General features: G+C 50.9%; 116 protein-coding genes, 2 tRNA genes and 2 pseudogenes (1 of these 120 cut by a window edge). 62 read left to right on the plus strand and 58 right to left on the minus strand.

The annotated features are described in order from the left end of the window. Positions 1-99 precede the first annotated feature (99 nt). On the plus strand, positions 100-447 hold the full coding sequence (locus tag KO508_RS13655; protein WP_216008877.1) for a hypothetical protein: 348 nt from the start codon (positions 100-102) through the stop codon (positions 445-447). A gap of 370 nt (positions 448-817) precedes the next feature. Here KO508_RS13655 and KO508_RS13660 read toward each other — a convergent pair whose 3' ends face one another. Then, positions 818-1,525, minus strand: a complete 708-nt coding sequence (locus tag KO508_RS13660) for a type IV pili methyl-accepting chemotaxis transducer N-terminal domain-containing protein (RefSeq protein WP_216008878.1) — start codon at positions 1,523-1,525, stop codon at positions 818-820. Positions 1,526-1,958: 433 nt separating this feature from the next. Here KO508_RS13660 and KO508_RS13665 point away from each other — a divergent pair, with 433 nt between their 5' ends. Further along, positions 1,959-2,762: an alpha/beta fold hydrolase gene (locus KO508_RS13665; protein WP_216008879.1), complete on the plus strand. Its 804-nt coding sequence runs from the start codon at positions 1,959-1,961 to the stop codon at positions 2,760-2,762. Positions 2,763-2,833: 71 nt separating this feature from the next. Here KO508_RS13665 and KO508_RS13670 read toward each other — a convergent pair whose 3' ends face one another. The 3 genes from KO508_RS13670 to KO508_RS13680 all read right to left on the minus strand — a co-directional run bounded on the left by KO508_RS13670 (position 2,834) and on the right by KO508_RS13680 (position 5,866). After that, positions 2,834-4,483: a carboxypeptidase regulatory-like domain-containing protein gene (locus KO508_RS13670; protein ID WP_216008880.1), complete on the minus strand. Its 1,650-nt coding sequence runs from the start codon at positions 4,481-4,483 to the stop codon at positions 2,834-2,836. Positions 4,484-4,649: 166 nt separating this feature from the next. Beyond that, the gene (locus tag KO508_RS13675; RefSeq protein ID WP_436836621.1) at positions 4,650-5,294 is read right to left on the minus strand and encodes an ATP-dependent zinc protease family protein; all 645 of its coding nucleotides are present in this window, start codon (positions 5,292-5,294) and stop codon (positions 4,650-4,652) included. Next, the gene (locus KO508_RS13680) at positions 5,291-5,866 is read right to left on the minus strand and encodes an ACP phosphodiesterase (RefSeq protein ID WP_216008881.1); all 576 of its coding nucleotides are present in this window, start codon (positions 5,864-5,866) and stop codon (positions 5,291-5,293) included. The genes KO508_RS13675 and KO508_RS13680 overlap by 4 nt, the downstream gene beginning before the upstream one ends. A 249-nt stretch (positions 5,867-6,115) precedes the next feature. Here KO508_RS13680 and KO508_RS13685 point away from each other — a divergent pair, with 249 nt between their 5' ends. After that, positions 6,116-7,528: a TrkH family potassium uptake protein gene (locus KO508_RS13685; RefSeq protein WP_216009763.1), complete on the plus strand. Its 1,413-nt coding sequence runs from the start codon at positions 6,116-6,118 to the stop codon at positions 7,526-7,528. Positions 7,529-7,558: 30 nt separating this feature from the next. Here KO508_RS13685 and KO508_RS13690 read toward each other — a convergent pair whose 3' ends face one another. After that, the gene (locus tag KO508_RS13690) at positions 7,559-8,218 is read right to left on the minus strand and encodes an alpha/beta hydrolase (RefSeq protein ID WP_216008882.1); all 660 of its coding nucleotides are present in this window, start codon (positions 8,216-8,218) and stop codon (positions 7,559-7,561) included. Between the two features lie 36 nt (positions 8,219-8,254). Next, entirely contained in the window at positions 8,255-9,448 is a 1,194-nt protein-coding gene (locus KO508_RS13695; protein WP_216008883.1) for a 1-acyl-sn-glycerol-3-phosphate acyltransferase, read from the minus strand. A 189-nt stretch (positions 9,449-9,637) separates the two neighbouring features. On the opposite strand from KO508_RS13695, the gene recQ reads away from it, so the two are divergent. Continuing rightward, entirely contained in the window at positions 9,638-11,500 is a 1,863-nt protein-coding gene (recQ, locus tag KO508_RS13700) for a DNA helicase RecQ (protein WP_216008884.1), read from the plus strand. A gap of 27 nt (positions 11,501-11,527) precedes the next feature. Here the strand turns inward: recQ and KO508_RS13705 are convergent, their stop codons facing one another. Further along, positions 11,528-12,082, minus strand: coding sequence for a DUF4442 domain-containing protein (locus tag KO508_RS13705; protein ID WP_216008885.1), 555 nt, complete (start codon positions 12,080-12,082; stop codon positions 11,528-11,530). Positions 12,083-12,351: 269 nt separating this feature from the next. On the opposite strand from KO508_RS13705, the gene KO508_RS13710 reads away from it, so the two are divergent. Then, positions 12,352-13,311 (plus strand): transporter substrate-binding domain-containing protein, encoded by a 960-nt coding sequence (locus KO508_RS13710; protein WP_216008886.1) that lies wholly within the window; start codon positions 12,352-12,354, stop codon positions 13,309-13,311. 7 nt (positions 13,312-13,318) lie between these two features. On the opposite strand, the gene KO508_RS13715 is transcribed toward KO508_RS13710, so the two are convergent. Then, positions 13,319-15,205, minus strand: a complete 1,887-nt coding sequence (locus KO508_RS13715) for a methyl-accepting chemotaxis protein (protein ID WP_216008887.1) — start codon at positions 15,203-15,205, stop codon at positions 13,319-13,321. Positions 15,206-15,319: 114 nt separating this feature from the next. On the opposite strand from KO508_RS13715, the gene KO508_RS13720 reads away from it, so the two are divergent. The 4 genes from KO508_RS13720 (at position 15,320) to selD (ending at position 20,326) form a co-directional block, all read left to right on the plus strand. Then, positions 15,320-16,840 (plus strand): bifunctional GNAT family N-acetyltransferase/carbon-nitrogen hydrolase family protein, encoded by a 1,521-nt coding sequence (locus KO508_RS13720; RefSeq protein WP_216008888.1) that lies wholly within the window; start codon positions 15,320-15,322, stop codon positions 16,838-16,840. 116 nt (positions 16,841-16,956) lie between these two features. After that, entirely contained in the window at positions 16,957-17,355 is a 399-nt protein-coding gene (locus KO508_RS13725; protein ID WP_216008889.1) for a hypothetical protein, read from the plus strand. 38 nt (positions 17,356-17,393) lie between these two features. After that, the gene (locus KO508_RS13730) at positions 17,394-18,050 is read left to right on the plus strand and encodes a helix-hairpin-helix domain-containing protein (RefSeq protein ID WP_216008890.1); all 657 of its coding nucleotides are present in this window, start codon (positions 17,394-17,396) and stop codon (positions 18,048-18,050) included. Beyond that, positions 18,050-20,326 carry a selenide, water dikinase SelD gene (gene selD, locus KO508_RS13735; protein ID WP_216008891.1) on the plus strand — a complete coding sequence of 759 codons (2,277 nt, stop codon included), beginning with the start codon at positions 18,050-18,052 and terminating at the stop codon, positions 20,324-20,326. The genes KO508_RS13730 and selD overlap by 1 nt, the downstream gene beginning before the upstream one ends. A gap of 2 nt (positions 20,327-20,328) precedes the next feature. Here selD and senB read toward each other — a convergent pair whose 3' ends face one another. Beyond that, entirely contained in the window at positions 20,329-21,315 is a 987-nt protein-coding gene (gene senB, locus KO508_RS13740; RefSeq protein ID WP_216008892.1) for a selenoneine biosynthesis selenosugar synthase SenB, read from the minus strand. 195 nt (positions 21,316-21,510) lie between these two features. On the opposite strand from senB, the gene KO508_RS13745 reads away from it, so the two are divergent. The 3 genes from KO508_RS13745 to KO508_RS13755 are packed head-to-tail and all read left to right on the plus strand — an operon-like array spanning position 21,511 to position 24,519. After that, complete coding sequence (locus tag KO508_RS13745) at positions 21,511-22,386, plus strand: putative selenate ABC transporter substrate-binding protein (RefSeq protein ID WP_216008893.1); 876 nt, start codon at positions 21,511-21,513, stop codon at positions 22,384-22,386. After that, positions 22,386-23,036 (plus strand): ATP-binding cassette domain-containing protein, encoded by a 651-nt coding sequence (locus tag KO508_RS13750; RefSeq protein ID WP_216008894.1) that lies wholly within the window; start codon positions 22,386-22,388, stop codon positions 23,034-23,036. Before KO508_RS13745 ends, KO508_RS13750 begins: the two co-directional genes overlap by 1 nt. Positions 23,037-23,052: 16 nt before the next feature. Next, positions 23,053-24,519, plus strand: coding sequence for a PhnE/PtxC family ABC transporter permease (locus KO508_RS13755; protein ID WP_216008895.1), 1,467 nt, complete (start codon positions 23,053-23,055; stop codon positions 24,517-24,519). Positions 24,520-24,530: 11 nt separating this feature from the next. On the opposite strand, the gene cls is transcribed toward KO508_RS13755, so the two are convergent. Next, positions 24,531-25,961 carry a cardiolipin synthase gene (gene cls, locus KO508_RS13760; protein WP_216008896.1) on the minus strand — a complete coding sequence of 477 codons (1,431 nt, stop codon included), beginning with the start codon at positions 25,959-25,961 and terminating at the stop codon, positions 24,531-24,533. A 178-nt stretch (positions 25,962-26,139) separates the two neighbouring features. Between cls and KO508_RS13765 the strand changes: the two genes are divergently transcribed. Continuing rightward, on the plus strand, positions 26,140-26,712 hold the full coding sequence (locus KO508_RS13765; protein WP_216008897.1) for a hypothetical protein: 573 nt from the start codon (positions 26,140-26,142) through the stop codon (positions 26,710-26,712). A gap of 4 nt (positions 26,713-26,716) precedes the next feature. Here the strand turns inward: KO508_RS13765 and KO508_RS13770 are convergent, their stop codons facing one another. After that, complete coding sequence (locus KO508_RS13770) at positions 26,717-27,019, minus strand: hypothetical protein (RefSeq protein WP_216009764.1); 303 nt, start codon at positions 27,017-27,019, stop codon at positions 26,717-26,719. Positions 27,020-27,109: 90 nt separating this feature from the next. Beyond that, positions 27,110-27,583, minus strand: a complete 474-nt coding sequence (locus KO508_RS13775; RefSeq protein WP_216008898.1) for a hypothetical protein — start codon at positions 27,581-27,583, stop codon at positions 27,110-27,112. Positions 27,584-27,741: 158 nt separating this feature from the next. Here KO508_RS13775 and KO508_RS13780 point away from each other — a divergent pair, with 158 nt between their 5' ends. From KO508_RS13780 to KO508_RS13790, 3 genes are read left to right on the plus strand one after another with little or no spacing between them, the layout of a single operon-like run. Then, positions 27,742-28,674, plus strand: a complete 933-nt coding sequence (locus tag KO508_RS13780) for an ABC transporter ATP-binding protein (RefSeq protein WP_216008899.1) — start codon at positions 27,742-27,744, stop codon at positions 28,672-28,674. Positions 28,675-28,686: 12 nt separating this feature from the next. Further along, positions 28,687-29,448: an ABC transporter permease gene (locus KO508_RS13785; RefSeq protein WP_216008900.1), complete on the plus strand. Its 762-nt coding sequence runs from the start codon at positions 28,687-28,689 to the stop codon at positions 29,446-29,448. After that, positions 29,412-29,942, plus strand: coding sequence for a DUF192 domain-containing protein (locus KO508_RS13790; RefSeq protein WP_354668035.1), 531 nt, complete (start codon positions 29,412-29,414; stop codon positions 29,940-29,942). The genes KO508_RS13785 and KO508_RS13790 overlap by 37 nt, the downstream gene beginning before the upstream one ends. Here KO508_RS13790 and KO508_RS13795 read toward each other — a convergent pair. After that, positions 29,939-30,721, minus strand: coding sequence for an enoyl-CoA hydratase (locus tag KO508_RS13795; RefSeq protein WP_216008901.1), 783 nt, complete (start codon positions 30,719-30,721; stop codon positions 29,939-29,941). The genes KO508_RS13790 and KO508_RS13795 overlap by 4 nt on opposite strands. A gap of 86 nt (positions 30,722-30,807) precedes the next feature. Then, on the minus strand, positions 30,808-31,824 hold the full coding sequence (locus tag KO508_RS13800; RefSeq protein WP_216008902.1) for an AraC family transcriptional regulator: 1,017 nt from the start codon (positions 31,822-31,824) through the stop codon (positions 30,808-30,810). A 146-nt stretch (positions 31,825-31,970) separates the two neighbouring features. On the opposite strand from KO508_RS13800, the gene KO508_RS13805 reads away from it, so the two are divergent. Beyond that, complete coding sequence (locus tag KO508_RS13805) at positions 31,971-32,873, plus strand: fatty acid desaturase family protein (RefSeq protein WP_216008903.1); 903 nt, start codon at positions 31,971-31,973, stop codon at positions 32,871-32,873. A 173-nt stretch (positions 32,874-33,046) separates the two neighbouring features. Beyond that, positions 33,047-33,190, plus strand: coding sequence for a hypothetical protein (locus tag KO508_RS13810; RefSeq protein WP_216008904.1), 144 nt, complete (start codon positions 33,047-33,049; stop codon positions 33,188-33,190). Between the two features lie 28 nt (positions 33,191-33,218). Here KO508_RS13810 and KO508_RS13815 read toward each other — a convergent pair whose 3' ends face one another. The 4 genes from KO508_RS13815 to KO508_RS13830 form a co-directional block, all read right to left on the minus strand. Next, positions 33,219-33,494, minus strand: a complete 276-nt coding sequence (locus tag KO508_RS13815; RefSeq protein WP_216008905.1) for a YrhK family protein — start codon at positions 33,492-33,494, stop codon at positions 33,219-33,221. Positions 33,495-33,617: 123 nt separating this feature from the next. Continuing rightward, entirely contained in the window at positions 33,618-34,655 is a 1,038-nt protein-coding gene (locus KO508_RS13820) for a hypothetical protein (RefSeq protein ID WP_216008906.1), read from the minus strand. Beyond that, a complete protein-coding gene (locus KO508_RS13825; protein ID WP_216008907.1) occupies positions 34,652-35,122 on the minus strand; it encodes a hypothetical protein in 471 nt (156 codons plus the stop codon). Before KO508_RS13825 ends, KO508_RS13820 begins: the two co-directional genes overlap by 4 nt. A gap of 120 nt (positions 35,123-35,242) precedes the next feature. Continuing rightward, positions 35,243-35,890 (minus strand): glutathione S-transferase, encoded by a 648-nt coding sequence (locus KO508_RS13830; RefSeq protein ID WP_216008908.1) that lies wholly within the window; start codon positions 35,888-35,890, stop codon positions 35,243-35,245. Between the two features lie 499 nt (positions 35,891-36,389). On the opposite strand from KO508_RS13830, the gene choX reads away from it, so the two are divergent. Beyond that, positions 36,390-37,337, plus strand: a complete 948-nt coding sequence (gene choX, locus KO508_RS13835; RefSeq protein WP_216008909.1) for a choline ABC transporter substrate-binding protein — start codon at positions 36,390-36,392, stop codon at positions 37,335-37,337. A 51-nt stretch (positions 37,338-37,388) separates the two neighbouring features. Further along, positions 37,389-37,903, plus strand: a pseudogene (locus KO508_RS18890) (IS3 family transposase); the annotation flags it as partial. A 76-nt stretch (positions 37,904-37,979) separates the two neighbouring features. On the opposite strand, the gene KO508_RS13845 reads toward KO508_RS18890, so the two are convergent. Next, positions 37,980-38,066 (minus strand) — tRNA-Leu (locus KO508_RS13845). A 72-nt stretch (positions 38,067-38,138) separates the two neighbouring features. Next, positions 38,139-38,777 carry a class I SAM-dependent methyltransferase gene (locus KO508_RS13850; RefSeq protein ID WP_216008911.1) on the minus strand — a complete coding sequence of 213 codons (639 nt, stop codon included), beginning with the start codon at positions 38,775-38,777 and terminating at the stop codon, positions 38,139-38,141. A gap of 183 nt (positions 38,778-38,960) precedes the next feature. On the opposite strand from KO508_RS13850, the gene KO508_RS13855 reads away from it, so the two are divergent. From KO508_RS13855 to cydC, 4 genes are read left to right on the plus strand one after another with little or no spacing between them, the layout of a single operon-like run. After that, on the plus strand, positions 38,961-40,388 hold the full coding sequence (locus KO508_RS13855; protein ID WP_216008912.1) for a cytochrome ubiquinol oxidase subunit I: 1,428 nt from the start codon (positions 38,961-38,963) through the stop codon (positions 40,386-40,388). 2 nt (positions 40,389-40,390) lie between these two features. Next, positions 40,391-41,392 (plus strand): cytochrome d ubiquinol oxidase subunit II, encoded by a 1,002-nt coding sequence (gene cydB / locus KO508_RS13860; RefSeq protein ID WP_200364633.1) that lies wholly within the window; start codon positions 40,391-40,393, stop codon positions 41,390-41,392. After that, entirely contained in the window at positions 41,393-43,108 is a 1,716-nt protein-coding gene (cydD, locus tag KO508_RS13865; RefSeq protein WP_216008913.1) for a thiol reductant ABC exporter subunit CydD, read from the plus strand. Then, on the plus strand, positions 43,101-44,717 hold the full coding sequence (gene cydC, locus KO508_RS13870; RefSeq protein ID WP_216008914.1) for a thiol reductant ABC exporter subunit CydC: 1,617 nt from the start codon (positions 43,101-43,103) through the stop codon (positions 44,715-44,717). Before cydD ends, cydC begins: the two co-directional genes overlap by 8 nt. A 9-nt stretch (positions 44,718-44,726) precedes the next feature. Here cydC and KO508_RS13875 read toward each other — a convergent pair whose 3' ends face one another. Beyond that, positions 44,727-45,968, minus strand: a complete 1,242-nt coding sequence (locus KO508_RS13875; RefSeq protein ID WP_216008915.1) for a saccharopine dehydrogenase family protein — start codon at positions 45,966-45,968, stop codon at positions 44,727-44,729. 200 nt (positions 45,969-46,168) lie between these two features. On the opposite strand from KO508_RS13875, the gene KO508_RS13880 reads away from it, so the two are divergent. Together KO508_RS13880 and KO508_RS13885 are read left to right on the plus strand one after the other, a co-directional pair. Then, positions 46,169-46,510 (plus strand): hypothetical protein, encoded by a 342-nt coding sequence (locus KO508_RS13880; protein WP_216008916.1) that lies wholly within the window; start codon positions 46,169-46,171, stop codon positions 46,508-46,510. Positions 46,511-46,522: 12 nt separating this feature from the next. Continuing rightward, complete coding sequence (locus tag KO508_RS13885; RefSeq protein ID WP_216008917.1) at positions 46,523-47,002, plus strand: hypothetical protein; 480 nt, start codon at positions 46,523-46,525, stop codon at positions 47,000-47,002. Positions 47,003-47,015: 13 nt separating this feature from the next. Here KO508_RS13885 and KO508_RS13890 read toward each other — a convergent pair whose 3' ends face one another. From KO508_RS13890 to KO508_RS13900, 3 genes are all read right to left on the minus strand, one after another. Beyond that, entirely contained in the window at positions 47,016-47,858 is an 843-nt protein-coding gene (locus KO508_RS13890; protein WP_216008918.1) for a putative RNA methyltransferase, read from the minus strand. Positions 47,859-47,965: 107 nt separating this feature from the next. After that, complete coding sequence (locus KO508_RS13895) at positions 47,966-48,907, minus strand: electron transfer flavoprotein subunit alpha/FixB family protein (RefSeq protein WP_216008919.1); 942 nt, start codon at positions 48,905-48,907, stop codon at positions 47,966-47,968. Then, the gene (locus tag KO508_RS13900; protein WP_216008920.1) at positions 48,908-49,657 is read right to left on the minus strand and encodes an electron transfer flavoprotein subunit beta/FixA family protein; all 750 of its coding nucleotides are present in this window, start codon (positions 49,655-49,657) and stop codon (positions 48,908-48,910) included. 524 nt (positions 49,658-50,181) lie between these two features. Between KO508_RS13900 and KO508_RS13905 the strand changes: the two genes are divergently transcribed. Continuing rightward, positions 50,182-51,834, plus strand: a complete 1,653-nt coding sequence (locus tag KO508_RS13905) for an electron transfer flavoprotein-ubiquinone oxidoreductase (RefSeq protein ID WP_216008921.1) — start codon at positions 50,182-50,184, stop codon at positions 51,832-51,834. Between the two features lie 159 nt (positions 51,835-51,993). Here the strand turns inward: KO508_RS13905 and KO508_RS13910 are convergent, their stop codons facing one another. From KO508_RS13910 to KO508_RS13940, 7 genes are all read right to left on the minus strand, one after another. Further along, positions 51,994-52,455: an FKBP-type peptidyl-prolyl cis-trans isomerase gene (locus KO508_RS13910; protein WP_216008922.1), complete on the minus strand. Its 462-nt coding sequence runs from the start codon at positions 52,453-52,455 to the stop codon at positions 51,994-51,996. 200 nt (positions 52,456-52,655) lie between these two features. Further along, on the minus strand, positions 52,656-53,222 hold the full coding sequence (locus KO508_RS13915) for a DUF1285 domain-containing protein (RefSeq protein WP_216008923.1): 567 nt from the start codon (positions 53,220-53,222) through the stop codon (positions 52,656-52,658). A 24-nt stretch (positions 53,223-53,246) separates the two neighbouring features. After that, the gene (locus KO508_RS13920) at positions 53,247-54,143 is read right to left on the minus strand and encodes a radical SAM protein (protein WP_216008924.1); all 897 of its coding nucleotides are present in this window, start codon (positions 54,141-54,143) and stop codon (positions 53,247-53,249) included. Positions 54,144-54,186: 43 nt separating this feature from the next. Next, entirely contained in the window at positions 54,187-54,636 is a 450-nt protein-coding gene (gene sixA, locus KO508_RS13925; RefSeq protein ID WP_216008925.1) for a phosphohistidine phosphatase SixA, read from the minus strand. Between the two features lie 15 nt (positions 54,637-54,651). Further along, positions 54,652-55,719, minus strand: a complete 1,068-nt coding sequence (locus KO508_RS13930) for an NAD(P)H-dependent glycerol-3-phosphate dehydrogenase (RefSeq protein WP_216008926.1) — start codon at positions 55,717-55,719, stop codon at positions 54,652-54,654. Between the two features lie 63 nt (positions 55,720-55,782). Further along, positions 55,783-56,274, minus strand: a complete 492-nt coding sequence (locus KO508_RS13935; RefSeq protein ID WP_200364666.1) for an STAS domain-containing protein — start codon at positions 56,272-56,274, stop codon at positions 55,783-55,785. A gap of 16 nt (positions 56,275-56,290) precedes the next feature. After that, entirely contained in the window at positions 56,291-57,511 is a 1,221-nt protein-coding gene (locus tag KO508_RS13940) for a PP2C family protein-serine/threonine phosphatase (protein ID WP_216008927.1), read from the minus strand. Positions 57,512-57,624: 113 nt separating this feature from the next. Between KO508_RS13940 and KO508_RS13945 the strand changes: the two genes are divergently transcribed. After that, on the plus strand, positions 57,625-59,109 hold the full coding sequence (locus KO508_RS13945) for an HD domain-containing protein (RefSeq protein ID WP_216008928.1): 1,485 nt from the start codon (positions 57,625-57,627) through the stop codon (positions 59,107-59,109). Here KO508_RS13945 and KO508_RS13950 read toward each other — a convergent pair. Next, the gene (locus tag KO508_RS13950) at positions 59,099-60,142 is read right to left on the minus strand and encodes an NAD(P)/FAD-dependent oxidoreductase (RefSeq protein WP_216008929.1); all 1,044 of its coding nucleotides are present in this window, start codon (positions 60,140-60,142) and stop codon (positions 59,099-59,101) included. The genes KO508_RS13945 and KO508_RS13950 overlap by 11 nt on opposite strands. Before the next feature lie 116 nt (positions 60,143-60,258). Here KO508_RS13950 and KO508_RS13955 point away from each other — a divergent pair, with 116 nt between their 5' ends. The 10 genes from KO508_RS13955 to KO508_RS14000 all read left to right on the plus strand — a co-directional run bounded on the left by KO508_RS13955 (position 60,259) and on the right by KO508_RS14000 (position 68,702). Next, positions 60,259-61,215: an acyl-CoA desaturase gene (locus KO508_RS13955; RefSeq protein ID WP_216008930.1), complete on the plus strand. Its 957-nt coding sequence runs from the start codon at positions 60,259-60,261 to the stop codon at positions 61,213-61,215. Then, positions 61,212-61,679, plus strand: a complete 468-nt coding sequence (locus tag KO508_RS13960) for a nuclear transport factor 2 family protein (RefSeq protein WP_216008931.1) — start codon at positions 61,212-61,214, stop codon at positions 61,677-61,679. The genes KO508_RS13955 and KO508_RS13960 overlap by 4 nt, the downstream gene beginning before the upstream one ends. Then, positions 61,676-62,470 (plus strand): SDR family NAD(P)-dependent oxidoreductase, encoded by a 795-nt coding sequence (locus tag KO508_RS13965; RefSeq protein WP_216008932.1) that lies wholly within the window; start codon positions 61,676-61,678, stop codon positions 62,468-62,470. Before KO508_RS13960 ends, KO508_RS13965 begins: the two co-directional genes overlap by 4 nt. Further along, complete coding sequence (locus KO508_RS13970) at positions 62,470-63,735, plus strand: NAD(P)/FAD-dependent oxidoreductase (RefSeq protein ID WP_216008933.1); 1,266 nt, start codon at positions 62,470-62,472, stop codon at positions 63,733-63,735. The genes KO508_RS13965 and KO508_RS13970 overlap by 1 nt, the downstream gene beginning before the upstream one ends. 2 nt (positions 63,736-63,737) lie before the next feature. Next, positions 63,738-64,622: a DUF1365 domain-containing protein gene (locus KO508_RS13975; RefSeq protein WP_216008934.1), complete on the plus strand. Its 885-nt coding sequence runs from the start codon at positions 63,738-63,740 to the stop codon at positions 64,620-64,622. After that, on the plus strand, positions 64,610-65,884 hold the full coding sequence (locus KO508_RS13980; RefSeq protein WP_216008935.1) for an SAM-dependent methyltransferase: 1,275 nt from the start codon (positions 64,610-64,612) through the stop codon (positions 65,882-65,884). The genes KO508_RS13975 and KO508_RS13980 overlap by 13 nt, the downstream gene beginning before the upstream one ends. Next, positions 65,881-66,399, plus strand: a complete 519-nt coding sequence (locus KO508_RS13985; protein ID WP_216008936.1) for a DUF2878 domain-containing protein — start codon at positions 65,881-65,883, stop codon at positions 66,397-66,399. The genes KO508_RS13980 and KO508_RS13985 overlap by 4 nt, the downstream gene beginning before the upstream one ends. Continuing rightward, positions 66,396-67,157, plus strand: coding sequence for a hypothetical protein (locus KO508_RS13990; protein ID WP_216008937.1), 762 nt, complete (start codon positions 66,396-66,398; stop codon positions 67,155-67,157). The genes KO508_RS13985 and KO508_RS13990 overlap by 4 nt, the downstream gene beginning before the upstream one ends. Positions 67,158-67,238: 81 nt before the next feature. Next, entirely contained in the window at positions 67,239-68,051 is an 813-nt protein-coding gene (gene xthA, locus KO508_RS13995) for an exodeoxyribonuclease III (protein WP_216008938.1), read from the plus strand. 18 nt (positions 68,052-68,069) lie between these two features. Continuing rightward, on the plus strand, positions 68,070-68,702 hold the full coding sequence (locus KO508_RS14000; RefSeq protein ID WP_216008939.1) for a TetR/AcrR family transcriptional regulator: 633 nt from the start codon (positions 68,070-68,072) through the stop codon (positions 68,700-68,702). Between the two features lie 45 nt (positions 68,703-68,747). Here the strand turns inward: KO508_RS14000 and KO508_RS14005 are convergent, their stop codons facing one another. Then, entirely contained in the window at positions 68,748-69,164 is a 417-nt protein-coding gene (locus KO508_RS14005; protein ID WP_216008940.1) for a phasin family protein, read from the minus strand. A 227-nt stretch (positions 69,165-69,391) separates the two neighbouring features. Here KO508_RS14005 and KO508_RS18985 point away from each other — a divergent pair, with 227 nt between their 5' ends. The 6 genes from KO508_RS18985 (at position 69,392) to KO508_RS14030 (ending at position 74,120) form a co-directional block, all read left to right on the plus strand. Further along, complete coding sequence (locus KO508_RS18985; protein WP_289851857.1) at positions 69,392-69,520, plus strand: hypothetical protein; 129 nt, start codon at positions 69,392-69,394, stop codon at positions 69,518-69,520. A 44-nt stretch (positions 69,521-69,564) separates the two neighbouring features. After that, positions 69,565-70,002, plus strand: coding sequence for a YeeE/YedE family protein (locus KO508_RS14010; protein ID WP_216008941.1), 438 nt, complete (start codon positions 69,565-69,567; stop codon positions 70,000-70,002). Between the two features lie 4 nt (positions 70,003-70,006). After that, a complete protein-coding gene (locus KO508_RS14015) occupies positions 70,007-70,477 on the plus strand; it encodes a YeeE/YedE family protein (protein WP_216008942.1) in 471 nt (156 codons plus the stop codon). 87 nt (positions 70,478-70,564) lie between these two features. Further along, entirely contained in the window at positions 70,565-70,993 is a 429-nt protein-coding gene (locus KO508_RS14020; protein WP_216008943.1) for a TIGR01244 family sulfur transferase, read from the plus strand. 38 nt (positions 70,994-71,031) lie between these two features. Continuing rightward, complete coding sequence (hemH, locus tag KO508_RS14025; RefSeq protein ID WP_216008944.1) at positions 71,032-72,141, plus strand: ferrochelatase; 1,110 nt, start codon at positions 71,032-71,034, stop codon at positions 72,139-72,141. 71 nt (positions 72,142-72,212) lie between these two features. Further along, positions 72,213-74,120 carry an acyltransferase family protein gene (locus KO508_RS14030; RefSeq protein WP_216008945.1) on the plus strand — a complete coding sequence of 636 codons (1,908 nt, stop codon included), beginning with the start codon at positions 72,213-72,215 and terminating at the stop codon, positions 74,118-74,120. An 8-nt stretch (positions 74,121-74,128) separates the two neighbouring features. Here the strand turns inward: KO508_RS14030 and KO508_RS14035 are convergent, their stop codons facing one another. Together KO508_RS14035 and KO508_RS14040 are read right to left on the minus strand one after the other, a co-directional pair. Beyond that, positions 74,129-74,347: a hypothetical protein gene (locus KO508_RS14035; protein WP_216008946.1), complete on the minus strand. Its 219-nt coding sequence runs from the start codon at positions 74,345-74,347 to the stop codon at positions 74,129-74,131. A gap of 183 nt (positions 74,348-74,530) precedes the next feature. Next, positions 74,531-74,621 (minus strand) — tRNA-Ser (locus tag KO508_RS14040). 257 nt (positions 74,622-74,878) lie between these two features. Between KO508_RS14040 and KO508_RS14045 the strand changes: the two genes are divergently transcribed. From KO508_RS14045 to KO508_RS14065, 5 genes are all read left to right on the plus strand, one after another. Beyond that, positions 74,879-75,595 (plus strand): Bax inhibitor-1/YccA family protein, encoded by a 717-nt coding sequence (locus tag KO508_RS14045; RefSeq protein WP_216008947.1) that lies wholly within the window; start codon positions 74,879-74,881, stop codon positions 75,593-75,595. 103 nt (positions 75,596-75,698) lie between these two features. Further along, positions 75,699-76,115, plus strand: a complete 417-nt coding sequence (tusD, locus tag KO508_RS14050; RefSeq protein ID WP_216009766.1) for a sulfurtransferase complex subunit TusD — start codon at positions 75,699-75,701, stop codon at positions 76,113-76,115. A gap of 2 nt (positions 76,116-76,117) precedes the next feature. Then, on the plus strand, positions 76,118-76,468 hold the full coding sequence (locus tag KO508_RS14055) for a DsrE family protein (protein ID WP_216008948.1): 351 nt from the start codon (positions 76,118-76,120) through the stop codon (positions 76,466-76,468). A 31-nt stretch (positions 76,469-76,499) separates the two neighbouring features. Next, positions 76,500-76,784 carry a sulfurtransferase complex subunit TusB gene (gene tusB, locus KO508_RS14060; RefSeq protein WP_216008949.1) on the plus strand — a complete coding sequence of 95 codons (285 nt, stop codon included), beginning with the start codon at positions 76,500-76,502 and terminating at the stop codon, positions 76,782-76,784. Positions 76,785-76,787: 3 nt separating this feature from the next. Beyond that, entirely contained in the window at positions 76,788-77,114 is a 327-nt protein-coding gene (locus KO508_RS14065; protein ID WP_216008950.1) for a TusE/DsrC/DsvC family sulfur relay protein, read from the plus strand. Positions 77,115-77,159: 45 nt separating this feature from the next. On the opposite strand, the gene KO508_RS14070 is transcribed toward KO508_RS14065, so the two are convergent. From KO508_RS14070 to nfuA, 10 genes are all read right to left on the minus strand, one after another. Continuing rightward, on the minus strand, positions 77,160-77,537 hold the full coding sequence (locus KO508_RS14070; RefSeq protein WP_216008951.1) for a hypothetical protein: 378 nt from the start codon (positions 77,535-77,537) through the stop codon (positions 77,160-77,162). Between the two features lie 33 nt (positions 77,538-77,570). Continuing rightward, positions 77,571-78,770, minus strand: coding sequence for a DUF445 domain-containing protein (locus KO508_RS14075; RefSeq protein ID WP_216008952.1), 1,200 nt, complete (start codon positions 78,768-78,770; stop codon positions 77,571-77,573). 177 nt (positions 78,771-78,947) lie between these two features. Further along, entirely contained in the window at positions 78,948-79,376 is a 429-nt protein-coding gene (locus KO508_RS14080; protein WP_216008953.1) for a hypothetical protein, read from the minus strand. Positions 79,377-79,517: 141 nt separating this feature from the next. Next, the gene (locus KO508_RS14085) at positions 79,518-79,817 is read right to left on the minus strand and encodes an antibiotic biosynthesis monooxygenase family protein (RefSeq protein WP_354668036.1); all 300 of its coding nucleotides are present in this window, start codon (positions 79,815-79,817) and stop codon (positions 79,518-79,520) included. A gap of 127 nt (positions 79,818-79,944) precedes the next feature. Continuing rightward, positions 79,945-80,208, minus strand: coding sequence for a Txe/YoeB family addiction module toxin (locus tag KO508_RS14090; protein ID WP_216008955.1), 264 nt, complete (start codon positions 80,206-80,208; stop codon positions 79,945-79,947). After that, positions 80,205-80,447: a type II toxin-antitoxin system Phd/YefM family antitoxin gene (locus KO508_RS14095; RefSeq protein WP_216008956.1), complete on the minus strand. Its 243-nt coding sequence runs from the start codon at positions 80,445-80,447 to the stop codon at positions 80,205-80,207. The genes KO508_RS14090 and KO508_RS14095 overlap by 4 nt, the downstream gene beginning before the upstream one ends. A 137-nt stretch (positions 80,448-80,584) precedes the next feature. Further along, complete coding sequence (locus tag KO508_RS14100; protein ID WP_216008957.1) at positions 80,585-80,884, minus strand: helix-turn-helix domain-containing protein; 300 nt, start codon at positions 80,882-80,884, stop codon at positions 80,585-80,587. Then, positions 80,877-81,191 carry a transcriptional regulator gene (locus KO508_RS14105; RefSeq protein ID WP_216008958.1) on the minus strand — a complete coding sequence of 105 codons (315 nt, stop codon included), beginning with the start codon at positions 81,189-81,191 and terminating at the stop codon, positions 80,877-80,879. The genes KO508_RS14100 and KO508_RS14105 overlap by 8 nt, the downstream gene beginning before the upstream one ends. A gap of 116 nt (positions 81,192-81,307) precedes the next feature. Then, positions 81,308-82,456, minus strand: a complete 1,149-nt coding sequence (locus KO508_RS14110; RefSeq protein WP_216008959.1) for a PIN domain-containing protein — start codon at positions 82,454-82,456, stop codon at positions 81,308-81,310. A 981-nt stretch (positions 82,457-83,437) separates the two neighbouring features. Then, complete coding sequence (gene nfuA / locus KO508_RS14115) at positions 83,438-84,025, minus strand: Fe-S biogenesis protein NfuA (protein ID WP_216008960.1); 588 nt, start codon at positions 84,023-84,025, stop codon at positions 83,438-83,440. A 242-nt stretch (positions 84,026-84,267) separates the two neighbouring features. Here nfuA and metH point away from each other — a divergent pair, with 242 nt between their 5' ends. The 4 genes from metH (at position 84,268) to KO508_RS14135 (ending at position 90,748) form a co-directional block, all read left to right on the plus strand. After that, complete coding sequence (metH, locus tag KO508_RS14120) at positions 84,268-87,966, plus strand: methionine synthase (RefSeq protein WP_216008961.1); 3,699 nt, start codon at positions 84,268-84,270, stop codon at positions 87,964-87,966. A gap of 33 nt (positions 87,967-87,999) precedes the next feature. Next, positions 88,000-88,236 carry a DUF2970 domain-containing protein gene (locus KO508_RS14125; protein ID WP_216008962.1) on the plus strand — a complete coding sequence of 79 codons (237 nt, stop codon included), beginning with the start codon at positions 88,000-88,002 and terminating at the stop codon, positions 88,234-88,236. Between the two features lie 360 nt (positions 88,237-88,596). After that, positions 88,597-90,249: a nitrite/sulfite reductase gene (locus tag KO508_RS14130; RefSeq protein ID WP_216008963.1), complete on the plus strand. Its 1,653-nt coding sequence runs from the start codon at positions 88,597-88,599 to the stop codon at positions 90,247-90,249. Beyond that, entirely contained in the window at positions 90,242-90,748 is a 507-nt protein-coding gene (locus KO508_RS14135) for a DUF934 domain-containing protein (protein ID WP_216008964.1), read from the plus strand. Before KO508_RS14130 ends, KO508_RS14135 begins: the two co-directional genes overlap by 8 nt. A gap of 11 nt (positions 90,749-90,759) precedes the next feature. Here KO508_RS14135 and KO508_RS14140 read toward each other — a convergent pair. Next, a pseudogene (locus KO508_RS14140) lies at positions 90,760-91,419 on the minus strand (zinc-binding dehydrogenase); the annotation flags it as partial. A gap of 22 nt (positions 91,420-91,441) precedes the next feature. Then, positions 91,442-92,506, minus strand: a complete 1,065-nt coding sequence (gene sohB, locus KO508_RS14145) for a protease SohB (RefSeq protein ID WP_216008965.1) — start codon at positions 92,504-92,506, stop codon at positions 91,442-91,444. Positions 92,507-92,734: 228 nt separating this feature from the next. Between sohB and KO508_RS14150 the strand changes: the two genes are divergently transcribed. Beyond that, entirely contained in the window at positions 92,735-93,049 is a 315-nt protein-coding gene (locus tag KO508_RS14150; protein ID WP_216008966.1) for an SCP2 sterol-binding domain-containing protein, read from the plus strand. Between the two features lie 90 nt (positions 93,050-93,139). On the opposite strand, the gene KO508_RS14155 is transcribed toward KO508_RS14150, so the two are convergent. From KO508_RS14155 to KO508_RS14170, 4 genes are all read right to left on the minus strand, one after another. Then, positions 93,140-94,846: a chemotaxis protein gene (locus KO508_RS14155; protein WP_216008967.1), complete on the minus strand. Its 1,707-nt coding sequence runs from the start codon at positions 94,844-94,846 to the stop codon at positions 93,140-93,142. 172 nt (positions 94,847-95,018) lie between these two features. Continuing rightward, positions 95,019-95,729, minus strand: a complete 711-nt coding sequence (gene dnaQ, locus KO508_RS14160; protein WP_216008968.1) for a DNA polymerase III subunit epsilon — start codon at positions 95,727-95,729, stop codon at positions 95,019-95,021. 10 nt (positions 95,730-95,739) lie between these two features. Further along, positions 95,740-96,177, minus strand: a complete 438-nt coding sequence (rnhA, locus tag KO508_RS14165) for a ribonuclease HI (RefSeq protein ID WP_216008969.1) — start codon at positions 96,175-96,177, stop codon at positions 95,740-95,742. A 44-nt stretch (positions 96,178-96,221) separates the two neighbouring features. Then, positions 96,222-97,013, minus strand: coding sequence for a class I SAM-dependent methyltransferase (locus KO508_RS14170; protein ID WP_216008970.1), 792 nt, complete (start codon positions 97,011-97,013; stop codon positions 96,222-96,224). A gap of 124 nt (positions 97,014-97,137) precedes the next feature. Here KO508_RS14170 and gloB point away from each other — a divergent pair, with 124 nt between their 5' ends. From gloB to KO508_RS14205, 7 genes are all read left to right on the plus strand, one after another. Then, positions 97,138-97,932 (plus strand): hydroxyacylglutathione hydrolase, encoded by a 795-nt coding sequence (gloB, locus tag KO508_RS14175; protein WP_216008971.1) that lies wholly within the window; start codon positions 97,138-97,140, stop codon positions 97,930-97,932. A gap of 154 nt (positions 97,933-98,086) precedes the next feature. Further along, a complete protein-coding gene (locus KO508_RS14180; RefSeq protein WP_216008972.1) occupies positions 98,087-99,796 on the plus strand; it encodes a lytic transglycosylase in 1,710 nt (569 codons plus the stop codon). A 5-nt stretch (positions 99,797-99,801) separates the two neighbouring features. Next, the gene (locus KO508_RS14185; protein ID WP_216008973.1) at positions 99,802-101,643 is read left to right on the plus strand and encodes an extracellular solute-binding protein; all 1,842 of its coding nucleotides are present in this window, start codon (positions 99,802-99,804) and stop codon (positions 101,641-101,643) included. 15 nt (positions 101,644-101,658) lie between these two features. Next, on the plus strand, positions 101,659-102,744 hold the full coding sequence (locus KO508_RS14190) for a microcin C ABC transporter permease YejB (protein WP_216008974.1): 1,086 nt from the start codon (positions 101,659-101,661) through the stop codon (positions 102,742-102,744). A 1-nt stretch (position 102,745) separates the two neighbouring features. Next, positions 102,746-103,771, plus strand: a complete 1,026-nt coding sequence (locus KO508_RS14195) for an ABC transporter permease (protein ID WP_216008975.1) — start codon at positions 102,746-102,748, stop codon at positions 103,769-103,771. A 26-nt stretch (positions 103,772-103,797) separates the two neighbouring features. Next, positions 103,798-105,414, plus strand: coding sequence for an ABC transporter ATP-binding protein (locus KO508_RS14200; protein ID WP_216008976.1), 1,617 nt, complete (start codon positions 103,798-103,800; stop codon positions 105,412-105,414). Between the two features lie 66 nt (positions 105,415-105,480). Further along, complete coding sequence (locus tag KO508_RS14205) at positions 105,481-106,266, plus strand: enoyl-ACP reductase FabI (protein WP_200360600.1); 786 nt, start codon at positions 105,481-105,483, stop codon at positions 106,264-106,266. 80 nt (positions 106,267-106,346) lie between these two features. Here KO508_RS14205 and KO508_RS14210 read toward each other — a convergent pair whose 3' ends face one another. Both KO508_RS14210 and KO508_RS14215 read right to left on the minus strand, forming a co-directional pair. Beyond that, positions 106,347-106,760: a PilZ domain-containing protein gene (locus KO508_RS14210; RefSeq protein WP_216008977.1), complete on the minus strand. Its 414-nt coding sequence runs from the start codon at positions 106,758-106,760 to the stop codon at positions 106,347-106,349. Between the two features lie 31 nt (positions 106,761-106,791). After that, entirely contained in the window at positions 106,792-108,615 is a 1,824-nt protein-coding gene (locus tag KO508_RS14215; protein ID WP_216008978.1) for a DUF1631 family protein, read from the minus strand. 173 nt (positions 108,616-108,788) lie between these two features. Here KO508_RS14215 and KO508_RS14220 point away from each other — a divergent pair, with 173 nt between their 5' ends. Beyond that, a complete protein-coding gene (locus KO508_RS14220; protein ID WP_216008979.1) occupies positions 108,789-109,856 on the plus strand; it encodes a 3-deoxy-7-phosphoheptulonate synthase in 1,068 nt (355 codons plus the stop codon). Positions 109,857-109,859: 3 nt separating this feature from the next. Here KO508_RS14220 and cobA read toward each other — a convergent pair whose 3' ends face one another. From cobA to KO508_RS14245, 5 genes are all read right to left on the minus strand, one after another. Further along, positions 109,860-110,717 (minus strand): uroporphyrinogen-III C-methyltransferase, encoded by an 858-nt coding sequence (gene cobA / locus KO508_RS14225; RefSeq protein WP_216008980.1) that lies wholly within the window; start codon positions 110,715-110,717, stop codon positions 109,860-109,862. Continuing rightward, complete coding sequence (serS, locus tag KO508_RS14230) at positions 110,714-111,988, minus strand: serine--tRNA ligase (protein WP_216008981.1); 1,275 nt, start codon at positions 111,986-111,988, stop codon at positions 110,714-110,716. Before serS ends, cobA begins: the two co-directional genes overlap by 4 nt. Before the next feature lie 101 nt (positions 111,989-112,089). Then, complete coding sequence (locus KO508_RS14235; protein ID WP_216008982.1) at positions 112,090-113,427, minus strand: replication-associated recombination protein A; 1,338 nt, start codon at positions 113,425-113,427, stop codon at positions 112,090-112,092. Position 113,428: 1 nt separating this feature from the next. After that, entirely contained in the window at positions 113,429-114,088 is a 660-nt protein-coding gene (gene lolA, locus KO508_RS14240) for an outer membrane lipoprotein chaperone LolA (protein WP_216008983.1), read from the minus strand. Positions 114,089-114,101: 13 nt separating this feature from the next. Beyond that, positions 114,102-114,187: the end of a DNA translocase FtsK gene (locus tag KO508_RS14245; protein ID WP_216008984.1), read on the minus strand. It continues 2,503 nt past the right edge of the window; the window shows 86 of its 2,589 coding nt (coding positions 2,504-2,589); its start codon lies off the right edge, out of view; it ends in the stop codon at positions 114,102-114,104.

Below are 114,187 nucleotides of genomic sequence, written 5' to 3' on the forward strand. Positions count from 1 at the left end.
AACTAGGCTGACAGAGGGGGGTATTACCCCACAACAGAAATTGGCCATGGTGGCCTGAACTCTACTTTTGATGCCCTCTTAAAATGGGGGGATTACAGCATGACATCTGACCACCCTTCCTGGCCGAGAAACATTTCTCGTTTGTCCGATTTCCGAGCAAGGCGAAGATTTAGAGAACTGCTGAAGGAGTATTCCGGGTCTTTGCCCGCCACGTCACTCCGCTATGGGCGAATTATTTTTCTTTATGATGAGACTCTTGCAACCTCGGGAAGAGAGTTTCTGTTCGATCAGTTGAATCGTCGCGCAGATCAGTTTGATCAAATCCTTGTAGTAACGGACGTGGGATTCGGTCGATCCGGATTCTATGTAAACTTTGATGAAATTGGCGCTACTGAAGATGACCCTGAGTACGAAGCTCTCATCGAAAATTGGAACACATCATTTTAGATTGACCTAACCTCCCCTCCTTTCATAGGTTGAATATTCAACCAATTTAAATTGACTTCCCCACCACGAATACCGCCCCAGAAGCCAACTGATGGGGCTGCTTGCGTTTCCTGTTACTTAGTCTAATCTGTAAGTAGATTTGACTGTAACTGACTGTATTGTAATATTTTTACGATGACAAATTTCCGATTTAGCTTTAATTTTTGGAGGAATTTACGAGTAAGGTTTACAGAAAAATTTACCCTATCTTGAAACCTTTCCTATCTGCTTGTTTTCACAACGGCGCGAATTTCAGGTGCAACTTTAATCACCAGAAATTTTGAGCTTAACGACCTCGCTAAAGAAAACGAAAAACCATGGAAAGCGCTGATTAAGACGCTTCGAGGGATACGTACAAGTCAGTAATTTTATCCATTTTCTTAAGCATAGATTCAGTTGTCACCTGAATAACGAACGGAACATAGTGCCCACTTTCGCCCAACTCAAACCCCGATCGTGAAAACTCCCATTGGGCGGTTACTTCTTTTAACGCTTGGTTTATCTCGCTGGTATTCAATGGCGACGTACCCAAACGTTGTAGCGCGTGATCGAAATCATTGAGCGCTTGTAGAAATGCTTTGTCTAACGCCTCATCGGTGACTTTCCAGCTCTTTGCAACATATAGCATGCCAATCCGCTGTGACAACATGCGCTGGCGCCCCGAGATATTGATCAGTTCGCCCTTGCCCTTGCTCGAATGTGCTTCAAGTAGCTGGACGGTGTTTTCACACATCTCCAATAAGCGCGAACCATCTGTGATCACAGAAAGCGCTTGGTGGTGCTCTGGACTTCCAATCGCCAAATGACGAAATTTATTCCATTCACGTCGTATGTTCTGCAAAGCGTCTGTAATTGCAGGCGTAGGTGAAAACTCTTCGAGCTCGCCGAGATGCTCCTCAAAAAGAGCCATACTGGAATCTAGCTGTTTTTGAGCTTTATCAGCGGCGACGTCCTGACCAATGAGCAGATAAGACTTAGTAATCCGTTGAGTCAACATTCGCTGCATACCAGCCTTGTTGATCGCGGTATCAATAGTCATAGCTTCTGCATAAGCATTCGTCGAAAATATAGATGAGAGTAGGATCAAACCCATTGCGATTGTTACCAATAGCGGAGCCACTGCTCGCGAGAGGTGCGGATAAAACCGGTCACTACTGAGCACGCTAAAACTGCATCGCATCGGATATTCCTCCGCCAACGGTGTAATCAAAAAATGCCAAAAAAGGCACTTTTGCACCAGATTATGAGGCCCTGAAATTACTCTTCATAACGGAAAACATCATTGATTATAGTCATTTGCCCATCAGGAGAAGAACATTACCGGGACTGGCTAAAAGCCTTCGACAAAACAGGAAATCAGGGACACTTTAGCTCTCTTTTTCGGCCATCATTTCTTGTGTCAGTAGTTTTTAAATTGGATAACGCCATAATGTCAGAATAATGTGTAAAGTTCGGACAGGAATGGAATATCAATGCATTCGACCTACAAACAAGAACACTTTGTTTCCACCCCTACCGGTGGCATCTACGTAAAGAGCTGGTCGCCTGAGGCAAGCCCCCAGACGTCAACCATGGCACCTGTTGTGCTGTTTCATGACTCGCTAGGAAGCGTGGATCTTTGGCGTGACTTCCCAGAACAGCTTGCGCTGTCTCTTGGCCGAAAAGTGATCGCATACGACCGGCCCGGTTTCGGGCGCTCGTATATCCGAACGGAAAAACTGGAAACTGATTTCATTCATAGCGAGGCGAGCGGCCCGTTTGCAGCGATTCATCATGAGCTTGGCATAGAAGCGTTTATTGCCTTGGGGCATAGCGTGGGTGGCCCGATGGCTGCGGAGTGTGCAGCCTCCTTCCCTGAGCAATGCATTGCACTTATTACAGAAGCGGCTCAGGCATTTGTTGAGGATCGAACTGTGGAAGGTATCCAAGATGCCAAACAGGTTTTTACCCAAGATGGCCAAATAGATAGATTAAGAAAGTACCACGGTGAAAAAGCGGAATGGGTGCTAAGTGCATGGACGGATACGTGGCTCTCTGAGGAGTTCCGACACTGGAATCTGAAAGAGACCCTAACCAAGGTGCACTGCCCTGTTCTTGCCATCCACGGTGAAGACGACGAATTTGGTTCAGGTGCGCACCCTGAGCTGTACACTTCACTGCCGGCAGGGCCGTGTGTCATGGAGCTTTTAAAGGATTGCGGGCATGTTCCGCACAGGGAGAAGCTGGATATTGTGACTGCAGTGATCGAGAGGTTTTGTCGAGATTATGTGGGCTGAAAGCGCTTTCAATTCATATAAAATTACAAAGGCCCGCGCATGCGGGCCTTTGTATTGAAGCAAATTATTACTTACTGCGCTTCACTATAGTACTTACGCTTAGCAGCTGTTGTAGCCGGATTGGCCATAGAGTTCAGACTGAACCCTGAAACGGAGAACCTTTCCCCTTCGTCTTCACGCCATTGTTGTACTGGATCAAGACGAACATTACCTGCTCCATCTACAACAAGATCTGCTACGGCCCACCAGTCCGAAACACTACCTTGTGCGTTTTGCGGAGAGAAAATTTGTGTCTGACCACCAATTGAAAACTCTACGCGCGCAGGTGAGTTTTCGATCGTGCCACTACCCGCATACAAGTGCACAAGATAGCGATAGCGACCGGCATACGGGAAGCTTGGGATTGTTACAACTTCAGGACCGAAGCTTGAGGTATCGTCGACATCCAGTTCGATTGTAGTATCACCGACAACTACACGTTGCCTGTAGTACGCGACATGAAACTCATGCGTATCTGACTCATCTGCTGGCCCAAGCAGGTGAGAGTCTAAGTCGCGTGGATTTTGAGCCCATGTGAGCGTGATTGCAACCGCTGAGTCAGACAGTATTAGGTCGTTTTCTAAAGCCGTATTCCCAGAGCCAACTTGAACTTCACGGGTATTCGATGTGGTATTTCGATAGGCAGAAATCAATATCTCCGAGTTTGCTCGGGCAGGTAGCGAGAAAGTACCATCAGCTCGCGTCAGAACTGTATTCATTCCAATGTAGTCATAGCCCTGAGCTCGAACCTCAGCGCCAGCTACAGGATTCCCTGCGCCATCAACAACACGCCCTGTGACATCCACGGGTGTATACACATCAACCGTATTCCACGTTGTGAAATGCGTTACAGTGCCCTCGTAATAGCTGCCGACCAACGACGCTTCGCCTTCTTGAATCCAATCACCGGTTGTTTCATCAAACCATGCCAGAGGGACAGATGCAGGAGCGTTACTTGAGCTGATGCCATCAGCCAACGGAATTCTAATCGTTACAGGAGTGCCACTGTTAAGCTGCAGTGGGTTTCCATTTTCATCTGTAAAATCAAAGGTGACAGCACCAAATGTAGTCAACAGGCCCGGTTGGCCATTCTCATCCAAAATGGTGTAAGCCCCTGGGATGATAGACGGGTCACTCGCCGGGTTCAGGATAGTGACTTGGCCGTTTACGGTGCCTGTGTAGGGCGTACCGTTAGTACCGAACGCATTTGCTGGAAGAACGGCAATATCCTGACGACCTTCTACGTCCAATGAAGCTCCGGTATCACCTGCGAATGTCGTGGTAAGCTGAGCCGGGAGCAATGAGAGCTCTAGGCTGTCATTGTTAGCATCCGCCGCAGTGGAGGTGACAAGCGAGCTGGAGCCGAACCCTGTAGCCCGGCCAGACAGTGTGGCTCTTCCGGCCTGTTCCGGCGCACTGAAGCTAAATGCACCCTCGCCTCCCGAGGTTACACGCAGAGGCTCATCGAGCCCAGAGGCGTTAAGGGTGACCACAGCCCCCGCAATGGGCTCACCTGTGTAGTAGTTACGTACAACACCTGAAAGGCCAGATTCCTGACCACCAGGGTCGGAGACTTCGGGGGGAGAGCCAGATGAAGAGCCGGATGAAGATCCGCCGCAACCGGCTAAAGCTGATGACAGCAGCACAGCAGAAAACAAATATAACGTGTTGTTCTTTTTCATATTTCATTTCCTTTGGGATAATTATGCGTCTATGCTTTTTTTCATGCTAGACATAATCATGCATGTGTAAGTATAAAGTTGCTTACGACATTTTCAACGAATGAATTACTTCGTTCCAGACAAGATAAGTTCCAAAGGAAACACGGCTCAGCAATTTAGAGAAACGCTAGCTTTTTTTATCCACCTCGACAATCTTGGCTTGCTGATTGTCCACAAGCTCCTCCAAACTCATATATTCGCACTCTTTATTAGCAATAAAGCTGTCTGCGGAATCTATTAAGATGTTGTCGTCCCGCATAAAACGGCGGCCCAACAGAACCGGATAAGAGAAATTACCCCGGTCAGTCAACGAAAACTGGGTTTGATGGTTAGTTCCGGCAATACAAAAATCCATCATCACAACGTAACGCCGCTGAGAAGGAGCGCCTTTACGTTTTATCAATACGGTCCGTTCCACCGGCCGCTCAAGTTCAAGAATAATTTCTTCGTGATTAATGGTGCTTTCGTCTTCCACAGGATGATCTTTATGGTCTGCCAGAGGAATTTGGAACTTCACCCATTTCTGGTCGTCTTGTTGGAACTCTTCCACGTTCACTGCGTGCAACGATGAGGTTTTGGCACCGGTATCCAACCGAGCTTTAAGCCGCAAGCCGGTGTCATTCATCACAACCCATTCAACAAACCCCAAGGTTTCGGGGACCGAAGATTCGTCGTTGAGTGCCGCCGGTTCTGCCAGGGTCACTGTTGGCATAACAAGCGCAGCTGCGAGTGAGAAAGCTGCGGCGCGTGAAAAAGGTGCCAGAAACGTCATTCAATTCCTCCTGCAAATTCCTGTAAATCAGGGAAAAATGATAAAAAATGCTCTTCGAGTTGGGAATGCAAAGGGCGTATTTCTTCAATCATGCCTGCAAACGAATTCTGGAATCGAATACGTGCCGCTACTCTATCCAAGGCGTAACCAATGTTGTCGAGGTTGCGATACGATCCGAACCAATCGTGGGATACCAAATGCCGGGTTGTTTTGCTCATGCTGGGTGACATCAAGCTCTCATTAGTCTGAAGTTCCGCATACACCATAGTTATAAAGGCATTTTGATCAGCGTTTGTGAATTCGCTCCAATGCCGTAATAGAAAGTGGTCGTACAAAACATCCAGAGCAACGCCCGCAAACCGTCGGCGTTGAGCAGAGAACATCCGCTTGCTGGCGAGCACATCGGGGTGCCTGTCAGTAAAGCTGTCCACGGCTAGATGATGGCGAACGCCAAGTCTTACGGAAGATGGAAGCGCCGCCACGTCTACCCCTCGGGTAAAATCTCCAAGCATGCTCCCCACACGCGCCTCTGGCGAGTCGGGCGCAAGAAAAAGATGGGCGAGGTGGTTCAACGTGACCGTCCTGTTTGGATTCCATTACTGTCGGATAATCAGATTGCATGAATCGACTTGGCTTTTCTACATGTAAACGCGCATTACCTTGCTTGCTGACGGCATTTTAATGCCCAGTTAATCCCGCCCCGGCCCGCGAGTTTCCTTGCGGATGAGTTCTCTCACAGGTATTCTGGCGCACTCTCTCGGTTCAGCTAGCTCGGGCATCCATTGAGAAACCTCTACCCTGTTATTTTTATTGTAAGCCTCATGTTTGTGCTGCTAAGCATATTCATGACGCTGCCGGTGTTCCTATTGCTCGGCTCAGGCGCACCGAACGCGCTGTCGTTTGTAGAATCTGCAGCTATCGTATTGGGTATTGGGCTGCTTGGCCTAGTCTCCACTTATCGCAAGCCCCGAGATTTGAAACCACGGTATATGTTCGTGCTTACCGTGTCGTCCTGGTTCATTATCGCCCTGCTCTCCGCTCTACCTTTTTACCTCAGTGATGACGGCATTTCCGCTGCAGATGCATTCTTCGAGGGCGCTTCAGGCATTACTACCACAGGTGCCACGGTATTCAGTGGTCTGGATAATATGGATAGAGACCTCCTCCTCTGGCGCTCGATTCTGCAGTGGATAGGCGGAATCGGGATAATCGGCATGTTCGTTGCCGTGCTGCCGTTTCTCCGTGTTGGCGGAATGAGATTGTTTGCTACTGAGTCGTCAGAGTGGACAGACAAAGCCCTACCCAGAATGAAAACGCTGAGTCGTGGCCTACTCTTCGTGTACCTCGTTTTTTCAACCATAGCTGTCGTCACTTACTGGCTTTCAGGCATGACGCTGTTTGATGCCTTCAATCACGGCTTAACCAGCATCGCTACGGGTGGCTTTTCCACCTCGGATCTGAGTATGGGTAAGTTCAGTGATTTGATTCTGATGGAAGCATCATTCTTTATGATGATTGGCAGCTTGCCATTTTTCCTCTTCGTGCGGGAGCTTCATGGTCAGCGCGGCGTTCTATTCAGAGATCAGCAGGTCAGGCTGTTTTTAACCATACTTCTGGTGATTCCAGCCCTGCTCACACTGTACCGCTGGTCGGTGTCGCCGGTACCATTTGACCCGCTGCATAACTATGTAGCTACTTTGTTCAACGTTACATCAGTGGTGACAACAACCGGCTATGCGTCAGAGGACTACTCAGCTTGGGGGCCGCTGGCATTCGTGCTGTTTTTCTTTTTAATGTTTATTGGCGGGTGTTCCGGGTCAACATCCGGGGGTATGAAGATTTTCCGCTTTCAGCTCTCGCTGATCGTACTTCGGGAACAGATGATTCGCTTACTGCACCCACGGGCTGTGCTGACCCGTAACTATAATGGCCGCGCGGTAAGTGACGATATAATTGCATCGATGATCGCTTACACATTTATTTTTCTGCTGTGCCTTTTATTGATCACCGTTTCGTTAGCGGCCATGCAGCTCGACTTTGTAACGTCTTTATCGGGCGCACTTACGGCCCTCACCAACGTAGGCCCGGGGCTTGGTGACATTATTGGTCCTGCGGGGAACTTTGGCCCCCTGCCCGATCCCGCCAAGTGGGTTCTGGCGGTTGGCATGCTAATGGGGCGACTGGAGATTCTCAGCGTAGTAATCGTACTTTCGCCGGCATTCTGGCGAAGCTAAAATGCCGGTGAGTTGGTCTTTAATGCCGATCTAAAGGGCGTGCTTGCAGATAAAGCGCCCGATGTCCTGAACTTCCTCTAAGCAAACACTGTGCTCCATAGGGAAGGTCATATACGTTGGCTCGAAGCCCATTTCTTTTAGCGTTTCTACACTGCGCACGCCAAGAGCCTCCGGAACCATGGGGTCGAAAGTTCCGTGGTAGATGCTGATGGGTATGCCCGCATTTGCCCCGGAAGGCTGCACAGTTTTTGCCGTGGCGAAGTAGGTAGAAAGCGCCAAGATCCCCGCCAAGCGTTTCGGATAGGCCAGTCCTAACTCATAGGCAACTGCCCCACCTTGCGAAAACCCTGCAATCACAATGTTTTCAGATGGAATACCCCTCTCGATTTCCCGTTCGATGAGCTTACCCACGGCGCGCGACGAATCCATCAATTGATCCGTGTCTACAACCCGGTCAATATCCATAGCTTTGATATCATACCAAGCGGGCATGCTCATACCGCCATTGATAGTGACGGGCAGGTTGGGAGCGTGCGGAAATATGAAACGCACAGCAGCGTCGTCTGGCAGGCCAAGTTCCGGCACTACGGGCTCAAAATCGTGGCCACTGGCGCCAAGACCGTGCAACCAGATAACGGCAGCTGTCGGGTTAGCTCGAGTTTCCAGCTCAATATACTGAAGATCCTGCACGCAGTACCTCGTTATTTCAAAGGGAGTTTGTCCGGGTTAGCCCGGCGTGTTTAGCTTGGCGTTTGCATCCAGTGCGGTTTGAACCGGGTTGGCATACATATCCAACAGATAGGGGCGGATCGCCGGATCACAAGCGGTCAATCGCTTATCCATTTCCGCTCTAGCTGCCTGCACCTCTTCTTCAGTCCAATTCCCTGCAGTAACCACTGAGCTGCGAGCGGCATCAAAGCTCACGGCATTTTCAGAATGCGAGCTTCGTACCTCATAGGCTACAAGGTTTGATGCATGCAAGTGATAATTAGCATGTATTTCACTATCAACCAGCCCGGCAAGCTCTTTAGCGTTTTCAGGAGAGTCGATAATCGGAGCGCCAAAGTGGACGTGAACATGGCCTTTGAACTCGGTTAGGCCTTTCATTATTTGCTCGGTGTCTTCACCTTCTGCTTTTTTATAACTGCCGCAACGGGCCTTGGTTTCTAATTCACGGGCTTTGTCAGCATCGCAAGGGTCATATTCGTAGGAGATAGAAACCGGAACGATACGGAGTTTGTTCATGGCTTCGGCGAAGCTCAACCCGCTTTTTTTGCAGCTCATGTAGAACATTTTTATGATTGCCGGGTCGGTATAGTCCAGACCGTCTTTAGCGCGACCCTCTCGCTGGGCAATCCAGATATTTTTGTTGTTGGCGATGCTGTGATTAATAAAGCCGGAAAGCGTTAGATATGCGTCGCGCATTTCCCGCGGGCTGGTCATATCACGGCGAACGATAAAACTCTTATTAAGCCGCATCATTTCAGCGAACACGCGGTTGGCGAGCAAGTTGTCGCCAATAGCTATGCGAGTAGTGTGCAGATTGTTGTGAAACAAAAGGTAATTCACCACCATGGGATCAAACACAATGTCCCTGTGGTTTGAGATAAACAGATAGGCACCCTGTTTGCCTAAATTCTCAATACCACTCGTTGTCACACGGGTGGTGGTGTTTTCGATGAGCTCACCGATATACCCCGAGAGGCCCGCCTGCAAGTCATCCACTCGGGTGAAGTGACCGAAACGGTTACTCAGCCAGCGGCGGGTTAGAAAGCGCAAGGGGCCGGGAGCCCACCGAGCCATCAGAGGCGACTTGAAGCGGCCGACCATGTCCAGAAATTCCTGATCATTGACCAATCGTTTGATTGCCGGCCCGGTTTCTTCGTCCGAATAGGGACGGATGGCGTCAAATTCCTGCATGTATGCCCTGTTCTTATGTTAGTAACGGATATAGTGAGCCGCGAGTCCTTAAATTAAAACCGCGACATTGTATCGACTTTCCCTTGGTTTTGCCTCCCAAAACACGGCTTCCTCGGCCATTCCTCATTCTGAATCTGGTATGATCCACTCCCTGATTTCACCCCAGCTTCGCGATTGACCGGTTATTCTATGTATCCCGACCAGGACTTTGAACAGCTTTCTGCAGAGAGGCCTACCACCTCAGGCAAGAGCCCCGAACGGGTTTTACACGAGGTGTTTGGATACGAATCCTTCCGGCCATTGCAGGGGGAGATCATTCATGAGGTGGTTTCCGGCGGCGATGCTCTGGTACTTATGCCCACGGGCGGTGGCAAGTCCCTCTGTTATCAGGTTCCGGCTCTTGTTCGCCCGGGCACCGCAATTGTAATTTCACCGTTGATTGCCCTCATGCAGGATCAGGTTGCTGCTCTACGTGAGCTAGGTGTGCGTGCGGCGTTCCTGAACTCCACCATGGATTTTGAGCAAGCACGCGCCACGGAGTACGCACTAAGCACCGGCGAACTGGATTTGCTCTATTGTGCCCCCGAGCGATTGATACAGCCCAGCACGCTCGAACTGCTGCACGATGCCTCTATCTCGTTGTTTGCCATTGATGAAGCCCACTGCGTTTCCCAGTGGGGACACGACTTCCGCTCTGATTACCTGCAGCTGACATTACTGGCTAATGAATTTCCGTCGATTCCCCGGATTGCTCTCACTGCTACTGCTGATGAGCGTACACGTAAAGAGATCGCTGAACGCCTGTCTCTCACTAACGCGCGACACTTTATTAGCGGCTTTGACCGACCGAACATCCAGTATCGGATTGCACCTAAAACGAATGCAAACAAACAGTTGCTTGACTTTATTAAAGCAGAACATGAATCACATTGCGGCATTGTCTATTGCCTATCCCGAAACAAGGTTGACGCTACGGCAAATATGCTCGCGCAGAAAGGCTATACCGCTCTGCCCTACCATGCCGGGCTTCCTGCAAATGACCGGGCTCGCAATCAAGAACGGTTTCTTCGGGAAGACGGCGTAATTATTGTTGCCACCATTGCCTTCGGCATGGGCATTGATAAGCCGGATGTGCGCTTTGTGGCACATCTGGATCTGCCTAAAAGTTTGGAAGCTTATTATCAGGAAACCGGCCGTGCAGGCCGCGATGGCAAACCTTCAACTGCGTGGATGGTTTACGGTCTTCAAGATGTCATCAAACTGCGGCAGATGCTGGAAGCCTCACAGGGTAACGACCACTTCAAACGTATCGAGCGGCAGAAGCTGGATGCCATGCTGGGCCTGTGTGAAGTAACCAAATGCCGCCGGCAAGTTTTGCTGAACTACTTCGGAGACGAACTAGAGGCGCCATGTGGTAACTGCGACACCTGCCTGAACCCACCTAAAACTTGGGATGGTACAGTTGCCGTGCAAAAAGCCCTGTCTTGCGTTTTCCGCACTGGCCAGCGTTTTGGTGTTACGCACCTGATTGATGTGTTGCGCGGTTCAGAAAATGAACGTGTTCAACAGCTGGGGCATAACCAAGTATCAACCTATGGCATAGGAACCGAGCTTTCCGTTAACGAATGGAAGTCGGTGTTCCGTCAATTGGTGGCTAACGGCTATCTGCGTGCCGACCCCGAAGGTTATGGAGCTTTGCAGCTTACCGAACAATGCCGACCATTACTAAAAGGCGAGCATAAGGTTGAACTGCGCAAAGACCCTGTAATTAAAACGTCGTCAAGTCGCACTTCAAGCAGTAGATCTGGCAACGCAGTGAAAGATCAGGTTACGGACCATGTAGGCTGGGAAGCGTTGCGCGCTTGTCGTAAGCAGCTTGCTGAAAAACAAGGTGTGCCGCCCTACGTGATTTTCCACGACACTACCTTGTTTGACATGCTGGAGCGTAAACCCCAAACCCTCGATGAGCTTGCTGGCGTAAGCGGTGTGGGTGCTGCCAAGCTTGAAAAATACGGTGAGATTTTCCTCGCCGCCATTGCTGAGCTTGACTAGGCATTGAGCAATGTCCGAAGCCTCTCTTTAAGCCTCGGGCTTGAATCCTTTTTTACGCACACGGTATTGCGCGATGGATGTAGCAACGTGATTGCCATCCATATCCCGCAACACTCCCTCCAGAGAGAACTTTGCCCGACCGGTTGCGTCTGCATCGGAAAGGATTTCCGCTACCTCCTCTGGCGATAGCTCAAATTCAACGGTGACATCTGAATTGGCTGGCTGCAAAAACTGAAGTGTCATTTCCTTCAAAATCGGTGTGTAAGCGGGGCCTAAATCAAAAAGGGTTAAGACGCCCCCGGGTATTTCCGCCACTAAAAAGTAGGCGCCAGCATACAAGCTGCCAAAGTGATTTTTATTCCCCTTAAGCTGAATTCGCGCTCGCACATAGCCCGGGCGAACTTCTTCTACGCTAAAACGGTTTCTAGGCGCGAAAGGTATCGAAAGCCCAATAAGACGGTTAACAGCCGCATAGCCTCCAGTTTTCTTCAACCACTCTACCGGTTGCGCGAGAGTTGCCTTAGGGTCCGTGGTGGAAATCCACTGTCCAGTTGCCCCGATAATGCTGTCAATAAAGGCCATTAGTCCGCTCCTGAAAATTGATTGAGGCGGATGATTATAAAGTCCGGAGTAGATCGCAACACTCTTTTACAATATTTTTGACAGATTCACGGTTCCCCCGCCACTTTCTGATCTACAGTGTCTATGTTGAATATCGTCATAACAATGATGTGACTAATGAATGGCTGTGAGAACGGATTCGGCAAACCGTCAATCGGAAAGCCGTCAAAAGGACTCAGATGGTGCCATACGTAAACAGTTTAATCCGTGACCGAGCGAGTCCCAAAAGGATGGCTGCCGTAGGTCTCTCTCTAACACTTCTGGGCGCTCTTTCATGGAGCAGCTTCGCTCACACCAACTCGTTCAAGAGTGCTGGTGATGCCGTAGTAGCGCCGGAAAAATCCCTAGCCTTTGCGAATTCGGTACACCCTCCTGCACAGGATTACGTGTTGTGGTATCGGAATTATGACAGCCCAGCAATCTACGCTCTCGTAGCAATGGCATTGGAGAAAACGCCAGAGTATGGAGACTTCCGCATACTTCGTAGCGATGAACTGAGCCAAGGCCGCGCCTTACGCGAGCTGGGGAGGGGTAATCACCGCTTGGTGGACATTGCCAACGTGGCAACAACTGCGGAACGGGAGCACTATTTAACACCGATTCCCATCCCAGTAGATGGAGGGCTGCTTGGGTTTCGCGTCTGCGTCGTCATGCCTGAAAGCCTTCCGCTCTTCAATAAAATATCCTCCCTTGCAGACCTACGAGAAAGAGGCGTGAGAATCGGGCAAGGTGATCATTGGCCCGACACCTCGATTCTCAAAGAGAACGATATTCCGGTGATTACCCACTCCCGCTACGAAATATTGTTTGGAATGCTGAGAAAGCACCGGTTCGACTGCTTTGCCAGAGGTGTGAGCGAGGTTGCCAATGATCTGAAACTTGAAAACGATCCGAAACTGACTATAGAACCCGGCCTTGTGTTGGCCTACCCAATGCCCTCTTATCTGTTTGTTGCGCCAGATGATCAGGTTACCGCCCATCGTCTACAGCTGGGCTTAGAGCGTGCCATCCGTGATGGGAGCTTCGGTGTGTTCCTTGAACAGTATTATGGAGCCGCAGTCGCTAATCTGAATTTGGATAGGCGCAAAATCATTGTTTTGGAAAATCCCTTGCTGAGCGAGGAATCAGATAACATTGGGCGCCAAACACTGAATAACCTGCGCCGGCGCATCCAATTACTGAGCCGCTAACCCCGTTTTACACTCGGAAGCGAGATACGTTTCCATTCAGCGTCTGACCTATCTGTTCGATATGTCCACTATAAACGTCGTTCTCGCTAGCGGCCGCTGCAGCTTCTTGCCCCTGATCCGCAATGCGGGTAATCGATGAGTTCAGTTCTTCAGTAACTGATGTTTGCTCTTCGGAAGCGGTCGCAATTTGAGAGGTCATCTGGCTAATGGCGGTAATGGCTTCGGCAATTCGATTCAGGGAGTCCATCGCATCTTGTGCTTTTTCCATACTGACGTTAGACACTGCCGTTGAGGCTTTCATAACGTCTACCGCGTCACTGGCGCCTTTCTGCAAACGTTCAATCATGTTGTTGATTTCTTCTGTGCTGGACTGGGTGCGCTGGGCGAGATTTCGAACTTCATCTGCAACCACTGCAAAGCCACGACCGGCATCCCCTGCTCGCGCAGCTTCGATAGCCGCGTTCAAGGCCAGCAGGTTGGTCTGCTCGGCAATACCCTGAATAACCTCAAGTACAGATGTGATGGAAGCTACATCTTTACCTAGTGCGTCTATTACTTCAGTTGCCGCGCTGACCTCATGAGATAGCTTTTGCACCGCATCCCGAGAAGCTGAGACGGTTTCCAGCGAAGCTCGGCTGTCGCCATCAGCGGTATTTGCTGCGTCAGCTGTTTGTTGGGCATTCTGTGCAATTTCACCTGCAGCAGCGGACATTTCGTTAATTGCAGCAGCAACCATATCCACTTCAGTTTGCTGGCTCTCAACGCTGCTGCGACTGGTTTTCGCGGTATCCCTAAGTGCGACTACGTTAGTGGCTAGCTCATTACTACCCTGCTGTACTTCGCGAACCACCTCGTGGATTTTCTCTACAAACTGGTTAAAGCTCGAGGCCAGTTGCCCAAATTCGTCACGGGCACTGTCGTCCAAACGCTGCGTTAGATCTGCATCGTTCGAGCCAATATCCGCCATCGCCGCATTCAACCGACGAACTGGGGCCATCAGCGTGCGGATACCAATGTGTAGAACAACCAGCGATACCAAAAGGCCGATAACGGCGATAATCGCTCCCGCCATCATAGCGCTGCGAACCGGAGCGTGTATTTTATCTTCATTAACGAAGGTACCCAAATACCAGTCAACACCACGGGCATTACTAATGGAATGAAAGCTTGCACTCCATGGGGTGTCGTCCTGCTCATAGCTTTGTGCGGCGCCTTTCAGGTTTGGAGACTCACCTAGTAGGGAGCTGATATTCTTTCCGATCAGGTCTTCGTTCGGATGGTACAATACTGTGCCTTCATGACTGATAAGCGCGGCATAACCCGTGCCAGCCAGATTAATCACCGACAGCATGTCGTCAATGGCTTTCAACGTAATATCTGCACCGGCAACGCCTTGATAGGATCCCTGTTTTACAGGGGCGAGTGTTGAAATTATGAACTCGCCTGAGGCTGCATCTAAATACGGGTCAGTAAGGGAAGAGCGGCCAAGATCCATAGCCTTCTTGTACCAGGGACGGGTACGCGGATCATAATCGGCTGGCAACGTATCGCTATCAGCCTGAGTTTTCATCAACATATATCCATCAGTTCTACCCACGTAAACATCCTTAAAGCCGCCGCCGGTAGAAATCGCCTGCAGTAATGTACGTGCCTGCTCATCGTTCGCACTCGTTTCAAGAGCTTTAGCCGTTGCTTCCGTCATTACGAGTCGAGTATTGAGCCACTCGGCAATGCTTGACGTGTTCTGATCTACGGTGTTTTCAATTAACGCATCCACATAGGTTTGGGACGTATTCTGCAAGCGGAGATTGCCCGAAATCGTAAAGGCAGCCATCACCAAAATGAGCAGAATGCTGAAAGTGACCAATAGTTTTTGACCGAATGTAAGATTCACGGCGCACTCCTAGGATTGTTTCATTGGTTTACGGCTGATGGTGCGAACTCTTTAGTACCTTCTGATAAGCTTGTGTCACAAATCCACTCCACCGCCATACAGGAGTTCCACTGAATGGCCCATGAAGAACTGCACTTAAACCTTCGAAACCTGACACTTGATGATTATAAACAACTTCAGGTTCTCATGGATCGCGTTTACGACGATATTGGCGGATCTTGGCCAAAAGACACCATAAAAGCGCTGGTTGAACAGTTCCCGGATGGACAGATCTGCATTGAGGATAACGGTCAGTTGGTTGCCGTCGCGCTGACGGTATCCGTTAAATACGAGCGTTTTAGTAATCCTCACACCTACGATGACCTGATTTTGCGCAACGAGCAGATTTGGCACAATCCAAAAGGTGATTCCCTTTATGGGCTGGATGTTTTCATTCATCCGGATTACCGCGGATATCGACTAGGTCGCCGCCTGTATGAAGCACGCAAGGAACTTTGCCGCTCGATCAACCTGCGGGCCATTCTTGCTGGCGGGCGGATTCCCGGTTACTTCAAGTATTCAGACCAATACTCACCTGCAGAATACATTGACCGGGTTGATCGCAAAGACATCTACGATCCAATCCTGAGCTTTCAGCTGTCAAATGATTTTCAAGTTACCCGTTTGATGCACAAATACCTGCCGGAAGACGAAAAATCTCTGGGGTATGCAACGTTATTGGAGTGGCGGAATATTCTATACACCCCGCCCTCCTCGGTGCTGAACGAAAAGAAAACTCAGGTTCGCATGGGTGCCGTGCAATGGCAGATGCGTGAATTTGCCTCGGTCGAAGAAGTTCTGGAACAGGTAGAGTATTTTGTAGATGCACTTTCTGATTACAAAAGTGACTTTGCCCTTTTCCCAGAATTTTTCAACGCGCCGTTAATGGGGCTGACCGATCAGGTGGATCAGACCCGTGCTATCCGCTTCCTCGCCGGTTTTACTCAACAGTTCCGAGACCGAATGTCGGATATGGCTGTGAGTTACAATATCAACATTATCACCGGCTCCATGCCTCTTCTCGAGAATGACAGAGTCTATAATGTATCTTACCTTTGTCATCGCGATGGCCGGGTGGACGAGCAGCGTAAAATTCATATCACGCCCCACGAGCGCCGTGACTGGGTCATTGAAGGCGGTGACCAGTTTGAGGTTTTCGATACAGATTCTGGGCGTGTCGCGATTCTGATTTGCTATGACATCGAATTTCCGGAACTAGGCCGAATTGCAGCCGCCAAAGAAGTCGACATTATCTGTGTGCCCTTCTGGACGGACACAAAAAACGGCTATCTGCGTGTTCGTCATTGCGCTCAGGCCAGAGCAATAGAGAATGAATGCTATGTCGTGATCACTGGCAGCGTCGGGAACCTACCAAAAGTGGAAAATCTAGACGTACAATATGCCCAGTCGTCCGTGTTCTCACCGTCTGACTTTGCCTTTCCTCATGACGCCGTGATGGCAGAGACAACGCCAAATACCGAGATGATCATGTTCTCAGATATGGACTTGGAAAAGCTGACACTGGTTCGTAACGAAGGGTCGGTAACTAACCTTAAAGACCGCAGAATTGACATGTACGAAATTATCACTCGTTAAGTGTTGAAGAACCGCCTCAAAGGTTTATCGTATGACACTGACGGCATTGCAAAACCTTTGTCCAGTGTCTATTGTTTAATCGATATCAAGCCAGCCGCAGCAGAGACTCAGAATTCATGAATGAAGCGTTGCCCGATCTTGTTGCCCGTTTCACAGTTCGGCACAGCCTGTTCCGCAAGGAACGAGTTGAAGCCGCGCTGTTTGAACTGGATTCTTACGGTTGTGTTATCAAGACGGACAAGATGTTCAAGCCCGGCGACACCGTTTTGCTGGACCTCATTATGGACATGCCCTTTGATAAAATCCGTGCAGAGAACGTGCCAGGACTGGTAACCGAACGCAGAAAGCACTGCAGCAACTTCTTTTACTCCATTGACTTTGCAGATTTAAAAGCTGGCACCGATACCACTCTTGAAGAAAAACTGCGCCGAATCAGAGAGGTGCTTTCCAAAAAGCAGTCGTTGAAATCACGACGTTCCTCAGGTTCCATGCCTAACATGCGGCATATGGCCTGATTATTATCCGTTCTACCTGTCCGCAAGGAGACATACCCATGGCGAAAAATGCCAAATCGAGCGTTGATAAAATCGTAAAGAAGGTCAACAAGGAATTTGAGAAAACATCCGCTCAGATTGAAGCTTTGATCAGCGATGCAATGAAGCACTTCGATAGTCTGCAACATCAAGTTCAGGACCCAGTGCGTAAGCTTTTAAAAGAAGTCGATGAGCTTCGAGAGCGCGAGTTAAGGCGTTTTAACGACGAATTTGAGCGTCGTTTGGATGAGTTCCACGAACTGCAATCCAACATACTTGAGCGGCTAGGCGTTGCCTCTAAAGAGGACATCAAGAAAGCTGAGAAAGAGAGTAAAAAAGAGCTCAAGAAGAAGCCTGCTGCTAGCAAGAAACCTACAACCAAACCAGTAGCAAGCAAAAAGCCTGCAACTAAAAAGACAGCTCCGAAAAAAGCCGCTGCTGCAAAGCCGGCCGCAAAGAAACCGGCGACTCCAAAAGAAAAGAAACCGATCGATAGAAGTGACCTTACTTTGGTAAAAGGTATTGGGCCAGCAACGGCGAAGAAGATGAAAGACGCTGGAATTACATCCATCGATCAAATTGCCAACCCATCCGAAGCGGATCAAGAAAAACTGAGTGCATTCTCTAGCATCAAAGGCTTTGATCAACTCACAGTTGAAGCCAAGAAAATCAACTGATGCGAACGCCTGACCAGCCTGTTTTACGGGACATAGTCCTGATTGGCGGCGGGCACAGCCACGTCGGGGTACTAAAACGGTTTGCAATGAAACCCGTACCCGGCGTGCGCCTGACCCTTATCTGCCGCGACACCCACACGCCCTACTCCGGAATGCTGCCTGGCTACGTGGCGGGACATTACAGTTACGACGATGTGCACATTGATTTGAGCCGACTTGCAGAATTTGCTGGCGCGCGGTTTTACCGTGCAGAAGCCAGTGGCATTGATCGCGCTAGCAAGCGGATAATCTGTAAAGGTCGGCCCGATGTGCCTTACGACATACTATCGATTAACATCGGCTCATCTCCCAGAGTAAATGAAGTGGAAGGTGCTGCGGAACACGCAGTACCTGTGAAACCGATTACCGGTTTCAACAACCGTTGGCTTGCTCTGCTCTCGCGCATTGAGAGCCACGAAGGGCCTCTTACTATCGGCGTTGTCGGTGCGGGTGCTGGTGGCGTAGAGCTGACTCTGGCTATGCAGTACCGGCTTAAAAACGAGCTGGAACAACGAGGGCAAGATTCTGACCAACTGCATTTCCATTTATTTGATGCTGCAAACGAAATCCTCCCTACCCACAATGAAAAAGTACGCGAAGTTTTTCGAAAAACGCTCTCTGAACGTGGAATAAAACTTCACCTTGGCTCGCCAGTCGAAAAAGTCGGCGAAGGGCTATTACGCACAGCCTCTGGCGAAACCCTTCAAACCGACGAAGTCCTCTGGGTAACCCGTGCTGGCGGGCCGTCTTGGCTAAAAGAAACGGGCCTAGCGCTCGATGACGGCCTGTTTTTAAGAGTCCGCGACACCCTACAGGTAGAAAACGACGACACTATTTTCGCTGCTGGCGACATCGCTAATGTCGTCAATCATCCCCGGGAAAAGGCCGGTGTATTTGCTGTGCGTCAGGGCCCACCGTTAGCGGACAATCTCAAACGCTTGGCACTCGGTAAGGCACCGAAAGATTTTCATCCCCAGAAAAAATGGCTTGCGCTCATCAGCACTGGCGATAAGTATGCCGTTGCTTCTCGCGGTGACACCCAATTTGAGGGTGCGCTGGTGTGGCGTTGGAAAGACTGGATCGATCGTCGGTTTATGGATAAATTCACCGACCTGCCCCCCATGGAAGAAGCCTCTAGTTTGCCCGATACCGCTGCGGCACAAAATCCCGAGGAAGCCTCTCAGGCTATTTCTGCGGTCGCTATGCGTTGCGGAGGCTGTGGTGCCAAAGTTGGTAGTACGGTCCTGTCACGGGCGCTGAGTGAACTCCAGCCGATAGAACGAGACGACATTCTGATCGGCCTGCACGCGCCAGACGATGCCGCTGTACTGCGAGTTCCGCCCGGCATGGCGGTAGTGCACACCGTTGATTTTTTCCGGGCATTTATTGACGACCCATACACCTTCGGCCGCGTTGCAGCCAACCACGCCTTAGGCGATGTCTTTGCTATGGGTGCCGAAGCTCAAAGCGCTACGGCAGTCGCTACAGTACCTTATGGTATTGAGTCTAAGGTGGAGGATGTAGTCTTCCAAATGATGTCTGGTGCTGTGGATGTATTAAACGAAGCCGGTTGCGCACTCGTTGGCGGCCATACCGGAGAAGGCCGCGAGCTTGCGCTAGGTTTTGCGGTGAATGGCCTCATCAATCCTGACGAGGTGATGAGTAAAGGTGGCTTACGAGCCGGTGATGCTCTGATTCTCACCAAGCCAATTGGAACCGGCACCCTCTTCGCAGCTCACGCCCGATTGGCTGCCAAAGGCCGTTGGATCGACTCCGCCCTCGCCTCTATGGTGCAGTCGAACAAGGCCGCCGCCGATTGCCTTCGTAGTTTCGGTTCAAAAGCCTGCACAGACGTTACGGGTTTTGGCCTCTTAGGCCATCTGGTTGAAATGACTCGGCCATCCGGTGTTGATGCGGAATTGAATCTCTCTGCGATTCCTATCTTGCCAGGCGCCGAAGAAACCGCAGCGGCGGGCATACTAAGCTCTCTGCAGCCGGCCAACATACGCCTGCGCCGTGGTATTCAAGATCAGGAGAAGTGGGTGAAACATCCGCGTTACCCGCTAATTTTTGACCCACAAACCGCTGGAGGTTTGCTAGCAAGTGTTGCGGCGGAGAAGGCGGATGACTGTGTGCAGGCCCTCAAGGCACTCGGTTACCCGCACACTGCCATTATTGGCCAGGTAACACCTCAGGATGAAAGTGGACCAATCGAGCCGATTAGGTTACGGGATTGAGTTTAAAGGATATTTCTGGGGCTGCGTCGCATTGCGAGCGAAAGCGCCTGCTCCAGAGATTCCCTTTCTTCTTCCGGTGTAAATCGACTAGCAAGTTGCTCTACCTGCTCTCTCAAAAACTCCACAAACTCTGAGTCATTTTCTGCACGCTTCAGCACTTCGACTAAGGCTTGAGTATCTCCAACCGGGTAGTAGCCCGCGTAATCTTCCCCAAGAAGCCCTACATTGCCGGAAATATTCGACGCGATAATCGGCAAACCAGCCCGACAAGCTTCTGATACGACATTCGCCCCACCTTCCATCACAGAACTCATCACCAGTAACTCGCTATCGGCCATCAGTTGGGCGATAGCGTTTTTCTCCAGCTCACCGAGCCACCTAAACCGTGGGTTCTGCTGCAACTCCTGCTTCGCGAGCATGTCCCATCGTTCATTGTGGGGCTTGCCCGCACAGGAAACCCGGATGCGCGAATTGGTGGGTAGCAGCCTAGCGGCCATCGCTGCCCGGAGGGAGTCTTTTTCGTCCCTTAGATGGCCGATTACGCACACATCAAAATACAGCGATTCCTTAGACCCTTTCAACGACAGTTCAGCAGGCTTCTCAGCAGACTGAAAAAGGGTTATCACCTTGCTTCGCAAGCCCTCCGGAATATCATTGGCCACTTGATCATGCAGCCCAATCAATACATCGGCCACCTGCATGGAGTATAGGGTTTGCTCTGGGAACTCGTGCTGGTGTCGGTAGACATCGGTGCCGGTTAACGCCACCAATAGCGGTTTCTCAGGCCAGATCTCTCGAAAAAGGCGCACGGCCGTGTGACTACGCCAAGCATGCAAAGCAAGGAAAAGATCACAGGTTTCGCCGTTATACTCCGTAACAATAGATACCTTGTGGCCCACCTGCTCCAGCAACATCTGCCAGCGCTCTGCGGTTGCCCTATTACCAGCTTTTGAACCCGGGCTCGCAGGCGTAAGAATGATGATATCCATAGACCTCTTAGGTATGAATTGGCCCGTTCAGAGCCGGAATGGAATTTTGTTACACTTGCACACGGTTCATAAAGACAGTGTCTGGACACATGGCCTATTTAAACCCGTAGTTCGTATAGCTGTTCAGGGTTTCAACGAATAAGAGTATCCTGCATCTCTACTCTACCAATCACATAAAACAATCAAGGATTTCAAATGGCTTTGAATATTATACGAAAGTTGGTGCTTTCTAGTTTCTTGTGTGCCACCGCTGCAGCCGCATCGGCGGAGACATTTGTATTCACAGCAATCCCCGATGAAGACGAAACCAAACTTGTTGAACGTTTTCGTGGTGTAGCTGATTACCTCTCCGAGCAACTCGATGTAGATGTACGTTATATCCCCGTGAAGTCCTACGCAGCTGCAGTGTCTGCTTTTCGCAATAATCAGGTTCAGTTAGCCTGGTTTGGCGGGCTTTCCGGCGTACAGGCTCGCAGGCTGGTTCCAGGCTCAGAAGCGATCGCTCAAGGTGTTGAAGACAAGGCCTTCGAAACCTATTTTATTGCCAACACCAATACAGGCATTAAGCCAGCGGACAAGCTTACTGAACTGGAAAGCCAGCTCAAGGACAAAACCTTTACTTTCGGCTCCAAAGGCTCCACCTCCGGTCGCCTGATGCCCGAGTTTTATGTGCGCGATACCTTTGATTCAAAGCCGGAAGACTTTTTCTCCCGGGTGGGCTTCAGCGGTAACCATACACGCACCCTTCGCTTGGTTGAAGCTGGCACCTATGATGTAGGCGCCCTCAACTTCCAAGTTTGGGAAAAGGAACTGGGCGATGGAAACATTGATACTGATGCCGTTCAGGTAATTTGGAAAACACCTGCCTATCCGGATTATCAATGGACCATCCGTGGTGATGTAAATGAACGTTTTGGTGACGGTTTCAAACAGCGGGTGACGGAAGCACTGCTTAATCTTGATAATCCAGAGCTTCTGGAAAGCTTCCCGCGTTCAGGTTTCATTCCTGCTTCCAACGATGATTATGAGCCTATTCGTAAAACAGCAGAAGAGATTGGAATCCTCGATTGATGTCAGGCTTCAACCTCTCTGGCCTTACGGCGTCATTCAGCGGCAAGCGGGTTATAGGCCCGCTGTCGCTTCAGGTTAACCCGGGCGACAAAATCGCCTTAGTGGGTAAAAGTGGCGCAGGAAAATCCACGCTCATTCGCTTAATTCACGAACGTGTTAACCGAGACTCATCCCTTGTTCCGCAAGATTTGGGCTTGGTGAACGCCCTGTCCGTATTCCATAACGTATTTATGGGGCAGCTAGACAAGCACGCTACTTGGTACAACACAGTGACGCTTGCACGGCCATTCGCCAAAGACCGCACCGAAGTGACCACACTGTTGCAGTCTTTGGGAATGAAAGAAAAACTCTGGACACCTACAGCCTCACTTTCCGGAGGGCAGCGGCAACGTGTTGCCATTGCTCGGGCGCTATACCGGAACGCAGCTGTGCTTCTGGCCGATGAGCCAGTATCGGCACTCGATGGCCCCATGGCTAACTCGGTTATGACACTTCTTCGGGATCGCTTTTCAACCAGCATCATTGCGCTACATGATGTTGAGCTAGCACTGAGTTATTGCACCAGAATTGTTGGCATACAGGATGGCCAAGTCGCTCTGGATCAGCCCAGCGAAGGCCTCAGCTCTTCAGACATTATGTCTCTCTACTAGGTAACACAACCGTTCCATGCTCTCCTCTCCAACGGTTCGTACAAGCCTCATTTTCCTCGCCATTGCCTTGGTCGGGCTGCTGTTTGCGGACATCGCCATCACCGCATCCAACCCCTGGCGGGATTTGGGCAATTTTTTTCTGGGGATCGTAACGCCCAACTTTTTTAACAGTGAAGGGCTAATGACCGCACTTTTGAGAACCGTCGCCTTCGCGTTCGTTGGAGTCGCACTTGGGGGTGTTGTCGGGTTCCTATTGGCCTTGGTTTACCGCTCGTTGCCCGTTCGGATGTTTTGCGCATTTGTCCGCGCGATTCACGAACTATTTTGGGCCCTGATTTTTCTGCAGTTTTTCGGTTTTCATCCGCTAACCGGGGTACTGGCTATCGCAATTCCTTACGCGGGAATCTTTGCGAAAGTGTACTCGGAAATTTTGGAAGAAGCTGACCCGGAACCCGGTCGTGTACTGCCACCCGGCACCGGGAATATTACCGCATTTATCTATACCCGCATCCCCGACTGCTGGGTGAAGATGCGCACTTATACCGCGTATCGGCTTGAATGCGGCTTACGCTCTAGCGCGATTCTTGGGTTCGTAGGCCTACCAACACTGGGTTTCTACTTGGAGGCGTCTTTCTCTCAAGGGCTATACTCCGATGCGGGTGCCATGCTGATTCTGTTTTACGTGTTAATCGCCACCATGCCTCTTTGGGTGCGGCCCAAGCTTCTCCCTATTTACATTCTCGGAGCGCCATTCTTCCTTGGGGAAGGCTTACCCATTGTTTGGGGTAATGTGCAGCGTTTTTTTACCGAAGACATAGTTCCAGCCCCATTGCGAAATGGGGAAGGTCTTGCTGGCCTTACTCCATGGCTGAATGATTTGATGGTTAATGAAGCCATGCCGGGGATCTGGAACACCATCGTGCTTACCCAAATAGCGCTTGTGGCCACTGGCATTTTATCGCTCTTGGCCTTTCCCCTGATTTCTAATCACTTCGGTGGACCAATAAGACGTAATGCAGGGCATGTGGCACTCGTAATTGCGCGCTCTACGCCGGAATACATTCTGGCGTATATCCTTTTACAGCTCTGGGGGCCATCCATGCTACCGGCTGTTGTGGCACTGGCACTGCATAATGGCGGCATTATCGGCCACCTGATTGGCCGGCAGACCAACTCCATCAAGCTCCGTGCCGACGCCATAACAGGGTTTAATCGCTACAGCTGGGAACTTGTGCCCAGAGTGTACCGCTCGTTTCTCGCATTTCTATTTTATCGTTGGGAAATCATCATGCGTGAAACCGCGATATTGGGGATTCTGGGCATCTACACTCTCGGGTTTTATGTAGACAGCGCCATACAGAACATCCGGTTCGACCGTGCCATGGTGTTGATACTGGTAACCGCCCTACTCAACATTGGTGTTGATGCACTCGGGCGATATATTCGCCGCAAGCTCGCACTGCAAACCATGCCAACCTGCTAAGTCAGCCCCCTTTACAGAACCGGGCCAATGGTTGCGATAACGTTGTGCCATATTCGTTCGTGGTAATGCCATGCAAGTACGCTGGGCAAGGTAACTACTTCCGACCGATTGATATAGCTCCGTTGGCGCTCCGCAATGGCTTGAGTTGTGGCCTTATCCTGCAGGAGAATATTATTCTCATAGTTCAGATCAAAACTGCGCAAATCGAGGTTGGAAGATCCGATCAAACTGATTTTTTCGTCAATAGTGAGGGTTTTTGCATGCAGAAGCCCTCCTTTGAACTCATGAATGATGCAGCCCGCATCAAGCAGCCGGTGATAATAGCTGCGACTGGCAGCAGCCACAATCCAGCTATCGTTTACCTTCGGGAATATCAGCGCCACCTTTACACCTCGATAGGCGGCTGCACACAAAGCGTCCAAAACTGTGGCGTCGGGAACAAAGTAAGGAGTGGACAGTGTCAGTTCACTTTGGGCACAGGCAAATAGATTCGCAAAAAGATGTGGCGTAGCACCATGGCGTTCTGTTGGTCCGACGCCCATGGCTTGCGCAGGAAAACCACCTTCCCCCCGCCCCGAGGATAATGGAATGCCATCTAATGATTCGTTGGTAGCCTGCATCCAATCACTGGCAAATAGCAATTGATTCTGGACCACCACCGGTCCCGTTAACCGAAGCATGATATCCACCCAGGGAGCGTACTTGGCTTTCACCAAAAACTCCGGATCTGCAGAGTTTCGACTGCCGCAATAGGTGATGCGTGCGTCAATCACCGTAATCTTACGATGATTCCGAAGGTCCAGTCGGCTCGTCAAAATAGTGCGAATAGGATGTTTGAGCGAAAGTGCAACAGCCATGCGAACCCCCGCCTCTTTCATACGCTGCCAAAGAGCGGACTTAATTATCACACGAGACCCGAGCCCATCAGCCATGGCCCGACAAGTAACGCCTCTTCGGGCCGCACGAATCAGCGCTTCGGCAATAGCGCGCCCTGTGTTGTCGTTCAACCAGATGTAATACAAAACATGTACGTGATCGGTTGCCGCATCAATATCTGCGACCATTCGCGCAAGTGTTTCGTTGCCGTCGCTCATTAACTCTGCTGTGTTGCCCGTCGACGGGTAAAAACCATTGATGGAACCGGCATAGCGGAAGGCGGGTTGATAAACCGGCTCAATCAGTTTTCCTGTATTGGCCGCGTCCCCCATAAACCAAGATGCTTTGGCCTGTATTTCTTCGAACACCTCTTTGTGCCGTTTGCTCGCTCGGTTACCAATATCTGTTTCGCCAAACAGAAAATAAATGACACTGCCGAAGTAAGGTAAAACATTGAGCACCACAAACCAGGCAAGCCGCCCCGGAGGGGATAGGTCATCGCGGAGCAGAATCCGGATGGTGAAGGTAAGAACCAAAAGTGTGTGAAGTGCCAGAATAACGGTCATCAGGCTGCCTTTGGGGATGAGGAATCCATTGCTCGTTAATAAATCAGTGCCAACTTTGTCACAATTCCCGCATCAAGGTCCCACTTAAAGGCATTTCTGCCCAAGAGTTAGCGGTGATCAATAGATACAATCCGTTACACTCCTGAAACGTTCTGCAATACTTAAGGTAGCACCACTCATGATCGACGCACTTGTTGCACTTACTCAAGCTGGCTTACTGGTTTTGATTGTGACTTTAGCGTGGCGAATGCTGATGCTGGCCCGCACCGAGCCGCTTATGGCAGCCAGTGCCGGACACCCGCCGACACAACTGGCGCGCAAAGAAAAGCCCGTGTTGCGAAAACGGAAACGTCCAGCTTCTACGGATCGTACAGAGTTGTTTACCCACCTGCACATTCTTGCAGGGCTACAGGAACGGGATTGCCGAATAAGTGGGCTGCATTTGAGCGAAGCTCCAGAAACGGTTCGTGCTTACGCAGTTGCTTGGTTATACGGGGCCGGTTGCGCCCTGTGCAGCCAATCCGAGCGGCACAGTGATGCGCTTGCAGGTTTGGTTGCACAAATTGCCCACCGCAAAACCGGTATCCGCCAGACGGAAGCCGTTCAAGCCATTGCAACACTGACATCTTGCGGAGTGTTACTAGCCTGCTTTCGAGCGGGACTGGAAGGCGCCGAATACTGGCAGAACCATCAGTACGTTCAGCCTGCAAACAGTCTTTATTCGGCCATTACAGCGAACGCACTGGTCTGATTGCTCAACCTTTGTTGTGCTGTTCCAGCACCCAGTCTGTTCCTAGTGGAACAGGCTCTGTCTGGTCCGGTTTTTCTGAGGGAACGCCTGCCACGGATGGGCGGATAAACCCACCATCATCGGTGCTTACCATAGACTCAACATCTACAGAGAGAACCAGATAAGTGGCTCCTCCAGACACTACTCTAGCCCGATGCGTGAGGCCAAATACGAAACGGCAATAGTCCAGCTTCAACTGCATCAGATCCTGTTCTGCCTTGCGAATCTTCCGAAGCAATACTTTTTGTACACTGTCCCCGTATTCCATCACGATTTCTCTAAAGTTAGCCTGAATTTTTGCACGATTTTACACTTTCCTGCCTGTTTGTCAGCCGCGATATCTATTGAATCCCACTGTTTAACTGGCTGAGTGATCGCTGGCCTGAAATACCAGCTTTATCGGCACTACGTCTGAAAGAAGCTCCTGACCTTCTTGTAGATCAATTCGCCAGATCATTTCTCCATCCGTGGTACAAAAAGGTGCGGTAAAGTGTGCTGAGTAGCTATCGCCGCCGTCGTGTCGCATGGGTACCGGATACTCCCCCATGTACATAGATTCACCACGTAATACGGCCAAAAACCGCTTCGGCGCTGCCGGTGTAAGAACCGTTAACTGGTATTCTTCACCTTGCCCAGCATCGCCCAAGCGTTGCAGAGCAACCCTCCACTGCCCTGCATCTGTTTGCCACTCACAGGGTGCCGCCAGTAGATCGCAGACCGGTTGATCTACAGCCGGGAGGGTTTTATCTGTGGGCTGTAGCCAACGACCACCGAACACAACAGCTGAAATTAAGACCAAAATAAAACCCAGAACCACAATCGCTCGTAACATACCGGTACTCAGTTGAGACCCCTAGTGAAAACCGTATTGAAAACAGCGAACCATTATGGACACTATCTCTCTCAAGGCAAAGATTTCTAAACCAGCGCCATACATGAGAAAATGCCGCGCTTTCATCTCTTACCCACTTTCAGGAACAGGACACGCCCGTGCAGCCGGATATTTCCGTTAAGAACCTGAACAAGGTTTATGAGGGCGGCTTTCAGGCCCTAAAGAACATCAATCTGGAAATTAATCGAGGCGAAATTTTTGCCTTACTCGGCCCAAACGGGGCTGGCAAAACCACGATGATCAGCATTATTTGCGGCATTACCAACATGTCTTCCGGAGAAGTCCAGGCGGCAGGCTATGACATCGTAAAAGACTACCGCAGAGCCCGTGAAACCATTGGCCTAGTTCCACAAGAGCTCAATACAGATTCCTTTGAAACCGTCTGGAATGCCGTATCATTCAGCCGGGGCCTGTTCGGCAAAGCGCCCAACCCAGCCCACATTGAGAAAGTACTAAAGGATCTATCGCTTTGGGATAAGCGCAACAATCGCATTATGACCCTCTCTGGCGGCATGAAACGCCGCCTGATGATTGCAAAAGCGCTCTCCCATGAACCGCGAATATTGTTTCTTGATGAGCCTACGGCAGGCGTAGATGTAGAGCTACGCCGTGATATGTGGGAGATGGTACGAAAGCTCCGGGAAGACGAAGTGACCATTATCCTTACAACCCACTACATCGAAGAAGCCGAAGAAATGGCGGATCGTATCGGGGTGATTCGCCAAGGCGAAATAATTCTGGTGGAAGACAAAACCCAGCTAATGAGCAAACTGGGCAAAAAGGAACTACGCCTGCAACTGCAGAACAAGCTCGATAAGGTGCCCGGTGAACTCGTACTGGAACCGGTAGAACTTTCAGAAGATGGCTATGAACTGATCTATACCTTTGACTCCCAACAAGAACAAGCCGGTGTGGCTCGACTACTGCGAACACTTGGGGATATTGGAATCGACTACCGAGACCTACGCACTCGGGAGAGTTCTTTGGAAGAGATTTTTGTCGGCCTTGTGCACGAACCAGCCGAAGGCTAACGGGAGAAAGGCATGAATTTTTACGGTGTTAAAGCCATCTACAACTTTGAAATGTCTCGCATGCGGCGCACTCTGATGCAAAGTGTGCTCTCACCAGTCATCTCCACGTGCCTATATTTTGTGGTGTTTGGCTCGGCCATCGGTTCGCGCATGGGCGATATCGACAACATCGCATACGGCGCCTATATTATTCCTGGCTTGGTTATGCTGTCACTACTGATGCAGAGCATCTCCAACGCCTCATTTGGCATCTATATGCCGAAGTTCTCCGGCACCATATACGAGGTACTGTCTGCGCCCGTGTCTTACGTGGAGGTCGTGCTGGGCTATGTAGGCGCAGCCGCGACCAAATCCGTCATCTTGGGTTTGATCATTCTCGCCACTGCACGCCTGTTTGTGGACTACAGCATATTGCATCCGTTCTGGATGTTCTCATTTCTAGTGCTTACTGCCGTCACTTTCAGTTTGTTCGGCTTTATCATCGGCATTTGGGCCGACGGTTTCGAAAAGCTTCAAATAGTTCCCATGATGATCGTGACCCCGCTCACGTTTCTTGGAGGCACCTTCTACTCCATCGATATGCTCCCGGAAATTTGGCAAACCATCAGTCTTTTTAACCCGGTGGTTTACCTGATCAGCGGATTTAGATGGGCATTCTATGGCGTATCTGATGTGCATATAGGAATAAGCGTAGGAATGACTCTTCTCTTCCTCGGCGCTTGTATGTCAGGCATCTGGTGGATCTTCAAAACCGGTTACCGGCTGCGCAGTTGATGCGAAACTACGGCACTGCGCTATGTCTTGCAGCGATGCTAGCAGGCTGCTCGGGCTCTGGAGCGGTCGAACCGCCTGCCAGCTTGCCGGTTCACGTCGCGTGCTTTGTGACCGATGCAAAATCCGTCAAGGTTAAATTGGAGGTAGCCGACACAGCTCAAGAGCGCAGAAAAGGCCTAATGGGCAGGGAGTCTCTGGCTGCCGACGCTGGCATGTTGTTTCAATACCAACAGCAGCGGGGGCCGAATTACAGCTTTTGGATGTACCAAACACTCATCCCGCTGGATATCGCCTACCTTGATGAGAAAGGCACTATTGGCAACATTCGGCAGATGGAGCCTTGCGAATCAACCAATGGAGCCCGATGCCCAAGCTACCCTGCCGAAGTTGAGTTTATATCGGCCGTAGAAATGAACATCGGCTTTTTCAAGGCCAATGGCATTGGCCTTGGAGACCGCCTATTGCTTGGAGCAAACAACTGTACAAACCGCTAGCTGTCCTTCCACTCCGGCTTGCGCTTATCCAAAAACGCACAGATACCTTCCTGCGCATCGTGTGCCCGCAGATTCTCAGCCATCACCTCGGCCGTATAGTCGTAAGCGCCTGCCAACGGCATTTCCAGTTGTTTATAGAAAGCGCCCTTACCTATTTTTACGGTGTGCCCTGACTTCTGCGCAATGGTGCGAGCCATGCCGTACACAGTGTCATCCAACAGCGTTTCATCAACAACGCGATTTACTAAACCAATTTGCTCTGCACGAGCAGCACTGATCATTTCGCCTGTGAGCAACATCTCCATAGCATGCTTACGGGAAACGTTACGAGACAAGGCCACCATCGGCGTTGAGCAGAATAACCCAATGTTCACGCCCGGCGTTGCAAAACGAGCCGAACTCTCAGCCACCGCCAAGTCACAGCTAGCCACTAACTGGCACCCAGCAGCCGTCGCCACCCCTGCCACTCGTGCAATAACGGGCTTTTGCAAGTTTACCACCTGCTGCATTACCTCACTGCACCGCTTAAACAGTGCTAACTGAAAGTCATAGCTGTCGAGTTGATCTCGAATTTCTTTTAGGTCATGGCCAGCACAAAACACCTTTCCTTCAGCAGCAATCACCACAACGCGCGTGGCGCTGTCTTCGGCAATGTCTGTAAGAGACTCGCCCAGTGCATCCAGCATGCTAAAAGAAAGACTATTGCGCCGCTCTGGCTGGCTCAGAGTAAGCGTTGTAATACCCACCTCGTCGGTATGTCGATTTAGCAGATTTTGCATAGCGAGCTACCTCGGTTCATCGGAAGTCAGAAAACAGTCAGTATCAGGCAGGATCTTGTCGCTGTCGAAGCGACCTTTAGCGTATGTCACAACACATTGGTTCTACGGTATTCACCCGGAGACACACCCAGCCAGCGCCGAAATGCGCGGGTAAAGCTGGTCGTATCGGTATACCCCAGATGAATGGCTAGCTCGTCCAGTTTCATATCACTGCCGCTGAGCATCTGGATGGCTGTTTGTCGGCGCTCCTCATCAACCAAAGTCCTGAAACTGGAACCTTCCTGTTCTAACTTCCGTCGAAGGCTTCGGGATGACATAGCGAGTGCACTGGCCACCTCGTCGAGTGTTGCTACCAAACCAAGCGGGCCAAGAATTTGCTGTCGAACCAAACCGGACAGCCCACTGGTTTGGCGTTGTTCTAATTGCAAACGGCACTGATCGTTCAACATCCGTACCAATCTCGCATTGAACGTTGGCAAGGGCTTATCGGCTGCACGACCAGACACCATGATGGCGTTACGGTGACATTTATAGGTTGGGCGAACCCCAAGAACCTCTGAAATAAAATCAGCATAGGGCGGCTCGCGCCCTTCGAACTCTGCCTGACTGATCGCCAACCCCGACAAACTCAACTCCCTTACCAGATTCACCCCCGTTGCGAGATCACGCTCCAGCAAAAACTGCCGCAGGTGCGGGGGAATGGATTCCGGATCCAAACCAATTCCAAAGAGGCCGTCTTCATCGAAAGAATACAGCCGGCAATACGCAGTGCTAAGAGGCAGATAACGTATCGCTGTTCTGGCGGCATCTCTCAATGTGCGGCTGGTACTCAGCGCAAAACCCCAGATGCCGAACGTTGCCACGTTATATTGCATCCCCAGCTTAAGACCGAGTGCAGGCGTATTTGGCAGCGCAAGAATCAGGTTCTCGATTAGCCGTATTTCCTGATCGCGGGCAACGAGCGCTTCGCTATCGACTAGCGCTTCATCGGTAATACCTGTGCCCTGCAGGCAGGTGTCCTTATCAACACCAAGGCTGGCAGCGAAGTTCATCATTACCTGACTGATGACAATGGGATGGAGAATGGGGTCAGCGTTATTCATGTGGTTACTTTTTATAGTTTTGGTTTGCGATCAGCATAACTGGCCACAAGGGCTTCTCGATTGGCCATAGCTGCCCTGTGCCAGGATTACCGAAGACATTACATTGAAAGCATCTTCCCAACAAATATCAAAAAAGAGAGGAAAGAATGCCTCAGGATGTAAGTACAGCCAATCGCGAAGCCATTGTTTTCGCAAAACAGTACATGGGACAATTTGGATGGCCGACGGTTATTTTGGTGGTATTAGTGCTGGCTGGATTTATTGCTAACCTGACCCTTTTCGCACTCGGCGTAGTACCCGCTTGGACAGCAACTGTAATCCTTGCCGCACTAACTTACATGGCCTACACCCCCGTGCATGAGGCCGTACATGGGAACATACATGGCAAACATGACAATCTGTCCTGGGTGAACGATCTGTGCGGTTATGTAATGGCACCGCTGATAGCAATCCCCTTTGCCTCACACAAACTCGAGCACTTTACCCATCACCGATACACCAACCAGCCAAACAAGGACCCTGACTATCTGATCAGCGGAATTGGCCGTGGCCCCATTGGAGCAATTCGCACGGTGTTGCGGTTCTTGTGGCTGCAAAACACGTTTTTTATAAGTGCCCACTGGGACAAAGCCACACTGAAGGAGCGTTGCGTGTATTGCGCAGAGGTTTCGGGATCACTGGGTTGGCGGGTGGCTTTTCTCGCCTTGGTTGACGCACCCAATGCTGCATGGGTGGTGCTACTGGGGTATCTAATGGGGGGCTTTTTTACGGCCTACTGGTTTGCTTATCGACCACACATTCCTTACAAATCTTCAGACCGGTACCGCAACACCAATAGTCTGATAATGCCCACATGGATGAAGCCATTGGAATGGTTCTGGCTGGGGCAGAACCTGCATTCCATCCATCACCTCTTTCCCCGCGTTCCTTTCTATCATTACCATGCGCTGCACCATGATATTGAATCTATTATTCGGGAACAGGGAACGCCGATCCTATGCATTTTTAGTCGCAAACCTTTGAATGCCAAAGCTAGACACCGACCCTAGATTTCAGGAATGGCTCGCTTTCGAGGCAGCGAAGCAGGAAATCCACCAGACCATCCCGCTCCTGATCGCTGCTGTTTATCGGGGGGATTACCATTACACGGGCGGTTGTTTTATCGGTGCGTCGCCCATAGGGACTGTAGATGAGACACCAAACCGATCGGAAGGGGAAAGCAATGCTCAACTCCAATATTCTTAAGGCGATTGTTGCCATAGCGATCATCGTTGGAGGTATTTACGTCATTATTCTTGATGAGCCAGCGACGCCAACCGGTGATATCAACAACATTCAGCCCCTGCCAAAGCAGGATGAGCCTTGATTTTGGTGATGTGATGGGATTTTGGTTTCTAGCTCTCCCAATTGCTAGCTGGTATCCGCTTAACATGAATATGGCTAATTAGCCGAATGGTGGGTCGAACTAAAAATTGGAAACTACCGATGATGAACAGCCAAACCGCCGCTTTTTCGTACTCTGGGTAAAGGAATAGGATACTGCCCACTAGAAACCAGATAGCAATGAAAAAGTCGTTAACGATGCTAATCACCTCGTAACGCTGGCGAATGATTAACTCTTCATGCCCAAACTTCAAAGTCAGCGGTTTGTCTATACGGTCTTGAACCATGGCACCTCCTCATTAAGGTAATTCAGCTCTCCTCAATCACAACGCCATCAGCATACTGTAAGACAGGCACGGTACCCTTCGGGCTAGAAGGAAGGAGGGAATTACCCGAGCATAATTACAAAGTCACATCGTGCGAAGAAACTTTATGTATTCGCTTTCCTCTCTACCAGTCCAGCCACCGTCAAGGATATCAATAAGTAAGTTCCTCAAGCCTAGATTTTGCCGTAATGCTTGGTAGGTGGCGCCCCTGAATTTTTGAACTTTCTTTAAGTAAAGAACAGCAACGTCATCTGCATCCGTTGAATATTTATCCCACAGCTGTATGAAAACACTTTTTACCTTAGAGAGTTCAAAACGAGCTTCGGTATAGAGCGCTGCAGCCATTTTTTCTTCATCAACACCGAAAACAGAAGTAAATCTGGGTACAAAACGCTTAGCGAACTCCCCATCAGGGCCAGCCATCTCCACATACACCTGATCTGCCATTATAGCGCCAAGGATTCCGCCTATAATGACTCCGGCTCCTATACCAATAGGCCCACCAAACCAAACGCCAGCAGCGGCACCCCCAGCAGCACCTCCGCCAAAGCCGCCTCCAATGTTGGCAAGCTCACGCCCTGCCTGCTTCGCTTTGTTATCAGAACTTGCAATATTATAGGTTGCAAAGCATGCGGTCAGAACCCACAGACCCCGTGCTGTCTTACCCAGAGAGCGCGCCGCATTGTTGACCGCTTTGTTTGGCGCACCGGACTGTTCCACTATCTTTAAATAAACGCTACTGCGCTCGGCCTCGGACAGCTCTTCAAAGGGTCTCGAATGTAGTTGCTTTGCGTATTTTTTGATTAACTCGTCGAGTCCCAGTCCCTGCGCTTTTTTAGCCTTGGCAAAGGCCCTACCGATGTCAGACGAGTTCTGCCTTGAGAACTCAAGAATCTCGTTCCGCATTTGTTGGGCAGCCCTTGCAGCTTGGTTTGCTGACAACTCACCTTTCATGTAGGTACGTCGTATACCGTCGGACATGATCCGAGTCATCTTCAGGTACTCGCCTCGAGTACGAGAATCCCTGATAAATCGATAGGAAAAATTGACCGCCTGAACCTCCAGTTGTCTGATAGCCTCTTCTGCCGCCGGATCGGTCGCATGCTTGGATATATCGGTCATAAAAACTCCCTTTTCTGTTGAACGGCACTCTCAGAAGTAGAGTCTACTTGCAAATAGTGTTTCCCAAATATGCCGTTGCTTGATCGAAAACCCTTCTGTATATACCTTGCTGGATTTCTGGTGCCTTCAGGTATCAGGGTAATTCGAATGGTCTCACCATCGTGTAATGCAATCTTGATGGTGTCACTATTCTCTGCATATACGGCGGTAACAATTCCGGGAGTGTATGGGATAACCCTGTGGGTTGTTTCCAAAAGAGAACCGTCTTCTTCAATAAGTGAGACGTGGAATCCTTCCTCGAACGGACAGTCATCTGTTGTAACTACAAGAAATCGGCCGCTCTCGATACAGAACGCCTTTTCTAGAACAATGCCGCGAATCCGGGCAATGCGTTGCCCTTGCTTGTTAATAAGGGACGACTCGGTATCTGATAAGGGGGAAATAGAGAAATGCGCATATTCTTCCATGGGGGCAGCCTGTCTCCTTACAGTAGCACTGGAATTTTTGTCCAACGGACGGCCGAAGTCAATATGGAGGCAACTGCGCGGCCATATCGAACTAATATCGCCTGATCGTGCTACTGCCACCTAAGTAGGAAAAACCACCGCATCATCCCCTTCCTGCCATGGCGGATACTTAACCATCGCCTTCAGGAAAAACGGATTCTCCAACCAGAGTTGCAGCCATCGTTGTAGGTTCGGATAAGGCAGACTGTAAAAAACATCGCGATCCACATGGGCGAATTGGCGGACAAAAGGCATGATGCCTATATCTGCTATGGTTGGCTGATGTCCGAGCAGAAACGGGTTTTCAGTCAGCAATCGCTCCAAAATCTGCAAAAAAACTTCACCCCGTTGCCGATATTCCATCTGGCTCATTTTCGGGTGACGATCAGAGTATTTATAGCGATCCAGCCAGTGCTTAAACTCGTTATCGTTCTGGTCGATCAAAACCTTGGCCTGACCCAAAACCGCTGCATCCAAAAGCCCTTGCGGGTCTTGCTGCTCTAGAGCCCAAATCATAATATCTCGACTCTCATCAATCACAAGGCCATCAGTAAGCTGTAAAACAGGCACTGTTCCTTTCGGGCTGATTGAGAGCATTTGGGCTGGCTTATCTTTCAAAACGATCTCCCGCAATTCTACCTTCAACTCTGCGAACAAGAGACCTAGGCGGGCGCGCATGGCGTAAGGGCAGCGGCGGAAGGAATAGAGGCGGTGAAGAGAGGTGGTCATATTATCAGTAGTGCTCCAACCCGGGGTCTGGCTTTAAAGTCGTTTTGTCCAGTTGGGTTTTCAGTCCCGACATCATTCAGTGTGGCCGCTCCCTGAGCTCATTTATTAAGGCAGAGCATACTACCCTGCTCTGCCCGTTGGCCATCATCCGATATCCATTTTCAACCTTTAAAACAGCAGCTCCATATCGCATGTTCTGATTTTTCCGGGACATGCTATTTCAGTTTAAAGCCTACTGAATGGGTTTTGGTGTTGTTAAAAGGCTCTGAGAGACCTGAACGGCCGTTTCAGACAGCCCTATAATTCGCTCCACATTACTCTGGCTTTGTGTATTAAGGACAAGCGGTTTGTTTTATTTCTGTAAGCAAATGTGTCTATAAATTAATTGCTCAAAAAACGAGCTATGGAGTTACGAATCATTGTATCGTTTTTGACCAGATCTCTGTATTATCCGCTGCCTATTTTTATTGAACGTGCGTTCAATCAACAAAGGTGTGGCATGCGAACGATAGTAATCTTGGCAGTTTTTGCTTCAGTTTTTGTTGGGCATAAAGCCTATGCCGCCCAGCAGTGTGAAAAAATACGGTTTGGTATTGTGGACTGGAGCGATGTAAAGGCAACCACTGCAGTGGCTTCGGAACTCTTGGAGGCTCTTGGCTATGACGTCGATATTTCTAGCCGATCCGTATCGGATACATATGACGCTATGGCCAATGGTGACATCGATGTCTTCTTGGGTAACTGGATGCCAAGCATGGCACCAGTGGCAGATCCTTTCATAAATGACCAGAAGGTAGAGCGACTACGTCCTAATCTCAAAGGGGCGAAATACACTCTAGCTGTACCGCAATATGTATATGAGGCTGGGGTCAAAAACTTTTCTGATATCGCCAAGTTTCAGGATAAGTTTGATCACAACGTTTACGGTATAGAGAAAGGCAATGACGGTAACCAGTTAATTCTCGACATGATCGATACCAATGCCTTTGGTTTAAGTCCTTTTAGTTTGATTGAGACATCGGAACGCATCATGTTGGCTCAAGTAAAGGGTAGAATTCGTGATCAAAAATGGATCGTATTCCTAGCTTGGGCGCCTCACCCAATGAACGAACGATTTGACATAGCGTATTTAGATGGTGGTGATGACTACTTTGGGCCGAATCAGGGGGGCGCGACCGTTTATACCAACACACGCGCCGGCTTTGTTGACCAATGTGCGAATGTAGCTAAATTACTAGGGAACCTAGAATTCTCGCTGGCGATGGAAGGTCAGGTTATGGATATGATCTTGAACCAGTTTGTACCTCAAGACCGAGCGGCTCGTCATTGGATGAATCAAAACCCAGATAGAGTGGAAACGTGGTTGAAAGGTGTTACATATCGCGATGGCAGTACGACAGATGCCAGAGCCATAGCACAATCTATGAAATTGACTCTAAGCAATTAGGTTATCCAATAAAACCATAAAAGCCCCATTTGGGGCTTTTGCATTATTCACGAACGGCTCAGGTCTGAGTTGCACAAGGAAGCTCTTGAGGGAAAGTGGTAAAGCCATCTCTCCGCCGCAAGATGGCACCCAAGGCCGTTGCCGCTGCTCGTTGCAGCATTCGTCAGGCCTGCGAGGTCTTCAGTGTCAGTGAGTCCTGCTGCCGTTATCGGGCTAAGCTCAGCAGTGAAAATACCGAGATCGTGGATCTGTTAGTGCGCTTAACCCAAAACCAGAGAAACTGGGGTTTTGGTCTGTGTTTTCTCTACCTGCGCAACGTGAAGGGATATCCCTGAAACCACAAAAGCGTTTACCGAATCTACCGAGAACTGGAGCTGAATCTACGTATCAAACCTCGTAAGCGGCTGGTGCGTGAGAAACCCGAGCCATTGTCGGTGCCCACGACCATCAACACCAGCTGGTCCATGGACTTCATGCACGACCAGTTAGAGGGTGACCGAAGTTAACGGCTGTTCAATGTGATTGACGATTACAGCCGGGAAGGTCTTGGGATTAAGGTAGACCTGTGACTGCCCTAGCGTGTGATCCGACCTTTAGACCAGATAATCGAGTGGCGAGGAAACTATAAGCAACTGATAAATATGGTGCTCCGGGCCGGAATCGAACCGGCACGACCGTGAGGTCGAGAGATTTTAAGTCTCTTGTGTCTACCAATTCCACCACCGGAGCATTCGGGGGGAAGTTTTGAGGGCCAGAATTGTATAAGGCCATGGACGATAACGCAATTCAAAACGCCTTCAGTTAGGGATTCCTTTCTGTTTCTGGCTTGCGAGCGACGCCTTTGTAGATATAACCGGCTATTTTTGGTGCGTTAGGCATGTATAGGTTTTCCAGTTCTTCCAACTCGAACCCCACGTGGCGTATCAGGTCGGCGATATGGCGATTGAGGTTGCAGCCGCCTGCCAGCTTTTTCCAGCCGGGGTTGATGCGGTGCTGCCATTTACGGGTGTTTTCATGGGGTGACTCGCCGTGCTCAAGAAACAAAAGCTCTCCGCCGGGCTTTAGCACGCGCTTCATTTGCAGCAGTGCTGCGTGCCAATCGGGAATGGTGCATAGCGTGAAGGTAAGTAAAACCGTATCCACGCTGTTGTCCTGCAAAGGGATTTGTTCCCCCGGCAGCCCTAACCATTCCACGTGAACGGGTGAACGGTTTATGTTCGGCAGAGCTTTACGGCGCATGCCCTCGGAGGGCTCCAGTCCGTAGACCATGTCGATCTGATCTGGGTTGTAGAATTCGAGATTGATTCCAGAGCCCATCCCCACTTCCAAAACGCGCCCTGTTGCCCTTGGCACAAGCTGGCTGCGCAATTTCATAACTTGCCCCAACGAGCAGGCTTTATTTATAACGTGCGGCAGGATGCGTTCCTCGTAAAAGCTCATGCTTTTCACCATACTTGTTTTTAATCAACGGGTGCGACAATCTGCCCTATCGGTTTTGCTATCATATCCGGTAGCATGCTCCATACCTGCTGGTAATAACAATATAACAATTCACGCTTAAGCAGCGGTTGGGCGGGTATGTAGTACTCGTTTGTTGTAACGTTAACCTTACCGGGGGTTCCTATGGAACTAGATCCTCTCATCTTATCGCGAATCCAGTTCGCTTTTGTCGTGTCATTTCACGCCATTTTCCCGGTGTTTACCATCGGTCTTGCTTCCTATATTGCCGTACTTGAAGGGCTTGCCTTCAAAACTAAAAACCCGGTTTGGGTGAAGCTGTCGTCATTCTGGACAACTGTGTTTGCGGTTGTGTTCGGGATGGGTGTGGTGTCAGGCATCGTTATGTCGTTCCAGTTCGGAACCAACTGGAGTAACTTTTCTCAGGCCTCTGCCAACTTTCTTGGCCCTATGTTGAGCTATGAAGTTATCACAGCCTTCTTCCTTGAAGCCGCCTTCCTTGGTGTTCTTCTATTCGGCCGAGATAGGGTTCCGCCCGGCATTCACCTTTTTGCCGCAATTATGGTGGCAACTGGCACCTTCATATCGTCGTTCTGGATCCTCTCCGCGAACAGTTGGATGCAAACTCCGGCGGGCACCGAATTGCGGGATGGCATTTTCCATGTCACCTCCTGGAGCGAGGCAATCTTCAACCCGTCCTTCCAGTTCCGCTTTGCTCACAAGGTAATTGCTTCATTCCTTACCGGTGGTTTTGTTGTAGCTGGCGTTAGCGCTTGGTACCTGTTGAAAGGTCGTGAGGTGGAAGCAAACCGTAAGGCGCTTTCTATGTGCCTTTGGCTGCTGCTTATTCTGGCACCCACGCAGTTGGTGGTTGGTGATTTCCACGGACTCAATACCCTTGAACACCAGCCAACAAAAGTCGCAGCAATGGAAGGAAACTGGGAAACCTCCCGGAATGTTCCGTTACTACTCTTTGCCATTCCGGATCAGGAAAACCAGAGAAACCTTTATGAAGTTGGCATCCCCGGGCTTGCTAGCCTTATCTTGACCCATGAGTGGGATGGGGAAATTCCCGGCCTAAAGGAGGTTGCGGTAGAAGAACAACCGCCGGTTGCCATCGTTTTCTGGTCTTTCCGAATCATGGTTGGGCTAGGAATGTTGATGATTCTGTTCGCTCTCACTGGCCTCGCTTTGCGCTTTGGTGACCGCTACTGGCGCTCCCGCTGGTTCCTGCAGAGCATGCGCTTTATGAGTGTTGCTCCATTCATTGCAGTGCTGACCGGATGGTTCGTAACGGAGGTTGGGCGAGCCCCTTGGCTTGTGTACGGCATGATGACTCAGGCAGAAGCTGTCACACCATCGCTGACCGGTGGCATGGCGCTGTTTACGCTGATTGGCTATGTGGTTGTGTATTCGTTGGTCTTCACCGCTGGTGTTTATTACCTAATGCGTGTGCTGTACGAAGGAATGGAAAGCTCTCAACACGAGCCGGATATTCAGTCGGAACGTCCTAAGCGGCCTATGTCTGCGGCACACACCGAATTTGAGCTTCACGACTCGAATGAACAGCCGACCAAACAAGGAGGGCACTGATTATGGAACTGCTTGATCTAGCATTGGTTTGGGCGTTTATCATCGGTTTTGGCGTCATCATGTACGTGCTGATGGACGGCTTTGATCTGGGTGTGGGAATCCTGTTCCCGTTTGCTCCTTCGGAACAGGATCGCGACGTTATGATGAACTCTGTTGCGCCCGTATGGGACGGCAACGAGACCTGGCTGGTACTCGGCGGCGCCGGGCTTTTGGGAGCCTTCCCGTTGGTGTACAGCATTCTGCTACCGGCTTTGTACATTGGCGTATTCCTGATGCTCGCTGGCCTGATCTTCCGCGGCATTGCCTTTGAGTTCCGCTTCAAGGCCCGCAGTTCGCGCTATCTGTGGAACTGGGCGTTTGCAGGTGGCTCTACCGTGGCAGCATTCGCTCAGGGCGTTGTCGTTGGCACTTACATTGAGGGCTACGAAACAGCTAACGGCGTGTTCACAGGTGGCGCCTTAGATTGGCTTACCCCCTTCACTGTACTGACTGGCCTTGGCCTGCTTGCAGGTTATGCGCTGTTGGGGTCGACCTGGCTGATCATGAAAACCGAAGGCCGGTTGCAGGAGTGGGCCTATAAAATCACCCTGCCCCTTTTGGCGGCCGTGCTTGTGGTGTTCGGTATTGTCAGTATCTGGACACCGTTTATTGACGATATGGTTCGGGAACGCTGGTTCTCAAACCTGAGCATAATCTGGATATTTCCAGCGCTGACTCTGCTGTGCGCTTTCCAGATATTCCGGTCGGTGCGCAACCGTTTTGAAGGTATGCCATTTGTAGCCACGATGGGGTTGTTTATTACGACCTATCTTGGATTGATTGTCAGCCGTTGGCCCTATCTTGTGCCGCCCGACTACACGTTATGGGACGCAGCCTCAGCATACGATTCGCAGCTGTTCCTGCTGATCGGCCTGTTGATCGTGATTCCTTTTGTGTTGGCGTATACCGCCTGGACCTATTGGGTGTTCCGGGGCAAGGTGCGCGCCGGGGAGGGTTACCACTAAGTGTCAAATCCGGCTCTTGACCAGCGCGCAGTCCGGCGCTGGCTTTCAGGGCTTACAAGCGGCAACCGACTCTGGATTCAGGGCACGGTTGCTGCGGGTACTCTCGCGGGCGTAGCGACTATCGTACAGATGGTCTTTCTGGCGCACATTGTTCACCTTGAGGTTATTGAAAAAGCGTCAGCTTCGGTGCTGGCGCCTTTTTTTATTGGGCTCGTACTGGCCATCGTGGTTAGAGCGATTGCTCAAGGTGTTCAGGCCCAACTAGCGGCTCAATGCAGCCAACAGGTGCGCCGCACTGCTCGACGGCAGATTCATCAACATTGGCGCAACAGTGGCCCTCTAGAGCTGAGGCAAATCTCTGCGGGCAGTTTAGCCCGGGAGTGGATTGACCACGTTGACGCTTTGCATGGGTACTTCGCCCGCTTTTTGCCACAGATGGCGCTATCTCTTGTGGTTCCGCTGCTGATTCTAGCGCTGGTGTTCTATCTCGACTGGCTTGCCGGGATCTTTTTGCTTCTTTCCGCGCCTTTGATTCCCTTTTTTATGGCGCTTGTGGGAATGGGTGCGGAAAAACTCAACCAGCAACATTTTGAAACCATCAGCAGGTTGTCTGGCCAGTTTTTGGATAAGGTGCGCGGCTTAACCACTCTGCAACTGTTTGGGCAAACCGAAAGTGCTACAGAGGTGATTGAGCAGCGTTCGGACCACTACCGTAAAATTACCCTGAAAACACTGCGCGTTGCGTTTTTATCCTCGGCGGTTCTGGAGTTTTTTGCCTCTGTGGCCATTGCCGTTATCGCCATCTACATTGGTTTTGGTCTTCTGGGCTATATCACCTACGGCCCCTCTTCTGATTTAACACTCTTCTCGGGGCTTTTGATTTTGCTGCTTGCGCCTGAGTTCTTTCAGCCCTTGCGCACGCTTTCGCAGCATTATCATGATCGGGCCGCGGCTCTTGGCGCCGGTGCAGAGATTTTGGCCAGATTGGGTGAAGTGGCGTCACCTATATCGGCATCAAGCGCAGAGATAGAAAGTCATGATAGTGCGCCTTCTACTCCCACCCCCATTGACCGTAACGAAACGGTTGAATTAAGCGGCGTATCAATGGCTTTTCGTTCCGGCCACAAGGTTCTGGACGATGTATCTCTGGTCATCCGAAAAGGCGATGTTATTGCGCTGACTGGCCCATCTGGAGGCGGAAAATCCACACTTTTGAATCTTATGGCTGGGTTTCTTACGCCAGGCCGCGGAGAAGTTCACTTGTTTGGCCGGCCAGCGGGTAGCTTTGCCTTCGGCTGGCTCGGCCAGAGCGGCTTTCTTGTGCAGGGTACTTGGGCTGACAACCTTCGGTTAACCAGCCCGAAGGCATCCGATATCGCTGTGGACACCGCATTGAGAAATGTTGGCCTTGGCCCCCTTCTGGACAGCCGGGAAGACGGGATTTACAGCAAGGTGACAGAGGATGGCCAAGGCTTATCCGGTGGCCAAGCCCGGCGCTTGAGTTTGGCGCGGATTTTTGTAGCTGATTACCCTATCATTCTTCTGGATGAACCCACCGCTGGCCTCGACAGCGACAGTGAGATATTTGTGCTGGAGGCCTTGCACAAGCTGGCTCTGGCAGGCAAAACACTGATCTTTTCCACCCATCATCAGGCCCTCTTTGCTCTCGCCAATCGAGTTCTTCTCGTTTCTGGCGGGGAGGTTAAGGATGTTTGAACTAAAGCCCTGGCTACACTTGATCTACCGTCGACCGGGACGGCTTTTTGTCGGCGCTTTGCTGATGTTGGCCGCCCTGCTCTCCGGGCTTGGGTTGCTTGCGCTTTCTGGGTGGTTTATCACTGAAACCGCCTTAGTGGGCATTCTACTGACAGCGAGTCTACCCGCCACAATAAATCTGTATGTACCTGGCGGGGGTATTCGTTTTTTTGCTGTATCCCGAACGGTTTCCCGCTATGTGGAGCGACTTTATAACCACGATACCGTGCTCAGGCTGTTAACGGACATTCGCGTAGCACTATTCCGTAAGCTTGCGGCTACCGGTCGCGGCCAGAGACGAGAGCTAACCGGAGCCCAATGGCTATCCAGACTGACCAGCGATGTTGATGCGTTGGATACTGTGTACTTGCGCCTGATTGCTCCCGCGGGCTTAGCTGCGTTTGTAACGCTGTTGGTCTTCGGACTGGCTTGGTTACTGTTTAATATTCGGATTGCTGCAGGCATCGCACTCATACTCAGCGCAGCATTTCTGGTGGCAACGCTGGTTGTTTATGTGCGAACCGTAAAAATCTCCTCTCGCCAAAGTGATCAACAAGAAGCGCTACGGGTGGCGGTTGTAGAGCACTTGGAAGGCTTTGCGGAACTTACCGCAGCGGGCCGCACGGGCAAACACGGCGCGTGGCTTTTACGGCAGGCGCATCAGGTGTCGTCAGAGCAGGTAAAAGCCGACTCCCGTACCGGATGGCATCAGGCTGGCTCCCTTTTATTAGTAAATCTAGCGGCAGTGTTTGCGCTTTGGGCGGGTTTTGAACTATTCCGCTCGGGAATTATTTCGGGGCCGGTTTTGGTTCTGCTGCCTATCGCCCTGCTCGGCCTCGCAGAAGTGTACAACATGCTACCTGAAGCCTTCAGCAAGCTAGGGGCCACTCAGGCTTCTGCGGCGCGCCTAAATCGCGACTGCGCAGAGACGAGACCACAAGCTGAATTGGAACCCATTAAACTGCCTGCAGACACGGCCCTGCTGGCTAAAGACCTGACAGTGAAACATCCCGAACATGCGCCGCTTTTAGCGCATTTTAATCTGCAGGTGAAAAAGGGAGAGCGGATTGGTGTTCTTGGGCATTCAGGAAGCGGAAAGTCATCACTTGCCGATATATTTTCAGGCCTACTCACTCCATCGAGCGGCGGCTGTGCGAGTCTACCCTGCTCTTACCTCACCCAGAAAACTGTCTTGTTCGAAGATAGCTTACGGGTAAATCTTTTGTTGGGTGCTTCGGATGCAAGCGATGCGCAGTTGTGGCGAGTTCTGGAGATAGTGGATTTGGCGCAACGCTTCCGTACTGAAAAAGATCAGCTTGATACTTGGCTGGGGAATTCAGGAAGCCGCTTGTCGGGCGGTGAGGCACGTCGTGTTGCCCTTGCCCGGGTGCTTTTGAGCTCCGCCCCTTTGTTAATACTGGACGAGCCTTTTACCGGCGTTGATGCAGCCACCCGAGAGAAAATCGTGCAGCAAATGGATGCGTTGTTGGAAGGTAAAACGGTTATTAGCTTGGCCCACGGGCCGGATGCGCTTCCGGGCACCGACCGCGTGGTTCAGCTTACGATTTAAAGCGACGTCTTAGCGAGTTTCAACAACGTCAAACGTGAGCCCGGCTTTGCTGGTTAGGCGATCAAGCAAATGGCTGTCGAGTACCGATGCCGGCGTCCAGAAACCGCCTGGTTGATCGACGGGTATATCGAAGGCCAGACACATACCAGCCTCACCTAACATTTTGCTGGTAGAGCCGTAACCCGGGTCAGCATCGCCAGTCACTTTTGTGATTATGGTTTTGCCATCCTGAGTGCGCCCTACAAAACGCAAATCGTAAAACCCTGCTTTTTGTGCTTCCGGGGTCGGGCCCTCACCCGGCTGGGGTACAAATTTTTCCACAAGCCAACGGGTGGGTTTGATAGCAGATGCGGTCAAAAAGCCAGCCAGAGCCGCTGTAATTCCGTACGCCGTTAGGCGACCCTTGGTGCCAGTCCCGGTCATCATGGCTTCATCATAAGTGAACTCTTTGCCATAACGTGCGTTTTGCATTGCGTTGGATCGATGCACAATGCGGGTATTGATTGCCCCCATTACAAAGGGTGCCAACCATACGTTGAAGGTTTTGTCGAACTCCGCACCTTTAAGGCTGGGCTGGCGAACCTTTGAGCGGTGCTCAGGGGGGCAGATTGAGAATGGGTTGGCCAGTTCTTTGCGTAGCTTCGGGTCGCTTGCAGCTTCTTTGGCGACGTTGATCATAGAGGCAACGGTACCCCCGGATAGCCCGCCTTTAGCAACCTTTACACGCATGCGCACATCCTGACAGGCTTCACCAAACGTCTTTTCAGCCTGTTGCTGCAAGAACCAAACGCCCATATCCGATGGGATAGAATCGAACCCGCAACAATGCACAATCCGTGCACCAGATGCCTTTGCTTGATCCTCATAGCGCTCAACCATGCGGCGGATCCACTGAACTTCGCCAGTCAAATCGCAGTAATCTGTGCCAGTCTCGACGCAAGCCTTTACAAGAGGCTCTCCATACAGTGCGTAAGGCCCAACTGTAGAGATAACCACTCGTGTTTGCTCGCACATCGCTTTTAGGGCCTGATCATCCGTAGCATCTGCGAGTATCACCGGCAGTTCACCGGCGCTTGCGCCCAAGCTGGATTTAAGTGAGCTCAGTTTGGATTCTGAACGACCGGCAATGGCCCACTTGACCTCACCTGCAATGCCGTATGAATCAAACAAATATTGGGTAAGTATCTGGCCGACGAAACTGCTAGCTCCGAAGACAATCAGGTCGTATGTGGTTTGTGCTGGCTTGGTCATTACCTATCCTTTTAAAGAGGTCTTTCTACGATTATTGAGCGAATGCTGTTAAGAGTCGCAATGCACGGATCTTAACAGCTTTAAGCTGACGTTCTAACTTCATACGGAGCGCTTTAGTGTCGTCGTCACGGCCAATCGCACAGCCCGGCCGATCAGGCACACTGCTGAATATCGAATAAATGAATCCTCGGAGACATGAAGTGGCCACTTTCCTCTTGATACTTAGCTTACTTCTCGCCGTGTTCAGCGGCGTTCTTTGCTGGCAAGTGATCGAGCAACGCAAAATCGTTGCTCACGCGATCACCGAGACTAAACAGAAGGATCCCTTATTCGATTTAGATAAAAAACCGGAGTTGATCCTTACGTTAAAAGTGCTCAATCCGATTGATGTGGCAAAGCGGGAATCCCGTTCTGCTCGGGTTTTAGCCGATAAACTCCCTGTGATGGTGCGTAAACTGGTCTATCAAGAAGTAATGAAAGAACTGGAAGTTGAGATGGTTGAGCGTGGCATCGACGTTGAGCTGAATATTGAATACCGCTAGGAGAATTCCGCTATGACTACCTCTCTCGCCTTCGCATGGCTCTTGCTGGCGACTGCAGCCGGAAGTCTTTGTTATGGATTTTGGCAGCTCCAGCGCACCAGAACGCTTATGCGTATGCTCAACGCCCACCGCATAGCGGTTAACAGCGATATACAAAAGCGGCGCTCGGATCTTTACGAAGTCCGTAACAGGGCGAAGCTGTTGGAAGATACGGTATCCGGCGGCGCCAGTGCGGTGGAAAAGATGCACAGAGCCATTTCTAATACCACCTTCAGTCTCGTCGCTCGGTTTTCAAAAGACGACGAGTTTCGGCAAAGTGCAAACAAAGCTCGGCAAACACACGATCAGGCGAGTAAGCAGGTTTACCATGCCGTGCGCACCACCAACAAAGCCATCCACATTCTCGCGGATTCTCTGTTTATCACCAAGGCAGAAAAGCGGGTCATATTAAGAAGAGGCGACCGTTCAGGCTCGACGGATAAAGACCAATAACCTGTTAAGTTGATCAGTTCTTTTTAAGGCGTTTAAGGTTGGCTTCAACCGTTACCGTAAGTGAGTCAAGCTCTTCAGCACGGGCTAAACCTTCCGCTCGTGCTCGGTACAGGTGCGGCGTCATCGCCAACAAATCGGCAATGGCGTTTTTGTTTGGCAACGTTAGGCTGTAACGAATAACGTTCGTCTCTACCGTGGTAAATCCATCCGGAGCTGCATTTGAAGGCTGTTTGGGCGCTTTCAGTTCCGGGTAAATGATTTCACGCAGCTCTCTAAGGTGGTCCGGCCCCGCCTCCACCAGAACAGCCTCTCCACCTGAACGTAGCACCCGGGCAAATTCCGGATACACGGGAAAGCCAAACAGGCACAGAACGCGGTCCAATGCTTCCGGCAATACAGGCAAGTTTGCATTGCTTCCCACAACCCAAGCGGGGCCTTTATATTGCTTGGCAGCTGCAAGCACGGCCCACTTGGAAATATCCAACCCCACAAGAGAAAGATCGGTGGTGTCGGGCGCCTTTTCGGCCAAATAGTGCATGTAATACCCTTCACCACACCCCGCATCCAAGCACGCCAACGTAGTCTCGCGGTCGTTGTTATGAAAAACGGCCGAGCTGAGAGCTTCTGCAATAGGCTGATAAAAGCCAGCGTTCAAAAATCGCTGGCGAGCCGAAACCATCTCTTTATTGTCGCCGGGATCTTTGGAGCGCTTGTTCTGCACGGGTAGCAAATGGACGTAGCCCTGTCGGGCAATATCAAAACTATGACCAGCTTCGCACTGCCAACTTCTGCCATTTAACTGCAACGCAGAACCGTCGAGTGGGCAAGCAAAAGCTTCGAACGGATTGATAGCCATTGAAAGATATCCGGGTTGGTAGGGTGATTATAAACACAAGCAAATAGTTTATTACGCAACAACAAAAAAGGCACCCGAAGGTGCCTTTTTTGTTGCCTGATAGAAAGTTACAGAGCTTTCTTCAGTTCTTCCTCAAGTTGCGGAACTGCTTCAAACAGATCCGCTACTAGGCCGTAATCGGCAACTTGGAAGATCGGAGCTTCTTCATCCTTGTTGATCGCAACGATCACCTTGGAATCAGACATACCTGCCAAGTGCTGAATCGCACCGGAGATACCAACCGCAATGTAAAGCTGCGGAGCGACAATCTTACCAGTCTGGCCTACCTGCATGTCATTCGGCACAAAGCCTGCGTCGACCGCTGCACGTGAGGCACCAATACCTGCACCCAGCAAGTCAGCAACTTGCTCCAGCATCTTGAAGTTATCGCCATTTTGCATGCCACGGCCACCGGAGATAACAATACCGGCACTGGCAAGATCAGGACGATCGGATTCAGCTTTCTGCTCGCCAACAAACGAGGATAAGCCAGCGTCTTTAACGACGTCTATCTGCTCGACGGAAGCGGAACCACCTTCCGCGGCAACCGGATCAAACCCTGTCGGGCGAACGGTTACAACCTTAATGCTATCGCTGGCTTTAACCGTTGCGATGGCATTACCCGCATAAATCGGGCGAACAAAAGTGTCTTCAGACTCAACGCGGATGATGTCAGATACCTGAGCAACGTCCAACAATGCAGCAACGCGCGGCATGAAGTCCTTACCCGTGGTGCCGGCAGAGCTCAGAATGTGGCTGTAGCCTTTGCCTACTTCTGCAACCAACTCTCCCAGATTTTCACCCAAGAAGTGGCCGTAAGCTGCGTTGTCGGCAACCAGTACCTTTGCAACGCCTTCGGCTTTTGCAGCGGCTTCAGCAACGGCGGCGCAGTTTTCACCAGCAACCAGTACGTCGATATCGCCACCGATGGCCTTGGCAGCCGCTACAACGCTCAGAGTAGCCTGCTTCAGGCTGCTGTTGTCGTGTTCAGCAATTACAAGGATGCTCATTTAGATCACCTTCGCTTCGTTCTTCAGTTTATCGACCAGCTCGGCAACGTCGGCCACTTTAACACCTGCAGAACGACCAGCCGGTGCTTCAACTTTCAAAGTGGTCAGGCGCGATGCAATTTCAACACCTAGATCGGCCGCGCTCATGGTATCGAGCGGCTTTTTCTTTGCCTTCATAATGTTTGGCAAAGACGCATAGCGCGGCTCGTTCAATCGCAGGTCTGTGGTTACAACCGCAGGGAGGTTCAGGGAAAGGGTCATAAGACCACCGTCTACCTCACGGGTAACATTTACTTTTTCGCCATCAACAACCACTTCGGAAGCAAAGGTGCCCTGACCCATTCCGGTCAGTGCAGCCAGCATTTGGCCAGTTTGGTTGTTATCAGAATCGATGGACTGCTTGCCAAGAATGACGAGTTTGGGCTCTTCTTTCTCAACAACGGCTTTAAGTAGCTTAGCCGCGTCGAGAGACTGAACGTCCCCGTCGGCTTCAATGTGGATACCACGGTCAGCACCCAGCGCCAATGCAGTACGAATCTGCTCCTGACAAGCCTTAGGGCCAATGGAAACCACGACAATTTCGCTTGCAATGCCCTTTTCCTTCAGACGAACCGCTTCTTCAACAGCGATTTCGCAGAATGGGTTCATTGCCATTTTGACGTTGGCGAGATCAACACCAGTGTTATCCGGCTTGACACGTACCTTTACGTTGTAGTCGATTACTCGTTTTACAGCGACCAGAACCTTCATAGATTCCTCGTTCTTCTACGATGGGTTAATGACTCTCAACCAAAAATACTCTACAACAAGCCCTGTGCGGGCGAGTTACAGAGCATTCTCGATTGCTTCGTCTCGGTGATATACCGGAATTATGGGTATAGGAACCGAACGTTACAAACAGCGGCCTCACACTGGGGCCATCCGTCACGGCGCACTAATACTGAAGGCAAAGATAAAGTGGGTCAATAGCCTAATGAGACGCCCAACATCTGTTTCCTGAGCCAATCAGTCGGAACTGCGTCCGCATTTGATAGTATTACAACCGGTCTAGCGGGCTGTATCGCAGTACAAATATACAATGCCAAAGCTTTGGCTAAATTTCAAACAAACGTTTGTTTGAAACTCTAAATACGTTATTCTTTACATGCAATAAAGCCAGAGCATTGGGCTATGGGTAGTCGTCTGAGAGTACTTTTAACGGTATGATGGCGCTCCAGAAATTAAAAAAGCCTGCGGGCATAAAATATCCATTAAAGATGTTTGAGGAGACCAACGTGGAACGCGAATCGATGGAATTTGATGTTCTTATCGTCGGCGGCGGGCCTGCTGGCTTGTCGGCAGCTTGCCGAGTTATGCAATTGGCACAAGAGGCTGGCGAAGAACTGACGGTATGCGTAGTTGAGAAAGGTTCTGAGATTGGTGCACATATTTTGGCCGGCACTGTTTTTGAACCAACCGCTCTCAATGAACTCTTCCCGGACTGGAAAGAGAAAGGCGCACCCCTGAATACCCCGGTTACCCGTGACGATATTTTCCTTTTAAAAGATCAGGAAAAGGGAACCAAAATCCCGAACGCCTTTGTCCCCAAGAACATGCACAACCACGGCAACTATATTATTAGCCTTGGTAACCTGTGCCGCTGGCTTGGTGAGCAGGCCGAAGCTCTGGGCGTTGAAGTTTACCCAGGCTTTGCTGCAGCCGAGACTATTATCGAAGATGGCCAAGTCAAAGGTATTCTTACCGGCGATATGGGTGTCGCAGCCGACGGTTCAGAAAAAGACGGCTATATGCCGGGCATGGAACTGCGCGCTAAGTATACTCTGTTCACAGAAGGCTGCCGTGGCCATCTAGGCAAGCGTCTAATTAAAGACTTCAAACTAGATGAAGGCAAAGACCCCCAGCATTACGGTATCGGCATTAAAGAACTATGGGACATAGATCCGGCTAAACACGAGCCTGGACTGGTTGTACACACCACTGGGTGGCCTTTGACGGAAACCGGCTCTACCGGCGGCTCCTTTCTTTACCACCTTGAAAACGGTCAAGTTTACGTAGGCTTGATTGCTGACCTTGCATACAGCAACCCGCACCTGAGCCCATTTGAAGAATTCCAGCGCTTGAAGACCCACCCAGAATTCAAGCAATATCTGGAAGGCGGCAAACGTGTTTCTTATGGTGCCCGCGCTCTGACCAAAGGCGGATACAACGCTCTACCCAAGATGAGCTTCCCCGGTGGCCTGCTGCTTGGCTGCGATGCGGGTACACTGAATAGCTCCAAGATCAAAGGCTCCCACACGGCGATGAAGTCTGGCCTACTTGGCGCTGAAGCCGTGTTCGAAGCCATCAAGAGCGGGAAGAACGGCGAAGAAATCACCAGCTTTGCCGATCGCTTTGAGAAGAGCTGGCTGTACAAAGAGCTTTATGACGAGCGTAACTTTGGCCCGGCAATGCACAAGTTTGGTAACTTCATCGGTGGTGCAATCGCATTCTTTGAGCAGAACATCCTGCGCAGAAGTCTGCCATTGACCCTGCGTGATCTAACCCCAGATTATGCGGCAATGAAGCCAGCCGCTGATTGCAAAAAGCCAAATTACCCCAAGCCAGATAATAAGCTGACGTTCGACCGGCTTACATCGGTGTTTATTTCCAACACCAACCACGCTGAAAACCAGCCGGTTCACCTGAAGCTGACGGACCCGGATATCCCCATCAACCATAACTTACCCAAGTACGACGAGCCTGCTCAGCGTTACTGCCCTGCAGGGGTTTACGAGGTGGTTGAGAAGGATGATGGCAGCGGTAAACGGTTCCAGATCAACGCCCAGAACTGTGTTCACTGCAAGACCTGTGACATCAAGGATCCTTCTCAGAACATTACCTGGGTAACGCCGGAAGGCGGTGGTGGGCCAAATTATCCCAATATGTGATTTGGCTTACTAACCCAAAGCACCGCTAGCTAGTTTATGTGAGGTTGCTTTTGAAGCGGAGGTGCAGTTTAAACTGCACCTCCGTTTTTTTATGTCTGGCTTTTCCCAGACACTAAAAAGGCCCCCGTAGGAGCCTTTTAGGAAACGGAATCAACACTCTTAGTGAGCGTGGCCGTGTTCCTTCTCTTCATCAGTGGCGTCACGCGCTTCGATAACTTCAACATCAAAATGCAGAGTTTCGCCAGCTAGCGGGTGGTTCGCATCAATGGTTACGGTTTCTTCGCTCACTTCCACAACACGAACAACCTGAGGGCCGCCTGGAGTCTGGGCTTGGAACTGCATGCCAGGCTCGATGGTGTCCACGCCTTCAAAAGCAGTACGCGGAACTGGCTGAACCAACTCTTCGTTGATTTCGCCGTAGCCTTCAGCTGGATCTACAGAAACTTTTACCTGATCGCCTGGGTTCTTTTCGGTCAAGGCACTTTCCAGCCCACCGATAATGTTTTGTGCACCTTCCAGATAAGCCAATGGCTCGCGACCTTCTCCACGGGAGGAGTCCAGCTCTTCTCCCTGATTATTGGTAAGCGTGTAGTGGATGGTAACAACGCGAGGTTGGGCCATGTGATCTCCTTGAGTGTCGCAATGACTGTTTGATTGATTAAGGGTAATCGAAAGTAATCATGAACAGCCAGACTGAACAGAGGGACTAACGACCACCAGGCCTCATTTGAGAGCCGGGCTCGTAACAAGCACGAAAATACAGTTTAACAACTGATACAGTGCGTTTTCCACCGTCATTTCTGGGGGCGCGCTCAGGCTTTTCAACCGCCCTGCCCGATTTCATAGAAATTTCCATGGCTAAAAACACCCAACACCGCCGTTCCATCCATGATCTGCTCTACAACATGATCTACTAGGTCGTAGTAGGCAGCAGTTACAAGGCGCGCAACTAGCCCGTTACGTACCCTTACGATAGGACGCGGTTGCCCGGAGCCCTCGTAACTACCCACTTCGAGTGCATGCCCGTCACCAACCTCAATGGTTTCCCCAACATTGGTTGTCAGCTTTATAATCTGCTGCTCACCACTGCCTTCAACGGTCAAAGAGTGGGCCAGCAAGGGAGTATCTTCGACCTGAATCCGCCATTTCTCTACGGGGGTAACCAGATAGTAGTGACCATCGTCTTCTCGGCGGAGAATCGTGGAAAACAGCTTTACAATAGCCTCTCGGCCCAGCGGTTCACCTTTATGAATCCACTGTCCGTCTCTGCTGATTCTCAGGTCCATATCGCCAGACAGCTCCGGGTGCCACTTATCAATTGGCGGCTGGCTGGCATTCTTCGCAGTTTTCTGTACTTGTTCGACAAGGTTCCCCGGGGTCTGGCTCATAGTTCTGCTCCGCAAACCGGTAATTTATAAACCACGCTGCCACTCAGGCCTTAGCGGCACTGCGCCGGGGCTTGTGATGGCAAGGTTAACCTGATCCAAAAGCTTCTGCTTGTCCCGCCCAAGGGTTCCTTTAAGGACTAAATAGTTTGACGCATGGTCGCTTCTAAATACGGTCTTCTCCAGCTCAAGATGCTCCAGAAAAATACGAATTTCTTCAAACAGACCTTGCTGGGAAAGCGCAATAAAATCCTCACCAAAGCCTTCGCGAAAGCGCTCTTCACCTTGAGGGAAACTGACCACCAAAGTAGACAAGTAGTCCGGCTGGGTTTCGTTGCACAGAGTGGCGGTATTTATCGCGTGTTGCCGCGAAAGCGTTTCGCCGCCCAACCCATTGAGCACCATAACTGAGCTGGTCAACCCGGCTTCCCGAATTTTCAGCAAGGCTGATCGAGTTGAGTCCCAAGTTTCCCCTTTGTTTATGCGCCGAAGAACTTCGTCGTCTCCTGACTCCATACCAACGTATAGAATCTTGAGTCCCGCCTCTTTTAACTGTTTGAGTTCTTCTACAGTCTTTTTCGCAAGGTTCCTCGGAAGGCAATAACTGGACACTCGTTGCAACTCAGGGAAGGCTGCATTCAGATCGCCCAAAATTTCTAGCAATCTGCGGGTTGGTAGTACCATGGCGTCACCGTCTGCCAAGAAAACCCGCTTTACGCCTCTCAAACTTTTCGCTGCTTTATCAATATCCTGACGAACATCTTCCGGCTTGCGCGCCCGGAATTTTTTCTGGGGCTGGGTATACATCTCGCAGAAGGTGCATTTATTCCAGGAGCAGCCGTTAGTCACCGGCAGAATCAATGATTTTGCTTCGCTGGGAGGCCGAAAAACTGGCTCTACATACTCAATAGGAAAACTGTACATATTCTGCACTCAATAATTAGAAATGACCCTTATGATGAAGTCGTCAGGGCAAAAACTGCGTTTTCAAGTCTGCGCAGCCGGGGCCGACAACTGGCATATCAAGTACCGCAGCCTGGGCGGTCATAAAAGGAATGCCACGGCGATGCCCGTCAACCAAAAGGGTAGACAAGCTGCCCACTAAAGGCATGTGAGACACCAGCATCAGCGGTGTATGCTGGTTCTCAAGCAAGGCGTTCAAGCAGGTACCGGGGTCGTCTTCCGGCGTAATGAAGGGCTTTTCTTCCACCGGGCAATTTAAAATTTCAGAAACAATGGCTGCCGTCTGTCTTGCCCGCACGTAGGGGCTACTCCAAATTTGCACAGGCCGCCAAGGCGACGCGGCAATCTGGGCAGCGCAGTTTGCGACTTGGTGCCGGCCGGTTTCGGTAAGCGTTCTCTCTTGGTCCAGCGAGTGCCAGCCAGCCTCACCATGGCGCATGATAAGCAGGTGCATTAGCAACCTCCGGTATTACTCAGCGATGGTTCTAGGCAGAATAAACTCAACGTCGGAGTTCTGTACAGACATCATCAGGCTATTGATTACTGCGCTGATCGACGCCCCCCCGTAAAGAATTTCATAAAGGCCGCGCACCAGAGGCATGTATATCCCTATGGCTTCAGCCTTTTCTTTTACCAATTCTAGGGTGTAAATGCCTTCTGCTACCTGCCCCAATTCAGCCACCGCATCATCCAGTTTCTTCCCTTGACCAACAGCATGGCCAACGCGGAAATTACGGCTTTTTGAAGACGTACAGGTAACAATTAAATCACCTACACCGGCCAGCCCCATAAATGTCATTGGGTTGGCACCCAAGCTGACTGCAAAGCGGCTCATTTCCGCCAGCCCGCGTGTAATCAACATAGCATTGGCGTTCTCACCCATGTTTAGGGCAGAGGCCAAGCCAGCAACAATCGCGTAGATATTCTTGAGTGCGCCCGCCAGCTCAACGCCGTAAATATCTACGTTGGCGTACACGCGGAAATACTCGCACCCCAGCAGCTCCTGTACAGAGCGCCTCACTTCCGGGTCCTTAGCGGCGATAACCGTTGCGGTAAGGTCTCGGTTTACAATTTCACTCGCCAAATTCGGGCCGCTCAATACGCCAATACGGCAGCGGGGAATTTCTTCCTGAAGAATCTCACTCATAAGTTTGAAGCCGTGGGCTTCAATACCTTTTGTGAGGCTTACAACAATTTGCCCTTCACGGAATTTGTCGCTGTTTTCACGAATAACGGCACGGAAGGCCTTGCTAGGGATGGCAACAAATACAATCTCTGCTTTGCGGACGGCGCCCGCAAGATCCGTGGTCGGCTGTATGTCGCCTTTAATTTCCACATCAGGCATGTAGCGACTGTTAATACCAGTCGTGCGGATTTCTTCAGCCTGAGCTTCATCGCGCATCCAGAAGTGCACCCGGTGGCCATTCTCACCGAGCACTTTCGCCATGGCAGAGCCAAAACTGCCACCTCCGAGAACCGCCACATCATGCACCGGTTCTTCGGCCTCATTTACAAGAGGCTCATTTTTTTCAGGCATAGTTGTTCCGTCTTTATGTAATTCAGATCCGAATCAGCGAAGCCGAAATGAGAAATGCAACGTTTAACCGGGCTCTTCACATTCCAAAGCACGCACCAGATTCTTGAACTCTTCCCGGTTTTGTTTGTTCAGCCCCATAAGCACTTTATGGGCGTCCAGTACCTTATCTCGAACGTCTTGTTCGCTTGCCTTCAGCACAGGTATTTCTTCAAGCTCTTCAATACGTGAGGCGGGCTCACGAACAATAATGAAGATCTTATCGAAACCCATGGAGGTGATAATACGGGTAATGTCCGGGTTGGTGGAGATCAGCGTGGGTAAAAAGTGGCTTTGCTTTTGGGCCGCCATGGCGATCTTGGCGAGCAGGCCGAGGGTAGTACTGTCTATGATCTCGGTTTCAGTGAGATCAATCACCACAGTTTTGAACTGGGGATCCAAGGTAATGGAGTCAACCAGATTGTCTAATGTACAGCATAGGTTCAGCCGGATTTCTCCAATGAACTTCAGAACATAAATGCCCTGTTTTTCAGCCTGCAGAATTTTATAACCAGCCATGTCTCTCACACTGCCACTATTTCGTCGACGTGTTATCTGACGCTGTCACCGTATCAGTAACCGTCACAATACCGATATCGTCCGGTAACTCTGTGATCTCGTCGAGGTTAAGAGCCTCGCTAAGAGATGCGACAGTGTGACGACCTGCAGATACGAGTTCAAGTAGTCTCTGCTCCTTTTCATCAAGACTCTTCTGCTTTATCACCTCTAGAATTCCGTCTGAAAACAGAATCAGGTGAAAAGGCTTGTCCAGTGGGACTTCATAAACCTCCCACTGCGGCGACTCAAAGAGTCCGATAGGAAGCCCACTACCCTCCAGAAACGCTGTTTCTCCGCCTTCGAATGAAAGCACTGGCATTGGGAAGTGAGCCCCCACTGAATACTTCAATTTACGCTCACTCAAAGAAATAATGCCAACAAACATTGTTACGTGTTTCCCCAGACCCGTATCAAGCAGTTCCGAGTTGATACGTTGAAGAAACCGATCGGGGTAGAGAATATCGTCTGTAGACCCTCGGCGTAGATTGCGCTGTAAACGATTACTGAGGTTCTTCAGTAGCACTGTCACGAAGGCAGAACTGGCACCGTGGCCAGAGACGTCTGCGATGTAAATCAGCGTTTTGTCTTCGGTTAGCGGAAAATAATCGAGAAAATCGCCGCTCAGATAGAGCGACGGCTTAATTAAATGATCCACAAACAAACTACCGGTGAACTGCTCTTTCTCAGGCAGCATGCGCAACTGAACTTTGCGCCCTGCTCTCTGATCTGCGCGCAACTCAGCAATACCATCTCGTAGGTCCCGATTGGCGTCTTCCAGTTCTTGACGATATAACTGGTTAAGACGACTCAAACGTACACGATCAAGGAGCTTGCGAATCACATCACCCAGAGCTTTCTTGTCTTTGCTAAAGGGCTTTAGCACAAAATCGGAAGCGCCTGCTCGAAGCGCATCCACAACCTGCTTGCTGGATTCACTGCATGAAAAGGCAACAATGGGCGTGAGGGATTCAGCCTCCTCCAAATGGTCCGCCAGGCTTTCTATCTGCGCGGGATCCAGATCTGCAAAGATAACATCGGGCATGTTATCGTCAATCACCGCACTGGCAGTTGAGAGATCGCGATAGCCTGAGACGTAAAAGCCTCTGGTTTCAAGGTGGCGCGCAAGCTCTGCACGAGCCTTCTCGTCTGCATCAATAATCAGTATTCGAATAAGTAGGCGCCCGGTGCGCGAGGTCATGGCTACTGCCCTAAACTACCAGCGATAAACGAAAAATGGCGTGTCAAAACCTATTTTGGCATGCCCCTGTGATATAACAAGGCCAGTTTGGCCAAATCCGGAGATTCCTGCGAATGAGAAGAGCGGTAAATGACCTGTTAGGTGCTTATGACAAGCTTATTATGGACCCGGTTCACGGCGCGATTCCGTTATACCGGCACGAAGTTCAGGTGATTGACCATCCGCTTTTTCAACGTCTGCGCAATATTTGCCAGAACGACATCCTCAGTTTGGTCTTCCCCGGTGCCACGCACTCCCGCTTTTTGCACAGTATTGGCGTAATGCATGTTGGCACGCGCATGTTCCGATCAATGATTGACGCCTACCTGCGGGAGCGCCAACTCAGCGAGCAAACCGACCTGAGCTTAGACCAATTAGATGCCATTGATTACTTGGCCAAAACCATACGCCTTGGCTGTCTGCTTCACGACAGTGGCCACTCCAGTTTCTCCCACCAGTTCACTCAGGCTCAAAGGATTCGTGACCTCATGAGTCGCCCGGGTCGGTTTGCCGACCTATGGGAAGGCGTCGACTACTCCGCCTACCATAGCGCAGAACCGGAAGAGCTTGAACATGAGCACTATTCCGTTCGGGTAGCGCACGATGTGCTGTCCATAGTGGATTTGGAAGCAGCAGGCCTCCACGCTCAAGATGTTATCGGAATAATGGAGACCACAGATGTTACGCCCAGCGATACCTTCTGTCGCCATGCTCGAACCTTTTGGGGCTTTATTGCGGGCGAAGACGCTGAAGCTGGATCTTTGATCAGCGACAACATTCCACGCTTGGTGCTGGACCTACTCTCATCCATCGTATCCGGCGAGATTGACGCTGACCGCGCCGATTATATGCTGCGGGACGGGTTTCATTCGTCCGTTACGATTGGCGGGTTCAATCTTGATCACCTTCTGAGCAACTTACGTTTTGGCTGGGATGAGTCAGAACCCTGGTTGGGCCTAGCCATTACCCAGAAAGGGCTTGGCGCACTGGAGGACTTTGTTTACAGCCGCTATCAGATGTACCGCAAAGTTTACGCCCACAAAACGGCTCTGGGGTTTGATTGGCTACTGCGAGAAGCCATCAATGAGGTTTTGGAAGACCCGGAAAGCTTTGAATGGATCGATACCTGCCTCAGTAATATGCGGTACTTTGCCGAACTTACAGACAACTTTTTTTGGGAAGCCTTCCGTAAAGTTGCCCGCCAGCGACCGGAGAGCTTCTCGTTCTGTATTGTGAATCGGGTAAAACTGAAGCACCTAGATACCCGGGAAGATCTTTCCGCCAAGGGCATTGCCAGTCACAGCGCCTGGCTAGCCGAAGCAATGGAGCTTAACCCGGCCCATGTGGTTACCTGCTCCATGCGGGCTCGCTTCTCCAATATTCAGGACAACTTCAATGGCATTAAGGTGTTGGTTCGGGACCCGGTTAATCGTACCCGCTCGCTGAAAAAGATCACCAATGTAAGTGCCTTTTTCAGCAAATTCAGCGACGGAACCATCACCCATTTTTATACAAGGCCAGACACCACCGTAAAGCCCAGCCTCGGAATTAACGGCTAACCGACTGTTCCGTACAGGCGGAGACTAAACGGCAGGCGCTGTCGAAGGCGCCTTCAACCCTGCCACCGCTGAGCCAGTCGCCCGCAAGGCCGATGCCGTGATCTTCAAACCAGAGATGGCCGGGACTGGCACCACCTTCTGAGCGCGCGTAGAGCCAGCGGTGGGCAACGGAATCCGTAACCATTGCCGTTGTGCCTGTTAGCTCCCGAAACGCCGCAATGAGCTCTTCCGTGACCTTTTCAGGTGTCGCACCAGCATTTTGTTCAGTCCACTCAGGGTTCGCGTGTAACACCCACCATACGCCTTCGCTGTCCTGATCCAAGGTTTTACGGCCGGGCTTACTGGAATTGTTCGCAACCCAGAACAGCGTCCGGTGATTGCACCGCATGCCAACGTGGCGAGGCCACGGATTTTCCGTAAATCGCGCAGCTACGGCCCAGCAAGGCAACACCCGGCTTACAGCATCGTTAAGCTCCGCAGCCAGTTCCGGTAGATTGCTTTGTACAAGCAAGTCTCTGGCCTGAGCTGGCGGCGCGGTGATAATGACCTGATCGAATTCGCCTACCTGCTCACCGCTGGTATCAGTGAGCCGCCAGCCTGTGCTGTGTCGTTCTAAGCTCTCTATGCGCGTTTCTGCAATCAGATTTACATGGCGGGAAAGAGCCCGCGAAATCGCTGTCATTCTCGGCGTGCCCACGTACCGGTGTTCATCAGGGAACGCCTGCCACTGACCGTCTTTATCCTGAAAACCAAATGAGCCATCCCAAGTACTAAAGCTTCGGCTGCCAGCAAATTCTTCAAGGAACGGAAGAAACTCCGGGTTGCGGGAGGTGAAATACTGAGCGCCAATATCCGCCGCCCCCTCTGCAACCCGTTTTGCGGCGAGCCTGCCACCGGGGCCGCGGCTTTTTTCGAACACAGTCACACCGTGTCCCAGCTGTTTTAGCTTTATTGCAGCACTCAAGCCCGCTAGGCCTGAACCAACGATCGCGATACGGCGTATATCATTTTTAGTAAGCGTCTCATTAAACATGGTTTATGGTGCATCCAAGTCCTGTGGTCAGAGCGTACAAACCAGCAAGCGACAGAGCCGGGTATTTCGGAAAACTTCGCTGTACAGGTTCCATTCAGCAAAAAGGCAGTCAGGGTATGACCCGCGTGCAAAACTTATTTGGAAACATTCTAAGGTGGTTCGATTCCGAAGCAGGTTTGGATCACATAGACAGAACCTCCCGTTCTTTTAGCTTCGTGCGCGTAATGCCGTTTATTGCGCTGCATCTGCTCTGTCTATTGGCTTTTTATACAGGCGCGAGTGCATTCGCTATTGGGTTCGCACTCGTCTTTTTTGTGGTCAGAATGTTCGCGATTACCGGATTCTATCACCGCTACTTTGCCCATAAGACATTCAAAACCAGCCGCCCGGCCCAGTTTATATTTGCCGTGATAGGTGCGAGTGCAGCCCAACGTGGACCGCTTTGGTGGGCTGCCCACCACAGGCATCACCACCAGCACTCGGATCGTGAGCAGGATTTGCACTCGCCTCATCAAGGTGGCTTCTGGTGGTCTCACATGGGGTGGTTTACCTGTGATGCAGGCTTTGTGACAGACGAACGCCGCATTCGCGACTGGTTAAAGTTCCCGGAGCTGAAAGCAATCAACAGGTTCGACGCGCTGGTACCTGGCGCCGCGGCTATTTTAATTTATGGCCTAGGCGAAGCCCTTGCAGTGTGGGCGCCGGATCTTGGCACCAACGGCCTGCAGTTGCTGGTTTGGGGTTTCTTCATCTCTACGGTTGTGCTGTTTCACTCCACCGTTTCTATCAACTCACTATCCCATGTTTGGGGCAAGCGACGATTCGAAACCTTTGACGACAGTCGCAACAACTTCTGGCTTGCCCTCCTGACGTTAGGTGAAGGCTGGCACAACAATCATCACCGCTGGCCCCAATCCGTTCGACAGGGATTCCATTGGTACGAGATCGACGTAACGTGGTACGGGCTTTGGGCTCTGTCGAAACTGGGCATTATCTGGGATCTAAACCCGATACCTAAACACATCCAAGAAGAAACCCGCCAACGTGATCAAATGAGGAGGGCGCAAAAATGACAATCGCCCCGGCAATAGAAGTAGGACATCCCAACTCCGCTGTGCCCGCCACTCTGGAGACGTTCAAGGCTTTATTTAACCAGTTGGATAAGGGAAACCTGCACACTCTCTCCGCCGTGTATAGCGAAGACATAAGGTTTCAAGACCCACTGGGTCAGGTTGAAGGCCTTGACGCCCTAACTCACTACTTCGCTAGCGCCTACACCAACGTTATTTCGTGTCACTTTGTTTTTGAAGAGCCGGTGGTTCAAGGCACCTCCGCTTCCATTCCCTGGGTGATGCACCTTCGCCACAAGCGTATTCGCGGTGGCCGTGAGATACAGGTTGCAGGCATTAGCCATGTCGTCGTGAAAAACGGCAGAATCTGCTATCACCGAGACTATTTCGACGCGGGGCAACTGCTCTATGAAAACCTCCCGGTGATCGGTGGCGTTATTCGCTGGGTGAAGGGTTACGCAGGATGAGCAAACGTCTCGACACTGTATCCAGTATATGGATTACCGGCGCCAGCTCTGGCATCGGTGAATCAGTCACCCATGCATTGATACGCGGCGAACACCGGCTGATTGTTACCGGGCGCCGCGTAGAGCCTCTGGATCAGTTGAAAACACTGGCGCCAGAGCGCATCGCAACGGCAGCGGCAGACACAACCAGCAAGGAGGATTTGCAATCAATTTCTGCAACATTGGAATCCTTCGGCGAGTTGAACATGGCTATTCTGAATGCTGGCGCTTGCGAGTATCTGGATGTCGCTCACTACAGCAGCGATGTGATCGAGAAAAACATACACACCAACGTGATTGGCACAGCCCGTAGCGTTGAAATTGCCTTGCCTGCGTTGCGACGCACCCGAGCTAAAGGGCTGCCAGCTACTTTGGTTATTGTAGGCTCGTCCGCTTGGTGGTTTCCGTTTGGCCGTGCGGAGGGTTACGGCGCATCCAAAGCAGCCCTAGCCTATTTTGCCCAAAGCCTAAGAGCCGATCTGGCTGCAGAAGGTATTGATGTTGTGTTGGTGTCGCCCGGTTTTGTGAAAACGCCACTGACCCACCGGAATGATTTCCCCATGCCGTTTCTAGTCACAGCCGAAGATGCTGCAGAGCGCATCGTCAGCGGGCTAGCTAAAGGCCACAATGAAATTGCCTTCCCGAAACGCTTTACATGGATTTTGAAGTGTCTGGGCGCCCTGCCCCAGTCATTGATCGACCGCATGGCCGCCTCCATGGCCCGAAAAAGTTCCAGCGAACAGGATACATAATGAATAACCAACGTCAGCGTATTGCGGTTATTGGCGCCGGAGTCTCCGGCCTCACGGCAGCGTGGCTTCTTGCTGAAAAGCACGATATCGAACTCTTTGAGGCTGCTGATTACGCCGGTGGCCACACCAATACCGAGTTTGTAGAAGCCGGAGGGCGCATCTGGCCGGTTAATACGGGGTTTATTGTGTTCAACGATTGGACATACCCGAATTTTATGCGCCTTATGGAGCGATTGGGGGTGCCCTCGGAAGTCAGCGACATGAGTTTCAGTGTGGATAGCAGCACTACAGGGCTGCAATACAACGGCACCAGCTTGAACACACTCTTCGCTCAGCGTAAAAATCTGCTTAACGTCCGCTTTTTGACTATGGTGCGGGAAATCCTGAGGTTCAATAAAGAGACCCGGGCCGATATGGCTGCTGGCAAGATCCGCAGTACGGAAACACTAGGCGAGTACTTAAACCGTAACGGCTATTCCCGGTATTTCCGAAACTACTACATTGTACCCATGGGAGCAGCCATTTGGTCGGCCCCGGAAATCGTTCTCGAACAGTTTCCAATACGCTTTTTTCTGCAGTTCTTTAATAACCACGGCATGTTGTCAGTAGACGATCGTCCCATGTGGCGGGTTATTTCAGGTGGTTCCGCGCAATATGTGAACGCCATGATGGACAGGCTAGGAAAACACACACATTTGAACACGCCAGTGCAGGCTGTAAGCAGGAATGAGAACGGCGTTACGATTGCCCTAGAGGGCCAGACCCTTGAGTTTGATCAAGTTATTTTTGCTTGCCATAGCGATCAAGCGCTAGCCATGCTATCCGACCCGAGTGACACAGAGCGTGACATTTTAGGGGCCATCCCGTACCAGAAGAACGAGGTGGTGCTACATACAGACAGCAGCGTTCTGCCAGACAACCGCAGAGCTTGGGCCGCTTGGAACTACTATATTCCGAAGCACAGCACTGAACCGGTTTCGGTGACATACAACATGAACGTGTTGCAGAACTTCCATCAGGCTCCGGAGGTTTTTTGCGTCACGCTAAACCGAAGCCAAGATATTGCCGAAGACAAAGTCATCAAGCGCTTCAATTATTCTCACCCAGTGTTCACTTTGGATGCAGTAGAAGCTCAAGAACGCTACGGCGAGATTGGTAACAAAAACCGTACGCATTACTGCGGCGCCTATTGGTTCAATGGATTTCATGAAGATGGTGTGCGTAGTGCGCTGCGGGTAACCAGTGATTTTGGTGTGGAGCTCTGATTATGGACAGCCAATGGTTACAAGGCTCTATCCGGCACCGGCGTTTGTATCCGGTTCGGCACGAGTTCGAATACCATACTGGCATGCTCGCGCTGGATACGGATGAGTGGAACCAAGTAGCCAACGTAAGCCCCTTCTTTTCTCTGGAAAACTTCAATTGGGTGTCGTTGAAGCGTAAAGACTATTTTCAGCCCGAGGCCGGTGATTTATCAGAAGCGTTGCGCGCGCATGTTGAAACCGCCAGCGGTTGGCGCCCCGATGGCGCAGTGGAATTACTAACTCATCCTCGTTACGCGGGGTATGTTTTCAATCCGGTGAGCTTTTACTTTTGCTATCGCGCTGGCGAAAGCGGAGCCAACGGCGATGTTCCCGCTGTTATCGTGGCTCAGATTACGAATACCCCTTGGAATGAACGTCATGTTTATTGCTTGGAAACCACAAACAGCGCACCCAATGCTGCTGGCTGGCGCACGGAACGATTCGAATTTACTAAGCGTTTTCATGTATCACCGTTCAACGCTATGGCACAACATTACGAATGGACGTTCAGCTTTCGTGGGCCAGAGTTGAGAGTCCACATGAACGTGCTCGAAGAAGGAAAGAAACATTTTGATGCAACACTTGTAGTCCATAGAGCCCCTCTTACACGTAAAACTCTTCATAAAAGTCTGCGCCAGTTTCCGATGGAGGCACTCAAGGTGGCAGCCGGTATTTACTGGCACGCTCTGAAGCTGAAACTCAAAGGTGCGCCCTTTTACACGCACCCTGACAAGCTCGCTGATAGCGACCCTGTCCACAGGCTAGGAAACACCGATCAGGGAGTTGATGTAACCAGCACAGACGACTCAAACAAGACTAGAGGAAAGGTAAGCTCATGGAGAACATAAACACATCGGCAAACACTGTCGCCACCGCCCATACAAACACCTCATTGGTTAACCGGGTAGCGCGCAACTTGGTTATCCAACAACTCCGGCAACTGGGAGCTGGCACGCTCACCATTCGTGAATTCGGCATGGATGATCTGGTTTTTGGTGATGGCAACGACGTGCACCCACCCGCAGAGCTGATTGTTCATGACCCAAGCACTTGGCGGGATTTGCTGACAGGCGGTAGCGTAGGCGCCGCCGAAGCCTATGTTGCCGGGGATTGGTCATCACCGGATCTGGTTGCGCTGCTCCGGTTCTTTACGCGCAATATTGACCGTATGAATGAGTTCGAAGACACATTCAGTTGGGTGACCAAACCAGCGCTCAAAGGGCTGCATTGGCTGAACCGCAACACCAAAGACGGTTCAAGAAAGAACATCAGCGCCCATTACGATCTAGGCAACGATTTGTTCGAAACCTTCCTCGACCCGACCATGATGTATTCCTCCGCAATATACCCCAACGAAGATTCCACACTCGACGAAGCTGCCCTTCACAAACTCGACACCATCTGCACAAAACTGGATTTGCAGCCAAGTGACAGAGTTGTAGAGATAGGCACCGGTTGGGGTGGCTTCGCTATCCATGCGGCTAAACACTATGGTTGCCATGTAACCACAACCACAATTTCCAAAGAACAACTGGAGCTTGCACAAGAGCGGGTTCGCAGTGAAGGCCTCGAAGACCGAATCACCCTGCTGTTCGACGATTATCGTGACCTTGCGGGCCAGTTCGACAAACTGGTTTCCATTGAGATGATTGAAGCCGTAGGCCCTCAGTTTCTGGACAGCTATTTCAGCCAAATTAACGCGCTACTGAAGCCAGACGGAATAGCTTTGGTTCAGGCCATTAACATGCCGGAGCAGCGCTACCAGCGCGCCCTGAAAAACGTCGATTTTATCCAGCGGTTTATCTTTCCCGGTAGTTTTATACCGTCATTCGGCGCCATTCTGGAATCGGTGCGCAATGAATCCAATATGGTTTTGACCCACTCGGAAGATACCGGTTTTCACTATGCACGCACACTCCGGGACTGGTGCGACCGGTTTATGGCCAACCACGAAACCCTAGAATCTATGGGCTACGATCAGGCTTTCCGCAAGCTCTGGCATTTCTACTTTGCCTACTGCGAAGCAGGCTTTAGCGAGAGAGCTATCGGAGTATCACAGTTGGTTTTCGCCAAACCTGGTAACAAACGGCGGAACATACTAAGTGTATGATCACATCAGAAACAGCTCGTAATATACTGAATTTTATATTCTTTCAGATTGGATGGTTTGCTTGCGTAGTATATCCCGATCTGATTGGTCCAGCTGTCGCGCTGTCGTTTCTGGTTATCCATTTTGTGCTGGTGAGCCAGAACCGCTTAACCGAACTGCAATTTATAGCGCTGGGAACGGTGTTAGGCTCATTGCTAGATGGTCTCTGGCTCAACACTGGCGTCCTTGATAATGGAAACGACGCTTTAGTGATTACGCCGCTGTGGCTGGTGGCTATCTGGGCGACATTTATGACCACCCTCAGCCATTCTCTAAACTGGATTAGCCGCAAGGTCTGGCTTGCGTTCGTGTTTGCCCCCATTGCAGGCCCATTTGCCTACTGGTCGGCGAGTAAATTAGGGGCGATTGCCCTGCCGGATCTAGTTCTCTCAATTGCAGCTCTGGCTCTTGGTTGGCTGCTGGTGTTTCCGTTGCTGCTGTTTACTCGGAAATCCTTGTACCCGGAGCTATCATGACGGCCATACGCGGTGGAGTTCTATTAGTGGCAGCGTCAATGGCTGCACCTGTAGGTGCAGCTGTGTTCGAATTTACCGGATCAGCCGCCAGAAACGATGGGAGAGTGTTATACGAAGAGGAGCACAGAACTGAGGGCCAATGTGAGCAAGGCGTATTCCAACCAGTAAAGCATCACGTCACCTACCATCCCTTTAGTAGCGATAAAGATAGTAGCGGCAAAGATCAACCATTCGCAGAAAAGTGGCTGGATTACAGCTCTTCGGTTGTTCGTCCAGCGGTGAATTTCCGTCAGCCAGACTTTAACGAGCTTCTTGAAATCACCTATCCTGCTGAAGATATCGTGAATCTGGTGTGGCAACAGCCCGGAGGTGATACCAGTCGGTCGACCCTTGAGATTTCCAACGACTTGGTGGTTGACGCAGGCTTTGATAATTTTGTGCGCCGGAATTGGCAAAAGGTTATTAACGGTGAGTCTGTAAAATTTCGTTTTCTAGCGCCAACGCGAGGAACCGATTACGCGTTTGTATTGGAGCCTGCGCAAAGCCAGACCGTGAAAGCAGATCACTTAGTACAAATTCGCCCAGACAGCTTTATGCTCAATTTTTTGGTGGACCCTATTATCCTCGGCTACAGTAAAAAAGGTGTGCTCACAGTTTATTCTGGCCTCACCAATGTGCGCGAGAATGCCGATCAAAATTTCACTGCAACCATCCGCTATAATGTAACCACCTACCCAGAATGTGAACTTACCCCCTAATCTTGCCCCCTTCGAGGAGGCAGTGCACAGGTTCCAATGTGTTAAACTTCTGCGGCAACCAACGCCGGAGAATGTTTAGCCATGATGTTTGTGTCTTTTAACGTCAACAGTATACGTACCCGCCTACACCAGCTTGAAGCGCTGATCGAAAGCCATAACCCAGATTTCATCGGCCTTCAGGAAACTAAGGTACGAGACGAAGAGTTTCCAGTTGAGGCCATTCGTGAACTGGGCTACCACGTACATTTTCACGGTCAGAAAACTCACTATGGTGTTGCACTGCTCTCCCGCATGGAGCCGGATAAGGTTTTAAAGGGCTACCCCGGAGACGAAGACGACGCACAGCGCCGTATGATTACCGGCCAGTTCACCATCAATGGCAAAAAGCTTACGGTTCTTAACGGTTACTTTCCCCAAGGCGAGAGCCGCAGCCATCCTGTTAAATTTCCAGCAAAAGAAAAGTTCTATGCAGACCTCATGGCGTATCTCGACGAACTAAACGAACGGGATGGCCACGTGGTAATCATGGGGGACATGAACATTTCACCCACTGATAAAGACATTGGCATAGGTCCGGACAACGCCAAGCGCTGGTTACGCACCGGCAAATGCTCATTTCTTCCGGAAGAAAGGGAATGGTTGGGCCGAGTTGAGGCTCGCGGCTATACCGATGTGTTCCGCCACCTACACCCCGATGAGGCGCAAACATTCAGTTGGTTTGATTACCGCAGCAAAGGCTTTGAGCGTGAGCCCAAGCGTGGCCTGCGCATTGACCTCATCATGGCCAGCGATGGGCTGCTGCCCAAAGCAAAGGAAGCGGGCGTGTCTTACGATTTCCGCGCGATGGAGCGTCCATCCGATCATTGCCCGGTATGGGCGACCTTTGAACTCTGAGAACTGATCGGGCGCCCCATGACAAAAGTAAAAACCCGGGACCGTATACTCAACACCAGCCTCTCGCTGTTCAACAGTCTGGGCGAGCCAAATGTAACAACGTTGCTGATCTCAGATGAGTTGGATATAAGCCCCGGCAATCTGTATTACCACTTTAAGAGCAAAGGTGACATTGTCGAGGAGCTGTTTGCAGCTTTTGAAGCGGAAATGCTGGATTTGCTTGCGGTGCCGGATGATGTTGATATCAGTCTAGACCAACAAAGCTTCTTTTTGCATTTACTGTTCGAGGCCGTGGCAAGATACCGGTTTTTGTATCAGGATCTGGTGAACGTTTTATCCAGATACGAGCGCTTGCAACTGCGTTTCAAACGGATTTTGAAGAAGAAAACGGAGGCTTTCCGGGGTATCTGCGAAAGCCTGCGGAGCCAAAACATGATGAGCGCTGATCAGGAAGAACTAGAATCGTTGTGTGAACAATTAACCCTGACTGCGTGTTATTGGAGCGCATACGATACGCTCTCCCACCTTGACGACAGGGAGTCTGTCGATCCTGGCCGGGGCGTCTATCAGATGATGAACCTTATGTTGCCCTATTTCGCCCCGGACGTTCAGGAACAAGCAAAACTGATTAGCCGGGATTATTTGCTGTAGTAAACCTCTTAACCGCTCTTTTAGCCCCTTAGACCTTCTAAGCACTTACTCTTCTTCATCTCTATTGCTGCTGTCCCTGAGCGCCGAAAGTTCTGCTTCCAACGCATTTATTCTTTGCTCAAGCGCTTCGATATCTTCCCGACGATGAATACCGAGACGGCGTAATGCCCCGGACACCCGCTCATCAAATAGGTGTTCGAGCCTGTCCCAGGTGCCGGTTGCCCGCTCACGAACGCCCTCGACCCGATCTTCCACGGAGCGCATCTGCTTCTCTACAACTCCCCGGGTTTTATTCTCCAGTTGCTCACCTTCCTGAACCAAGCGATCAAAAAACCGACCTGTGTCCTCTTCCGCTTTTGTGTAAGCGCCAAGGCCAGCAAGCCAAATCTGTCGGGCAGAGCCTTTTATCTTTGCTGCCAACTGCGGATCATTTTCGGGTTTCTTGTCGTTTTCATCAGACATGCAACAACCTCGGGAAGAAAAGTGCGGTTAAAGTCCATTGTATTACAGCTAAAGCGCAATTTCAGTCGGCTTGAAAGCCGCACAACAACAGGCTTCAGTATAAAGGCGAAATTTATATGCGAAAATGTTTTCAAAGCGAATAGGTGCATGCTTGAAGTGTACGAAATTTAGACAATACTTACCCATACCGGAGTCCCTGTTGACGCCGGTTTGTCTGGAAGCCTTTCATGGATAAAACTCGCACGCCTCTGCCCGGCATTCACGCCGGGCTTTTTTTTGTTATTATTGCCCTTACTTATATACTTATTCCAAAAACAACTTTGGAGTTTGCAAGACTGGAAGCTTCTTTATCGTGAAAAGCAATTCGAATACCTTACTGGCTAACTGGAGGAATGATTGAATGATTGAAATTGCCTGGAGTAGTTTTACTCCCTGGTCAGCACTCATCGGTGGTGTGCTTGTAGGCATCGCCGCTGCGAGTTTTCTTTTGCTAAATGGCAGGATAGCCGGAATAAGCGGCATTTTGGGCGGTCTGCTAACCCCTTCTGCCGGCGACATCAGCTGGCGAATTGCTTTTCTGGCTGGGCTCATTGGCGCGCCAGCTCTTTGGGCCTTGGTCGTTCAATTACCGCCCATTGAAATTAATGCAGGATACCCCGCCCTCATTTTGGCAGGCCTTATTGTAGGCGTTGGCACGCGCTACGGCTCAGGCTGCACCAGCGGGCATGGAGTTTGCGGGCTGTCGCGTCTCTCCCCCAGATCTTTAGTAGCAACCCTGAGTTTTATGTTTGCGGGGTTTGCCACTGTGTTTATTATCCGCCATCTGCTGGGAGTGTAACTCTATGAAATCTGCTATCGCCGCACTGTTTTCTGGCTTGCTGTTTGGCTTCGGCCTACTGGTTTCCGGCATGGCGAATCCCGAAAAGGTCTTGGGCTTTCTCGATATTGCCGGGCTCTGGGACCCGTCCCTTGCTTTCGTGATGGGTGGCGCCATCCTTGTCGGCCTTGTGGCATTCGCCATCGCCCGTAAAAGAACACTTTCCTTCCTCGGCTTCAGCATGAAAGTGCCCAGCCAATCCCACGTAGACAAGCGCTTGATCATTGGTGGCTTACTATTTGGTGTGGGCTGGGGTATTGCTGGCATTTGCCCCGGGCCCGGGCTGGTAGGTTTGGGCGCAGGCGAACTCAAATCCGCTGTTTTCGTGGTCTCCATGATTGTCGGCATGGGCGTGTTCGAATTGATTGAGCGTAGACGGGCTGGCACAAACCCGACCCGGTCCAACAGTGGCTGGAGCGCGACCGCTCAGGAGTGAGCGGATTAGCTGTGTATCCTTCTGACAGACGCCATCAGCTATGAGATGATGGCGTCGTTTTTTTATTGAATCCGGAGACGACCCCCCATGGATATCCGAAAAATAGATGACTCAATTTCCGTCACGCCCCAGATTACCTATGCAGATGTGGCAGAGGCCGCCAAACTCGGTTTCAAAACGCTGGTAGCTAACCGCCCGGACCAAGAAGAGTTTGGCCAGCCCCCTATGGCGGATATTGAAGCTGCCGCTATTGAGAACGGCATGGCGTGGGTTTATATGCCAGTTGAGTCGGGGAACATAGTAGATGCAGACGTTGAGCGCTTCGGAGCAATGATCCGCGAATCAGAAAAGCCCGTATTGGCCTTTTGCAGAAGTGGCACTCGTTGTACAGTCCTTTGGGCACTAAACGCGGCCCGCACAACTCCCGCGGAGGAAATTTTCACCAAGGCCCGCGGTGCTGGTTACGACATCAGCGGGCTTGCTCCACGCATGGCCCAGCAAGCAAATAATCAGTAACTCGTTTCTTACGATCAACGCTCAGGATCCACCTTCACATGCAATACAAAGGTTCAGAGAACTTCCGGCATAATCAGCCGGAACGGATTGGTGTACTGGTAACCAACTTAGGCACTCCAGATGCACCCACCCCTTCAGCTTTACGGCGTTATTTGGGGGAATTTCTCTCCGACCCCAGAGTTGTTGAGCTGCCTCGTCCTTTGTGGTGGCTGATATTGCACGGAGTCATCTTGCGAATCCGCCCCAAACGCAGCGCTGCAGCATATGCCAGCGTTTGGCAGCCCGAAGGCTCGCCGCTGCTAACCCACACAGCAAAGCAAACTGAAGGCATCCAGAAAGCTCTAAAAAAGAAGTACGGCACTGATGTAGTTGTCGGCTTTGCCATGCGCTACGGCAACCCCTCTATTGCGAGGGTTCTTGATGAAATGCAACAACAAGGTGTGCGAAAACTGGTAGTGCTGCCACTCTACCCACAGTATTCTGCTTCAACATCCGCGTCTACTTTTGATGCCATCGCGAAAGACTTCTCAAAGCGCCGCTGGCTGCCGGATCTGCGTTTTATCTCCCACTATCCAGATTACCCGCCCTACATTGAGGCAATGGCCCGCCATATTGAAAATCACTGGGCAGATAATGGGCGCAATCAAAAATTGGTCCTTTCTTATCACGGCGTTCCGCTAAAGTACCTCACCAAGGGCGACCCCTACCATTGTGAGTGTCACAAGACTTCAAGACTGCTTGCAGAGCGGTTGGGATTGGCCAAAGATGACTACTTAACCACCTTCCAGTCTCGTTTTGGCAAAGAAGAATGGCTCAAACCTTACACTGACGAGACGCTAAAATCTCTGCCCGGGCAGGGCGTTAAATCCATAGATGTGTTTTGCCCAGGTTTTTCGTCTGACTGTCTGGAAACCATTGAAGAGATTGATGAAGAGAACCGCGAATACTTCATGGAATCTGGTGGCGAAGGCTTCAATTACATAACTGCCTTGAATGCGACCCCGGGCCACATTGATGCGTTGGTTCAGTTGATTGAGGACAACCTGCAAGGCTGGCAGTCCCCAAACAACCAACCTGAAACTCTGGTAGCTCGCCAAAAACGTGCAGACGAGCAAAAGCAAGCCGTGTATCCCGGCCGCGGCCTCTAGAGTAATTCGGCTCACCAAAGAGTGACAAAGGACCTCAGGCTTAAAAAGCATCTTGATTCAGGGTTTTTATATTGAAGTATCGCGCCGAAATAGACGGTTTGAGAGCTCTTGCCGTTGTTCCAGTAATTCTATTCCATGCAGGGTTCGATCTGTTTAGTGGTGGATTTGTTGGTGTAGACGTATTTTTCGTAATCAGTGGCTACTTAATCACCACAATACTCATTTCTGATATCGAGAAAAATAAATTCAGTTTGATTAATTTTTATGAGAGGCGAGCAAGGCGAATCTTGCCCGTCTTATTCTTCGTCATGCTAGCTTGCCTACCATTTGCTTGGTTTTTGATGGTCCCTAGCCAGATGGAGGATTTCTCTCAAAGCCTTATCGCAGTAAGCTTGTTCGCTTCCAATTTTCTTTTTTGGAGTGAAAGTGACTATTTTGCCCCGGCGGCCGAAGAGAAACCTCTGCTACACACCTGGAGTCTGGCAGTCGAAGAGCAGTATTACTTTCTCTTCCCGATCTTCCTACTGCTAACCTGGCGTTACGGAAGGAATCGCGTATTTTGGCTGATTGCTTTCCTTTCTTTAGCCAGTCTCGCCCTTAGTGAATGGAGTTGGCGGAACAGCCCTACAGCAAATTTTTATTTAGCACCAACACGTGCATGGGAACTTCTAGCAGGCTCTATGTCTGCGTTTATAGTTCAAAAAGTTGGCATAAATAAAAATAACACACTGTCTTTTATTGGCTTGTTCGCTATTTTGCTAACTATCTTTTTCTACGATAAAAACACGCCCTTCCCTAGCCTATATGCTCTACCAACAGTTGTAGGCGTTGTACTAATCATTTTGTTCGCAGACAAACACACGGCGGTCGCAAAGCTTTTAAGCACCCGCGTAATCGTTGGGATTGGATTAATCAGTTACAGCGCCTATCTGTGGCACCAGCCGCTATTCGCGTTCGCAAGGATCCATGCACAAGAGTCCCCAAGCCCAACCTACATGCTGATACTTTCGGCCGTATCCATGGGTTTGGCGGTTCTAAGCTGGAAGTTCATTGAAACACCTTTTCGAGATAGGGCTTTGGTCTCGAAAAAAATGGTGCTTTACATAGCACCCGTTTTTCTATTCTTTCCTCTCTCTCTGGGTCTGGTCGGCCACGCCAAAAATGGATTCGAAGGCAGCTTGCTAACTGCCAATCAACGGAGTTTGTTGGACACCGCCATTAATAGCCCGAAGCGCGATGATTGCCACGCTAGTAAACGGGACTATTTTGGCTATGACGACGCCTGTGAGTATTTTGAGGGTGAGCTCAAGGTCGCTGTTTTTGGCGATAGCCACACAGTAGAGCTCGCCTATGCACTGGCTAAAGAACTGGCGCCGACACAGCAACGTTTAAAGCACTTATCTTTCTCCAACTGCATTCCGAGCTACGGAATTCTTATTGACGGGTACGAAGACTGCTCAAGCTGGACGAACGACGCTATAGGCCGCTTAATCGACGAAGATTCAATAGAAACTGTTGTCGTGTCCTATCGAATAAATGAAGCTCTTTTTGGAGGGCACGAAGCAACCTTCCCTACACTGCCTAGCAATCGTTCAAAACCAGAGATAGAGAAAATTTGGCAGGCATATATGGATGTGCTGAAAGCGCTTGACGAGAACGGAAAGAACGTCATTCTCGTTATGCAGGCTCCAGAATTGAAAGAGCCCATAGAGAGGCTGATAAAACGAGATCAGGTTTCAAATGGTGATCTTTCCGGCATTTCAAAGGAGTGGTGGCTGAACAGAAACCAATATGTTCGTTCACGGATCTCAGAAATACCTAAATCAATCGCTATCGTTGATCCGACTCGGCTGTTTTGTGATGAAACCCAATGCTATGCGGCGAAGAACGGCGTTGCCTATTATTTTGACGATGACCACATGTCTATCGCTGGCGCGACAGTCGTCGCAAAGAGAGTTGTAGAAAAAATGGGCGATTAATGGGGAAATTACTCGCCCTTCTTCTCTGTTTGCTCCCGATCCTCATCAGAAAGGTTTGGCATGGCTTCACAAAAAGTGCACTCATCAATATTCACGTTAGCACCGCCTGTCTCCACGTAACGGACCCGGTGGTTCGCTTTGCCACGATTAGTGGAAACCGCAAATTTACGATCACGGCGATCATCTAAGTCGGTGTTGGTGCCGTTACCTGCTTGATTCTGGGACATACTCATCCTCCGGTTACCCCAATATTAGGACCTATGGCGGGTTACAGATATAAGCTGGGGACGACTAGGGCAAGTTTAAAGGCCGCAGAAAGCGCGATGTCGTACCGAAGCGGGAATTAAAAGGATTTGTACGACTACAGAGACGATCAGAAAGGATAAAACTAGTAACTTCTTTGGAAAAAATGGCGGTGGGCCAGGGATTCGAACCCCGGGTACGCTACTAACGTACGGCGGTTTTCAAGACCGCTGCATTAAGCCACTCTGCCAGCCCACCGGTTTTCCATTGCTGCCAAGCGACAGCGGTGTGCATGATACCGGAATTGCTTGTGCTGTCAACGCCCTGAACGAAACTCCATGCAAATTTGAACATTAACTGTCTTTAATGGAATCTGACGACCACTTTCGTGTCGTAAATGATTGAAAGTTGAGAATTCGACATTACTATAGTGTGCAATACCAAGTGATTGGCTTTTAGTAGGCTATCAGCCTGTTGCCCGTAACCAATCAAGCTGCTTTAAATCGGAGAACAGAATGCAAAACAGACAGTTTAATGCTCAGCAGAACCGCAACGGCATGATTGCCCGTGGGTCCGCTACCGCGCCAATCAGTGCTTCGGCTACCAAGGTTTTGCGTAATACCTATACCCTGCTTGCGATGACACTGGTTTTCAGTGCAATCATGGCAAGCGTTTCTATGTCTATTGGTCTGAGCCAAGGCGCAAGCCTTATATGCAGTTTGGGTGCCCTTGCTCTGATCTGGTTTGTATTGCCACGCACCGCCAACAGCTCAGCTGGCATTGCAGTAGTGTTTGCGTTTACCGGCCTCTTGGGTCTTTCCCTCGGCCCAATTCTGTTTCACTACCTGCAATTCCCTAATGGTAGCCAAATCATCATGCAAGCTCTGGGCGGAACCGGCCTAGTGTTTTTTGCACTGTCTGGCTATGTGCTGACCACAAAGAAAGACTTCAGCTTCATGCGGGGCATGCTCGTTGCCGGTCTAGTTGTGGTTGTGGTCGCAGCCTTGGGCGCCATGGTTGCGTCAATGTTTGGTGTTGAAGTTACAGCCTTCAGTCTGGCTCTGAGCGCAGCCATTGTATTCCTAATGTCAGGTTTCATCCTGTACGACACCAGCCGTATCGTTAACGGTGGTGAAACCAACTACATCATGGCGACTACTGGCTTGTACCTGAACATCTACAACCTGTTTGTTAGCCTGCTGCATCTTATTGGCGCCTTCTCCAGCGACTAACGTTTGGAGCGCACAGCGCAGATAAGTGTATACGCAAACCCCGGCCTTTGCCGGGGTTTTTGCTATTGGTACACTGGTTACATTTCCGGCGAGAATCGCATCCATGGCTGCTAACCCCATACACAGTTATACCTTGGTCATCACTGGCGCGCCCTACTCTACGCAGGCTCCGCAAACGGCCTTGTCGTTCGCCCGCGCCGCCATTGCAGCAGGCCACACGGTGGACCGGGTCTTCCTCTATGGTGACGGCGTTCACCTTGCGTCGTCCCTCTGCACACCTCCGTCGGATGAAACCCATTGGCCTACCGAATGGTCGATATTTCTCACAAACAATGGCATACCAGGAGTCGCTTGCATTGCATCTGCATTGAGGCGCGGGCTGGTAAACGAATCAGAACGCAAACGTTATGAGTTATCCGCTAGCAACCTTCTAGAGCCATTCATAATTGCTGGGCTTGGCGAGTGGGTTGAGGGCAACACGACCTCGTCTCGAACGCTCTACTTCCATGCAGGAGGCTGAATATGGGCACATTGATGGTAATTGATCAGCCGCCCTATGGAACTTGGGCCGGGCGTGAAGCGCTGGATATGGCGTTTTCTCTTGCGGCATTTGACCAACCGGTATCCATGCTGTTTACCGGTGCTGGCGTGAATTGGCTGCGAACATATCAAGACACGAGAGAAATCAAACAAAAATCCGTAGAAAAAAATCTTTCAGCGGCGCCGATTTTCGGCGTCGAAGCAATGTACGCATGCGCGCGCGCCTGCACACAATACGGACTCGGGCCTGAAAACATGGTGGACGGTGTCGTGCTGGCTGAAAACAGCTCTGAATTAATACGCCAACACTCCCACACGGCCTTTGCAGGCTAATCAATACCCGAACATGGCAGAGCCGAGCGTTATGACTGACATTCACACTCTTCACATCCTCAACAAAACACCCGAACACCCTCGCTCAAAGGCATGCCGGGATGCGTTGCAGCCCGGAGACGCTTTGCTTCTCATCGAAAGCGCAGTACTCGCCCTCGCGGCCCAGAGTGCCTCAGAATCAGATGTACCCGTTTATGCTCTAGCATCGGATATAGTTGCTCGCGGGCTTGGGCAATGCGCTCGAGAGGCCTCTCTCATCGACTTTCCAGCCATGGTTGACCTCACGACCCGGGCTCAAAACGTAATAAGCTGGTAACCCATGAAAAACCCTGTAATGCCTGCCAGAAATAATGAAGGATTTCTCGAAAACGCCAACGACTGGACACCTGATGTTGCGACACTCATCGCCTCTGACGACAGAATAGAGCTAGACGAAAAACACTGGGAAATCATTGAGTTTTTGAGGTTATTTTACAAAGAACATGAAATGTCGCCACCCTCAAACAGACTGTTCGTCAAGTCAGTCAAAGAGGCTTTAGGCGACGAAAGGGGCAACAGCATTTATCTTATGCAGCTGTTTCCGGGCACGCCTGCAAAAACCGCATGCCGGATAGCTGGCTTACCCCGGCCGACAAACTGCTTGTGAAGATTCCATCTTTTAAAAAGGGGTTGCTGGTCACTACCCACACAGTTACTTTGGCATTACCTCTTCACTGTTCGCGGTTGGCCCACGCTCCTGCTGCCTACGCCGTTCCAGATCGGCAGCACTGCCAAGCAAGCTGCTAAGCCCATTCTCGAAGATACCCGAACCAAACTTGAGGAATTGCCGGGTAGATTCTTTCACTGTGCCGTCCCAAGCGTTTTCTGGCAGCTCTCGCAAGCTATCGGCGACGCCCGCTTTTACGCCGCGCGCCACCCGAGGCTCGATCTCTTCGGAGACAGCGACCAGCTCCGCTACTTTCCGATCTAGATATGGCCGAATAACGAGCGCCCAGAAACCCGTCAAAACCGCCAATACAGCAGCAGCCGTAACAATAAACTGCAAAACAAGCAGTGCCCAAGCTGGCATAGACGCACCCTCCTTCTTGTAAATATGGAGCAGCTAAAACGAAAGATACGTTAGAGCAAAAACCTGAATAGCTCCCGCCATCGCCCCGAATAAGCCACCTACAAACATGAGCTGTATTTCCTCCTCCCGAAATGCGGGGCGGAGTATGTCCTGAAACTCTTCGGGCTGTAGCGCTTTCATTTGCCCAGCCAACACATTAGCAACAACTGGCGCTCGCTCCTTGTTAAAGGAAGGGTCGCTGAATACATCTTGAGTCGCCAGAAGTGCCTGTTGATTCATGGCTTTCTTTAGCTCGGTGTAGCCACTCATCCCCACGGTTACCTGAGCGCTGAGCTTCATCAACAAAGAGTTATCTAGCAATGGCCTCAGGTGCTTCTGTATGATCGCCCGGGTTCGATCGCCTCGGCTGCCGTTTATCATAGCATCGGCCACCTTTTCCACAGTGATCAGTTCTTCTGCCACCAATTTCGCCCAGATTTCACTGATTTCTGGCTGGCGTCGTAAAAACAACCCCTGAACTTTCCAGAAGAAGAAACGGCGGGGCTTCAGCGGCGCAAAAATCAGATTTATCGCAAGCCAATTGGTAATGAAACCGACCCCGAAACCGCCAATTGGCAAGACCCAAGGCACAGGATAAGCCGACCATGCTGGCGCAAGGGCACACCCGAGAATTCCGCCGATGATTGCCCCGCGATTAATAACGGACCTAAGTTCAACAGAACCCGCTTGCTTGAATATACGATTCATAAGATCGGGGTGCTGTTGCAACTCTCGGCTTAGTAGTGCTTTCAGATCAACCAGCTCGTCAAGATCATCGCCAAAATCATCAACCAGACCCTCAATCCGAGCAGGCAGTTGCTCCCTTGCCCACTGATAAATTCGTCTGCGCAAAAATAAGGGCAGATTATCCCAAAGCACCGGTTGGATTTCGTACATCACCTCATCAATGTACTCATCCAATCGAGGCGTCACTTGAGAAATGACTTGCTCTACGATGCGCTGAGGCTCTAGCTTTTGGTAAACGGCGTTGAGGTCTCCAAAGTGACGGAGTGTTCTATCGATGCAGATATGGGCCATCTTTTCCGATTTACGGGGGATCACCCCTTGCCAGCCAACAGCGCCGATGCCTATGAACTGAACCGGGTAGAAAGACATCTGTATAGCCAGCCAATTGGTAAACCAACCTACCACGGCTGCCATAATGGGCACGGATAGAAGTGCAACGTCGAACAAATGAGACCCCGGGTTTTTTAAACTCAGGCGATTAGCCTGCTGGTTATGTCAACTATGGATGGGCGGATAGCAGTTACCGCCTCTGTGTAAGGAACGCATCATGCGACAATCACGCTTATGCGGCATTGGCCGAGTAGCCACTGAGCGCTAGCAAGTGCAGCAGACTTGCTAGATGCGTTACTGAACAAGAAATTGCTTCGGTAGTATTTGCTCTGGCTCGGTTTGGAAAAACAACGATGTCGCGCCAACTCCCTTTGAGCCACTATAATAGTTAGCGACAGCAAACGCGGGACCGTTTTTATACTCAAGTATTCCAATGATGTAGCACGACTTTGAACCTAGCTCTTTTGTGCTCAATACAGTAGCCGTTTCAATGGGGCCGAAAAATTGCTCGATTTGCCCTAACACTTGCGCCTGACTTAGAGACTTCATGTCACTTTCTAAGGGGCCATTTTTCAGCACGCGCTTCATGAAAGCTGTACCACCCTCCTTTTTATAAACCTCTACAGCTTTATCGAACTCCTTTGATGCTTTATCACAGACACTGCTCGCAAGCGAATGACCACTCATAGCCACTAAAAAGGCAGCAATTATAAAACTCTTCATATCTCTTCCTTATTATAGATTGGCTCTAACACTGTACGTGCCATTTAGTGCAGAGCTTTGGGGCGGTTGAAGTGCAGCGTAAGCCTTCCCAGCCACGAAAGAACGGACTACAACAACTTGTTGTAAAGCAAGAGCCCCCATTCACCCTCTCAGCTCAGGTGCAATTTGATGCTCGATAACCTCATAGTGCTGGACTGAAAGGTCGGGCTCAAGCTCATAAGCCCCGTCTTCCGGGTACAAACGAGCCTGCGAAATATCATCGCCAGCGAACGCCTTGATCGATTCCAGGTTGTCCCAGTACGTGATGAGGGTAAGCTCAATTTTGGCCGTCAAAGACCGACGGAAAATCTGAGCACCTAGGAAGCCTGGCGTGGCGTACGAATCCTTGATGCCGGTTTCGTACAGATAGTCCGTGAAACCTTTATTGTGTGCTTCAGGCACTCGACATTTCCATTCCCTGGCGATCATTATTACGCACTCTCTCCTGCTTTATAACGCGGAGCTTTGCGACAATTTTGGAGCCGCGCAGCGGTGGGAAAATTGTTCGGCAACAGCGGCTGGTTATGCATTATTCGTAGTGGCTCCAGAGCCTGAGAACTTTCACTACTCGCTCGTCATCGAGCACTTGGTAGACCAGACGATGCTGAATATTGATGCGGCGTGAATAGGCCTCCGCAAGATCACCAATGAGCTTCTCAAATGGAGGCGGCTTGCGGTATGGGTCTTCTGCTATCAGCGCCAATAGTTCCTGGGCTTTTGGCTTGAGGCCGCTGGAGGCCAACTTCTTTGCATCTTTCTGGGCTTGCTTGGTATAAACCAACTTCCATGTCACCAGTCCAGCTCCTCATCGCATCCATCTACGGGGGTCTCCATCCCCTCACGAATAGACTCCCGCATGCCCGGTACGGACAATAGGTACAGTGTTTCCTGAATTGCCGACCAATCTTCTTCGGACACCAAGACGGCTCTGTTTCGTTTACCCATGATGATGATTGGTTGGTGGGACTCGGCGGTCTCGTCGATTAACCGATAAAGGTTGCTGCGCGCTTCAGTTGCTGTGATTCCCGTCATAACGCACCTTTTACGTGTTTAACTTTTAACCAAGTGTACGCCTTTAGGTACGTACGTCAAGACGAACGCCTTGCAAAACACCCGGCTTTGCGGCGTGCCGGAGCGCCAGCGCAGGCACGTCCGACAACAGCCGTTTGTTAACCCCTGAGTTCAAGGTCTTCCCGGATGACTTCTGGATGGCGGAAAGCAATCTCGATGAGCGCCTTTGCCGGCCCGGAGGGCTTGCGTCGACCTTGCTCCCATTCCTGCAGGGTGCGTGGAGAAATATGTAGCACCTCAGCAAATTCTATCTGGGTCAGGCCAGTTTTTCCGCGGGCCTCGACAACCTCATTAGGTTCAACACGACTGATTCGCGCCACTTTCCCCGCGTTCATTTCTTTGACGGATTGGAGCAGCTTGTTGCCAAGTTCTTCTGCACTCAGGGTCTCGTTACTCATTTTCCAATACCTCACGAATCGACTTCAGGATATGCGCGGGTATGTTTTCCTTAACGGCCTTTTTGTAGATCACCAATAACCAGATCTCACCATTAGCCAACCTGGTGAAGTAAATGACTCGCACCCCACCACGCTTCCCTGAACCCGCTACCGACCATCGAACCTTTCTACACCCGCCGCTGCCAGGAATTGGGTCGCCAATATCCGGATTGGCTGCCAACCAGGCGAAGAAGGCACTTCGCTCATCCTCGGTCCAAATCTTTCTGGCGTCTGCTTCGAATGTAGGGGTTTCTATTATGGTAAACATGACGACCAATATACGTCATTGACGGAGTTATGCAAGATTACTGCTTGGAGGGTTAACGCCGCGCTCTGCGGAAATTTAGGAGCGCCAGCGAGTAAATTTTCCGTAGCAGCGCTTTGTTATAGCTCTTCATCTTCGTACTCATTTCTCCAGTCTGGCTCAACTTCACCAAAATCAGCGTGACCGATTGTTTCTAGAACTTCGATTTCAGTAACTTCAATATCGTCAAAGTCTTGAGAAAAATCGCCAGTAAGTGTTAATAGTATGTCAGTATGGTAGGACTCTGTTGTTGTACAAACATTACCTCCCATACCTACATAGTCCTTATCTATAGAGTCTCTCACTGAGAAATCAAAGCTAGCTTCAACCTCAACCTCAACAGTGGCACCTACTTTAAGAACAATTGCCTCATCATTAATGCTAACTACTCTGACTTTTACCAAGCCTTTATCATCGTTATCAAATTCGTGTGAAATGTAGTTGGCAGAAGTATCTTCCCACTCAAAGTGCATATATGAACTTGCTTCAACCCATACATCGTAACCATCAATGCTATTGATAATGGCCTGCTCAATTTCATCAAGTACATGGTTATCTTCATCAAGCAGAGAGTCTTCTCGAATATGGGCAATTATGCTGGCAACTTTGTTGTGCGGCTGAAATTTCTCTAACGCTTCTGCTAATGATGATACCAATGTAATCCTAGCCGATTCTTCGGCGTAATTTTTCCACCCCTTATCTTGACTGACAGCAATGATATTCACATCATTTTCTTCTGCCCACCCCTCAAGGGCTAGCAATGCAATTGCGTCTGGAAATTCATTCTTTTTGTCTTTGCCTGTCTCAAAAGGCGCTTCTGTAGCAAAGTACATTTCCATTAACTTAGGTAGGTCAGCATATTCCCCAGAATCAATTTTATCAGCGCCGATATATTCGTAATATTTCTCCAGTCTAGCCTCTGCAATTTCAGCCTCACTTCCCTCAACTGAAAGCAATTCTCTTGCGTTATCAATAGCAGCAGACTTTATCTTTAACTGCTTGTTTGCCGATCTTAGCGCCTGCTCAACAGAAGAACGAGTTCTGGATACATCTTGCCCAATATGTTTAATGGCTTCATTGTGAACTATATCGGTTTGCAATACTTGAACGGGGCTTTCTTTAAATTGCCGCATTTGAGCAAGCAAACCCTCATAAAACCTGTAGCCTTCCCCCTTAAAAGTCGCGTTATCAATGGTAATGGCACCAAAGTCTAGTTCTATATCTTCCATAATACCTTCTACTCTCGAGGTGCTCTACTTGAGCTATAACGTTTGGAGCTCACGAGCGCTCGCAACGCGAGTGTCTTGTGTAGCGACTTTGTTTGGCTGCCCAGTCTTGCAAAGGTATCAGGAACCAGCTTCCTCTCAGGCCACTCTGAACTCTTGGGCATGCGACGTGGCTTTAGGCCAAGAGCCAAAGACGTACTGAGAAGGTGCGAATGGCACCAAAAAGGCAACGCGATCGCTGATGAATGGCGTGCCCTCAGAGACCCGCTGGTGTCGCTTTCAAGCTACGTCTTGACGCGCACCAGCGGGTCTCTGAGGGTAGCTAAAAAAGCGTTCAACAACGATCTTCCTTATTTGGTTTCGTGGTTCAGATCTCAAATATAAAAACACTGGTTGAATATACAGCTATTATTGTCTAAATTATTGAGATCTTGGGTCTTTGAGTCTTCGGGTCTATTGCACTCAACTAAGGTCTGCCCAAACAGCAATTAGACTGATGCCTCAGTGATTGCAGAAATTTGACCGCTGCATGATTACGGACTTTCCGAATCCGGGTGCACCAATCAAAAACCCATAAAACAAAAGCTTAGCCCAGTTTTCATCGTTCTACTACGTAATCATTTGACTTCTGTGATCCACGCCAACAATAACACTGTTCAAATATACAGCTGCATCTGGCAAGGAGCCTAAAATGAAAGGAAAGCAGCCGCGCCTCCGCGATCAAGTTCGCGCAGTTATCCGCGTAGATCACTACAGCATTAACGCCTGGCTCTGCGGTATGCCGGAGCGCCAGCGTAGGTGCGTCCGACAACAGCCACTTGTTACCCGAGCAACGTCACAGGCAAAATTAGGAGGGGTTTCGAAGGTACAGTTGAAATAACGAATTGGGTGCACCCGAGATCCCCACCACACTCACAGCAGCTATCTCGGGTTACAATGCAAAGCTAGTCTAGTGATAAACGACCCTGAATAGGCCGGTGGGCATCACTGGTAGTAGGCGTTCTCGGTTTGGGTATGATCCGTCACATCACGAACTGCCGTAATTTCGGGCACTCTGTCTTTAAGTGTGGTTTCCACGCCCTGTTTCAGGGTAAGGCTCACCGCTGAACAACCCTGACAGCCGCCGCCAAAACGTAATACTGCAACCGACTCGTCAACGATCTCTACCAGTGACACATCGCCACCATGAGCGGCTAGATTCGGGTTAATTTCCGAAGCCAGCACATAGTTCACCCGGTCGGGCAAAGGCGCGTTTTCGTCTACGCTCGGTACTTTTGCGTTCGGTGCTTTGATGGTCAGCTGGCCGCCCATTTGATCCTTGGAGTAGTCCACATAGGCTTCTTCAAGGAAAGGTACGGAGTTATGATCCAAATACAGCGTGAACTTTTGGAGGTCCACCTGCTCATCCGTGGGCACAATCTCGTTAGGCGGGCAGTAAGCCAAGCAGGTTTCGGCATTTTTGGTGCCCGGCTGGGTTACGAAAATTCGCACTCCCATGCCTTCCACATCCTGCTTTTCGATAAGTTGTGCAAGATAATCCCGTGCGGGATCTGTCACAGTAACCAATGCCATGTTTTAAACCCGTTGGTAAGTTTGAATCCATTTTAAGGGAGTTTGTGGCAACATGAAAGACCAAGTAATTTAGTTGGTCTTTCACAGACTAGTGATTTTCACCTACTAATACGCTGTGCTCACGAACTTGACCCAAGTAAAGAATTACTGGGCGCGCACTACGACTGGACCCCGCATTTTTGCTATGATCCCGCGCCATTGAACCTAATACGCCGTTAATGACGACATCCGGAATACTGACTATGACCGATCGCAACACTCGCCTGAAACAACTTCACAAAGCCCTGCAAGAGCGCATTGTGATACTAGATGGCGGCATGGGAACCATGATCCAGAACCTGCAACTGGACGAGCAAGCGTTCCGGGGCGATCGGTTCGCCAACTACGATCGCGAAGTAAAAGGTAACAACGACCTGCTTAACATCACCCAGCCTGCCCTGCTGCGCAACATACACGCAGACTATTTGGACGCTGGTGCGGATATTATCGAAACCAATACCTTTAACTCAACTCGCGTATCCCAGTCGGACTACGGTCTTGAGGAAATCTCCAAAGAGCTGAACGTGGCCGCCGCAAAACTGGCAAGGCTAGTGGCGGATGAATATACCGCTAAAGACCCTTCCAAGCCGAGGTTTGTAGCTGGCGCTGTTGGTCCCACTTCGCGAACGGCATCGCTATCACCGGATGTGAACAACCCGGGCTATCGCAACACTGATTTCCAAAGCTTGGTAGACAACTACTATGAATCGGTCGAGGGTCTGGTGGAAGGCGGTTGCGATATCATCCTCATCGAAACCATTTTCGATACACTTAATGCAAAGGCCTGCATTTACGCTACGCAGCAGTACTTTAAAGACAGCGGCATCGAACTGCCCATTATGATTTCGGGCACCATAACCGATGCCTCTGGCCGCACACTGTCAGGCCAAACCACCGAAGCTTTCTGGAACTCCGTGGCTCATTCACGGCCAATTTCAGTTGGGCTTAACTGTGCTTTGGGCGCAGACGCGCTTCGCCCTTATGTGGAAGAGCTGTCGGGCAAAGCTGAAACCTACGTAAGCGCCCACCCCAATGCTGGTCTGCCTAACGAGTTTGGCGAATACGACCAAACACCTGAAGAAATGGCCGACATTATTGAAGGTTTCGCGCGAGACGGTTTCCTTAACATTATTGGCGGCTGCTGTGGCTCCCGTCCGGAGCATATCGAAGCTATAGCCAAAGCGGTTTCAAAGTACCCTCCCCGCAAAATTCCAGAGCGTCCAAAAGCCCTTAGACTTTCTGGTTTGGAGCCTTTTACTGGCGACGAAAACACCCTGTTTATCAACGTTGGTGAACGCACCAACGTAACCGGCTCCAAACGATTCCTCCGCCTTATTAAAGAAGAGCAGTACGAAGAAGCCCTGAGCGTAGCGCGGGATCAGGTCGAAAACGGCGCCCAGATTATTGATATCAACATGGATGAGGGCATGTTGGATTCCAAGGAGGTGATGGTCACCTTCCTGAATCTGGTCGCATCGGAGCCGGATATCTCCCGTGTGCCCATCATGCTCGACTCATCCAAGTGGGAAGTCATCGAAGCAGGACTGCGCTGTATCCAGGGCAAAGCAGTAGTGAACTCTATCAGTCTGAAAGAAGGCGAAGATGAGTTCGTAAAACGCGCGCGCGACTGCATGAGATACGGTGCTGCTGTAGTGGTGATGGCCTTTGACGAAGACGGTCAGGCAGATACATTTGAACGCAAGACAGAAATCTGTAAACGCTCCTATGATGTCCTAGTGAGCATTGGCGTCAATCCGGGCGACATTATTTTCGACCCGAACGTGTTTGCCATCGCCACAGGCATCGAAGAACACAACAACTACGCAGTTGATTACATAAACGCCTGCCGCTGGATACGCGAGAACTTGCCTCACGCATCCATCTCAGGTGGCGTGAGCAACGTATCCTTCTCCTTCCGCGGCAATGATGTCGTCCGCGAAGCCATCCATTCAGTGTTCTTGTACCACGCAATTAAAGCTGGCATGAACATGGGCATCGTAAACCCTGGTCAACTGGTTATTTACGATGAGATTGAACCAGAACTGAAAGAGCTGGTTGAAGACGTTGTACTGAACCGCCGCGACGACGCTACGGACCGATTGCTGGAAATTGCTGAGCGCTTCAAAGGCAAAGGCGGCAAGACTCAAGAAGAAGATCTCGCCTGGCGCGAGTGGCCGGTAATCAAACGGTTAGAGCATTCTTTGGTTAAGGGCATTACCAACTTTATTATTGAAGACACCGAAGAATGCCGACAGCAGGCCGAACGCCCTATCCACGTTATTGAAGGTCCGCTCATGGACGGAATGAACGTTGTGGGCGACCTGTTTGGCGACGGCAAAATGTTCCTTCCTCAGGTGGTCAAAAGCGCCCGAGTGATGAAGCAGGCCGTGGCCCATCTGATTCCTTTCATAGAAGCAGAAAAATCCGAAGACCAGCAAGCCAAAGGTAAAATCCTGATGGCCACGGTTAAAGGTGATGTTCACGATATAGGAAAAAATATCGTAGGCGTGGTACTGCAGTGTAACAACTATGAGGTTATCGACCTTGGGGTTATGGTACCCAGCGATAAAATTCTGGCTGCAGCCAAGGAACATAATGTGGACATCATAGGCCTGAGTGGCCTAATTACACCGTCATTGGACGAGATGGTGCATGTTGCCCGCGAAATGCAACGCTTGGATTTCCACCTACCGTTAATGATTGGTGGCGCAACTACTTCCAAGGCGCATACCGCCGTTAAAATTGAGCCCCATTACAAGAACGACATTGCACTGTATGTTTCCGATGCATCCCGGTGTGTGAACGTTGCCTCGCAACTGCTGAGCAAAACTGCCAAGGCGAAACTGGTGAGCGATGCCCGCGAGGAATACGACATGATTCGGGAGCGACGCAAACAGCGTGGTGATCGCACCAAGCTTGTCAGCTTAAAAGAGGCACGCGCCCGGGCCCCAGAAATCAACTTTAAAGACTATGTGCCACCCAAGCCAACGTTTACAGGCACTCGGTTATTTGAAGAATACGATTTGAGTGAACTGGAGCCCTACATCGATTGGACGCCGTTCTTTATCTCATGGGATATTGCAGGCAAATACCCACAGGTGTTTGACGACCCCAAGCGTGGTGAGGCCGCCCGAAATCTATTTGATGACGCCCAAATTATTCTTCGCAAAATGATTGATGAGAAGCGTGTAACTGCTTCTGGCGTAATAGGCTTCTGGCCCGCACATCGCCGCGGTGATGATATTGTCGTCTACAAAGACGAAAGCCGCAGCGAAGAGCTAACCACCCTGCACCATTTGCGCCAGCAGGACGACAAAGCACCGAACAAGTCGATGATGGCGCTCTCGGACTTTGTGGCGGAAGAAGGGGCTGAACACTGTGATTATATCGGCGGGTTTGCCGTAACTACCGGCATTGGTGCGGAAGAAATGTCGTTGGAATACAAAAATGCCAACGACGACTACAACGCGATTATGGTTAAAGCGCTAGCCGACCGCTTGGCAGAAGCTTTTGCAGAGCGCATGCACGAGCGGGTTCGTAAAGAGTTCTGGGCCTACAACCGCGATGAGCAACTAGCAAACGAAGACCTGATTAAAGAACGGTACCACGGAATTCGACCGGCTCCCGGCTACCCTGCCTGCCCGGATCACACTGAAAAAGCGACCCTATTTACGCTCCTCGATGCCACCGCACAAACAGGCATCGAAATTACAGAAAGCTTTGCAATGTTCCCGACTGCCGCGGTTTCCGGTTGGTACTTCTCCCACCCTGAGTCGAAGTTTTTCTCAGTCGGTAAAATTGGCGTGGACCAAGTTGAAGACTATGCTGAACGTAAAGGTCTTTCCAAAGCGGAAGCTGAACGTTGGCTGGCACCAAGCCTTGCCTACGATCCTGCAGAGTAAAGGCAAGGCTCACACGCAGACAGGATGGGATATATGACAGATTCGCCGAATACAGAAAACAATAAAAACAAAAAACCTCAGGGGCCCGGCGTTTTAAAAGTCATGCAAAGCGTAGCTGCCGGCGCTCTGGGCGTTCAGTCCAGCAAGCGCCGCGAAGAAGATTTTGGCAGTCACAGCCCTTGGCCCTACATCATTGGCGGCCTGTTATTCACAGGCCTTTTCATAGGCACACTCGTTGTGGTTGTGAACGTGGTTTTATCCGGCCAGTAGTCTACTGCCCCGATACCCAGATCACAGCAAATGCAACAACAAGTGCAATAATCACTACAGATGCTATGGCGTCAGCTCTGCTGTCCGACCGCATTAAGTTCTTCATTACCTGCTCCTTGTGAAGAGTCTGCCAATTTTGAGTTACCCGAGATAAGCGCCCACCTCAGTCGCTCCTTATCAGTAAAGCAGCAAATTGATATTCGTCCAGCCCGCAACAAACTGCCTTATCGCCTTAATCGATAAACATATCTTGAAATAATCGTTTCTAGTATAAGGGGTGCCTGCTATCCTTCGTTTCAGATATAAGGCACCGATGTTCTGGCGCCTGCCATTACGACGCTATTTTTAGGATTTTCCTCTATGTACGTATATGACGAACACGATCGGCAGATGGCTGCCGAGCGGGTTGCGCAATTCCGTGACCAGACCGAACGCGCACTGGCTGGAGAGCTGGCAGAAGAAGAATTTTTGCCCCTGCGCCTGCAGAACGGGCTCTACGTTCAGCGGCTTGCACCCATGCTGCGTATTTGTGTGCCCTACGGCATGCTGCGCTCTGTTCAACTGCGTCGTCTGGCACGTATTACAAGGGATTACGATAAAGGCTATGCGCACTTTACAACCCGCCAGAACGTGCAGCTAAACTGGCCAAATCTGGAAGATGTACCTGACATTCTGGCCGAATTGGCGGAAGTGGAAATGCACGCCAACCAAACCAGTGGGAACTGCATTCGAAACACCACAACGGATCAGTTTGCAGGGGTGCAGTCCGATGAACTCACAGATCCGCGCCCTTATTGCGAAATCATTCGCCAGTGGTCTACGTTCCATCCGGAATTCGCGTATCTACCGAGAAAGTTCAAGGTTGCCGTCAACGCATCCGAAAAAACCGATAGAGCAGCGATACAGGTCCACGATATAGGCCTTCAGATCGTTCGTAATGACGCCGGAGAACTGGGTTTCCGGGTGCACGTAGGTGGAGGCCTTGGCCGCACACCCATGGTTGCGCCAGTTATTCGTGAATTCCTGCCGGAACTTGACCTGCTAACGTATCTGGAAGCTGTACTCAGGGTTTATAACCGTTACGGTCGCCGCGATAATAAATTCAAAGCTCGCATCAAGATTCTGGTGAAGGCGTTGACTCCGGCTGGGTTCGCAGAAAAAGTCGAAGCTGAGTGGGCACACATCAAGGATTCCCCTAGCCGCCTCACGCGTGAGGCTATCGAGCGCATTCAGGCCTACTTCACTGAGCCAGCCTATGCGGCGTTGGACAATGCAACGGATTTGCTTGCTCGCCAGCGGTTCGAGAACCGAGCGTTTGACCAGTGGCTGCAGCACAACGTAGATACCCACAAAAAGCCCGGCTACGCCATTGTTTCACTAACCTTGAAAAAAACCGGAACGCCGCCCGGAGATGTTACTGATCGGCAGCTCGAACAGATTGCAGATCTGGCCGATGAGTACAGTTTTGGTGAGGTGCGGGTAACCCATCAGCAGAACGTGGTTTTGGCGGATGTGCGCCAGGATCGTTTGCTGGAGCTTTGGGAGCAGCTCGGCCCCATGGGTTTTGGCACTGCAAACCTGAACACGCTAACAGATATTATCTGCTGCCCTGGGGGTGATTTCTGCGCACTGGCCAACGCAAAATCGATTCCTGTGGCTGACGCCATCCAACGTCGTTTCGACAATCTGGATTTCCTATACGACCTTGGCGAAATCGATTTGAACATATCGGGTTGTATGAATGCCTGTGGCCATCATCACGTAGGAAACATCGGCGTTCTGGGTGTTGATAAAAAAGGCCAGGAATTCTACCAAGTGAGCCTTGGTGGCGCATCGCAGCATGATGCAACCATCGGCAAAATTCTGGGGCCTTCTTTTGCTCGGGATGATATGCCGGATGTGATCGCTAAGATCATTGATGTGTATGTTAACAAGCGCACAGATGAGGAATCGTTTTTGGATACTTATCGTCGTGTTGGAATTGATCCTTTCAAGGAGCGGGTTTATGCCTGACATTATTTTCCGGGATGGCAGCATCCGTCAGAATCAGTGGTTTGTAGTTTCCCGCCCCGAGCGCGGTGAGACATTGGATATTCCTGAGCAAAAACGGGTGTTGATTCCTGCTGATTTGTGGATTGAAAACCGTGAGCAGTTTGCGGGCAATGAGAATATTGGTGTGTGGCTAGACAGCCATGATGAGCCGGAGGTTCTGGCGGATCATGTAAACGAGTTGCCTTTGATTGCAGTTAATTTTCCGAAGTTTAGTGATGGCCGCGGTTACAGCATTGCCCGGCTGTTGCGGGAGCGCTTCGGATATGAAAATGAGTTGAGGGCGATTGGCGATGTGCTGCTGGATCAGCTTCAGTTTATGAAGCGCTGTGGTTTTGATACCTATGAGCTGCGGCCGGATAAGGATATTCGCAAGGCGGCTCGGGCTTTGAATTTCTTTAGTCAGGGGTATCAGGCAGCTACGGATACCGACTTGCCTTTGTTTAGGCGTCGGGCTTCTTGATCTAAAATATTGGAGTCCACAGCTAGGAGGTTTACACCCCTGAGGATGAATGGGAGAACCGTAGTTTGGAGTTGTGGGCCTGCAACTAGGCCGCAGCAGGAGACGGAGCCGCCGGGTTGGATCTGTTTTAGCAGCTCCGCCAAAGGTGCGCCGCCTACGGTATCTACCGCGTTGGCGAAAGCGAGCTTAAGCATCGACTTTTTGCCCTCAGCCAGTGCGTGGCACCCAGTTCTTTGAGGCTCTGTTTGTGGTCGGCTTTGCCGCTGATTGCGACTACGTCAAACCCGAGTTTTGATAGCAGTTCCACGGCAATGCTGCCAACAGCTCCTGAGGCTCCGGAAACGGCCACTTTACCCTGTTCTGGCTTGGCCACCCATGGTCAGGATTTTTTGAACGCATAGGCCTGCTGTGAGGCCCGCTGTTCCATAAATCATGGCGGATTCGATAACTTCGCCAGCGGCGTCGATGCCTGGGGTGTGGGGGAACGAGCGGGTGACTCCTTTGTTGCCGGAGGCTGAGAGTGCGTCTTTGTAGTTCAGGGATGAGTGACTGACTTTGATCAGTACGTCTCCCGCCGGTAGCTCCTTGATATCAAGGGGCCGCTCGGAACCTCTATAGTCGCCCTCCTGTTCTTCTACACGCCAGACTTTAAATTGAGTATCGTTCGTCATGGCTTTCCCCGTTTGCTGTCAGCTATTGTATTTTCTGGTTGCGGAATGCGCTTAGAACTTTCCATACCGTGTGTTCAAGTGCGGCACTGGTCGCCAGCCCAAGTTTTTCAGGCAAGGTTCGTTTGCGCTCGAAGGATACAGAGACTACGTCTGCCCGCTCGCAGGCTTCAATGAGATATTCGTCGGAGGTTTTAATCTCATCAATGAGCTTTACCTCAAGCGCTCGTTTGCCAAACCAAATATCACCAGTCGCCACCGCAGCAATGTCCAGTTCGGGCCTGCGCTCACTTACGTAATCTTTGAAAAGATCGTGGGTATCTTCAAGATCATCAAGGAACTTCTGGCGACCTTTATCCGTATTTTCGCCAAAGATGGTCATGGTGCGCTTGTGCTCACCGGCGGTCAGCACTTCAAAGTCGACGTTGTTTTTCTTGAGCAGGCGGTGAAAGTTGGGTAGTTGTGCCACCACACCAATTGAGCCGAGTATGGCAAAGGGGGAAGCGACTATTCGATCTGCCACGCAGGCCATCATGTAGCCTCCGCTTGCGGCCACTTTATCGACACACGCAGTGAGATGAATACCTTTGCTCCGGATTCGGTCAAGTTGCGCTGCTGCCAAGCCATAGGAGTGCACCAGCCCTCCTCCGCTTTCTAGCCGAATAACCACTTCATCTTTGCCCGGCTCTGCAACGCTGAGTACAGCAGAGATGGCTCTGCGAAGCGGGTCGGTATCACTGGCTTTTATATCGCCATCAAAATCCAGCACGAAAATGCGCGCAGGTGATTCCTCGGGTGTGTCCGCATCCGTTTTTTTCGTTTTTCCCGCTTTCTTTTCAGCTTTTTCTTTCTTCTTTTTCGCCTTACTCCAGGTTTTCCGCTCATACTCAGACATCAAACGCGCCTGAATCGATTCGCGTAATTTTCGGTACTTCTCATTGAGCTTTCGGATCCGCAGCTCACCGTCGTCTTCGTCATCCCCTCTATCTTTTTGAGTAGAGGCCACAATAATGGACACTACCACCACCGCGGCAATAACAAAGGTGACCACTTTGGCCAAAAACAAACCGTATTCAATCAGGAACTCCAAATCGCTTCTCCAGCCAGTTAAGCAAGCACGAGAGTGTAACTTACCGAAAGCCTAGTGATAAGCAGAGCAAAATAATTAAAACAAGCGTTCGATCGAGCTTGACAGTGATTCCGTCTCACCATAAAGTCGGAAAGCGAGGTCGGCTCTATCCGGCAGCTGCCAAGGCTTTTAAGGCCAAGCATACTAAGCCGTTATCATGACAAGACAACCATCAAAAAGGGTAAAACAATGTCTGTAGATCAAATCTTTGAAAAACTCGAGCAGAACTTCAACGCAGACGCAGCTCAGGGCCTGGACCTGGTGTTCCAGTTTGATATCGAAGATGACAAGACCCACCACCTAGTCATCAAAGACGGAACATGCAAACTACACGAAGGCCCTCACGACGACCCTTCTGTAACTCTGATCATGAACTCCGAAACTCTGGAAGGTATTGTTTCAGGTGAAACCGACGGCATGCAGGCCTTTATGGCTGGCCAGTTGCGCGCTGAAGGCGACATGATGCTAGCTACCAAGCTAGGTGAGCTTTTCAACATGGGCTGATTGCGCCCTGTTGAGTTGATACCAGCTCATGAAAAAACCCGCGCTTGGCGCGGGTTTTTTGTTTTTGGAACCGAGCCCTACGGCCGATTCTTACAACTCCACATCATCCAATGAGGTTTCTGCCAGTCGCAGAAGATCCGCATTGCTTTCTTCACGGTTCCCGATACCCTCGATATAGTACTCAAGGGATGTTAGAGCATCCGCCAACGCTTCGAGAACCTGTGCTTCTGGTGCCTCGCGGGTATCCAACAAACGCTCCTGTATCGAGGCGGCAACACGTTCAAGTACGTGGGCGGCAGCCGGGTCATTTACCATTTGCAGCCCACCCCAAATACTGTGCAAGGTTGCAGGTAAGTTCGCGAGGTGCAGTTTGTCATAGTCAGACTCTACAAAGGCCGTAATCGCCCGCTTAGCAAGCGTCAACGCGCTACGTGCCTCATCAGCAACCACGAATACGGCTTCTCTCAGGTAGGTTGACTCTTCCCGGCTGCGTTCACTGCCTGCTAGGGCGTCTGTTTCTGAGGTAATGCCCCGGTTTACAATCTGCATAACCGCGTCTTCTATACCCAGCACCGAGTCGGCGAGACGGAAAAGCTCGTCTTCTCCGGGCAGGCGAGATTCAGCCTCCCAGTTGCGAAGCCTGCCCGCCTCTTCTCGAGCAATGGTTCCCAACCGATTGAGGTCAAGCATAACCAGAGTATTGGATAGCCGTTCCAGAGCATCGGCAATGGACGAGAGCTCCGCCAGATCCGGCTCGATACCTCGCTCAATTATGTCGAGTTTGTCTTTCAACTGATTGAGCTCATCTTGCAAAGCTTCAGACAAGGATTCCAACACGTCTGTGCCGGGGCCATATAGGCGCCGCGCATGCGCTTCCAAAATAGAATCTGGAAATTCCGCAGGGGTGAGCTTAAATTCTGAAAGAACACGCATGACTTCGGGGTTGCCGGAGCCACTGCGATAAAGCAAGTAAACGAGATCCCGAATAAGCGAATCCGGAGCATCTTTTGCGGTGGCCACCTTTCCTACATAAACCAGTTCACGAGCATACTTTTCAATACGCATGAACGTCCGCTTGCGGGCCTTGGTGAATGGCATGGCACGATCAAGCATGGTGTCTGCAGCAATTGCAACAAGACACCACATCTGCCCCATTGGTGCTCCCTGACATAAACGCGCGAAACCCCGCGAGGCACGGCTTATGAGTTTTTGGCTTACCACAGGGTTGCGGTCCCTGAGAATACCCAGCAGTGCAACTTGATAAGTCAGGCGCATCCGCCGGGCCACAATTTCATAGTCGGCTTCGTTGCCTTCAAAAGCGGGGACCGACACACCCGCACAAAAATCTGGCGGACCAATGAGGTCTACGTCGAAAAAGCAGGACTCGGGATAGGGTTTTTCCCGACGGGCCTCACGCAGCTCGTTGATTACTGGCAACAACAGTTCAGGGTGGTCTGCACGTTGTTGGTGGTAGTACTCTACATAGCGACGGAGAATAAACAGCGCATTGCTCAACGTCGTAAGCAGAATGTTCTTGTCGTCATTAGCGCCGACAGGAACATCATTGGCCATGGTGACCGCTTCCTGGCACAGCAATGTGCCACCCCGAAGCTCTACCAAAATGAAAATGCCGCGAAGCTGATTGAGAAAATCTAAACAGTTCTGCAAATCCTCACCGCTCTCGCGGTTTGCTTGAAAGCGCTCAAGACTGGATTCTGCCTGCTTGATGGTCTGCTCAATTTCACTTTTGACCAGATCAAACGACTGCGATTTCGTCGCAAGAGACGATTGGACCATAAACGCTTCCTGTTAATCTGCGGAAACTACCGCACCTTCCTAGTGAGCTGTGGCCGGGTATCACACCCTGTGCGTGGTCAAAAAACTGACCAACTAACCATTACTTATAACATAAAACTCAAGTACCTCAATAAAGCAGGCTTGTAACAATTAGTACAGGCCAATACAGTTCTCATTCTGAACCTTCGAGCCTGCTCCATACCGTAGCCCCAACTTTCTTCTCCAGAGCAGACATGAAGGCCTGATGAGCCTCACGCTCCGCATCCGAGGCCTCTACCACCGGGAGTACCGGGCGGTCAGGGTTCAACCGACGAACTCCTCCGTTAATTCCGCCGTTCTCAGACCCCGCATCCAGAGACAAAGCCGTCTGCCCGCCGGTGAGAAGAAGGTAAACCTCGGCTAGAATTTCGGCATCAAGTAGAGCGCCGTGAAGCTCACGGTTGCTGTTATCAACGCCATAGCGCTTGCACAGGGCATCAAGATTGTTTTTCTGGCCAGGGTGTTTTGCTCGTGCCAGCGCCAGAGAATCCACAATCCCGCAATAATCCGCGGTTTTGCGCACGGGTTTGATCCGGCCAAATTCCGAATCCATAAAGCCCACATCGAACGCGGCGTTGTGGATAACAAGCTCTGCGCCTTTTATAAATTCAAAAAACTCATCGGCGACATCTGCAAACTTGGGTTTATCTACAAGAAATTCATTCGTAATCCCGTGAATGGTAATAGCTTCCGCTTCCACTTCCCGCTCAGGGTTTATGTATACATGGTAGTTTCGGCCGGTGAGCTGACGCTCCATCATCTCCACACAACCAATCTCGATAATCCGGTGCCCTTCTGCCGGATCAATACCGGTTGTCTCTGTATCCAGTACAATTTGTCTCATAATTTCCACATTAACTCAGTTCTTCAACACCCTTGTTCGCAAGCTCGTCGGCGAGTTCGTTATCCGGCACGCCTGCGTGGCCTTTTACCCAATGCCAGTTAACTTTGTGCTTCGTAGTTTCCAAATCGAGCTCACGCCACAAATCATCGTTTTTAACCGGTTTTTTCGCGGAGGTTTTCCAGCCATTACGCTTCCAGCCGGAAAGCCACTCGGTGATCCCTTTGCGTACATATTGGGAATCCGTATACAGCTCAACCTCACAACCACGCTTGAGCGCCCTTAGCCCCTGTATGGCAGCCATGAGCTCCATTCGATTATTGGTGGTGTGATGCTCGCCGCCATGCATGGTTTTTACCGCATCCCCGTAACGCAGCACAACACCCCAACCGCCGCGTCCCGGATTACCCTTGCAGGCGCCATCGGTATAAAGAATAACCTTTCCAGACATTCAAGTTCCTGTTTCTTTAGATTCGCTCGGTGACCCAAGGGCCATCAGTCTTCGGGGTGGTTCAAATTCTGTGGTTGGCATCCTCTTGCGGCACTCACTGTGCCTGTTCCCGAGAGGCCCATCACCTTGCTCTGGCGCCAAACATTTCGCCGTGGAATTCGAGCGCACACCCGCTTTTTCGCAAGGATACAGTAATACGCCCCCACCGGAAGGAATCCGTAACCAGACATGCGTTTATCAAGCCGCCCGGAGGTTTTGCGTCCACTGCGTTGAAGGGGCAAGCGAAAAAAACGGGTCATCGACGTTTCAACCTGAAAGTCCAGCAGATGTAGCCAGTCCTCCATGCGACCGCGGAAAAGAAAGCGCCCTCCCCAAGGGCCCCCATGGTGTCGCGAAATTAACCTGCGAAGCCCCCAAATACTTACCGGGTTAAAGCCAATGAGTGCGATGGAGCCATCACCTCGCAATACCCTAGCCGCCTCCCGCAAAACCTGATGGGGGTAAGGGGAGAAATCTGCCGTGTGGTGAAGCACAACCAAATCCATGGAGTCTCCTGAAAAAGGCAGCTCATCCGCATCGCAGACAACCACCCCATCGGGTGTGCCAGAAAAGCATTTTGGCGAGGTCATTATCTTCTGGGAAAAGTCTGTGCCGTTGGCCAGAGGGAGCCGGTGACTCACGCCCACCTGAAGCTGTCTCGCGCCTGTTAGCTTTTCGAGTCGGCGATCAAGAAAACCCCGCTGGTCTGCCAACAAGCTGCGCCCAAGCGGCGTTTGAAACCAGTTTTCAAAGCTCTCGCTCCGGGACGAATAATCAACGTTATGATTTTTCTTCACACTGCCTTTACTCCCGCTTTCTAAAAAACCGGCAAGGAAGCCGAAAATATACAGGCTGTTGGGACTATGGGCTTAATGCTCTATCATATCAGTCACACTTGCCAATCATATACGGGGACATCTGATGCTCACCATCTCTGCCATTCCGGCATTCAGTGATAACTATATATGGTGTCTTGCGGACACGGATACGGGTAAAGCCCTGATCGTGGACCCGGGACAGGCGAAACCTGTGCAGGAATACCTCGCTGCGCAGGGGCTAACTCTCGATACAATTCTTGTCACCCATCATCACCCGGACCACGTAGGTGGTATCAAAGCGCTTGTTCAGGAAACCCCAGACTGTCGCGTAACAGGACCTGCTGAATCGCCCTTCAAAGGTAGCACCAACTTGGTTCACCCTGGCGACGAGGTCATCTGGGAAAACATTACGTTTAAAGTGATGGGTGTACCGGGCCACACGCTCGACCACATTGCCTTCTTTACCGACACAGAAATTTCCGGACGCCCTGCCGTGTTTTGTGGCGATACACTTTTTGCTATTGGATGTGGCCGTCTATTTGAAGGCACGCCATCCCAAATGATGGAATCGCTCAGATCCCTTCGGGAACTCCCCGGCAACACCGCCGTCTACTGTGCCCATGAATACACACTCGCGAATCTTCGGTTCGCTCGTAGCTGGCTGCCAAACGACCGCAAACTCGAAGCGTTTGAACGCCAGTGCGAAGATAAGCGGCAATCGGGCGAGCCAACCGTGCCATCGATACTCGAAAATGAAAAGCAGCTTAATCCGTTTCTACGCTGGGACGACCCCTTAGTTGTAGGCGCAGCAAAGCAGTACTGCGCAGAACAAGGTCTGCCCGCCAATTCAGACAGTGACATTTTTGCAGCCATACGGCATGGCAAAGATAACTTCTGACCGGTTAACAATTTCTCTCATCGTCGTAACGAGAGGTTTCTTGACCATTTGAAACGGGCTCCCATAAAATCGCTTCAACTTTTGCTCGTAACTCATTAGATATGCCGGGTTTTTAGACACAAAGTCGGCGACAAACCAAAGTCGGAAGACGCCTATGTCGGTTAATAGATTGCCGCTGCTTTTAGTTCTCGGTGCCCTGACAGCTGGCTGCAGTTCTCTGTATGTATCTCAGGAAACTGCACCTGAAAGCCCTCTTGATACACAAGAGGTAACTGTTGCAGCTGGTGATGAAGGGCTCAAAAAATCCGTTGAAACCGGGAAGCACAGCGACGCGGTGCGAAATGAGCGCTTAGACGACGCTATGGCGCCAGAGCTTAAGGCGGCCGCGCGGGAAGCCCGTGAAAAGCTCGACGACCCTGTACAGAAACTGACTAAAAACAGCGTTAAAGAAACGGATATGTGGAACCGCCTGCGGGCCGGTTTTTTGCTTGATCACGACGTTGACAACAAACGGGTTAGAGACCAGCTGAGCTGGTACGCAAAGCATCCGGGGTACATCAACCGGGTAGTCGAACGCGGTAGCCGGTATCTCCACCACATTGTTAACGAAACCGAGAAACGAGGCCTACCGGCTGAGTTTGCTCTGCTACCAATCGTTGAAAGTGCATTCGACCCATTTGCCTATTCCCATGGCCGGGCTGCAGGGCTTTGGCAATTCATACCTTCAACCGGCAAGTATTTTGGCCTGACACAGAGCTGGTGGCACGATGACCGCCGCGATGTGATCGCCGCCACCGACGCCGCCCTTACCTATCTCGATCGTCTTTCAAACCGCTTTGGTGGTGACTACACGCTGGCTCTGGCAGCATATAACAGTGGCGGGGGAACAGTTTCCAGCGCTATGCGCCGCAACCGGAAAAGCAACAAACCGCAGGATTTTTGGTCGCTGCAACTACCCAAAGAAACTCGCCACTACGTCCCTAAATTGATTGCGTTGGCAAAAATATTTGATGACCCTGAAGCCTACGGCATTAACTTGCCCCCTCTCAAAGATGAACCCTACTTCGATATTGTCGACACAGGCGGCCAGCTGGATTTGGCTCAGGCTGCGCAACTCGCAGGCGTGGATATTGACGAGATATACCTTCTAAACCCTTCTTATAACCGCTGGGCGACATCGCCCGATGGCCCGCATCGCCTGCTTGTACCCCATCAGAACGCAGAAATGTTTCGCACTGCTCTTGCTAACATTGAACCGGGCAAGCGCGTGTCATGGCGCAATTATGTGGTTAGATCCGGCGACAGCCTGAACACTATCTCCCGAAAGTTTTCCACCACGCCCGCGGTGCTGCAGCAGGTCAATAATCTCAACAGTGATCTTATCCGCATCGGCCAGCGACTGATGATTCCATCGGCATCGAAAAACACCGATGCTTACGCTTTAAGTGCATCAAAACGGCTTGAGCGCAAACAGGAAAAAAAACGTAGCGGTAGTAAATTGCGTTATACAGTACGTCGCGGCGACACCTTTTGGGATATAGCCCGTGAACATAGAGTTTCCGTGCGACAGGTAGCTGCTTGGAACGGCATGGCCCCCGGTGACCCACTTATCCCCGGTAAAGAGCTGGTTATCTGGTCAAAAACCGCACAACCTGCTCTCGCATCCTCCGGCAGCACCCGTGGCAAAGCGATGGTTCGCAAGGTCGGATACCGCGTTCGCAAAGGTGACTCTCTGGCGCTGATTGCAAATCGCTTCTCAGTAAATGTGCGGGACATCGCAAGCTGGAACGATCTGAACACCTCGCGTTATCTGCAACCGGGACAAAGTCTGATACTCTACGTCGACATACGGAACAGCCCCTGAGAATCATGACAAAAACCTACAATATCTCACGCATCACTTCGCTTTTTTCGTTTCTGGGCCTGTTGGCCGCTACCGGAGTTGTGTCAGCCCAAGATTTGGCAACGGTCGAGTCTAACCCAGCGCCAGAAGCGGTTCATGGCATGGCCATGCATGGAGAGCCGAAATACCCGGAAGGCTTTAGCCATTTCGATCACATCAACGCCGAAGCCCCAAAAGGTGGCACCCTGAGGATGGCCGTTGTGGCTAATGGCTTTGATTCCTTCAACCCCTTTGTTATTCGCGGAGTGGCAGCAGCGGGGGTCAATAATTATCTCTACGATACCCTGCTGGAATACTCCGCCGATGAGCCGTTTTCCATGTATGGGCTCATTGCGGAGTCTTTGGAAACGCCGGAAGACCGCAGCTACGTCACATATAACTTGAGGAAATCGGCCCGCTTTCAGGATGGCGAGCCTATTACCGCAGAAGACGTAAAATTCTCATTTGAAACCCTGACTACCAAGGGGCACCCGTTTTACCGAAATTACTATGCAGATGTCAGCAAGATAACCGTAGAAAGCCCCCACCGCATTCGCTTTGATTTTCAGCAAACCAGCAACCGGGAACTGCCTTTGATTCTCGGGCAAATGCCTATTCTTCCGGCCCATTATTGGGAAGATCGAGAGTTTGGAAAAAATGGCCTAACCCCACCGCTAGGTAGCGGTGCCTACCGTGTTGATAGCTTTGAAGCAGGACGTTCTATTATTTACGAGCGGCTGGAGGATTACTGGGCAAAAGACCTTGCGGTGCGCAAAGGCAGATTTAATTTCGATAATATTCGCTACGACTACTACACCGACGATACGGTAGCCTTGGAGGCTTTCAAAGCGGGCAGTTTTGATTTCAGAGTAGAAACCTCTGCCAAAAACTGGGCCACAGCATACAGTGGCGACAAGTTTGATGACGGCACAATTATTAAAGAAGCTATTGAGCATCACCGACCGACAGGGATGCAAGGTTTCGTATTCAATACCCGCAAGCAAATCTTCAGTGATCCAAAAGTGCGAGAAGCACTGACCTACGCCTTTGATTTCGAGTGGACAAACAAGAATCTTTTCTACGGCCAATATGCGCGCACCAACAGCTACTTTGAAAACAGCGATTTGGCCTCTAGCGGTTTACCATCCGGTCGGGAGCTGGAAATTCTTGAAAAGTACCGGGATCAGCTTGGCGAAGACATTTTCACTAAGCCTTTTGAAGCCCCTGCCACCGACGGTAAGCAAGGCCTCAGGGGTAACCTGAGAACAGCTATGGAACTGCTGCGCTCGGCGGGTTACGAAGTTCGTGACGGAAAAATGGTTCATGCTGAAACGGGCAATCCCTTGAAGTTTGAGGTTTTACTGTTTCAGAAAACCTTTGAGCGCGTGGTTTTGCCTTTCAAGAACAACCTCGCCCGACTTGGGATTGACGTTTCTGTTCGTCTGGTAGACAGCAATCAGTATGTCCAGAGAGTGCGGGAATTCGATTACGACATGATTACACAGGCGATTGGCCAGTCCGACTCTCCCGGTAACGAGCAGCGGGAGTACTGGCACTCCTCCACCGTAAGCGCAAATGGCTCGCGTAACTACGCAGGCGTGAACGATCCGGTGGTCGATGAACTGGTGGATTTGGTCATTCAGGCACCGGATCGCGAAGAGCTGGTACAGCGCACCCGCGCCCTCGACAGGGTTCTGCTGCAAGGACATTACGTGGTACCCCACTGGCACCTAGCGAAAGATCGCGTTGCCTATTGGAGCCACTTGAAGCACCCGGAGAAGACTCCTAAAAACGGTACAGACCTCGATGATTGGTGGGCTGAGCCCTGAGGAAGTAGCCGCTAAATGGGCATTTATATACTCCGGCGCCTCGCGCTGATTATTCCCACGCTAATCGGCATTCTGCTGTTGAACTTCGTGATTGTTCAGGCTGCCCCCGGAGGGCCGGTTGAACAGCTGATTGCAGAAATGGAAGGCCATGGTGGCAGCACCTTAGCCCGTGCCTCCGGTGGCGATACAGGAGGCGAAGTTTCCTCTGCTTCCAGCGATAGCCGGGGCTCCCGGGGCATCCCCGATGAAATGCTCAAGGAGATCGAAGTGATGTACGGCTTCGATAAACCGGCCCATGAGCGCTTTTTCAAAATGCTCAAAGATTACGCTACCTTCGATTTTGGTGATTCGTTTTTCCGGGAAAAAAGCGTCATTGAACTTATCGTGGATAAAATGCCCGTTTCCATTTCTCTCGGGCTTTGGTCTACGCTGATTATCTACTTTGTATCCATACCTTTAGGTATCCGAAAAGCGGTTTCAGACGGCTCTCGCTTCGATGTTTGGAGCAGTTCTGCCATTGTCATCGGTTACGCCATTCCCGGCTTCCTGTTCGCGATACTGCTGATTGTCCTGTTTGCCGGGGGCAGTTATTTCGACTGGTTTCCTCTGCGAGGGCTAACCTCTTCCGACTTCGACCAGCTTAACTGGTACCAGAAAGTTGGCGACTACTTCTGGCACCTTGCGCTACCGGTGACTGCCAACGTGATTGGTGGCTTTGCCACGCTGACCCTATTGACCAAAAACTCGTTTCTCGACGAGATCGGCAAGCACTATGTCGTAACCGCCAGAGCAAAAGGTTTGGACGAGAAACAGGTTCTATACGGCCACGTGTTCCGCAACGCCATGTTGATTGTTATCGCCAGCTTGCCGGGGGTGCTCGTATCCCTGTTCTTTACCGGTTCATTGCTGATTGAGGTTATCTTTTCCCTTGATGGTCTGGGCTTGCTAGGGTTTGAAGCCGCGCTCAACCGGGATTACCCAGTCATTTTCGGAACACTCTTTATTTTCACCCTCATGGGGCTGGTGCTAAAACTGATTTCCGATATTACCTACGTACTGGTGGACCCACGCATCGACTTCGAAAGCCGGGAGGGTGCGTAACATGAAGACGCTCACCCCGATCCAGCAGCGTCGTTTACGCAACTTCCGCAAAAACCGGCGAGGGTTCTGGTCTTTATGGGCGTTTCTGGCCATTTTCGGACTCACGTTGGTAGCTGAACTGATCGCTAATGACAAACCCCTTGTGATTTCCTATCAGGACACCTTGTACTTTCCGGTAGTGGAGCGAGTTTCAGAAGAAACCTTTGGCGGTTTTTTACCAACCGACGCAGATTATCGCGATCCGTTCATCGTCGAAGAGATTCTCACCAATGGCTGGATGCTCTGGCCACCCATTCGATTCAGTTACGACACGATTAACTACGAGCTGGAAGAGCCCTCACCTGCACCGCCAAGTACCGTGAATTGGCTTGGTACGGACGATCAGGGCAGAGATGTGGCTGCCCGGGTCATCTACGGCTTTCGCATTTCAGTTCTGTTTGGGCTAACCCTTACCATCGCCAGCTGTATTGTTGGTGTAATTGTTGGCGCCATTCAGGGCTTCTACGGCGGTAAAATTGATTTGGTCGGGCAGCGTTTTATCGAAATTTGGTCAGGCCTACCCGTGCTGTACCTCCTGATTATCCTCTCGGGCATAGTGCAACCGAACTTCTGGTGGCTACTGGGCATAATGCTGATGTTTAGCTGGATGGGCCTGGTAGACGTGGTTCGGGCAGAGTTCTTGAGGGCGCGCAATTTTGAATACGTAAAAGCGGCGAGAGCACTGGGGCTTGATAACCGGAAAATCATGTTCCGGCACATTCTTCCAAACGCCATGGTGGCTACGCTTACTTTTCTACCGTTTATCCTGACGGGCGCCATTACCGGCCTGACCTCCCTCGATTTCTTGGGCTTTGGTTTACCATCCGGGTCGCCCTCCCTCGGGGAGTTGATTGCACAGGGCAAAGCAAACCTGCATGCGCCTTGGCTGGGCATTTCAGCCTTCGTTTCCCTATCACTGATGCTAACCCTACTAGTTTTTGTGGGCGAAGCTGTGCGGGATGCCTTTGATCCCCGCAAGAATGGTTAAAAGTCAGCTGATATGAGCGTACTTATATGAGCAAACTGCTAGAGATAGACAATCTCTCTGTCTGCTTCAATCAGGCCCAGAGAGCCGTAGATTCCATATCCCTTAGCCTACAAAAAGGTGAGACTCTGGCCTTGGTTGGGGAGAGTGGCTCGGGAAAATCCGTTACTGCACTGTCTGTGTTGCGCCTATTGAATGAGCGCCACGCCAGCTACCCCACTGGTACGATACGTTATTGCGGTGAAGACCTACTGCAAGCGCCAGAGACACGTTTGCGTCAGGTTCGTGGACGGGAGATCAGCATGATCTTTCAAGAGCCAATGACTTCACTTAATCCTCTGCATAACATTGAAAAGCAAATCTCCGAAACTCTGGAGCTTCATAAAGGCATGCGCGGCCCTCAGGCCCGGGAACGGTGTTTGGAGCTTTTACGGCTCGTCGGTATCGAGAACCCGGAAAGCCGACTTCGCGCATACCCACACCAGCTTTCCGGTGGCCAGAAACAGCGCGTGATGATCGCCATGGCGTTAGCAAATGAGCCGGATTTGCTGATTGCCGACGAGCCAACCACCGCTCTGGATGTGACCGTTCAAAAACAGGTATTGGAGCTACTGCAAGACTTACAGCTGAAGCTGGGAATGGCCATCTTGCTGATTACCCACGACCTTACCATAGTGCGACGCTACGCCAGCCGGGTAGCGGTAATGGAACATGGAAAGCTGGTAGAGCAAGCCGAAACCTCGGTCTTGTTTGCATCGCCTAGCCACCCATACACGCGCAAGCTTCTAAGTGCAGAGCCTCCAGACGCACCCTTGGCCGTCGCTAAAAGTGACAAGCCCTTGTTAGAAGTGAACAACCTCGATGTGCGCTTTCCGACCCGAAAGGGGCTATTCGGCAAGGTGAAAGAACATTTTCATGCCGTAAAACAGGTCAGCTTTCCTCTGGATCGGGGGCAAACTCTCGGGATTGTCGGTGAAAGCGGTAGTGGAAAAACCACCATTGGCCACGCCTTACTCAAACTAACTGCCAGCACCGGCAGCATCAAGTTGGATGGCCAAGAGCTTTCGAGTTTAGACCAAAGCGCCTTCCGGCCTTGGCGTCGGCGGGTACAAATCGTTTTTCAGGATCCTTTTGGTAGCTTGAGCCCGCGTATGTCTGTTGCAGAAATCGTTCGGGAAGGTCTGGAAATACATGATTCTGATAACCGGGATAGCCACGACTCAAAAGTGGTTGCGGCACTCAAAGACGTGGGCTTGGATCCCGAGGCGAGACATCGCTACCCCCATGAATTTTCCGGTGGCCAGCGCCAACGCATAGCGATTGCTCGAGCATTGGTGCTTCAACCAGACCTAATCATTCTTGATGAGCCCACATCGGCGCTGGATCGCACGGTGCAAAAGCAAGTGATCAAACTGCTTCGGGATATTCAAGCACGCTATGGTCTAAGCTATATCTTTATAAGCCACGATCTAGCCGTTGTGCGTGCACTCAGTCATCAACTGTTAGTGCTCAAACAGGGTACGATTGTGGAATACGGCGATGCTGTCCAGATTTTCAGGGCGCCCGCACACGAATACACACAAGAATTGCTTCATGCTGCGTTTTTCTATCAACCGAAAGATGCAAACCTCACTACGACTATTTGAGCGTTACTCCTGCCAGCCTACTTCGGGGATAATGCACTAAAATCAGGAACACAGGGAGAACAACCCATGGGAATACTCAGTGGCAAGAAAGCACTTATCGTCGGCGTAGCCAGCAAATTGTCCATTGCATACGGTATTGCCGATGCCTTTGCCCGCGAAGGCGCGGAGCTGGCATTTACCTACCAGAACGAAAAACTGCAACCCAGAGTTGAGAAGTTCGCCGAGGGCTGGGGCAGCAAGCTCATCTTCCCTTGCGACGTTGCCAGCGATGAAGAAATCGAAAATGTGTTCAAAGAACTAAACAAGCACTGGGACAATATCGACATCATCGTTCATGCTGTTGGTTTTGCGCCAGGCCATGAGCTCGATGGCAACTATGTGGACGTCACCACTCGAGAGGGCTTCAAAATCGCCCACGACATCAGTTCCTACAGTTTTGTTGCTCTGGCCAAGGGTGCACGCTCCATGATGCACGAGGGCAGCTCTCTGCTAACGCTGAGCTACTTGGGCGCAGAGAAGGTTCTGCAAAACTATAATGTGATGGGCCTTGCCAAGGCCTCACTGGAAGCAAACGTGCGCTACATGGCTGCAAGTTTGGGCCGTGACGGCATTCGCGTAAACGGCATTTCCGCAGGACCGATCAGGACTCTGGCGGCATCGGGAATCAAGAGTTTCCGGAAAATGCTGGCTGAAAATGCCCGCCGCGCGCCCCTTCGCCGTAACGTGACTACAGACGAAGTGGGTAATGCAGCCGCCTTTCTGGCTTCTGACATGGCCAGCGGGATTACCGGTGAGATTATGTACGTGGATGCCGGGTTCAATATTACCGGCATGGGCGAACTGGAAGAGTAACGCTTAAAACTGTCCGCATTCAGGCAAAAAGCCAGCGCAACGCTGGCTTTTTACTAACCCTTATCCTCGTAAGTGCTTCGCTATGGCGGCTCAATAGCACTCGCCACTGCATCCGCCCACTCCACATAAGCCGTCTGATCCGACTGGATGATTTTAACACCCACTCGATAACCATCCTCAGCCGGTCGACACCAACTAACCTCCACCATGAGGACAAAGGGTTCCGCATAATTTACCAGTTTAACGGACATCGGATGTAAGGCTCCCACTGACAGGTCCTTTTGAGTAAGCAAACAAAGCCCACTGGCCGAGATGTCACGCACTCCGCAAACTATTTTCCGCAGGGGCGAAGCGACAACGCCTTCTGATGCAGGGTAGCCAGCTTCCAACTCCAGCATTGCTTGCGCCCGAGCAGTTAAGCGGTACTGGCGGCGTTTGTCTTGACCGCTGGCAGGATCGTCTGGCGTTCCAAACGTATAGTCAGTGTCATGCATTATTATTCCTGGCTTCTTGTTTGCCATGCGATCAGCTACGCCCGACACGAATACGGCCGACCACTCTGCTTAGAGTGTCATCAAACTCAGAGGCGCCACCCAAAATACGAATTCTTTCCTCCACGATGCCCTGAACCAGCTCATCGTCCATAAACTCACGCCGGTTGAGCCCCAGCTTGTCGACGAAGATCAGTTTTCGGGATGCATTGGTTCTAACAGCCAGCTTAAACCTTGTCGCTGCAACAGCTGGCTGCCCGGATTCCACAGCAATCCAGGCACCGAGGCCTAGATCATCTACCTGCTTCTGCGCCAGTTGTGTTTTTTCAATGTGCACACGTTCCTGCTCAGCTTGAGCGTCTGCTAAGCGCTGGTCTTCCAACTTTTGGCGTTCGCGTTCCAAAACAGCCAGTCTCTCGGCTTCCTGCTGTTGGCGCTTTAGCTCGGCGGCTTCTCTTTCTTTTCTTAGAACATTGGCCTGAGCCTTCGCAGCAGCCGCCGCTTGTTCCCTTTGTTTTCGCTGTTTTTCACAGGCTGTTGCTAGCAGTTGGACAGTCTCTTCAAGCACATCACCAAAAGGTGTTGGATCCGGCAGCGGACGGATGCCCCCTTCCGCCTTGGACTGGCAGAAGGCTTGCCAAGGCTGAAGTCCCAACTTTACACCTGTACCGTTTGTCCAAAGGATTTCTGCAGTTTCTTCAAGCAGTGCACAAAAATAACGGCGTTGCTCCCCAGCCCCCTCACCTTCAACAAACCAACTGCCCTCATAGGGTTCAAACTCTTTGTGCAGTGGTGGCACAAAATTAAGCCAGGCCGGGTTCCATAGAAAGCCGCCGCCCTCCGGCAAAGCATCAACCAACTCGGGCGTTTCACCCCGCAACCGAGACATCAAAACTGCCCCAATGCCCGCTAGCGAGTTTGGCGTTAAAGGGCGTTCAAATACCCGCCCCCAAACATCTACCAAACGGTCACCTAGCTGCTCTCCAACATGGTAAAGCCGATCCCTATCTTTATCTGACAGTGACGGGTCTCCTACCCACACAAGCCACTCCAGCAATTTACTGCCATGCCGACAGGCCTCGCCAGTAACCCCGGAATCCCACACCGCCTGTTTGAGCAAACCTTGCCAGTGCTCGAAAATAAAACTAAGAACCGGCTGCGGCAGCTTTCTACCCTGCAGCGCACGGCCGATAAGAGCTCTGGAAGTTTGATCAGCCCGCCGTTGCCGCGCAGCTCCTTGTTCGGTTTCCAGCAGTCGCTGGCGCAGCTTACCGGTCTGGGCGCTGCGTCTGAATGAATCCTCCTGCCACTGACTACAAAAGGTATCCACCGCGACCGAGGTGCCAGACTCAAAACTGGTAGAAACTGCAGTAACCAAGGCATCCAGCTGATCCAGAAGAACTTTGGAGGAGCGCCCGCCAGAATCACTCCAACCTCTCCACTCCTGAAAGCTGTCTAGCCATACCAATAAGGTGTCGTTGAACGCTCGATGCCCATCAAGGTTCATTCGCCAGGCAAGATAAAACCTCAATCGGGCAATGCGGCGCACGATCTGTGTATGTAGCCCACTGGTTTTTAGGAAGACATCCATGATGCGATCAGCTACATAGGCTGCGTTGATCTGTCGTACCGACCAATCTAGGTCTACTGAACGGAGTAAATGGGTAACTCTCTCATCCCGCTGCTCTGTCCAGCATGAAGACAGCAGAGGTTGCCAATCGCTGGCAGTTTCAGGCGACAGTTTACCAGCGGGATAAGGAAGGTCAGGAACTCGAATGCCTGCAAGAACTTCATCAATTTTCTTAGCAACTGCCTTCCGTGTGGCCACCTGATTAGACTTCGGCCTGTTTTGTGACATCCATTCCCCATGCTCAAGAAGCGTTGAAAAGGCCCAGTAAATAAAGCAGTATAACCAACTCGCCGGGGTTGGCCAGAGTCGGGTCCGGTGCTATTCGCGTTAATTTGTAGCCCTGTTTGAATATTGCACAGTTCAGCCGGGCAACACGATAAGAATCGGGGAAACAGCAAAAAATGTCCGGCAATAATCTTGAAAATCTGAACGTGGCGAGCCAAGAAGCACTGATTACCCCTGAAAAACTCAAACAGGATATGCCGCTAACCGGCAATGCTGCGCAAACTGTTGCAAACGGCCGTCAGGCTATTTACGACATTATTGACGGTAAAGACCACCGGTTGTTCCTCGTGGTGGGCCCCTGCTCAATTCATGATATTGACGCAGCAAGGGATTACGCCAACCGCCTCAAAAAGCTTGCAGACGAAGTTAGCGATACTCTGCTCATTGTTATGCGGGTGTATTTTGAAAAGCCACGGACCACTGTTGGCTGGAAAGGTCTTATCAATGACCCACACTTGAATGACACCTTTGATATCGAACGTGGTCTGCACCTTGGTAGACGCCTATTACTCGACATCAATGAGCTCGGGTTGCCGGTTGCTACCGAAGCCCTGGACCCCATTTCGCCCCAGTATCTTCAAGACTCGATTGCCTGGTCGGCGATTGGTGCCCGTACCACTGAATCCCAAACCCACCGCGAGATGAGCAGTGGCCTATCGATGGCGATCGGTTTCAAAAACGGTACAGATGGCAGCTTGGATGTAGCTGTGAATGCTATGAAGTCTGTCTCCTACCCACATAGCTTTTTGGGCATCGACCAGCAGGGCCAAGTTGCAATAATCCGCACCAAAGGCAACCAATACGGGCATGTAGTGCTTCGTGGCGGTGGTGGAAAACCGAATTATGACTCGGTTAGCGTAACCCTCTGCGAGCAAGCATTAGAGAAAGCTGGCTTGCGCAAATCCATCATGGTGGATTGCAGTCATGCCAACTCCAGCAAGGACCCGGCTATCCAGCCGATGGTTATGCAGGATGTCAGCCATCAGATCCTCGAAGGCAACAAGTCAATTCAGAGCCTGATGATTGAAAGCAATATCAACTGGGGCAACCAGTCTATTCCTGAAAACCTTTCAGACTTGAAATACGGCGTGTCGGTAACCGACGCCTGTATCGACTGGGAGACCACGGAAAAAGCCATTCGCGAGATGCGCGACAAGCTAAAAGACGTTCTTCCCAAGCGCTAACATTCAGGCTGGCTGGATTGGTAAACCACCTACCCAATCCAGCCTATCCCTCAAGCCAACCACATGGCCCACAATCACCAAGGTTGGTGCCTGAACGCCCTCTTGGTTTACCCGTTGCACAATAGTCTTTAAGTCACCAGTAACTACCTGCTGCTCCCTAGTCGTGCCCTTAGAAACCAGTGCAACTGGCATGTCCGATGCCATACCATGCTCTATGAGCTGCTGGCATATAATAGGCAGGCCAACTAGCCCCATATAAAACACTAGCGTTTGGTTATTCTGGACAAAGTCTTCCCAGGGCAAGTCGCAAGTATTATTTTTGAGGTGCCCAGTCACAAACCGCACCGACTGAGCATAATCGCGGTGGGTCAAAGGAATGCCCGCATAGGCTGCACAGCCAGAAGCCGCTGTAATACCCGGAACAACTTGAAACCGGATACCGGCACTAGCAAGAGTTTCAATTTCCTCGCCACCCCGACCAAAAATAAAAGGGTCGCCACCCTTCAGTCGAACAACCTTATAGCCCTGTTTGGCCAAATCCACCAACCTCTGGTTGATTTGGTCTTGAGGCAGCGCATGGTTTGCTCGCTGTTTTCCAACATGGATTTTTTCCGCCGTGTCCGGAATCAACGAAAGAATTTCCGGTGATACCAATCGGTCGTAAAGCACCACCTCTGCCGCTGTAATAAGCCGCCAGGCTTTTAGCGTCAGAAGCTCAGGGTCACCGGGGCCTGCGCCTACAAGCGCCACTTCACCGGCGGAGCTGTTCGGGTTGGAGGTAACCGGGTTTGTTCTGTAGCGAACCGGCGCTGACCTCGCACCAACGCCTACTCCAAGCTCTTTCGGGGATTCATCACTCATTGAATACGCTCGATACCACCCATATAAGGCTTGAGAACATCAGGAACGAGAATGCTGCCATCCGCTTGCTGATAATTTTCCATGACTGCGATCAGAGCGCGGCCGACGGCAAGGCCAGAACCATTCAACGTGTGCACAGGCTCAGGCTTTTTGGTTTCAGGATTGCGCCAGCGAGCACCCATGCGCCGAGCTTGGAAATCGCGCGTATTGGAGCAAGAAGAAATCTCGCGAAACTTATTTTGTCCCGGCAACCAAACTTCAATATCGTAGGTTTTTGCGGCAGAAAAGCCCATATCACCACCACACAGAGCCACCAATCGGTAAGGCAACTCAAGCAATTGCAGCACTTTTTCCGCGTGGCCGGTCAGCGCTTCCAAGGCTGCGTCGGATTCTTCGGGACGAACGACCTGAACCAGCTCAACCTTATCGAACTGGTGCTGACGAATCATTCCACGGGTATCGCGGCCGTAGGAACCCGCCTCGCTACGGAAACAAGGCGTGTGGCAAACCATCTTAAGGGGCAGCTCATCCGCACCAAGAATCGAGTCCGACACCATGTTGGTAACAGGCACTTCTGCTGTCGGAATCAGGTAAAGCGACGGCTCGCCCTGCATCTTGAACAAATCTTCTTCAAACTTGGGTAACTGGCCAGTGCCATAGAGTGCATCAGCATTTACCAAATAAGGTACATAGGTTTCGGAATAACCGTGCTCGTCTGTATGCAGGTTTAACATGAACTGAGCAAGGGCTCTGTGTAGACGCGCCAGCTGTCCACGCATAACGGCGAAGCGAGAGTGCGCAAGGTGTGTGGCTGTTTCGAAATCCAAGCCCCCAAGTTGCTCACCCAAAGCAACATGGTCTTTTGGCTCAAAATCAAAATTCTTTGGCGTGCCCCAGATTCGGACTTCAATGTTATCTTCTTCAGATTTTCCCGGAGTTACGCTTTCGTCCGGTAGGTTCGGAATGCCAGCAAGAAACGCGCTAAGCTCTTCTTGAAGAACGCGCAGCTGTTCTTCAGCTTCCGATTTGCGGGATTTCAAGTTTTCCACTTCTTCCCGTAATGGCTGTATGTCTTCACCCGCAGCCTTGGCTTTACCAATCAGCTTCGACTTTTTGTTTTGCTCGCTCTGCAGGTTTTCCGTACTCACCTGAAGGGCTCGGCGGCGCTCCTCAAGGGTTTCGAAAGCGGCAACATCAAATACAAAGTTCTTGATGGCCAGCCGGCGGGCGATCTCTTCAGTCTGGGTACGGACGAGCTTGGGATCGAGCATGGTTATCCTGAGTTTTTACGGTTTGCGATGTGTTTAGAATAACTCGCCATTATACCTGTGCGGGCGCTTGTGGCTAGCGTTGGCGCAAGCCTACACGGGTTTCAGGTATGGCGTTTTCTTGGGCTTTGTTCGTTGAGGGTGTCAAGCCTCTGGCGCTTCTCGGCGAGTTTGATTTCCAAACCACGGTTAACAGGCTCATAGTAACGGCGCTGGTGGATGGCCTCTGGCAAATAGGACTCGCCTGCAGCAAAAGCATCCGGTTCATGATGGGCGTAGCGGTAGGAGTCGCCGTGGCCCATGCTTTTCAACAGTTTGGTGGGCGCATTGCGCAAATGCACAGGCACCTCGTAATCCGGATCCTTGCGTATGTCGGCCATGCACTCATTGTAGGCCTTATAAACCGCATCACTTTTCGGTGACAACGCCAGATACGTCACAGCTTGTGCTAGTGCCAACTCACCTTCCGGGCTGCCCAAGCGCTCCTGAACATCCCAGGCTTCCATGCTTAGCTGCAGTGCTCGCGGGTCTGCGTTACCTATATCTTCGCTTGCAATACGCACCAAACGGCGGGCAACGTAGAGTGGATCGCAGCCCCCATCGAGCATCCGGCACAACCAATATAGCGCGCCGTCCGGATCAGACCCCCTAACAGACTTGTGCAGCGCTGATATCTGGTCGTAGAAAACATCCCCGCCTTTATCAAAACGCCGCAAACTGGTTTGCATTACCTGCTCAAGGTGTTCTGCATTTACCCGGTTCACTCCATGGCTGTCCGGCTCGGCCAAATCAGCCGATATCTCTAAAATATTCAGTGCTCTGCGAGCATCGCCGCCAGATGCAGCTGCCATAACCTTCAGCACATCATCAGCGACGGCAAGCTGACCGCTAAAGCCCTCCTCTGAACTGAGTGCGCGACTGAGCAAACGTAGAATGTCCGTTTCTTCCAGATTTTTGAGCACATAGACACGGGTTCGGGAAAGCAGAGCGCTGTTGAGCTCAAACGAGGGGTTTTCCGTAGTGGCACCAACGAAAATAAACGTGCCGTCTTCTATGTGCGGCAAAAAAGCGTCTTGCTGGCCTTTATTAAAGCGGTGAACTTCATCCACGAATAAAAGCGTATCCTGCCCCTGTGATTGCTTGCGATTACGGGCACGCTCTACAATAGCGCGAATATCTTTAACGCCGCTAAGCACTGCAGAAACTGTTTCAAAGCTGAGATTACCAACGCTGGCAAGGAGCCTTGCAAAGGTGGTCTTGCCAACTCCCGGCGGCCCCCACAGAATCATAGAGTGGAGCTGGCCCTGCTCCACTGCCCGGCGAAGAGGCTTTCCCGGGCCCACAAGGTGAACCTGCCCAACGTAATCTTCAAGACTTTCGGGGCGCATGCGCGCCGCCAGAGGCCGGAATCCGACCTGCTCTGAGAACAGGCTGTTTTGCATTTCAGCTTTCGTCCCGAATTACGTCAACGCCCTCCGGGTACTCAAGAGAAAACACGCTTTTTTCCACCGCCTCGTTAAGCCGGATGTGATCAAAACTCAACACACTAAGCTGGGACAAAGAATCCTGCATGCGCATTTCTTGCAATTCGCTCTTGAAGAATGTCAGGCGCAAGGACACAAACAACGAATCTTCGCTTTTCGGTTGGAGTGTAAACTCCCGGATGTCGTCACTGATTTCGCGACCGGACACCCGGTAGGTCTCTTCCAGATTGTCGACCTCGCCACTCAGTAGCAATGCTGGCGTAGTTTGAACGCGGTCGTCGAGGTTGTGAACGGTTACCTGTTCCAGGTCAGGGTCATAGACCTCAACACTGTCGCCGTCACTGACGATAAACTGTGATAGCGGAGCACTGGTTTCCCAGTAAAACAAGCCCGGCCGTTTGGCTTTCAAGGAACCACGGGTTTCCTGAACTTTACTTCCATTCTCGTTAACCACAATTTGAATAAAGTCTGCTTGATAGGTTTCGTAACTACCCAGCAAAGAGGCCAATTCCGCCGTCGCACCGGTTTTCCCAGATGCCGCCGCTGAACTGCTGAACACCAGAGCAAAGGTCAATGCCGTCACTAGAGCTGATAGGTGCTTTAATAAATATTGTTGCATAAAACTACGACTCCTAATCTCTCGGTGGGGGTGGCGCCAGCACCTCACGGGCGCCGTTGTGGCCCGCTGAACTGACTACCCCGGATGCTTCCATAGCTT

It is taken from the genome of Marinobacter salexigens (assembly GCF_018860765.1).
Classification (GTDB): domain Bacteria; phylum Pseudomonadota; class Gammaproteobacteria; order Pseudomonadales; family Oleiphilaceae; genus Marinobacter; species Marinobacter salexigens_A.

Coding starts and splice junctions, on each gene's coding strand:
- KO508_RS13655 (WP_216008877.1), top strand. CDS start 100: ATGACATCTGACCACCCTTCCTGGCCGAGAAACATTTCTCGTTTGTCC.
- KO508_RS13660 (WP_216008878.1), bottom strand. CDS start 1,525: ATGACTATTGATACCGCGATCAACAAGGCTGGTATGCAGCGAATGTTG.
- KO508_RS13665 (WP_216008879.1), top strand. CDS start 1,959: ATGCATTCGACCTACAAACAAGAACACTTTGTTTCCACCCCTACCGGT.
- KO508_RS13670 (WP_216008880.1), bottom strand. CDS start 4,483: ATGAAAAAGAACAACACGTTATATTTGTTTTCTGCTGTGCTGCTGTCA.
- KO508_RS13675 (WP_436836621.1), bottom strand. CDS start 5,294: ATGACGTTTCTGGCACCTTTTTCACGCGCCGCAGCTTTCTCACTCGCA.
- KO508_RS13685 (WP_216009763.1), top strand. CDS start 6,116: ATGTTTGTGCTGCTAAGCATATTCATGACGCTGCCGGTGTTCCTATTG.
- KO508_RS13695 (WP_216008883.1), bottom strand. CDS start 9,448: ATGCAGGAATTTGACGCCATCCGTCCCTATTCGGACGAAGAAACCGGG.
- recQ (WP_216008884.1), top strand. CDS start 9,638: ATGTATCCCGACCAGGACTTTGAACAGCTTTCTGCAGAGAGGCCTACC.
- KO508_RS13705 (WP_216008885.1), bottom strand. CDS start 12,082: ATGGCCTTTATTGACAGCATTATCGGGGCAACTGGACAGTGGATTTCC.
- KO508_RS13710 (WP_216008886.1), top strand. CDS start 12,352: ATGGCTGCCGTAGGTCTCTCTCTAACACTTCTGGGCGCTCTTTCATGG.
- KO508_RS13720 (WP_216008888.1), top strand. CDS start 15,320: ATGGCCCATGAAGAACTGCACTTAAACCTTCGAAACCTGACACTTGAT.
- KO508_RS13725 (WP_216008889.1), top strand. CDS start 16,957: ATGAATGAAGCGTTGCCCGATCTTGTTGCCCGTTTCACAGTTCGGCAC.
- KO508_RS13730 (WP_216008890.1), top strand. CDS start 17,394: ATGGCGAAAAATGCCAAATCGAGCGTTGATAAAATCGTAAAGAAGGTC.
- selD (WP_216008891.1), top strand. CDS start 18,050: ATGCGAACGCCTGACCAGCCTGTTTTACGGGACATAGTCCTGATTGGC.
- senB (WP_216008892.1), bottom strand. CDS start 21,315: ATGGATATCATCATTCTTACGCCTGCGAGCCCGGGTTCAAAAGCTGGT.
- KO508_RS13745 (WP_216008893.1), top strand. CDS start 21,511: ATGGCTTTGAATATTATACGAAAGTTGGTGCTTTCTAGTTTCTTGTGT.
- KO508_RS13750 (WP_216008894.1), top strand. CDS start 22,386: ATGTCAGGCTTCAACCTCTCTGGCCTTACGGCGTCATTCAGCGGCAAG.
- KO508_RS13755 (WP_216008895.1), top strand. CDS start 23,053: ATGCTCTCCTCTCCAACGGTTCGTACAAGCCTCATTTTCCTCGCCATT.
- cls (WP_216008896.1), bottom strand. CDS start 25,961: ATGACCGTTATTCTGGCACTTCACACACTTTTGGTTCTTACCTTCACC.
- KO508_RS13765 (WP_216008897.1), top strand. CDS start 26,140: ATGATCGACGCACTTGTTGCACTTACTCAAGCTGGCTTACTGGTTTTG.
- KO508_RS13770 (WP_216009764.1), bottom strand. CDS start 27,019: ATGGAATACGGGGACAGTGTACAAAAAGTATTGCTTCGGAAGATTCGC.
- KO508_RS13775 (WP_216008898.1), bottom strand. CDS start 27,583: ATGTTACGAGCGATTGTGGTTCTGGGTTTTATTTTGGTCTTAATTTCA.
- KO508_RS13785 (WP_216008900.1), top strand. CDS start 28,687: ATGAATTTTTACGGTGTTAAAGCCATCTACAACTTTGAAATGTCTCGC.
- KO508_RS13795 (WP_216008901.1), bottom strand. CDS start 30,721: ATGCAAAATCTGCTAAATCGACATACCGACGAGGTGGGTATTACAACG.
- KO508_RS13800 (WP_216008902.1), bottom strand. CDS start 31,824: ATGAATAACGCTGACCCCATTCTCCATCCCATTGTCATCAGTCAGGTA.
- KO508_RS13805 (WP_216008903.1), top strand. CDS start 31,971: ATGCCTCAGGATGTAAGTACAGCCAATCGCGAAGCCATTGTTTTCGCA.
- KO508_RS13810 (WP_216008904.1), top strand. CDS start 33,047: ATGCTCAACTCCAATATTCTTAAGGCGATTGTTGCCATAGCGATCATC.
- KO508_RS13815 (WP_216008905.1), bottom strand. CDS start 33,494: ATGGTTCAAGACCGTATAGACAAACCGCTGACTTTGAAGTTTGGGCAT.
- KO508_RS13820 (WP_216008906.1), bottom strand. CDS start 34,655: ATGACCGATATATCCAAGCATGCGACCGATCCGGCGGCAGAAGAGGCT.
- KO508_RS13825 (WP_216008907.1), bottom strand. CDS start 35,122: ATGGAAGAATATGCGCATTTCTCTATTTCCCCCTTATCAGATACCGAG.
- KO508_RS13830 (WP_216008908.1), bottom strand. CDS start 35,890: ATGACCACCTCTCTTCACCGCCTCTATTCCTTCCGCCGCTGCCCTTAC.
- choX (WP_216008909.1), top strand. CDS start 36,390: ATGCGAACGATAGTAATCTTGGCAGTTTTTGCTTCAGTTTTTGTTGGG.
- KO508_RS13850 (WP_216008911.1), bottom strand. CDS start 38,777: ATGAGCTTTTACGAGGAACGCATCCTGCCGCACGTTATAAATAAAGCC.
- KO508_RS13855 (WP_216008912.1), top strand. CDS start 38,961: ATGGAACTAGATCCTCTCATCTTATCGCGAATCCAGTTCGCTTTTGTC.
- cydB (WP_200364633.1), top strand. CDS start 40,391: ATGGAACTGCTTGATCTAGCATTGGTTTGGGCGTTTATCATCGGTTTT.
- cydC (WP_216008914.1), top strand. CDS start 43,101: ATGTTTGAACTAAAGCCCTGGCTACACTTGATCTACCGTCGACCGGGA.
- KO508_RS13875 (WP_216008915.1), bottom strand. CDS start 45,968: ATGACCAAGCCAGCACAAACCACATACGACCTGATTGTCTTCGGAGCT.
- KO508_RS13885 (WP_216008917.1), top strand. CDS start 46,523: ATGACTACCTCTCTCGCCTTCGCATGGCTCTTGCTGGCGACTGCAGCC.
- KO508_RS13890 (WP_216008918.1), bottom strand. CDS start 47,858: ATGGCTATCAATCCGTTCGAAGCTTTTGCTTGCCCACTCGACGGTTCT.
- KO508_RS13895 (WP_216008919.1), bottom strand. CDS start 48,907: ATGAGCATCCTTGTAATTGCTGAACACGACAACAGCAGCCTGAAGCAG.
- KO508_RS13900 (WP_216008920.1), bottom strand. CDS start 49,657: ATGAAGGTTCTGGTCGCTGTAAAACGAGTAATCGACTACAACGTAAAG.
- KO508_RS13910 (WP_216008922.1), bottom strand. CDS start 52,455: ATGGCCCAACCTCGCGTTGTTACCATCCACTACACGCTTACCAATAAT.
- KO508_RS13915 (WP_216008923.1), bottom strand. CDS start 53,222: ATGAGCCAGACCCCGGGGAACCTTGTCGAACAAGTACAGAAAACTGCG.
- KO508_RS13920 (WP_216008924.1), bottom strand. CDS start 54,143: ATGTACAGTTTTCCTATTGAGTATGTAGAGCCAGTTTTTCGGCCTCCC.
- sixA (WP_216008925.1), bottom strand. CDS start 54,636: ATGCACCTGCTTATCATGCGCCATGGTGAGGCTGGCTGGCACTCGCTG.
- KO508_RS13930 (WP_216008926.1), bottom strand. CDS start 55,719: ATGCCTGAAAAAAATGAGCCTCTTGTAAATGAGGCCGAAGAACCGGTG.
- KO508_RS13935 (WP_200364666.1), bottom strand. CDS start 56,274: ATGGCTGGTTATAAAATTCTGCAGGCTGAAAAACAGGGCATTTATGTT.
- KO508_RS13940 (WP_216008927.1), bottom strand. CDS start 57,511: ATGACCTCGCGCACCGGGCGCCTACTTATTCGAATACTGATTATTGAT.
- KO508_RS13945 (WP_216008928.1), top strand. CDS start 57,625: ATGAGAAGAGCGGTAAATGACCTGTTAGGTGCTTATGACAAGCTTATT.
- KO508_RS13950 (WP_216008929.1), bottom strand. CDS start 60,142: ATGTTTAATGAGACGCTTACTAAAAATGATATACGCCGTATCGCGATC.
- KO508_RS13955 (WP_216008930.1), top strand. CDS start 60,259: ATGACCCGCGTGCAAAACTTATTTGGAAACATTCTAAGGTGGTTCGAT.
- KO508_RS13960 (WP_216008931.1), top strand. CDS start 61,212: ATGACAATCGCCCCGGCAATAGAAGTAGGACATCCCAACTCCGCTGTG.
- KO508_RS13965 (WP_216008932.1), top strand. CDS start 61,676: ATGAGCAAACGTCTCGACACTGTATCCAGTATATGGATTACCGGCGCC.
- KO508_RS13970 (WP_216008933.1), top strand. CDS start 62,470: ATGAATAACCAACGTCAGCGTATTGCGGTTATTGGCGCCGGAGTCTCC.
- KO508_RS13975 (WP_216008934.1), top strand. CDS start 63,738: ATGGACAGCCAATGGTTACAAGGCTCTATCCGGCACCGGCGTTTGTAT.
- KO508_RS13980 (WP_216008935.1), top strand. CDS start 64,610: ATGGAGAACATAAACACATCGGCAAACACTGTCGCCACCGCCCATACA.
- KO508_RS13985 (WP_216008936.1), top strand. CDS start 65,881: ATGATCACATCAGAAACAGCTCGTAATATACTGAATTTTATATTCTTT.
- KO508_RS13990 (WP_216008937.1), top strand. CDS start 66,396: ATGACGGCCATACGCGGTGGAGTTCTATTAGTGGCAGCGTCAATGGCT.
- xthA (WP_216008938.1), top strand. CDS start 67,239: ATGATGTTTGTGTCTTTTAACGTCAACAGTATACGTACCCGCCTACAC.
- KO508_RS14000 (WP_216008939.1), top strand. CDS start 68,070: ATGACAAAAGTAAAAACCCGGGACCGTATACTCAACACCAGCCTCTCG.
- KO508_RS14005 (WP_216008940.1), bottom strand. CDS start 69,164: ATGTCTGATGAAAACGACAAGAAACCCGAAAATGATCCGCAGTTGGCA.
- KO508_RS18985 (WP_289851857.1), top strand. CDS start 69,392: ATGGATAAAACTCGCACGCCTCTGCCCGGCATTCACGCCGGGCTTTTT.
- KO508_RS14010 (WP_216008941.1), top strand. CDS start 69,565: ATGATTGAAATTGCCTGGAGTAGTTTTACTCCCTGGTCAGCACTCATC.
- KO508_RS14015 (WP_216008942.1), top strand. CDS start 70,007: ATGAAATCTGCTATCGCCGCACTGTTTTCTGGCTTGCTGTTTGGCTTC.
- KO508_RS14020 (WP_216008943.1), top strand. CDS start 70,565: ATGGATATCCGAAAAATAGATGACTCAATTTCCGTCACGCCCCAGATT.
- hemH (WP_216008944.1), top strand. CDS start 71,032: ATGCAATACAAAGGTTCAGAGAACTTCCGGCATAATCAGCCGGAACGG.
- KO508_RS14035 (WP_216008946.1), bottom strand. CDS start 74,347: ATGTCCCAGAATCAAGCAGGTAACGGCACCAACACCGACTTAGATGAT.
- KO508_RS14045 (WP_216008947.1), top strand. CDS start 74,879: ATGCAAAACAGACAGTTTAATGCTCAGCAGAACCGCAACGGCATGATT.
- tusD (WP_216009766.1), top strand. CDS start 75,699: ATGGCTGCTAACCCCATACACAGTTATACCTTGGTCATCACTGGCGCG.
- KO508_RS14055 (WP_216008948.1), top strand. CDS start 76,118: ATGGGCACATTGATGGTAATTGATCAGCCGCCCTATGGAACTTGGGCC.
- tusB (WP_216008949.1), top strand. CDS start 76,500: ATGACTGACATTCACACTCTTCACATCCTCAACAAAACACCCGAACAC.
- KO508_RS14065 (WP_216008950.1), top strand. CDS start 76,788: ATGAAAAACCCTGTAATGCCTGCCAGAAATAATGAAGGATTTCTCGAA.
- KO508_RS14070 (WP_216008951.1), bottom strand. CDS start 77,537: ATGCCAGCTTGGGCACTGCTTGTTTTGCAGTTTATTGTTACGGCTGCT.
- KO508_RS14080 (WP_216008953.1), bottom strand. CDS start 79,376: ATGAAGAGTTTTATAATTGCTGCCTTTTTAGTGGCTATGAGTGGTCAT.
- KO508_RS14095 (WP_216008956.1), bottom strand. CDS start 80,447: ATGACGGGAATCACAGCAACTGAAGCGCGCAGCAACCTTTATCGGTTA.
- KO508_RS14100 (WP_216008957.1), bottom strand. CDS start 80,884: ATGAGTAACGAGACCCTGAGTGCAGAAGAACTTGGCAACAAGCTGCTC.
- KO508_RS14105 (WP_216008958.1), bottom strand. CDS start 81,191: ATGTTTACCATAATAGAAACCCCTACATTCGAAGCAGACGCCAGAAAG.
- KO508_RS14110 (WP_216008959.1), bottom strand. CDS start 82,456: ATGGAAGATATAGAACTAGACTTTGGTGCCATTACCATTGATAACGCG.
- nfuA (WP_216008960.1), bottom strand. CDS start 84,025: ATGGCATTGGTTACTGTGACAGATCCCGCACGGGATTATCTTGCACAA.
- metH (WP_216008961.1), top strand. CDS start 84,268: ATGACCGATCGCAACACTCGCCTGAAACAACTTCACAAAGCCCTGCAA.
- KO508_RS14125 (WP_216008962.1), top strand. CDS start 88,000: ATGACAGATTCGCCGAATACAGAAAACAATAAAAACAAAAAACCTCAG.
- KO508_RS14130 (WP_216008963.1), top strand. CDS start 88,597: ATGTACGTATATGACGAACACGATCGGCAGATGGCTGCCGAGCGGGTT.
- KO508_RS14135 (WP_216008964.1), top strand. CDS start 90,242: ATGCCTGACATTATTTTCCGGGATGGCAGCATCCGTCAGAATCAGTGG.
- KO508_RS14150 (WP_216008966.1), top strand. CDS start 92,735: ATGTCTGTAGATCAAATCTTTGAAAAACTCGAGCAGAACTTCAACGCA.
- KO508_RS14155 (WP_216008967.1), bottom strand. CDS start 94,846: ATGGTCCAATCGTCTCTTGCGACGAAATCGCAGTCGTTTGATCTGGTC.
- dnaQ (WP_216008968.1), bottom strand. CDS start 95,729: ATGAGACAAATTGTACTGGATACAGAGACAACCGGTATTGATCCGGCA.
- rnhA (WP_216008969.1), bottom strand. CDS start 96,177: ATGTCTGGAAAGGTTATTCTTTATACCGATGGCGCCTGCAAGGGTAAT.
- gloB (WP_216008971.1), top strand. CDS start 97,138: ATGCTCACCATCTCTGCCATTCCGGCATTCAGTGATAACTATATATGG.
- KO508_RS14180 (WP_216008972.1), top strand. CDS start 98,087: ATGTCGGTTAATAGATTGCCGCTGCTTTTAGTTCTCGGTGCCCTGACA.
- KO508_RS14185 (WP_216008973.1), top strand. CDS start 99,802: ATGACAAAAACCTACAATATCTCACGCATCACTTCGCTTTTTTCGTTT.
- KO508_RS14190 (WP_216008974.1), top strand. CDS start 101,659: ATGGGCATTTATATACTCCGGCGCCTCGCGCTGATTATTCCCACGCTA.
- KO508_RS14195 (WP_216008975.1), top strand. CDS start 102,746: ATGAAGACGCTCACCCCGATCCAGCAGCGTCGTTTACGCAACTTCCGC.
- KO508_RS14200 (WP_216008976.1), top strand. CDS start 103,798: ATGAGCAAACTGCTAGAGATAGACAATCTCTCTGTCTGCTTCAATCAG.
- KO508_RS14205 (WP_200360600.1), top strand. CDS start 105,481: ATGGGAATACTCAGTGGCAAGAAAGCACTTATCGTCGGCGTAGCCAGC.
- KO508_RS14210 (WP_216008977.1), bottom strand. CDS start 106,760: ATGCATGACACTGACTATACGTTTGGAACGCCAGACGATCCTGCCAGC.
- KO508_RS14215 (WP_216008978.1), bottom strand. CDS start 108,615: ATGTCACAAAACAGGCCGAAGTCTAATCAGGTGGCCACACGGAAGGCA.
- KO508_RS14220 (WP_216008979.1), top strand. CDS start 108,789: ATGTCCGGCAATAATCTTGAAAATCTGAACGTGGCGAGCCAAGAAGCA.
- cobA (WP_216008980.1), bottom strand. CDS start 110,717: ATGAGTGATGAATCCCCGAAAGAGCTTGGAGTAGGCGTTGGTGCGAGG.
- serS (WP_216008981.1), bottom strand. CDS start 111,988: ATGCTCGATCCCAAGCTCGTCCGTACCCAGACTGAAGAGATCGCCCGC.
- KO508_RS14235 (WP_216008982.1), bottom strand. CDS start 113,427: ATGCAAAACAGCCTGTTCTCAGAGCAGGTCGGATTCCGGCCTCTGGCG.
- lolA (WP_216008983.1), bottom strand. CDS start 114,088: ATGCAACAATATTTATTAAAGCACCTATCAGCTCTAGTGACGGCATTG.